Below are 113,915 nucleotides of genomic sequence, written 5' to 3' on the forward strand. Positions count from 1 at the left end.
GCTGGGGTGAGGGGGAAGGGGGTTACTCAACCTTCGATCTGTCGCAATCGCTTGTACAGCGTATTGCGGCTCACCCCCAACCGTCGCGCCAGATGGGAAATATTCCCGCCGGCCAGCTGCAACTCCCGGTTCAACGCCTCGGCATCGTTCAGGTCGATGCCCAGCGGCTCGGCCACTTCCACCGGCTCCATCTCCAGATCGACAAAAAAGTCGTCCGGCAAATCCTCGGGTCGAATCGGTTGTTCCTCGGCCATCGCCAGCGCCACCTGCATCACACTGCTGACCTGACGCAGATTACCCGGCCACGGGTGTCGTTCAAACAAGTCCAGCACCTCGCGACTCAATCCCGCCCACTGCGATGGCTCGCGATGCTGTTCCCACAACCGCTTGAACAGCGCCTGCTTGTCACTGCGCTCGCGTAACGGAGGCAATTCCAGAGTCAAACCGCCAATGCGGTAGTACAGATCCTCGCGAAAACGACCCAGTTGCACCTGTTCCCTGAGCGAACGGTTGGTGGCGGAGATGATCCGTAGATCCACCGGAAACAGCTCGCTGCTGCCCACTGGTTGCACGCAGCGCTCCTGCAACACGCGCAACAGGCGAGCCTGAGTCGGCAGCGGCATGTCGCCGATTTCGTCGAGGAACAGCGTGCCCTTGTCGGCCTTGCGGATCAGTCCGATGCTGCCTTTCTGGTTGGCGCCGGTGAACGCACCTTTTTCATAGCCGAACAGCTCGGACTCCACCAGTTCGGCGGGGATCGCCGCGCAGTTGACGGCAATGAACGCCTGTTTGCTGCGGGAGCTGGCCTGGTGCAGGGCCTTGACGAAGACTTCCTTGCCGACCCCGGTTTCCCCGTGAATCAGCAGCGGGATGTCCTTTTCCAGCAGGCGTTCGGCCTGGCGCACGACTTTTTCCACGCGGCTGTCGCCGAAGTGCAAAGTGCTCAGGCTGATGGCCGTCGGTACGGCGACTTTCGGTTCGGCAGTTCTGGCTTCAGCGGTTCTTGTTTCAGTGAAGACGCGCGCCTGAATCGGCGCCTGTTTAGGCCGTTTCAACAAACACTGAAAACGATTGCGCCCGGAAGTCTGCAAGGCAAACGGCAAACCGTCTGGCTGATTGATCAACTCCAGCAACGACACCTTGAACAGACTTTCAACGCTGACCCGCGACAACCGCACGCCCAACAGATTGTCGGCCCGACGGTTGGCCGACAACACCTGACCGCTCTCATCAAAGATCAGCAGCCCGGCCCACTGGCTGTCGAGGTTGTTCAACCCGGTGTTGAAGGTCAGTTGAAAGTGCTGGCCATGGAACAGGTTGAGGATCAGCCGGTTCTCCACGGTCTGGCTCATCATCTTGACCATGCCGAGGGTGTGCGACGGTGGCAGATAGCTGTCGCTGGACACATCGAGCACGGCGATGACCTTGCGCTCTGCATCGAAAATCGGTGCGGCGGAACCGGTCATGAAGCGATTGGCCTTGAGAAAGTGTTCATCGTGTTCAATGTGCACCGCCTGCTCGCAGGCCAGCGCCGTGCCGATGGCGTTGGTGCCGCTGGCGCGCTCGACCCAACTGGCGCCGGCCTGAAAACCGCGCGCCAGATTCGGCTCGATAAAGCGCTGGGTGCCCCAGGACGTCAGCACCTGGCCCTGATTGTCGGCCAGCATGATCAGACAGTTGGAGTTGCTCAGGATGTTCTCGTAATACGGCAGCACTTCCTGGTGAGTGGTCTGCACCAGCGAATGATGACGGTCGAGCAACTGCGCGATGCCGGCAGCGGGCAACTGATCGAAGGCCGGGGCGCTTTGATGATTGAGACCGAAGGCACGGCAACGGGACCAGGAGTCCTGGACGATGGCGTCATGGGAAAGCGGCGGGGCAGGTGCGGCCATGATTGGCAGTCTCTGAAGGGTGCTTTGTTGTTTTTGTTATGGCTCGTTCGACGAGCAAAAAAGCATCTATAGAGTGTTGTTCACTATTGTTCATTGTCAATCGCCCGACTGTTCAATTGTTCAGTCGCGACTGTTCACTTGTGTTCAGCTACGAACCCCGGTTTGCGTGGCCTCCAGCGAATTTTGCAGTAAATCAACAGCTTGCCGTTTCTGGCACGAATGTCGCTGTACAGGACAGGTCGCTTGACTCCAATAATAAAAAGGCCGAGCCATGTCACTCACCCTGGAGCACGTCAGCCGTACCGTCGAGGGCCAGACCTGGATCGACGATGCGAGCCTGAAATTCGAACCTGGATCCTTCAACGTTTTGCTCGGGCGCACGCTGTCCGGCAAGACCAGTCTGATGCGCCTGATGGCCGGTCTGGACAAGCCCGACAGCGGCCGCATCCTGATGAACGGCGTCGACGTCACCCAGCGCCCGGTACGTCTGCGCAACGTGTCGATGGTCTATCAGCAGTTCATCAATTACCCGACCATGACGGTGTTCGAGAACATCGCGTCGCCGCTGCGCCAGGCCGGGATCTCCAACGAGCAGATTCAGAGCAAGGTGCAGGAAACCGCGAAGATGCTGCGCATCGAGAAGTTTCTGAAGCGCTATCCGCTGGAGCTGTCCGGCGGTCAGCAGCAGCGCACGGCCATGGCCCGGGCGCTGGTCAAGGATGCCGAACTGATTCTGTTCGACGAGCCGCTGGTCAACCTCGACTACAAACTGCGCGAGGAGCTGCGCCAGGAAATGCGCGAGCTGTTCAAGGCGCGCCACACCATCGCCATCTACGCCACCACCGAGCCCAATGAAGCGCTGGCGCTGGGCGGCACCACCACCATTCTGCACGAGGGCCGGGTGATCCAGAGTGGCCCGTCGGCCGAGGTCTATCACCAGCCGCAAACGGTGCTGGCCGCTGAATTGTTCTCCGAGCCGCCGATCAACCTGATGCCGGGGCGTATCGCCGGTAACGAAGTGAGCTTTGCCAACTTCGTGCACTTCCCGTTGAACGTCGATCTGCGGCCGGTGGGCGAGGGCGAGTTCCGTTTTGGTGTGCGCCCGAGCCACATCTCATTGGTGCCGAGCAACGACGACGACCTGGAACTGGCGGTGACCGTCGAGGTGGCGGAGATCAGCGGTTCGGAAACCTTCCTCCACGTGCGCAACGAGCATTTCCTGCTGGTGCTGCATTTGCCGGGTGTTCACGAATACGACGTCGATGCGCCGATCCGCATCTATATCCCGACCCATAAACTGTTTGTGTTCGATGCGCAGGGCCGTCTGGTGCAGGCACCGGGCCGGCGCGTCGCGAGGGTTGCCTGATGGCCGAAATCCGTTTGCAGCACCTCGCCCACAGCTACAGCAAAACCCCGAGCGGGCCCGAGGATTACGCGATCCGCGAGATGGACCACATCTGGGAGCAGGGCGGCGCCTATGCCTTGCTCGGTCCGTCGGGTTGCGGCAAGTCGACCTTGCTCAACATCATTTCCGGTCTGCTCAGCCCGTCCCAGGGTCATGTGCTGTTCGACGGCAAAGCGGTCAACGATCTGACCCCGGAAAAGCGCAACATCGCGCAGGTTTTCCAGTTCCCGGTGGTGTACGACACCATGACCGTGTTCGACAACCTGGCCTTTCCTTTGAGAAATCAGGGCCTGGCCGAGGCGAAAGTACACAGCAAGGTGCAGGAAATCGCCGAAGTCCTCGACCTGCAGAACCTGTTGAGCAAAAAGGCGCGCAACCTTACTGCCGACGAAAAACAGAAAGTTTCCATGGGCCGTGGCCTGGTGCGCGATGACGTGTCGGCGATCCTCTTCGATGAGCCGCTGACGGTGATCGACCCGCACCTGAAATGGAAACTGCGGCGCAAGCTCAAGCAGATCCACGAGCAATTCAACATCACCATGGTCTACGTCACCCACGATCAGCTGGAGGCGTCGACCTTCGCCGACAAGATCGCGGTGATGTACGGCGGCCAGATCGTCCAGTTCGGTACCCCACGGGAATTGTTCGAGCGGCCGAGCCACACCTTTGTCGGCTACTTCATCGGCAGCCCGGGGATGAACCTGATCGAAGTGCAGCCGCAACCGGGCGGGGTCGGTTTCAACTCGACCCACCTGCCGCTCTCCGACGGCTTGCAACGGCATATCGAACACGGTCAGTGGAAAAATCTGAAGGTCGGCATCCGTCCCGAGTTCATCCATGTGTGGGACGAGCCGTTCGATGACGCGATGCAGGCGCGGGTCGTACACGTCGAGGACCTCGGCACCTACAAGATCATGACCCTGGATCTGGACGGCGCGCCGCTGAAAGTGCGTCTGGCCGAAGACAAACCGGTGCCGCAGGGCACCGCGAACATCAGTTTTCCGGCGCAGTGGCTGATGGTCTATGCCGACGAGTTTCTGCTGGATGCCACCGACAGCGAGGTACAGCCATGAACAAGGTGCAGAACAACAAAGCCTGGTGGCTGGTGTTGCCGGTGTTCCTGCTGGTGGCGTTCAGTGCGGTGATCCCAATGATGACCGTGGTCAACTATTCGGTGCAGGACATCTTCGACCAGTCCAGCCGCTACTTCGTCGGTGCCGACTGGTACAAGCAGGTGCTGCTAGATCCGCGTCTGCACGACTCGTTGCTGCGCCAGTTCATCTACTCGGCGTGTGTGTTGCTGATCGAAATCCCCCTCGGCATCGCCATTGCGCTGACCATGCCGACCAAGGGCCGTTGGTCGTCGGTGGTGCTGATCGTGCTGGCGATTCCGCTGCTGATTCCATGGAACGTGGTCGGCACCATCTGGCAGATTTTCGGCCGCGCCGACATCGGCCTGCTCGGTTCAAGCCTCAACGCCATGGGCATCAGCTACAACTACGCGGCCAACACCATGGACGCCTGGGTCACCGTGCTGGTGATGGACGTCTGGCACTGGACTTCGCTGGTGGCACTGTTGTGTTTCTCCGGGCTGCGGGCGATTCCCGACGTGTATTACCAGGCCGCGCGCATCGACCGGGCCTCGGCCTGGGCCGTGTTCCGCCATATTCAGTTGCCCAAGTTGAAGAGCGTGCTGCTGATCGCGGTGATGCTGCGCTTCATGGACAGCTTCATGATCTACACCGAGCCGTTCGTGCTCACCGGCGGCGGGCCGGGTAACTCGACGACCTTCCTGAGTCAGACCCTGACCCAGATGGCCGTAGGCCAATTCGACCTGGGGCCGGCGGCGGCATTCTCGCTGGTGTACTTCCTGATCATCCTTCTGGTGTCCTGGCTGTTCTACACCGCCATGACCCACAACGATGCCAACCGCTGAGGCCCGGCCATGAGCAAAAGAAAGCTGATCCCCCTGCTGCTCTACATCCTGTTCCTGCTGGTGCCGATCTACTGGCTGCTGAACATGTCGTTCAAGAGCAACACCGAAATCCTCGGCGGACTGACCCTTTTCCCACAGGATTTCACGCTGGCGAACTACAAGGTGATCTTCACCGACCCGAGTTGGTACACCGGCTATATCAATTCGCTGTACTACGTCAGTCTGAACACGATCATTTCTCTGACCGTGGCACTGCCGGCGGCCTACGCGTTTTCGCGCTATCGCTTTCTTGGCGACAAACACCTGTTCTTCTGGCTGCTGACCAACCGCATGGCGCCACCGGCGGTATTTCTACTGCCGTTCTTCCAGTTGTATTCGTCGATTGGTCTGTTCGACACCCATATCGCCGTGGCGCTGGCGCACTGCCTGTTCAACGTGCCGCTGGCGGTGTGGATCCTCGAAGGTTTCATGTCCGGGGTGCCGAAGGAAATCGACGAAACCGCCTACATCGACGGCTACAGCTTTCCCAAGTTCTTCGTGAAGATCTTCATCCCGCTGATCGGCTCCGGCATCGGTGTGACGGCGTTTTTCTGCTTCATGTTTTCCTGGGTCGAGCTGCTTCTGGCGCGCACGCTGACCTCGGTGAACGCCAAACCGATCGCGGCGGTGATGACGCGCACGGTGTCGGCGTCCGGCATTGACTGGGGTGTACTGGCGGCGGCGGGGGTGTTGACTATCCTCCCCGGCATGCTGGTGATCTGGTTCGTTCGCAACCACGTGGCCAAGGGCTTTGCCCTGGGCCGGGTCTGAGGAACTGATGATGGAATGGATGAGCTGGACCGTCCCGACGGCGGCATTTTTCATCGTGATTGGTTTGATCCTGGTGGGCATGACCACCTGGGAACTGCGCTCGCCGAGCATCTTGCGGCGAGGGTTTCTGCCGATTGCCACCACCCGTGGCGATCGCTTGTTCATCGGTCTTCTCGGCAGCGCCTACCTGCATCTGCTGGTAATCGGCGTGACCGACTGGAGCATCTGGGTAGCGTCCGCGTTGTCCCTGGTGTGGCTGTTGGCTGTGATGCGTTGGGGCTAGTCGAATCGCTCGGCAATCTTGCTCCGAAAACCTAACAGGAGGTCTCTATGTTCGATAAGAAAAATAAGCTGCGACATAGCATTTCATTGGCAGCCATGCTGGCACTCAGCGGTTTGAGCGCGTCCGCCTGGGCCGACGCCTACGAAGATGCCGCAAAAAAATGGATCGGCAGCGAATTCAAGCCGTCGACCCTGACACCGGAGCAGCAACTCGAAGAACTGAAGTGGTTCATCAAGGCGGCCGAGCCGTTTCGCGGGATGGACATCAAGGTCGTCTCGGAAACCCTGACCACCCACGAATATGAATCCAAGGTGCTGGCCAAGGCCTTCAGCGAAATCACCGGTATCAAGCTGACCCACGACCTGCTGCAGGAAGGCGACGTCGTGGAAAAAATGCAGACCGTGATGCAGTCGGACAAGAACATCTACGACGGCTGGGTCAACGACTCGGACCTGATCGGTACGCACTTTCGCTACGGCAAGACCGAATCGATCACCGACCTGATGGCCAACGAAGGCAAGAACTTCACCTCGCCGACCCTCGACATCAAAGACTTCATCGGCATCTCCTTCACCACCGCGCCGGACGGCAAGATCTATCAGTTGCCCGACCAGCAGTTCGCCAACCTTTACTGGTTCCGCGCCGACTGGTTCGAGCGTGCCGACCTGAAAGCCAAGTTCAAGGAAAAGTACGGCTATGAACTGGGCGTCCCGGTGAACTGGTCGGCCTATGAAGACATCGCCAAATTCTTCAGCGAAGACGTCAAGGAAATCGACGGCAAGCGCATCTACGGGCATATGGACTACGGCAAGAAAGACCCGTCCCTGGGCTGGCGCTTCACCGATGCCTGGTTCTCCATGGCCGGTGGCGGCGACAAGGGCATTCCCAACGGCTTGCCGGTGGACGAGTGGGGGATTCGTGTCGAGGATTGCCACCCGGTCGGCTCCAGCGTGACCCGCGGCGGTGACACCAACGGCCCGGCGGCGGTGTTCGCCACCACCAAATACGTCGACTGGCTGAAAAAGTACGCGCCACCGGAAGCGGCGGGCATGACCTTCTCCGAATCCGGCCCGGTGCCCTCCCAGGGCAACATCGCCCAGCAGATCTTCTGGTACACCGCGTTCACCGCCGACATGACCAAACCGGGCCTGCCGGTGGTCAGCGCCGACGGCACGCCGAAATGGCGTATGGCACCGTCGCCACGCGGGCCGTACTGGGAAGAAGGGATGAAGCTCGGTTATCAGGACGTGGGCTCCTGGACCTTCATGAAGTCCACGCCTGAGAAACAGAAACTCGCGGCCTGGCTGTACGCGCAGTTCGTGACTTCGAAAACCGTGTCGCTGAAGAAAACCATCGTCGGCCTGACGCCGATTCGTGAGTCGGACATCAACTCGCAAGCGATGACCGATCTGGCACCGAAACTCGGTGGTCTGGTCGAGTTCTACCGCAGCCCGGCCCGCGTGCAATGGACCCCGACCGGCACCAACGTGCCGGACTACCCACGCCTGGCGCAACTGTGGTGGAGCCACATCGCTGAGGCCGCCAGCGGCGAGAAGACCCCGCAACAGGCCCTCGACGGTCTGGCCAAGGATCAGGACGCGATCATGACCCGTCTGGAACGGTCCAAGGCCCAAGCGGTGTGCGCACCGAAAATGAACCCCGAGCGCGACGCGCAATACTGGTTCGACCAACCGGGCGCACCAAAACCGAAGCTGGCCAACGAGAAGCCGAAGGGCGAAACCGTGAGCTACAACGAACTGCTCAAGTCGTGGGAGGCGGCACGCAAGTAAGCGCTTTTGCGGGACGGAACGGCACCTTCGGGTGCCGTTTTTTTTAGCCCTCGATTTCACGTTTCACCGCCCGGCGCACCGCTTTGAGGAGGGCGTTTTCAAAGGCGTTGTGCCCGGCGTGCAGCAGCCGGCAGTGGATGTTCATGCGTTGCCTGAGCCAGCGCACGCTGGCCATGCCATGGGTATCGCGGATGCCCTGGATCAGCAGGGTGTTGTCATCGAGGGTCAGGTCTTCATCCTTTGGCGTGAAGCAGTAGTTCTGCAGGTGGTAATGCAGTTCCAGACGAATCGCGAGCACGGCTTCCTGATCGACGAAGCGCTCCAGTGTGTCGGGGCAAATCGTCTGCCCTGTGCGACGTAGAACAGCGTTCAACCATTCGATGGCGGCGCGGTTTTGCTGCGATGGACAGCCTTCGCCGAGGATCCGATAGATGTCCCTGGCACGGTGGCTGGGCGACATTTGAGGCGATTGCGCCAGCCCGTCATTGAGCGCCTGATCGTAGGCCCGGACATTGTCGGCAAACGGCACGAATACCGAGACCAGCGTGGTTTTCAGCAGGTGCTGCGGATAGCGCTGTTGGTACTGGATCGCCAGCCAGCTACCCCATGACACCCCCAGCACGCTGATTTTTTCGAAGCCGAAATGCTGGCGCAGGGCATCGATGTCTTCGACACACTGCCCGGTAGTGTTATCCCGAAGTTCGCCGTAGGGCGTCGAGCGTCCGCAACCTCGTTGATCAAACAGGATGATGTCGAACCGGCCCGTGTCGAAGAACTGCAAATGGTGGCGGCTGATACGCCCGCCGGGACCACCATGGATAAAAAACACCGGTTCGTGTCCCGGAACACCATGCCGTTCCCAATAGAGTTGATGGCCGTCGCCGGTCGGGTAATAACCTCGGCTGTGCAGGGAAAAGCTCATGGCGTCGGAACCGTCAGACGATAGAACTGGAACAGCTCGACCTGCCCCGGTCGCGCCGCGACGCTGGATTCAAGTTTCAGGTGGTGGATGGAGGCGAGCCAGGTGACCGGGATCAGCACCGGCGTGTGACCAAAGACGAGGATCGTGCCACCGGGTTTTACGCAGCGGATCAGCGATTCGAATGCGGCCTGGGCCTCACGGCGGGTCAAGACTTCGGCGTTGAGGAACCGCAGGATCAAAACATCGCAGCGAATCCCGGCATCGGAAGCCTCACTCGCCTCAAGCTCGTCGAATTCGACGGAGATCCCGCTGTGACATCGCCTGGCGTGTTCGATCATCGAGGCCGAACGGTCACTGCCCAGGCACAGACAGTCGGGGAGGGCGCGGGCGAGGTGGGCGATGAACGCGCCGGTTGAACAGGCCGGGTCGTAAATCAGTGCGCCTTTTTCAGTGATGGCCTGGAGCAGCCCGGCGCAGTATTCGCGCAAGTGGTGCTCGTCGGTGTTCAGCTGTTCGGCCAGTGATTCGTTGCATTGCCAGAAGTCTACCGGGCAGACCGCTTCCCGGCCCGCCTCATCCAGCAGCGGAAAGGGAAACAGGATCTCACTGTCAGCCTGATGCAAGGCGTGCTCGAAGAACTGCGCTTTGTCTGCGGGGGAGACCGTCCGATAGCCGATTGACAACCCGTCATCACCGCACAATGAGTGGAGATGCGGGCCAAACAACATGCCGGGTTTGAGCGCGCTGCCGGCCTGCCACCGGAAATGCCGGTCACGCTGCAGGAGCTTGCGGCCGACCCAGAGCTCATCGTTCACCCGCAGGAAAAAAACGTGATGCAGTCCGCTGCCTCGTGGTTCGAGGTAGTGGCCAACAGCGCCGTTCTCGTTGAGGTAAAGGCGCATGGATCGGGCCAAGGTCAGTTCCCGGGTGCGATCGAGTCGGTTCATGGGGCTGGCCTCTCCAGCGTACGGCCCCGGGCTTGCGGGATGACGACATTGCCGCTGGAAACCACGAAGAAGCGTTCCAGTCCGGGGATCACCACGTTGAGCAGGGTGGTGCCGAGCTCGGTTCGCTGCAGGATCGCGGCCCCCAGCGTACGGCCATGAATCCGCAGGTCTTGAGTCAGCAAGTGCAGTTGATTGTCCACCGACAGGTCTTTGGCGGAACCCGCCAGTCTCACCTCGTGTTGAACGCAGCGATGCAGCAGCATCTGCGGATCGAACAGCGCACAGCGCAGCAGGCGCGGGAAAGGCTGCAGGTTGCGCAGCGCATTGACTAGCGTCTGGTGGTATTCGGGTTCGGCGGCACTCAGTTGCAACTGCACCAGTTCAGTAAGCGCCCGCCACGCAGCATGGCGCGGGTCGAGAGAGCTGCCGCTGCCGAATACCTGTGGATGAGCGCCCGGCTTCGTCGTGAACGCCAGAAAGGTCCGGGTCATGAACTCGGTGCTGATATCCACCAGCACGATTTCGCCGTCGATTTCCTGCTCGGCATCGGCCCATAGACGACCGAGTTCGTCGCTTTCAGCGAGGCGCGCCACCCGTCGCAGTGGTGGATGGTTCTGGTAATAAAAATGATCGAGCAGAAACAACGATACGGCGTCGCGCTCGATGCATTCGTTGGCGGCGTGCAGCATCGCTTCGTTGTAAGTGGCGCCAATCGCGGTGCCGTTGTTGCTGGCGTAGCGCTGCACGGCGCGGTAGTCCGCCATGCCCGGTGACGAGGGCAAACGTGAGCCGTTCGGCGAGGTCAGCGCCAACGGATAGGAAAACCGGTCATGCCACGGCGGACAGACATAGGTCCGGCAGGTGATGCGCACGTTTTGCTGGCAGGTGAGCCTGTGCAGGAGCGAGTCATCGGCAAACACCGGCGTGTCTTTGAAATAGCGTTCCGTCTCGTGGTGAACATCGTAGGTACAGAGTTCATCCGTCCAGTAGTGCTCGAGCGCTTCATAAAGCGCGCCCAGGTGCGCCTGATCCACATAGCCCTTGCCGGAGCCACGGGCATGACGGTTGTCGCCGCCATGAAGACTCGCCTGAACGGCAACCACTTTGCTGCCGAGGGTGCGGGTGTGCGGTGTGAGGCCCAGGCGTGAAAGTTCGGTGTGAATACGCCGTTCTGCCTGATCGGCCGTGAGCTCACGCTCGGCCAACGTTGTCTTGTCCATGATTTCCTTCCTGGAAAGCCCGCGAGGGCGCAAGGCCCCCGCGGGTTCTGTCACTCGGCGTTGAGTTCCGCCTGTTCTTCCTCGGTCAGTTGCAGCGCTTCGATCTGCTCTGGCGAGGGTGCTTCCTGCTCTTCCAGTTCATCGATAGGGTTTGCGTTCAAGCTGCCCATGTAGCCCATGATGTTGCTCCTTGGTTGTTGTTTGGGAGTGCTTTTACAAGCACGAGCCGAATCTAAAAGGGCGGTGAGGGCGGGGTCAAAAATGTCCAGACGTTTCCAGTCGCGGGTTTGAGCGGTGTCGAAACACGTACTGATAAAACGTGAATTGACGCCGGGCGGACGTGTTTCTGGGGGGGCAGCACTGCGTGGCAACGGGCGAACCAAGCGAAAGGAATCAGCGGTTCGAGGCGTTCTGTCGTGTGCCGCTGTCGGACGTTTCAGCGCGGGGACGACGCAAATTCGTACTGAAGGATTTACGGAGATGGATGCAGCACTTGTGCGGTGATTTTTCCCATGAGGTTTGAGAAAACACCGCACAAATCGGCTTGACGGTTCAGTGCCGTTCCCGGTGCATCACAGGAAACACCAGACTGAACACGGTCATCGCCCCCGGACGGCTTTGAACCTGCGCGGAGCCCTGATGCAAGGTCATGATCGAATGCACGATGGCCAGCCCCAGCCCGGTACTGCCCTGTGAACGGGTGCGGCTGCTGTCGACCCGGTAAAAACGGTCGAACAGATACGGCAGGTGCTGCGCTTCGATGCCTGCGCCGGGATTGCTCACCCGCAGCGACACCTCGTTCGGCGCCTGTTCGATGAACAGTGAAACGGTCTTGCCGGACGGGCAGTGGCGCAGGGCATTGGACAGCAGATTGGAAATCGCTCGCTGAATCATCAGCCGGTCCCCCGACACCTGAGCGCTGCCGATGACCTTCAGCTCGATCTGTTTGTCCTGCGCCGTCAGAGAAAACAGGTCTGCCACCTTGGACGCCTCTTCTTCCAGTGCAATCGGCTCGAACGAGGCGTGCGCCGCAGACTGGCTGGCCTGGGCCAGGAACAGCATGTCCGAGACAATCCGCGCGACCCGCTCCAGTTCCTCGGTGCAGGACACCAGAACGTTGGTGTATTCCTCGACCGAGCGCTCCCGCGACAGCGTCACCTGGGCCTTGCCCATCAGGTTGTTGATCGGCGTGCGCAGCTCGTGGGCCAGGTCATCGGAGAACTGCGACAACTGCTGCACGCCGCTGTCCAGTCGATCAAGCATGACGTTGATGCCCTGCGCCAGTTCGCTGAGTTCCTGGGGCATGTTCAGCACCGACAACCGGTGATCGAGATCCTGCGTCGTCACTCGTGCCGCCACTTTGCGAAACTCCCGAAGCGGGGCCAGCCCTCGCTGCACGGCGCCCCATGCGGTCAGGCCGATGAACACCAGCAGCAACGGCAAAGCCATCAACGTCGAGCGCAAATAAGCACTGAGCAAGGCCCGATCGTTGGCGTTATCCATCGACAGCAGCACCGGTACGTTGCTGCCGTCCTCGAGGCGAATCAGCTTGGAGACGGTGAGAAAATTCGCGCCTTCAGCATCGGCGCTGTCGGTGTGGGTCAACTGATCGGTGGTCGCCCGAACTGCCTTCAGTTCAATCCGTGGATCGGTCAGGCCCGAGCCGGACTTGAGCAGCGGGGTGCGCAGGTTGTTCAGGTCGTAAATGGTCAGGGTCAGGTTGTCATGCCCCATGACCTGATCGAGCAGAATGTGCGGCTTGGCGCTGATCTCACCGGTGTCGGCGTACAGCGTCAAGCTGTGCTCGACCTGTTCCATCTTCTTTTCCAGGCTGTCGCGCGATAGCGCGTTCAGCTCATGGGTCAGGGCGAAATACGCGAGGATGGCCAGAAACACCACCAGCAATGCACCCAGAATGCTGACCGTCAGACCCAGCCGCAGCGACAGGCTCGCAGGCTTCATTCCCGCGCCTCCAGCACATAGCCGACACCGCGCAGGGTGTGGATCAGTTTGCTGTCGAACGGGTCGTCGATCTTCGCCCGCAGGCGGCGGATCGAGACTTCGACCACGTTGGTGTCGCAGTCGAAATTCATGTCCCACACCAGCGAGATGATCTGGGTGCGGGTCAGCACTTCGCCGGACTGGCGCATCAGCAGATGCAGCAGGGCGAACTCCTTGGTGGTCAGGTCGATGCGCTGCGTGCCACGAAAGGCCCGGTGACGACCCGGATCAAGTTCCAGATCGGCGACCTTGAGCACCTGCGGCACCGGAATGTTCTCGCTGCGACGCATCAACGTGCGTACCCGCGCCAGCAGTTCCGGAAACTCGAACGGCTTGACCAGATAATCATCGGCGCCCAGGTCCAGGCCACGGATCTTGTCCGCCAGCCGCCCGCGTGCGGTGAGCATCATCACCCGGGTGGAGTGGGTGCGACGCAGTTGTTCCAGCACGCTCCAGCCATCGAGTTCCGGCAGGTTCACATCGAGAATGATCAGGTCATAAACCTGTTGTTGCGCCAGGTGCAAACCGTCAGCGCCATTAACGGCGTGGTCAACGATATAACCACTTTCGGTCAGACCCTGATGCAAGTATTCGGCAGCTTTAAGCTCGTCCTCGACGACAAGGATTCGCATGATGTTTCACCACTTTTAATGAATGGGTATTTAAGTAAGTGAGTCTGGAAGTTGCAGTTTTTGCAGGGGCTTCCTGACAGACTTTGAAACTGAGTGGCGGGCACGGTAAAGGCTGTAGTGGCTACAGAGTCAACGCCTGAGCCCTTTAAATCGGCCGTCCGCGACAGCCTGTCGCAGTGGAGTGGTGCATTTTTCACGACTTTCATTTCGGCAAGTGCTGTCCGGCAGATAACTAACGTGCATTTGTTTCTATCTATTGCAACAAAGTCATTCGAACTTCGAATCCTAGAGCAAAACAACTTCGATAAACCGTGGATAACGGATTTGTAATGTTCACGTCACCTTGTCGATAAGTTCAAAACCCTACCGTGGCGCCATCAACGATTCTTGATTGAAGGAAGCCTTCCATTGCCCGGTTTAATTGAACTGACGGCGCGATCACGCCTGAAAAAAACCGCCAGCGGCCTCTTGTTGCTGGCCTGTACCAGCCTTGCCAGTGCATCGACCCTGACCCTGGATCAGGCGCTGCAAACCGCCTTCGCCGGCAACCCGGAGCTGGCCGCCGCGCAGTGGGAAATCAGCATTGCCGAGGGCGACCGCAAGCAGGCCGGGCTGATCCCCAACCCCGAGGTGTCGTGGGAGGCCGAAGACACCCGACGTGAATCGCGCACCACCACGGTGATGCTCAGCCAGCCGATCGAGCTGGGCGGCAAGCGTGGCGCGCGGATTGATGTGGCGAGTCGTGCGCAGGATGCCGCCGGCATCGAGCTGGAGCGCAAGCGCAATGCACTGCGCGCCGACGTGCTTCAAGCGTTCAACGGTGCGCAAACCGCGCAGCAACGTTTGCAACTGGCCCGGCAGTCGCTGCAGCTCGCCGAGCACGGTTTGCGTGTGGCACAGGGGCGGATCGAGGCGGGCAAGTCGTCGCCGGTGGAAGGCACGCGGGCGCAAGTGCAGCTTTCGGAAGTGCGCCTGGAATTGAGCCGCGCCGAGCGCGATCAGGCCAATGCGTACCAGCAGCTGGCGCAGGTCATGGGCGCACCGTTGCCGACGTCGACCACGGTGCAGACCGCGACTCAAAGCCTGCCCAGCGTACCGCCGCCCACCCGTTTGCTTGAGCGCTTGAACGAGACCGCGGAGCTGCGCCTGGCCAGGTTGCAGATCGAGCAGCGCGAGGCGTCGCTGGGGCTGGAAAAGTCCCAGCGGATTCCCGATCTCACCGTCAGCGTCGGCAGCCAGTACAGCGAAGCCGAGCGCGAGCGGGTCAACGTGGTGGGGCTGTCGATGCCGATTCCGCTGTTCAACCGCAATCAGGGCAACGTGCTGGCGGCGGCGCGGCGTACCGATCAGGCGCGTGACCTGCGCAACGCCACCGAACTGCGTTTGCGCACGGAAATCCAGACCACGCTGGCGCAATGGCAGACCGCCAACGGCGAAATCCAGGCATTCGACCGGACCATCCTGCCCGCCGCGCAAAGTGCGGTGGACAGCGCCACTCGCGGTTTCGAAATGGGCAAGTTCGGCTTCCTCGACGTGCTCGACGCCCAGCGCACATTGATCGCCGCTCGCAGCCAATACATCCAGGCGGTGAGCGAGGCGACCGACGCCCGGGTCCGCATCGAACGCATCTTCGGCGACCTCAGCGCCAACCCTTGAATTTCAACTTTCTGATCACTGCGCGATGGTTTGGCGCAGAGGAGTTTCCATGGATAAAAAACTGATTGTGGTCGCTGCGGCGACGTTGGCGCTGGGCATTGGCATCGGCTCGATGTGGAGCGGCAATGCGTCCATCGATGCGCATGCCGACGAAGCGGCGGAACACGCCGATCACGCCGAAGAAGGCGCCGCTGCTGACGGCGAGCATGCCGAAGAAGGGCACATAGAATTGACGGCCGAGCAGATCGCGGCGGCGGGGATTCAACTGGCCGCCGCCCAGGCGCATAGCTTCAGCCTCGGCCTGTCGTTCCCCGGTGAAGTGCGTTTTGACGAAGACCGCACCGCGCATGTGGTGCCGCGCGTGCCGGGCGTGGTCGAGTCGGTGTCGGTCAATCTCGGGCAGTCGGTGAAAAAGGGCCAGTTGCTGGCGGTGATCGCCAGTCAGCAGATTTCCGATCAGCGCAGCGAGCAGGCAGCCGCGCAACGCCGCTTGGCCCTGGCCCGCACGACGTTCGAGCGCGAGAAGAAACTGTGGCAGGACAAGATCTCCGCCGAACAGGATTTCCTCCAGGCACGTCAGGCCCTGGAGGAAGCCGAAATTGCCGTGAGCAATGCCCGGCAAAAGATCAGCGTGCTCAGTGGCAGTGTGGTCGCCACCGGTGGCAATCGCTATGAACTGCGGGCGCCGTTCGACGGTGTGGTAGTGGAAAAGCACCTGACGCCGGGCGAGGTGGTCGATGAAACCACGGCGGCGTTCACGCTCTCGGATTTGTCGCGGGTGTGGGTCACCTTCGGCGTGTCACCGAAGGATTTGAACAAGGTGCAAGTGGGCAAACCCGTCACCGTCAGCGCGGCGGAGTTGAACGCCGAAGTCAGCGGCACCGTGGCTTACGTCGGCAGCCTGCTCGGCGAACAGACCCGTACCGCGACCGTGCGCGTCACTTTGGAAAACCCGCAAGGCTCATGGCGCCCGGGCCTGTTTGTCACGGCGCTGGTCGCCACCGACAGCCGCCAGGCCAAAGTCGCCGTACCGGAAACCGCAATCCAGACCGTCGAGGACAAACCCACGGTCTTCGTGCGCACAGAAGACGGCTTCAAGGCCCAAGCGGTGGAGCTGGGCAGTCGCGCGGCGGGTCAGGTGGAAGTCACCGCCGGGCTGGAGCCTGGCGTTCAAGTCGCGAGCGCCGGCAGCTTCGTCCTCAAATCGGAGCTGGGCAAAGCCTCGGCCGAGCACAGTCATTAATCGCGGAAGACTCCCATGTTCGAACGCCTGATCCAGTTTGCCATCGAGCAGCGCATCATCGTGTTGCTCGCCGTTCTGCTCATGGCCGGCCTCGGTATCGCCAGTTATCAGAAACTGCCGATCGACGCCGTGCCCGACATCACCAACGTCCAGGTACAGATCAACACCGGCGCGGCCGGGTTCTCGCCGCTGGAAACCGAGCAGCGCATCACCTTTCCGATTGAAACCGCGATGGCCGGCCTGCCGGCGCTGGAGCAGACGCGCTCGCTGTCGCGTTCGGGGTTGTCCCAGGTCACGGTGATCTTCAAGGACGGTACTGACCTGTTCTTTGCCCGGCAATTGGTCAACGAACGATTGCAGTCGGCCAAGGAGCAATTGCCTGAGGGCGTGGAAGCGGTGATGGGGCCGATTTCCACCGGTCTCGGCGAGATCTTCTTATGGACGGTCGAGACCAAGGAAGGCGCGCTGAAAGATGACGGCACGCCCTACACGCCGACCGACTTGCGGGTGATCCAGGACTGGATCATCAAGCCGCAACTGCGCAACGTCCCCGGCGTGGCCGAGATCAACACCATCGGCGGTTTTGCCAAGGAGTACCAAATTGCGCCCGACCCGAAAAAACTCGCGGCCTACAAACTGACCCTCACCGATCTGGTGACGGCGCTGGAGCGCAACAACGCCAACGTCGGCGCCGGGTACATCGAGCGCAGCGGCGAGCAATTGCTGATTCGCGCGCCGGGCCAGGTGGCGAGCACCGAGGACATCGCCAACATCGTGATGGCCAACGTCGACGGCACGCCGATCCGGATCAAGAACGTCGCCACCGTGGACATCGGCCGCGAACTGCGCAGCGGCGCCGCCACGGAAAATGGCCGCGAAGTGGTGCTCGGCACGGTGTTCATGTTGATCGGTGAAAACAGTCGCACGGTTTCCCAGGCCGTCGCCGCGAAGCTCGAACAGATCAACAAATCGTTGCCCGCCGGCGTGATCGCGGTGCCGGTGTACGACCGCACGCATCTGGTCGACAAGGCCATCGCCACGGTGAAGAAGAACCTCGTCGAGGGCGCGATTCTGGTGATCGCTATCCTGTTTCTGTTCCTCGGCAACATCCGCGCCGCGCTGATCACGGCGATGGTGATTCCGCTGTCGATGCTGTTCACCTTCACCGGCATGTTCAGCAACAAGGTCAGCGCCAACCTGATGAGCCTCGGCGCGCTGGACTTCGGGATCATTGTCGACGGCGCGGTGGTAATCGTTGAAAACACCCTGCGCCGACTGGCCCATGCGCAGCAGCATCACGGACGCCTGCTGACGCGATCCGAGCGTTTCCATGAAGTGTTTGCGGCAGCGAAAGAGGCGCGGCGACCGCTGATTTTCGGCCAGTTGATCATCATGGTCGTGTACCTGCCGATCTTCGCCCTGAGCGGTGTTGAGGGAAAAATGTTCCACCCGATGGCGTTCACCGTGGTCATCGCGTTGCTCGGCGCCATGCTGTTGTCCGTGACTTTTGTGCCAGCGGCGATTGCGCTGCTCGTGACCGGCAAGGTCAAGGAAGAAGAGGGCGTGGTGATGCGCGGCGCCCGTCGCGTTTATGCGCCGGCGCTGAACTGGGTCATGTCCCATCGGGCGATGGCGGTCGGCGCGGCGTTGGGTGTGATTGTGCTCAGTGGCGTGGTCACCAGTCGCATGGGCAGCGAGTTTGTGCCGAGTCTCAGCGAGGGCGATTTTGCCTTGCAGGCGTTGCGGGTGCCGGGCACCAGCCTGACGCAATCGGTGGACATGCAGCAGCGGCTGGAAACGTTGATCCTCAATAAAGTGCCGGAAGTCGAGCGCGTGTTCGCCCGCACCGGTACTGCGGAAATCGCCTCCGACCCGATGCCGCCGAACATCTCCGACAGCTACGTGATGCTCAAGCCCAAAGAGCAATGGCCGGACCCGGGCAAGTCCCGCGAAACCCTGATGGCCGAACTGCAACAGGCCGCGGCAACGCTGCCGGGCAGTAACTATGAACTGTCGCAGCCGATCCAGTTGCGCTTCAACGAACTGATCTCCGGCGTGCGTAGCGACGTTGCGGTCAAGGTGTTCGGTGACGACATGGACGTGCTCAACGCCACGGCGGCGAAGATTGCCGCCGCGATGCAGAAGGTCGACGGTGCGTCCGAGGTCAAGGTCGAGCAAACCACCGGTCTGCCGGTGCTGACCATCAACATTGATCGCGACAAGGCGGCGCGTTACGGGCTCAACGTTGGCGATGTGCAGGACACCATTGCGGTGGCCGTCGGTGGGCAGAAGGCCGGGACGCTGTATGAAGGTGACCGTCGTTTCGACATGGTGGTGCGGTTGTCCGACGCCATGCGCAAGGACATCGACGGGTTGTCGGCGCTGCTGATTCCGGTGCCGGCGGCGGGTGGTGATGCTTCCAGTCAGATCGGTTTCATTGCGCTGAAGGACGTTGCCAGCCTCGATCTGGTGCTGGGGCCGAATCAGGTCAGCCGCGAGAACGGCAAGCGCCTGGTGATCGTCAGCGCCAACGTACGTGGGCGTGACATCGGTTCTTTCGTCGCCGAGGCGGGCGAAGTGATCGAGCGCGACGTGCAGGTGCCGGCGGGTTACTGGACCACCTGGGGCGGTCAGTTCGAGCAACTGCAATCGGCGGCCAAGCGCTTGCAGATCGTGGTGCCGGTGGCGTTGCTGCTGGTGTTCGGGTTGCTGTTCATGATGTTCAACAACCTCAAGGACGGCTTGCTGGTGTTCACCGGGATTCCGTTTGCGCTGACCGGCGGGGTCATGGCGTTGTGGCTTCGGGACATTCCGCTGTCGATCTCGGCGGGCGTCGGGTTTATCGCGCTGTCCGGCGTGGCGGTGCTCAACGGGCTGGTGATGATCGCGTTCATTCGCAACTTGCGGGAGGAAGGCCGGTCGTTGTCCGAAGCGATCCATGAAGGCGCGCTGACGCGATTGCGCCCGGTGTTGATGACGGCGCTGGTGGCGTCTTTAGGCTTCATTCCGATGGCTCTTGCGACCGGCACCGGGGCCGAGGTGCAGCGACCGCTGGCGACGGTGGTGATTGGCGGAATTCTGTCCTCGACCATTCTCACGCTGCTGATCCTGCCAGCGCTGTATCAGCTGGCGCATCGTCGGGACGAGGAAGCGCCTACTGCGGCCTAGTCACTTTTTGCCTCAACAACAGGCCCGCCATTGCGGGCCTTTCTACATGACGGATATGTAATTTCGGCGCCACCGTCACGAAAGGTTCGGATTGTTACCTTGATCCCGTCAGTGACTTGAATGAGGAATCAACGATGAAACTTGCACAGATTGGCGCGTTTGCCGTGGCTCTGATGATGTCTTCGCTGGTGTTGGCCGAAGGTGGCGGGGATCGCACCTTCGACCGGATGATGACCGCCAACGACCGTTCCATGGAGCTGTATGTAGCCAGGGAAAAGGCCCGCGACCCGGTTGTCGTCAATGAGAAGAAACACGACACCACCAAGGACCTTTAAAAACGCCGCGCTGGAACAAGCCTGTCGTCCGAATTCCGATGCCGGGCTTTTTTGGAGGAATTGAACATGAAGTGGATCAAGTGGATGACCTTCGCCGGCGCCATGGCGATGTCTGTGAATGTGCTGGCCGAAGGCGGTGGTGATCGAACCTTCGAGCGAGCGTTCAGCGCCAACGCCAAGGCCATGGAGCAATACGCGGCCGAACGGGGCAAGGCGGCGCCCGTGGTGAAGGATTACGAATACGGAATGAAGCTTGATGTGGTGAAAATCGTCAGCGTTGTGAAGCCCCAGCCCGCTTGCGCCGTCGTCCCCACTGCGATGACCTATGAGGATTCGAACGGGCAGCTCAATACGCTCAAGTACAGCGTGGCGGGTGCTTGCCGGAACAGCGGCAGCTGATGCTGCGCACTTTCACGGTGTGCACCCGGCCATTGTGGTCATGCGCGGAAGACCCTGGCGTCTGCCGCGCTTTTGCGTTTGCGGGTTATTTGACTGGCAATGGCTCAGCAGTCGCGCCGGCAGCTACCGCAGGCGCTTCATGGCTCAGTTTGCGGCGGGCAATCTCTGCTCCACGCTGGCGCAGGGGCGTTTCGATAAAGCGGTAATTGAGCTCGCTCAGCACTACCAGCAGAACCAGAGACGTCGCTAACAGCTCAAGGGTAAAACGCCCGTCCAGAGGCACGCCCTGACTGGCGGCCACACGGGTCCAGATCTCTGTACTCAGGTGATTGGTGAAGACGTGAATCACGTAGAGTCCATAGGATCGCGAGCCGGCCCACTGCATGAAACCGCGCATGAAGGCCGGGCAGTAGATGTAACCCTTCTCGTAACTCGCCAGCCAGACAATCAGCACCGCGACGAGCGCGACCATGCCGACGGCAATCGGCATGGCTATCAGTTGTATGGCGACAGCACCCAGCATGTAGAGCAGAAACAGCGTGCAGAACATGGATCTGGTCGAACTCTGCCCCAGCTCACGCGGTTCGATCTGCCGATAGAGGCGGGTTCGGGTAAACAGGCACAGGAGAATTCCCCAGAGCATTGCGTCCAGGCGGAAGTACGTGAGGATGCTCATGGGGTGGCCGAAAGGATTTCGATCCACACCAAACTGCAAGGCAATGAGCGCGAACAGGACGATGACGCGCCAGCGTGGCGACGTTATGAACAGCAGAAAAAACGGAAAGACGAAGTAGAACTGCTCCTCCAGCGCCAGGCTCCAGTATTGGGGGCTGGAACCCAGCAGTGATTGGTAATGAGCGATGTTGCCAGTGAATGTTGCTACGGCAGTGAAACTGCGCAGATTGTCGTACCACGAGCCGAAGGCGTTCGACTGGTTGAACACAATGGAAAACAACAGCGGGAGGAGAATCCAGAGCCACGCAGTGGGCAACAGCCGGTAGGCGCGCCGTAGCCAGAAACAAGCGGCGGCCAGCCCCGGCTGGCCTTGCGCGCGGTGTTTGTCGAAATAGTCCAGATAGGCCTTGCTCACCACGAAACCGGAAATGCAGAAGAACAGATCGACCCCGGTCCAGGGCATGAAGACAGAAAAGATCCTCAGCAGCGTATCGGCGTGAAACGGCAGCATCATGTTGACGTGGCTCAAGAGGGTCATGGCGACGGCCGCGCCTCTCAAGTATTCGATTTCCAGGTTTTTACGCGCGCTCATCGATCCCTCGTTGTTCTTGTTTTTCAGCGCTGGCGAAGATGGCAGGTGACCGCTTGTCCGGTCAAGAAATCGATCTGTTATTTGCGGAACAAAAAAAAGCGCCCCGAAGGACGCTAAAGGATTCACCTCTTACCAAAGGAGCAAGGAGCTTCTAAAGGTGAATGGGCATTGCTCGTGAAACTCAGAGAATCGCCAGCGGGTATTCGACGATCACCCGTACCTCATCCAGGTCCGACTCAAATGCCGTGGCTCTGGTCGTGGCCTGGCGCAGGCGCAGCGACAGGTCTTTCATCGAACCGCTCTGCACCACGTATTTGACTTCGATGTCACGCTCCCAGCGCTTCTGGTCGGTCAGTGGATTGCCGTCGGCATCGCGGCGCATGTACACGGCGTTGGCGTTGGAGTAATCGGCGTCGGTGCCGCGTGCATAACGGGTCATGAACGACAGGCCGGGCACGCCGTAGGGGGTCATGTCGAGGTCGTAGCGCACCATCCACGAACGCTCTTTCGGCGAGTTGAAGTCGCTGTACTGGATCGAGTTGTCGAGGAAGATCGAGTCGGACTGGCGCAGGTAGTCGAAGTCGTCGTTGCCGTTGTTGCGCTGGTGGGAAAGGGCGACGGAATGCGCGCCGAGTTTCACGCCGACGCGGCCGCTCCAGATGTTGTTGTCGAACTCGCCGAGCAATTGTTTGCCCTCGTCGACCGCCTTGTAGTAATTCAGGCCGCCGAACAGCGACAGGTCATCCGACAGCGGATATGTCCAGGCGGTGCCGGCGTAGTACTGGTTCCAGGCATCTTTGAGGCGGCTGGAGTACAGGCTGAAGCTCAGATTTTTGTTCAGCGCGTAATCCCCGCCGCCGTAAGCGATCCACGGCGAGTTGACCGGGCCGGCATAGAAGGTCGCGAAGTTCTCGCGCAGGTCGCTGGACACCGGTTGACTCATCGCATGCAACCGGCCGCCCTGGATCGACAGGCCTTCGACGCTGTTGTTGGTCGCGGTCACACCGCGAAAGCTTTCCGGCAGCAATCGCGAATCACCTGCCGCGACCACCGGGTTGGCCGGGAACACATCACCGACTTTCACCACCGTATCGAAGGCCCGCACTTTGGCGGCGCCGCCGACCTTGGTGTATTCGTCCCGTGCTTCACCGTCGCTGTTGACCGGCAACACATCGAACGAACTGCGGCCACCGTTGCGGCCGTCGCCGGTGTCGAGCTTCAGGCCGATCATCGCAAATGCATCCACCCCGACCCCGACGGTGCCCTGGGTGAAACCGGATTCGAACTTGCCGATGATGCCGTGGGCCCAGGCTTCGGAGTATCCATTGCCGGTAGGGCTGGACTGACCGTTGCGGTGATCACGGTTGAAGTAAAGGTTACGGTTGAGCACCGTCAGGCTGCTGCCTTCGATAAACCCTTCGGGTTTTTCTTCTGCAAACACCGTGGACGGCCCGGCGCCGACGACCACTGCCAGAGCGGCCATCGATATTTTTGTGTTGTTAACCATCAATCACTCCTTGGGTTCGGCAGAACGGGAACGAGCTTCGGCGTGGGTTTTATTGTTCGACGGACAAGGGGCCCGCCGGCATGGTCGCCGGGTGACATCGTTGCAGGCTGCAGATAACGCGGAGGTGATTGGGGAATTACAATTTTGTCAGGTGGGGCGGGCGAAACTCACACACAGGGTGGGTCTGATCGTTCCATGTATGCAAATGTTCGTTTCTACCGTTCGAAGCTATCCAGCACGTCTTCTGGCAGAGAGGTATCGATGTCATTGGGAAGTGTGAGTTGGCCCTTCATGGTTCCGATCCGTTGGGCGCGCGTTTTTTTCAAGGTGACTTTGTCTTTGCGTTCTTCGGCTAACGCCTTTAGGCCGTCCATCAACTCTGAAAAAATATCTCGCTTCATGGTTTCTGGATCTCCACTTGATGGGTGACTTTCGAATTTAACGGTATAGGCCAACTGCGTGATGTCAGCCGTTGCTCATCGTTTTGAAGGCAAATTCCTAAAAAGGGGAGGGCGTTGAAAATCAAAATCCCACAAAAACAAAAACGGCACCCGAAGGTGCCGTTTCTGTTTCTAGCCAACTATCGCTGAGCGATCAGCCCGCCAGGCCCGATTGCTGAACCAGGGTCAGCAGCGGTTGTGGGTAGACGCCGAGGAAGAACGCAACCACAGCGATCGCCAGCAGCATCACGCCGCCTGCTTTCTGTTCCCAGTGCAGTTGGGCGTCGTGGCGGCGCAGGTTTGGTTCGATCAGGTACAGGGTGACCATCACGCGCAGGTAGTAGAACACGCCGATGGCGCTGCCCAGTACCAAGGAACCTACCAGCCACCATTGGTGCGACTCGACACCGGTAGCGATGATGTAGAACTTGCCGATGAAGCCAGCGGTCAGCGGGATACCGGCCAGGGACAGCATCATCACGGTCAGTACGGCGGTCAGGTACGGACGGCGCCAGAACAGGCCGCGGTATTCGTACAGCGCGTCTGCGTCACGGCCGTTGTACGGCGAGGACATCAGGGTGATCACGCCGAATGCGCCGAGGCTGGTGATCACGTAGGTGACCAGGTACACGCCGATGGCTTCCACCGCCAGACCCTTGCTCGCCACCAGTGCGATCAGCAGGTAGCCGAAGTGCGCGATGGAGGAGTAACCGAGCAGACGCTTGAGGTTGCTCTGGGTCAGGGCCAGCAGGTTACCGAACAGGATCGAAGCGATGGCGATGATGGTCAGCACGTTGCTCAGTACGCCACTGCTTGCGCCAGGGGAGATTTGGAACAGACGAACCATGACCGCGAACACAGCCACTTTCGACGCGGTGGCGAGGAACGCGGCCACCGGTGCCGGAGCACCTTCGTACACGTCCGGCGTCCACAAGTGGAACGGTACCAGCGACAGCTTGAACGCCAGACCGATCAGCATCATGCCCAGGCCCAGTTGTGCCAGCGAGCTTGGCAAGCCGGTCGCGGCCAGGGCCTGACCGATACCGACGAAGCTCAGCGAACCCGAGTCTGCGTACAGCAGCGCCATACCGAACAGCAGGAACGCGGAACCGGCGGCCGACAGCACCATGTACTTGATGCCGGCTTCCAGCGAACGCTTGTTGAAGAAGGCGTAGGCCACCAGACCGTAGACCGGCACCGAGAGCAGTTCCAAACCGATGAACAAGCCGGCCAGGTGCTGCGCGCTGACCAGAACCAGGCCACCGGCGGCGGCCATCAGGATCAGCAGGTACAGTTCTTCACGGTTGCCCGGGTAACCCGAACCGCCATCGCCGAGGTAGGCGTGGGCGAGGGTGACGCAAGCGAGGGTGGCGACCAGGATCAGCGCCATGTACAGGCAGGCAAAGGTGTCGATCTGCAGCAATGGAGTCACGGCCAGAGGCGCGACTTTCAGGGCCGGCAGGATCGACAGCAAGGCCAGGTTCAGACCTGCCACCGAAATCAGGAAGGTCTGCGAGTGGTTGCGGCGCCAGGCGATTGCCAGCATCACCACGATAATGGTGAGGCTGGTGATCAACAGTGGCGCAAGCGCAATAAAGTGTTGAATCGTGAATTCCATAGCGCTCTTACCGGGCCGAAGCGAGTTGAGTGAAGGCGGTGCCGAGCCACTGCTGCACGCCATGCATCGTGGCGGCAGAAGTGTCGAGGAACGGTTGCGGGTAGACGCCGAGGTAAATCAGCAGTACCGCAAGGCCCAGCACCATGATCAGTTCGCGACCGTCCATGCCGTGCAGAATCGAATCCGATTTGGACGGACCAAAGTAAGCGCGGTGGATCATGATCAGCGAGTAGACCGAACCGAACACCAGACCGGAGGTGGCAATCGCGGTGATCCATGGAGCACTGGCGAACGTACCGATCAGGATCAGGAACTCGCCGACGAAGTTACCGGTACCCGGCAGACCCAGAGAGGCGGCTGCGAAGAACAGGCTGATCGCCGGCAGGTAAGCGATACGCGACCACAGACCGCCCATCTCACGCATGTCACGAGTATGCAGACGCTCGTACAGCTGACCGCTGAGGATAAACAGTGCCGCCGCCGACAGACCGTGCGCCAACATCTGGATCACGGCACCTTGCAGCGCCAGTTGGCTGCCGGAGTAGATGCCGATCAGTACGAAGCCCATGTGGGAAACGGACGAGAAGGCGATCAGACGCTTGATGTCAGTTTGCGCGAAAGCGAGGAACGCACCGTAGAAGATCCCGATCAGACCGAGGGTCATGGCGATCGGCGCGAATTCGGCCGAGGCGTTCGGGAACAGCGGCAGGGCGAAACGCAGCAGACCGTAGGCCGCGGTTTTCAGCAAGATACCGGCGAGGTCGACGGAACCTGCAGTCGGCGCCTGGGCGTGAGCGTCAGGCAGCCAGGAGTGAAACGGAACCACTGGCAGCTTGACCGCGAAGGCGATGAAGAAGCCGAGCATCAGAATGTACTCGGTGGTCATCGACATCTTGGTCTTCAACAGATCGGCGTAGTTGAAGGTGATCACGCCGGTGCTGTTGTAGTTGACCAGGACCAGACCGAGGATCGCCACCAGCATGATCAGGCCGGAAGCCTGAGTGAAGATGAAGAACTTGGTCGCGGCGTAGATACGGGTTTTCTTGCCGTCCGAAGAACTGTGACCCCAGAGCGCGATGAGGAAGTACATCGGCACCAGCATCATTTCCCAGAAGAAGAAGAACATGAACAGGTCGAGGGCCAGGAACACGCCGACAACGCCGCCCAGGATCCACATCAGGTTCAGGTGGAAGAAGCCAACGTGACGTTGAATCTCTTTCCACGAGCAGAGTACCGACAGGATACCCAGCAGACCGGTCAGCAGGATCATCAGCAGCGACAGGCCGTCGAGGGCCAGGTGCACGTTGATGCCGAAGCGCTGGATCCAGACGTGCTTGAACTCAAGCGCCCAGGTCGGATCGGCGCCAGGCGCCGGAGCAAATGAATAGTCACCGTGGGCCCACAGCCAGAGGCCGAGGGCGAGTTCCAGGGTCATGGTCAACAGCGCAATCCAGCGGGGGAGGGTGGCGCCGAAGCGCTCACCCAGCCAGCACAGCAGGCCGCCGATGAAGGGGATCAGGATTAGCCAAGGCAGAATCATGACGGGCTCGTTTCCTTTCGCAAATTCGCAAGGTTCATATCAGACCGCTACCAGCACGACAGCGCCGATGACCAACACGGCACCAGCAGCCATCGAAGCAGCGTACCAACGCAGTTGACCGGTTTCGGTACGGCTCAGGGCGGTGTGACCACCCTTGGCCATGCGCGGGATCAGACCGATGGTCTGGTCGAGCGGGTCTTTGCGCAGCATGTGGCTGATCGCAAGGTACGGCTTCACGAACAGTTTGTCGTAGATCCAGTCGAAGCCCCAGGCAGCGAACCACCAGGCCGAAAGGAGACGGCCGATGCCGCTGTTGGCAATCGCGGTCACGAAGCGACGCTTGCCGAGGAACAGCAGGGCCGCCAGCAGGATACCGGCCAGGGCGATGGCGCCCGAAGCGATTTCCAGACTGTGCTTGGCTCCGCCACCGGCATGGCCAACGCTCTCGGGCAGTACGCCGTGCAGCGGTGGAACGATCATGGCGCCGACGAAGGTCGACAGCACGATCAGCACCGACAGCGGCAGCCAGTGAGCGATGCCGTGACCGGCGTGGGCTTCGGTCTTGGCTTCACCATGGAACGCGATGAAGATCAGGCGGAAGGTGTACAGCGACGTCATGAATGCGCCGACCAGACCTGCGTAAAGCAGACCGTGGTTGCCGCTGGCGAACGCTTCCCAGAGGATTTCGTCCTTGGAGTAGAAACCTGCAGTCACCAGTGGCAGGGCGGCCAGAGCGGCACCACCGACGATGAAGCTGGCGTAGGCCAGCGGCAGTTTCTTCCACAGGCCGCCCATCTTGAAGATGTTCTGCTCGTGGTGGCAGGCAACGATCACCGCACCGGAAGCAAGGAACAGCAGAGCCTTGAAGAAGGCGTGGGTCATCAGGTGGAAGATCGCGCCTTCCCAGGCGCCAACGCCCAGCGCCAGGAACATGTAGCCGATCTGGCTCATGGTCGAGTAGGCGAGGATACGTTTGATGTCGGTTTGTACCAGCGCGGCAAAACCGGCCAGTACCAGGGTCACACCACCTACGATGCCGACCAGGTGCAGGATGTCCGGCGCCAGGGCGAACAGACCGTGGGTACGGGCGATCAGGTAGACACCGGCAGTCACCATGGTTGCGGCGTGGATCAGTGCCGAAACCGGGGTAGGGCCGGCCATCGCGTCCGCAAGCCAGGTCTGCAGCGGCAGTTGCGCCGATTTACCGACCGCACCACCCAGGAGCATCAGGGTCGCCAGCACGATCCAGAAATCGCCGACCTTGAAGTGCTCAGGCGCCTTCACCAGCAGTTCCTGGACGTTCAGCGTGCCCAGTTGCTGGAACAGGATGAACAGGCCGATCGCCATGAACACGTCGCCGATACGGGTGACGATGAAGGCTTTGAGTGCGGCGTTACCGTTGTTGCGGTTGCTGTAGTAGAAGCCGATCAACAGGTACGAGCACAGGCCCACGCCTTCCCAACCGAAGTAGATGAACAGCAGGTTATCGCCCAGGATCAGGAACAGCATGCTGGCGATAAACAGGTTGGTGTACGAGAAGAAGCGCGAGTAACCGTCTTCGCCACGCATGTACCACGATGCAAACAGGTGGATCAGGAAGCCGACACCAACGACCACACCGAGCATGGTCACGGACAGACCATCCAGGTAGAGCGCGAAGTCAGGCTGGAAACCTTCCACCGACATCCAGCGCCACAGCACCTGGGTGTAGACGCCACCTTCCGGTGGAGCGACGTTGAATTGCCAGATCACGTAGGCCGCGACGATGGCAGACAGGCCGATGGAGCCGACACCGATCAGCGCCGACAGGTTTTCCGAGAAGCGGCCGCGCGAGAACGACAGCAACAGGAACCCGATCAGAGGGAATACGAAAGTCAGAAAGAGTAGGTTCATCCGCGCATCTCACTGGCAGCGTCGATATCGAGCGTGTGGAAGCGGCGATACAGTTGCAGCAGGATCGCCAGGCCAATACTGGCTTCGGCGGCTGCAAGGCTGATCACCAGGATGAACATGATCTGTCCATCCGGTTGCGCCCAGCGGGCGCCCGCAACGATGAAGGCCAGTGCAGAGGCGTTCATCATCACTTCCAGACTCATCAACACGAACAAAATGTTGCGGCGGACCATCAGGCCGACCAGACCAAGGCAGAACAGGATGCCGGCGACGGCCAATCCATGTTCGAGAGGGATAGCAGGCATGTCTTACTCCTTCGCCTCGTTACGGCCCAAATGGAACGCCGTGACGGCTGCAGCGAGCAGCAGCATCGAGGCGAGTTCGACCACCAGCAGATACGGACCGAACAGGCTGATGCCCACGGCTTTTGCATCGACGGTGGTGTGGCCGATGGCCTGACCGCTCTGGTGAGCGAACAGCACATACAGCAGTTCGGCCAGCAGCAGGGCGGCGAGAATCACCGGCCCCGCCCAGATCCCGGGCTTGAGCCAGGTGCGTTCCTGCTGAACCGAGGCCGGGCCCAGGTTCAGCATCATCACCACGAACACGAACAGCACCATGATGGCGCCAGCGTAGGCGATCACTTCCAGCACGCCGGCGAACGGAGCGCCGAGTGCGAAGAAGGTCATGGCCACGGCGATCAACGAAATGATCAGGTAGAGCAGGGCGTGCACAGGATTGGTGTTGGTGACCACACGCAATGTGGACACAACAGCGATACCCGATGCGAAATAGAAAGCGAATTCCATCGTTCTTCCTTAAGGCAGCAAGCTCTTCACGTTGATCGGCTCGGCTTCGTTTTGTGCGGCGCCTTTCGGCTTGCCCGCAACGGCCATACCTGCAACACGATAGAAGTTGTAATCAGGGTTTTTGCCGGGGCCGGAGATCAGCAGATCTTCTTTCTCGTACACCAGGTCCTGACGTTTGAACTCGGCCATCTCGAAATCCGGGGTCAGCTGGATCGCGGTGGTCGGGCAGGCTTCCTCGCAGAGACCGCAGAAAATGCAGCGCGAGAAGTTGATACGGAAGAAGTCCGGGTACCAGCGACCGTCTTCGGTTTCAGCTTTCTGCAGCGAGATGCAACCCACCGGGCAAGCCACGGCGCACAGGTTGCAGGCTACGCAGCGTTCTTCGCCATCGGGGTCACGGGTCAGGACGATGCGACCACGGTAGCGTGGTGGCAGGTAGACCGGCTCTTCCGGGTATTGCAGGGTGTCGCGCTTGCGAAAGCCATGGCCGAAGACCATGACCAGGCTGCGCAACTGGGTACCGGTACCCTTAACGATGTCGCCAATATATTTGAACATGGGTCAAATCCTCACTGAACCGCAACCGCAGGCGTGTTCCACAACACGATTGCAGCGGTCACCAGCAAATTGATCAGGGTCAGTGGCAGGCAGAATTTCCAGCTGAAATCCATCACCTGGTCATAACGCGGACGCGGGATGGAAGCGCGCAGCAGGATGAACAGCATGATGAAGAACGCGGTCTTCAGTGCGAACCAGACGAAGGACAGTTGCGGCAGGATGCCGAACGGACCGTGCCAGCCACCGAAGAACAGGGTGACCAGCAGCGCCGAGATCAGGATGATGCCGATGTATTCACCGACGAAGAACATGCCCCATTTCATACCGGCGTATTCAATGTGGTAACCGTCGGCCAGTTCCTGTTCCGCTTCCGGCTGGTCGAACGGGTGACGGTGAGTCACGGCCACGCCAGCGATGAAGAAGGTACAGAAGCCGAAGAACTGCGGAATGATGAACCACAGGTTCTGCGCCTGGTACTCGACGATGTCGCGCATGTTGAACGAGCCGACCTGCACCACGATGCCCATCAGAGCCAGGCCCATGAACACTTCGTAGGACACGGTCTGCGCCGAGGCACGCAAGCTGCCGAGAAGGGCGAACTTGTTGTTACTCGACCAGCCGGCGAACAGCACCGCGTAGACCGACAGACCGGCCATGGCGAAGAAGAACAGCAGGCCGATGTTCAGATCCGCCACGCCCCAGGTCGGGGTGATCGGGATGATCGCGAAAGCGATCAGCAGGGCGGACATGGCCACGACCGGTGCCAGGGTGAAAATCACCTTGTCGGCAAACGGCGGGGTCCAGTCTTCCTTGAAGAACATCTTCAGCATGTCGGCCGCGATCTGGAACATGCCGAACGGACCCACGCGGTTCGGACCGTAACGGTCCTGCCACCAGCCCAGCAGGCGACGCTCGACAAAGCTGAGCAACGCGCCTGCGACCACCACGGCCAGCAGGATCACGATGGCCTTGATGACCGTCAGGATCACATCGATCACTTCAGGGGTGAACCAGGTCATTGCGCTGCCTCCTGCAGACCATCAACGGTTTGGCCGAAAATCGCCGGCGGAATGCCTGCCAGACCGGCCGGCAGTGCAACCAGGCCAGCGCCCAGCTCTTCATTGATGCGCAGCGGCAGACGCAGGGTCTGGCCGGCAACATTGAGGCTCAGCAATGCGCCGTCGTTGACGCCCAGACGGTCCGCTTCGGACTTGGCCAGTGCAACGTAGGCGGCCGGGATGCGTTCCTGGACCGGAGCGGCTTTCGACGAGTTCTCGTCGCTGCCGAACAGGTGGTAGAACGGCACGGCTTGCCAGGTGCCCTGGGCCGGGTTGAACGCGCGCGGAACACTGGCGAACCAGTTCAGCGAATCACCAGTGCTTTCGATCAGGCGGGTGCCCGGATCGCCAGCGCGCAGGTGACCACCGACTTCGTCCTGGAACTTGTTCCAGGCTTGCGGCGAGTTCCAGCCCGGCGACCAGGCGAACGGCACTTGCTGACGCGGTTCGGCGGAGCCCGAGTAACCTTCCATCGAGAAGGCGAACGCGGTGTCCTTGTCTTGCGGGGTGCGTGGTTCGTGAACGCTGATGTCGGCGCGCATCGCGGTGCGACCGGAGTAACGCAGCGGCTCACGCGCCAGTTTCAGACCCTTGATGCGGAACGAGGCGGACGGCGCGGCGTCGACGATGCGGGCCAGTTGCGTGGTGCTCGAAGCAACGGCAGCGGTCACGTGGTCGAGTTGCGTCCAGTCGATCGGCTGGTTCAGCAGGGTGGCGCGCAGGGCGTGCAGCCAGCGCCAGCCTTCGTGGACCAGAATGCTCGCGTCCATGTATTGCGGGTCGAAAACCTGGAAGAAGCGCTGGGCGCGACCTTCCTGGCTGACCAGCGTACCGTCGCCTTCAGCGAAGCTGGCGGCTGGCAGAACCAGATGCGCACGGTCGCTGGTGGCGGTTTTCTGATGGTCGGCAACGATCACCACTTTCGCAGCGTTCAGTGCCGTATCGACCTTGGCCTTGGCGGTACGGGTGTACAGATCGTTTTCCAGCACGACGATGGCGTCGGCCTTGCCGTCGATGACCGCTTGCAGGGCGGCATCAACCGATTCGCCACCGAGCATGGCCAGGCCGAGGCTGTTGGCTTCCGGCACGATCAGGCTGATCGAACCGTTCTTCTCGCGCAGCTTCAGGGCCTTGGCGATGTTCGCAGCGGCTTCGATCAAGGCTTTGGAGCCCAGCGAAGTACCGGCGATGATCAGTGGACGCTTGGCCGCGAGCAGTGCGTCGGCGATGCGCTTGGCCAGTTCCAGGGCTTCGGCATCCAGACCTTCAACGGCAGGGGCGCTGGCGTCCAGGGCGTGAGCCACGGCGAAACCGATGCGGGCCAGATCGTCCGGAGCGGCGTGTACACACTCTTCGGCGATATCGTCGAGCTTGGTTTCAGCCAGGCTGGCGATGAACAGCGGGTTCAGCTCGTGCTGGCCGATGTTCTTCACGGCGGCGTCGAGCCAAGGCTGGACGCGCATGGCTTCGGCCATGTCTTCGGCCTTGCCTTTTACCGACTGACGCAGGGCCAGGGCCATGCGGGCAGCGGTCTGGGTCAGGTCTTCACCGAGGACGAACACGGCGTCGTGGTCTTCGATGTCGCGCATGTTCGGCACTGGCAGCGGGCTGTCTTTCAGCACTTGCAGGACCAGACGGATGCGTTCCAGCTCGGAGGCTTCGATACCGGAGTAGAAGTGCTCGGCGCCTACCAGTTCACGCAACGCGTAGTTGCTTTCCAGGCTGGCACGCGGCGAACCGATACCGACGATGTTGCGACCGCGCAGCAGGTCGGCGGCTTTGTCCAGCGCAGCATCCAGGCCAAGCTTGGTGCCGTCGGCCAGCAGCGGCTGACGTGGACGGTCGGTGCGGTTGACGTAGCCATAACCGAAACGGCCACGGTCGCACAGGAAGTACTGGTTCACCGAACCGTTGTAACGGTTTTCGATGCGACGCAGTTCGCCGTAACGCTCGCCCGGGGAGATGTTGCAACCGCTCGAGCAGCCATGGCAGATGCTCGGCGAGAACTGCATGTCCCACTTGCGGTTGTAGCGCTCGGAGTGAGTCTTGTCGGTGAACACACCGGTCGGGCAGACCTCGGTGAGGTTGCCGGAGAACTCGCTTTCGAGGGTGCCGTCTTCAACGCGACCGAAGTACACGTTGTCGTGGGCGCCAAATACACCGAGGTCGGTGCCGCCGGCGTAATCCTTATAGAAACGCACGCAGCGGTAGCAGGCGATGCAGCGGTTCATTTCGTGGGAAATGAACGGGCCCAGTTGCTGGTTCTGGTGGGTACGTTTGGTGAAGCGATAACGGCGCTCGTTGTGGCCGGTCATCACGGTCATGTCTTGCAGGTGGCAGTGACCGCCTTCCTCGCACACAGGGCAGTCGTGCGGGTGGTTGGTCATCAGCCATTCAACAACACTGGCGCGAAACGCCTTGGATTCTTCATCGTCGATGGAGATCCAAGTGTTGTCGGTGGCAGGGGTCATGCAGGACATGACGATGCGACCACGGGTGTCGTTCTCGTCGGTGTACTGCTTGACCGCGCACTGGCGGCAGGCCCCGACGCTACCAAGCGCGGGGTGCCAGCAGAAATAAGGGATGTCGAGGCCCAGCGACAGACATGCCTGTAACAGGTTGTCTGCCCCGTCGACTTCGAGCGCTTTGCCGTCTACGTGGATAGTGGCCATGGTTCAAAGGTCTTCGTTGGCCCGGTGTCAGCGGGCGTGGCTAATGGAATCTTGTTATCCGTCCGAATCCAGTCAGCCCCGAAAGGCGTCATCGGACGAAAGGCGAAGGGCACGGACCCTTCGCCTTTTCTAAGCGTTTACGCGCCGACTACGATCGGCTTCGCCAGAGGCGGGACGGTGGCGCTTGCAGGCGCGATACCGGCTTCGAACTCTGGACGGAAGTATTTGATGGCACTGCCCAACGGCTCCACGGCACCCGGTGCGTGAGCACAGAAGGTCTTGCCCGGGCCGAGGAAGTTGACCAGACCCAGCAGGGTCTCGATGTCGCCTGGCTGGCCGCGACCTTGTTCGATCGCCATCAAGAGCTTGACGCTCCATGGCAAACCATCACGGCACGGGGTGCAGAAGCCGCAGGATTCGCGAGCGAAGAACTGCTCCATGTTGCGCAGCAGGGACACCATGTTGACGCTGTCGTCCACCGCCATGGCCAGGCCGGTACCCATACGGGTGCCCACTTTGGCGATGCCGCCGGCGTACATTTGTGCGTCGAGGTGTTCCGGCAACAGGAAACCGGTACCGGCGCCGCCTGGCTGCCAGGCTTTCAGCTTGAAGCCGTCGCGCATGCCGCCGGCGTAGTCTTCGAACAGCTCGCGACCGGTCACGCCGAATGGCAGTTCCCACAGACCAGGGTTCTTGACCTTGCCGGAGAAGCCCATGAGCTTGGTGCCCATGTCTTCGCTGCCGTCGCGGGCCAACGATTTGTACCAGTCCACGCCGTCGGCGATGATCGCCGGCACGTTGCACAGGGTTTCAACGTTGTTCACGCAGGTCGGCTTGCCCCACACGCCAACGGCGGCAGGGAAGGGCGGTTTGGAGCGCGGGTTGGCGCGGCGACCTTCGAGGGAGTTGATCAGTGCGGTTTCTTCACCACAGATGTAACGCCCGGCGCCGGTGTGGACGAACAGCTCGAAATCGAAGCCGCTGCCCAGGATGTTCTTGCCCAGCAGGCCGGCAGCCTTGGCTTCTTCCACGGCACGGTTCAGGTGCTTGGCAGCGGTGGTGTACTCGCCACGCAGGAAGATGTAGCCACGGTAGGTTTTCAGCGCGCGGGCGCTGATCAGCATGCCTTCGATCAGCAGATGGGGCAGTTGCTCCATCAGCATGCGGTCTTTCCAGGTGTTCGGCTCCATTTCATCCGCGTTGCACAGCAGGTAGCGGATGTTGATGGATTCGTCCTTTGGCATCAGGCCCCACTTCACGCCAGTGGGGAAGCCTGCACCGCCGCGACCTTTGAGGCCGGCGTCTTTCACGGTCTGGACGATGGCGTCCTGATCCATGTCGGCGAAGGCCTTGCGCGCAGCGGCGTAACCGTTCTTGGCCTGGTACTCGTCGAGCCACACGGCTTCGCCGTCGTCACGCAGGCGCCAGGTCAGCGGGTGAGTCTCGGCCGAACGCTGGATGCGGTTGGCCGGGCCGAAAGAAGTCAGGGTCATACGTAGCCCTCGAGCAGTTTGGCGACGCCGGCAGGCTGGACATCGCCAAAGGTGTCGTCATCGATCATCAGCGCCGGTGCCTTGTCGCAGTTGCCGAGGCAGCAGACCGGCAGCAGGGTGAAACGACCGTCGGCGGTGGTCTGACCCAGGCCGATACCCAGGTTGTTCTGGATTTCGCTGACCACCGACTCGTGGCCGCCGATGTAGCAGACCATGCTGTCGCAGACGCGAATGATGTGACGGCCGACCGGCTGACGGAAGATCTGGCTGTAGAACGTGGCCACGCCTTCAACGTCGCTGGCCGGAATGCCGAGGATCTCGCCGATGGCGTACAGAGCGCCGTCCGGCACCCAGCCGCGTTCCTTCTGAACGATCTTCAGGGCTTCGATCGACGCCGCGCGCGGGTCTTCGTAGTGATGCAGCTCGTGCTCGATGGCCGAGCGCTCGGTTTCACTCAAGGTGAAACGGTCTGTCTGGATAAGCGTGCTGTTCATGCTTAGCGGTCCACGTCGGCCATAACGAAATCGATACTACCCAGGTACGCAATCAGGTCCGCGACCATGCTGCCTTTGATCACCGAAGGGATCTGTTGCAGATGCGGGAAGCTCGGAGTACGGATCCGGGTACGGTAGCTCATGGTGCCGCCGTCGCTCGTCAGGTAATAACTGTTGATGCCCTTGGTCGCTTCGATCATCTGGAAGGATTCGTTGGCCGGCATGACCGGGCCCCACGAAACCTGCAGGAAGTGCGTGATCAGGGTTTCGATGTGCTGCAGCGTGCGCTCTTTCGGCGGCGGCGTGGTCAGCGGGTGATCCGCCTTGTACGGGCCTTCCGGCATGTTGCGCAGGCACTGGTCGATGATCTTGACGCTCTGGCGCATCTCTTCGACGCGAACCATGCAGCGGTCGTAGGCATCGCCGTTGGCAGCCAGCGGAACTTCGAACTCGAAGTTCTCGTAGCCGGAGTACGGACGCGCTTTACGCAGGTCGAAATCGCAACCCGTGGAACGCAGGCCGGCACCGGTGACGCCCCATTCCAGGGCCTCTTTGGTGTTGTACTGGGCAACGCCGATGGTACGACCCTTGAGGATGCTGTTCTGCAGGGCGGCCTTGGTGTATTCGTCGAGGCGCTTTGGCAGCCATTCAACGAAGTCTTTCACCAGTTTTTCCCAGCCGCGCGGCAGGTCGTGGGCGACGCCACCGATGCGGTACCAAGCCGGGTGCAGACGGAAACCGGTGATGGCTTCGATCACCGTGTACGCCTTCTGGCGGTCGGTGAAGGTGAAGAACACCGGAGTCATGGCGCCGACGTCCTGGATGTAGGTGCCCAGGAAGAGCAGGTGGCTGGTGATCCGGAAGAACTCGGCCATCATGATGCGGATGACGTCGACCTTCTCGGGTACCTTGATGCCGGCCAGCTTCTCGACCGAGAGCACGTACGGCAGGTTGTTCATCACGCCGCCGAGGTAATCGATACGGTCGGTGTACGGAATGAAGCTGTGCCAGGACTGACGCTCGGCCATCTTCTCGGCGCCACGGTGGTGGTAACCGATGTCCGGAACGCAGTCGACGATCTCTTCACCGTCCAGTTGCAGGATGATGCGGAACGCACCGTGAGCCGAAGGGTGGTTCGGACCCAGGTTGAGGAACATGTAGTCCTCGTTCGCCCCGGAGCGCTTCATGCCCCAGTCTTCAGGACGGAAACGCGCGGCTTCTTCCTCAAGCTGTTGCTTGGCCAGGTTCAGGCTGAACGGATCGAATTCGGTGGCGCGCGCCGGGAAGTCCTTGCGCAGCGGGTGACCTTCCCAGGTCGGCGGCATCATGATGCGCGACAGGTGCGGGTGACCTTTAAAGTCGATGCCATACATGTCCCAGACTTCACGCTCGTACCAGTTGGCGTTCGGCCAGATGCTGGTGACGGTCGGCAAGCTGAGGTCGCTCTCGGACAAGGCGACCTTGATCATCACGTCACTATTACGTTCCAGCGACATGAGGTGATAGAACACGGTGAAATCGGCACCGCTCGGCAGCCCTTGACGCTTGGTGCGCAGACGCTCATCCACGCCGTGCAGGTCATAGAGCATGACGTACGGCTTGGGCAGGTTGCGCAGGAAGGTCAGGACTTCGACGAGTTTGGCGCGAGCCACCCACAGCACCGGCATGCCGGTGCGGGTCGGCTGAGCGGTGAACGCTTCGGCGCCAAAACGGTTGTTCAGTTCGACGACCACATCCTGGTCGTCTGCCTTATAAGGCGGGATGTACAGAGCACTGCCTGTAGTCATGGTTATTTTTTCGCTTTCGGTCAACGTAAAGAATGAAGCCAGCTTCTCGTTTCTTTGAAACAGACTGGATCAGACTTCGTCAGGGCTGCGCAGGTTGGTGACTGCGATTCGCTGTTCGCGGCGCTGTTCCTTCTGCGAAGGCATGTCGGCGCGATAAACGCCTTGATCGCCAACGACCCAGGAAAGTGGGCGACGCTCCTGGCCAATGGATTCCTGCAACAGCATCAAGCCTTGCAGAAATGCTTCTGGACGGGGCGGGCAGCCAGGTACGTAGACGTCAACGGGCAGGAACTTGTCCACCCCCTGAACCACGGAGTAGATGTCGTACATGCCGCCGGAGTTGGCGCACGAACCCATCGAGATCACCCACTTGGGCTCGAGCATCTGCTCGTACAGGCGCTGAATGATCGGCGCCATCTTGATGAAGCAGGTCCCGGCGATAACCATGAAGTCGGCCTGACGCGGTGATGCCCGGATAACTTCGGCGCCGAAGCGCGCGATGTCGTGGGGCGCCGTGAAGGCGGTGGTCATTTCCACGTAGCAGCACGACAGACCGAAGTTGTACGGCCACAGGGAGTTCTTACGTCCCCAGTTGACCGCGCCACTCAGCACGTCTTCCAGCTTGCCCATGAAAATGTTTTTGTGGACTTGATCCTCTAACGGATCGGAAACGGTTTCCCGCTGGCCGATCGGATACTGCTCGTTAGGAGCATCGGGGTCGATTCTGGTGAGATTGTATTGCATTGCCAAAGCCTCATTGTTTCAGCTTCGCCTGCCGCTTGCGACGAGCTTCCGGAGCCCAGTCAAGGGCGCCCACTCGGAACAGGTAGACAAGACCTGCCAACAGAATTGCTATGAAAACGAGAGCTTCGACGAATCCGGTCCAGCCGCTTTCGCGGACGGACACAGACCATGCAAAGAGAAAGAGGGCTTCGATATCGAAGATCACGAAGAGCATCGCGACCAGATAGAATTTGGCTGAGAGCCGCAAGCGGGCGCCACCGGTAGGTAGCATGCCGGACTCGAACGGTTCGTTTTTGCTGCGGCCCCAGGCTTTTGACCCGAGGAGGCTGGAGACGCCGAGCATGAAGGCACACAGGCCGACTACACCCAGAAGGAAAATGGCAAAGCCCCAGTTGTGGGCCATGAGTCCTGTCGCTTCGGGCATGCTGGAAATCCTTAACAGAGAGCAAAGGTCTCTGAGCTTGATAAAGAAATAAGGCAGTGACGATATGTCGCAGCAATCAATCGCGCTGATTTTATGGCTAAACACCCTGCAAGTAAAATTCCTATAGCGAAATTATTTATTGGAATAAGGACATAGCGCGCCTCGAAGGGCCCGCAGCCCATGCGTTGCGGGCATTAGCCGGAATTTCACGAATTATGTTTTGTAGGAAATGTAACGAACATAGTTGCCGCTAAATGATAATTAATATCGTTTGGAGTGGTTTCGTAACTGTTTAACGGGTCAGTAGTTGGGAAGTTGTCTTATATGCGCGTTACTGCAAGTAGCGGCGGCGCCCGTTTTAGCCGATTTTTGCGATGCGGATACCGCTCTGGATCAATGTTTTGCCTGACAGGTTGTGCCAAATCCTGAGGCGCTCGGAAAACCGCAGGCAAAAAAAACGCCCCGAACCAGTCGGGGCGTCAGTTTTTCGGCAGTGCGGTTAGCTTTCTATACGGTCCGCAAAGGCCGTTCGCTCAGGCGAAGTCGATCAGTGGAACTGTTCTTCTTCAGTCGAACCGGTCAGCGCGGTCACCGAGGACGTGCCGCCCTGGATCACGGTGGTCATGTCGTCGAAGTAGCCGGTGCCCACTTCCTGCTGGTGAGCCACGAAGGTGTAACCCTTGGCGGCGTCAGCGAATTCCTGCTCTTGCAGCTTCACGTAGGCAGTCATGTCGTTGCGGGCGTAGTCGTGCGCCAGGTTGAACATGCTGTGCCACATGTTGTGAATGCCGGCCAGGGTGATGAACTGGTGCTTGTAACCCATGGCGGACAGTTCGCGCTGGAACTTGGCGATGGTCGCGTCGTCCAGGTTTTTCTTCCAGTTGAAGGAAGGCGAGCAGTTGTACGACAGGATCTGGTCCGGATATTCCTTTTTGATCGCTTCAGCGAAACGACGGGCTTCGTCCAGGTCCGGCTTGGCGGTTTCGCACCAGATCAGGTCGGCGTACGGCGCGTAGGCCAGGCCGCGGGCGATTGCCTGGTCCAGGCCTGCACGAACCTTGTAGAAACCTTCCTGAGTACGGGTGCCAGTCACGAACGGCTGGTCGTACGGGTCGCAGTCGGAAGTCAGCAGGTCGGCAGCGTTGGCGTCGGTACGGGCCAGGATGATGGTCGGTACACCGGCAACGTCGGCAGCCAGACGAGCAGCGGTCAGCTTCTGTACGGCTTCCTGGGTTGGAACCAGAACCTTGCCGCCCATGTGGCCGCATTTCTTCACGGAGGCCAGCTGGTCTTCGAAGTGAACGCCGGCGGCGCCTGCTTCGATCATGCTCTTCATCAGCTCGTAGGCGTTCAGTACGCCGCCGAAGCCGGCTTCGGCGTCAGCCACGATTGGCGCGAAGTAGTCGATGTAGCCATCGTCGCCCGGGTTCTTGCCGGCTTTCCACTGGATCTGGTCGGCACGACGGAACGAGTTGTTGATGCGCTTGACCACGGTTGGCACCGAGTCCACCGGGTACAGCGACTGGTCCGGGTACATCGATTCGGCGGAGTTGTTATCCGCAGCGACTTGCCAGCCCGACAGGTAGATCGCCTGGATACCGGCTTTGACCTGTTGCACAGCCTGGCCGCCGGTCAGGGCGCCCATGCAGTTGACGAAATCTTTCTCTGGGCGGAAGGACGGCTTGGCACCCTGGGTGACCAGGTTCCACAGTTTTTCGGCGCCCATTTTTGCAAAGGTGTGCTCTGGTTGAACCGAGCCACGCAGACGGACGACGTCAGCAGCGGAGTAATTGCGAGTCACGCCTTTCCAGCGCGGGTTTTCAGCCCAGTCTTTTTCAAGGGCTGCAATTTGCTGTTCGCGTGTCAGTGCCATGGAGATAAACCTCGTCGCGTCTTTATGAAAAGTTGTTCTGCGGTGGAAAATTCCTTGCGCTCGCTGACCAGAAGCTTAGGTGGTCAGGTCGGGTTCGGCGGGGCAGGCGACGGGATGAACGATGGGCTCGAGGGGAAGTGAGCAGGTAAAGGCGAACTGGCGGGCGCATTCGGGCGTCGTGGGCCTTTATACGAACTACAGTGTAAAGCCGGGTTACCTAATTACGCTTCCGTCCCTCGGGACAACTTCGTTCCAGTCGGCAACCTCGTCAAACACACCTTGTGGGCGGTACAGACACGAAACGGCTCGCGGGGATGGTTGCGAGCATCGCTTCGAAGGCCCTTGCCAGGGCCTCTGATTAGCGGGAGCGAGGCCATCATGCCTTCGCTTTTTTGGCTCGTCAAACGTTTTGTAGTGCTTTTTTTCAAGCACTACATCTTTCGTCTAATACGACTAATCAGTCAGTTTTCGGTGCTTTAGTCCAACGTGTCGACTTTCACCCGCAACGTCATGTCATCCCGGCCTTGAGTCGAGTAGCTGCGGGCCAGGCCCTGTTTGTCGGCCTGAGTCTGGCGATTTACGCCAGCGAGGGTGATCCACTCGCCCAGGCGTCCGGTGACAGTTGTGTCGGTGCTTTGCACGTTCACTACATCGGGACGTTCCTGGCTCATGCGGTCACGGTTGGTACTGATGGCCAGGTGAACGGTTTCGCCGGTGACGCTGGCGGTGACATAAAACCCCTGGGTGACGTTGCGATATTGAGTCTGGCTGCTGTAATCGCCGTAGGAGTTGGTCTGGCTGCTGGTGATCGGCACGCTTTGGCCAACCTGGATCAGCGCCGGTGCGCCTTCGCTGGCCTGGATCTGCTGAATGCCGCCGTCACGGCTGGCGGTGCTGCGACTGATGATGCGGGTTTGCGCGCCATTGACCGAATAGCCTTCATCGCCACGACCGTTGTTTTCGTTGGTGTCGACCGTGATCAGCAGGCGCTTGGGCGCGGTGTCGAGTTGCGAGAGCAGGTCCTTGAGTTCTTCGATCTTGCCGGGTTCAGCCTTGACGATCAGTTGGTTGCCATAGGCGCTGACCTGGCCGTCCTTGCCGATGAAGTCTTGAGCCACCGGCAGCATGTCGGCGCTGGTGTGGTATTTGAGGGGCACGATTTCTGTGGCTGCCATCACCGAAAAACTGCAGCCGAGCAGCAGGGTGGTGAGCAGGGTGCGTAGGGACATGTCCGTTATCTCCGCTTTCGAAAGGCTTGATATTGCCAGTTTGTCGGCCCGGGGTGGGGCAAGTTGAATCCTAGACAGCAAAACGCCCCGGCATCGTGAGATGGCGGGGCGTTTTACGTGATCGTTCCCACGCTCCGCGTGGGAATGCAGCCAGTGACGCTCTGCGTCACATGCCGCAAGGGACGCGGAGCGTCCCGAGAGGCATTCCCACGCAGAGCGTGGGAACGATCGGCGCCTCGGTCTTAAGCTGAGTGACGAACCATATCGACATGCGGAATCCCGGCTTCGAGGAATTCCTCGCTGACCAGGTTGAAACCCAGGCGCTCATAGAACGCCGTGGCCTGTACCTGGGCGCTGAGCATCTGCTGCTTCAGGCCGCGTGCTTCCGCTTCGGCAATCACCGCTTGCATCAGCGCATCGCCGACCTTCAGGCCGCGCCAGTCCTTCAGCACCGAAACCCGGCCGACATGCCCGTCGGGCAAGAGGCGGGCGGTGCCGATCGGAAAGTCGCCTTCGAAAGCCAGGAAATGCACCGCCGTGGCGTCATCAGCGTCCCACTCAAGCTCGGGTGGAACCGATTGTTCGGCAATGAACACCGTTTCGCGAATGCGGCGGATCTCGGCGTTGTCCTTTTGCCAGTCTGCAACACGTACGCGAATCTTATTCATCGTCGGCGAACCCCAGGCTTCCCTGTTTGACCAGTTCGCACAGCAGGCCGCGACCGTCTTCGTCGCTCAGCCAGTCACCGAGATTGTCTGTGTGCAGGGCGTCGGCAGAGCAGATCAGCTTCAGCAGTTCGCGCAGCTTGCCCGGCAGGTAACGGCTCTGACCGCTGGCGAACAGCAGCAGATCGTCATCGACGTCCGACCACGCCAGACGCGCGCTCGGGTTGCGGATCAGGATGGCACCGTCTTCGAGCGCGCCGAGGAGGTCTTCTTCCTCGACTTCTTCCGGGCCGACCACCAGCTCTGGATAACGCGGCTCGGTCATGTACTGGCCGAACCAGGTCAGCAGCAGGCGTTCGTCGCTCATGTGTTCGGCGAGCAGCGCTTTCAGGCGGCCGAGTGCATCGTGCTGGATCTGATGTGGATCATCGCTGACCGGCTTGGCGTCGGCGTCGGTGTAGCGCTCTTCGTCAGTCAGGAACTGGCTGAGGAAGTCGGTGAAGTGGGTCAGCACTTCAGCGGCGCTCGGTGCGCGAAAGCCGACCGAGTAGGTCATGCAGTCATCGACGGCAACGCCGCAGTGAGCCAGGCGCGGCGGCAGGTAGAGCATGTCGCCCGGTTCCAGGACCCACTCTTCGGTCTCGTGGAATTCGGCGAGGATGCGCAGATCCGCGTGTTGCAGCAGCGGGCTTTCGGAGTCGCACATCTGGCCGATTTTCCAGTTGCGCTTGCCGTGGCCTTGCAGCAGGAACACGTCGTAGTTGTCGAAGTGCGGACCGACGCTGCCACCCGGAGCGGCGAAGCTGATCATCACGTCGTCGACGCGCCAGCTCGGCAGGAAGCGGAAGTTTTCCAGCAGCTCGCTGACTTCCGGCACGAACTGATCGACCGCCTGCACCAGCAGGGTCCACTCGCGCTCCGGCAGTTTGCTGAATTCGTCTTCGGCGAACGGGCCGCGACGCAGTTCCCAAGGGCGCTCGCCGTGCTCGATCACCAGGCGCGATTCGACTTCTTCTTCCAGGGCCAGGCCGGCGAGTTCGTCGGCGTCGATCGGGCTTTCGAAATCAGGAATCGCCTGACGGATCAGCAGTGGTTTTTTCTGCCAGTAGTCGCGCATGAATTCGCGCGCCGTAAGACCACCCAGAAGTTGAAGAGGAATATCGGGATTCATATGTAACCTATTGAAAAAAAGCATTTTTCAGACGGGAATAAAAACGCCCGGCGCGGCCGGGCGTCTCAAACGGGTCAAGCAGTCGATCAGATGCGTTTGGCTTGCGCTACAGCGTTTCCGATGTAGTTGGCCGGCGTCAGTTGCTTGAGCTCGGCTTTCGCAGCGGCCGGCATGTCCAGGCCATCGATGAAAGTCTGCAGCGCTTCAGGGCTGATGCCCTTGCCGCGCGTCAGTTCTTTCAGCTTCTCGTACGGGTTTTCGATGTTGTAGCGGCGCATCACGGTCTGGATCGGCTCGGCCAGGACTTCCCAGCAAGCGTCCAGATCGGCAGCGATCTTGTCAGCGTTCAGCTCGAGCTTGCTGATGCCTTTGAGGCTCGCTTCGTACGCGATCACGCTGTGGGCGAAGCCGACACCGAGGTTACGCAGCACGGTGGAGTCGGTCAGGTCGCGCTGCCAGCGGGAGATTGGCAGTTTGCTCGCCAGGTGCTGGAACAGTGCGTTGGCGATGCCCAGGTTGCCTTCGGAGTTTTCGAAGTCGATCGGGTTGACCTTGTGCGGCATGGTCGACGAACCGATTTCGCCGGCGATGGTGCGCTGCTTGAAGTAGCCCAGGGAGATGTAGCCCCAGATGTCACGGTCGAAGTCGATCAGGATGGTGTTGAAGCGCGCAATGGCGTCGAACAGCTCGGCGATGTAGTCGTGCGGCTCGATCTGCGTGGTGTACGGGTTGAAGCCCAGACCCAGCTCGTCTTCGATGAAGGCGCGGGCGTTGGCTTCCCAGTCGATCTGCGGGTAGGCCGACAGGTGAGCGTTGTAGTTGCCGACAGCGCCGTTGATCTTGCCCAGCAGCGGAACGGCAGCGACCTGAGCGATCTGGCGCTCGAGACGGTAAACCACGTTCGCCAGCTCTTTACCCAAGGTGGTCGGCGAAGCCGGCTGACCGTGGGTGCGCGACAGCATCGGCACGTCGGCGAAGCGGATCGCCAGTTCGCGGATGGCATTGGCAGTCTGGCGCATCAGCGGCAGCATCACGTCGTCACGGCCTTCGCGCAGCATCAGGGCGTGGGACAGGTTGTTGATGTCCTCGCTGGTGCAGGCGAAGTGGATGAATTCGCTGACCTTGGCCAGTTCCGGCAGCTTGGCCGCCTGCTCTTTGAGCAGGTATTCGATCGCTTTTACGTCGTGGTTGGTGGTGCGCTCGATCTCTTTCACGCGCTCGGCGTGCTCCAGCGAGAAGTTCTCGGCCAGTTCATTCAGAACGGCGTTGGCTTCGGCGGAGAAGGCTGGCACTTCCGGGATGCCGGCGTGAGCGGCCAGGCGCTGGAGCCAGCGCACTTCAACCAGAACGCGGGCACGGATCAGACCGTACTCGCTGAAAATTGGGCGCAGGGCCTGGGTTTTGCCGGCGTAGCGGCCGTCAACAGGGGAAACCGCAGTGAGCGAAGAGAGCTGCATGGGGTGTTCTCGGACAGTCGGGCAACGAAATGGGGCGCGTATCATACATGAAAAAATCCGCCGGTCCGTCGCCAACTGACCGGCGTATTACGCGTTACAGACTACAAAGCTTTTATTGCGCGGCGATTTACTCGCTGCGCATCAACGGATACAGCTCTTTGAGCAATTTGCGCCGGCTGACTACCAGCTGCCAGCGATGACCGCCGAGCTGACGCCACAGGCGTGCCGAACGAATGCCGGCGAGCAGCAGGGCGCGGATCTTCGAGGCATTGCTCGGCTGCTGCAGGTTGCGCATGTCGCCATGCACCTGAATGCGTTGGCGCAGCGTGCTCAGGGTGTCCTGATACAGCGCACCGCAGGCTGCGATCACGTTTTCGTGGGCCGGGCCGAAGTGCTCGACCTGCGACTGGATCTGCGGCAAGCGCTTGCCGATCACGTCGAGCATGTCGTTGCGCTTGGCCAGTTGTCGCTCAAGGCCGAGCATCGACAGGGCGTAGCGCAGCGGTTCGCGTTGCAAGGTGCTTGGGTCGCGCTCGAGGGCGCCGATCAGCGCGCGGTAACCCTCGCGCAGGTTGATATCGTCGCCGCCGTAAACATCCAGCGTGTCTTTCGGGTCACGAACCAGCAGGCTGCCGAGCATGCAGCTCAGGCCGGCCTCGTTGGTCTGACCGGTCTTGGCGATCCGGTCGACCAGCACGGCGGCGAGAAACACGCCGCCCAGAGCGGTCAATTGCTCCTGAGTCGGGCTCATGCCTGGCCGCTCCACGGCTCGGCGACTTCGATCACGCCGCCACCGAGGCAGATTTCACCGTCATAGAACACCACCGACTGGCCCGGCGTGACCGCGCGTTGCGGCTCGTCGAATACGGCGCGATAGCCGGTTTCGGTTTTCTCAAGGGTGCAGGCCTGATCGCTCTGGCGATAACGAACCTTGGCAGTCAGGCGCAGCGGCTGGCTTAGATCGATCGGGTTGACCCAATAGATTTCCGAAGCGAGCAGGGCGCTGGAGAACAGCCACGGATGGTTGTTGCCTTGACCGACGATCAGCTCGTTGGTGTCCAGATCCTTGCGCAGCACGTACCACGGCTCATCGCCGGCGTCTTTCAGACCGCCGATGCCCAGGCCCTGACGCTGGCCGATGGTGTGGTACATCAAGCCGTGGTGACGGCCGATGACTTCGCCTTCGGTGGTCTTGATCTCGCCCGGTTGTGCCGGCAGGTATTGCTTGAGGAAATCGCTGAAGCGACGCTCGCCGATGAAGCAGATCCCGGTGGAATCCTTCTTCTTGGCGGTCGCCAGCTCGTATTTCTCGGCAATCGCGCGGACTTCCGGTTTTTCCAGCTCGCCGACCGGGAACAGGGTCTTGGCGATCTGTTCGCCGCCGACGGCGTGCAGGAAGTAGCTCTGATCCTTGTTCGGATCCAGGCCCTTGAGCAGTTCGGTGCGGCCGTCGATGTCGCGGCGGCGCACGTAGTGACCGGTGGCGATCAGGTCGGCGCCGAGCATCATGGCGTAGTCGAGGAACGCCTTGAACTTGATCTCGCGGTTGCACAGGATATCCGGGTTCGGCGTGCGGCCGGCCTTGTATTCGGCCAGGAAGTGCTCGAACACGTTGTCCCAGTACTCGGCGGCGAAGTTGGCGGTGTGCAGCTTGATACCGATCTTGTCGCACACGGCCTGGGCATCCGCCAGGTCGTCCATGGCGGTGCAGTATTCCGTTCCGTCGTCTTCTTCCCAGTTCTTCATGAACAGGCCTTCCACTTCATAGCCCTGCTCGATCAGCAGGAGAGCGGAAACGGAAGAGTCCACGCCGCCGGACATGCCGACAATGACGCGCTTCTTGGATGTGTCAGAAGGGGCTGGATCACGCATAGGGATTCAATGAGTGTCTTGAAAAAGGACGCGATTCTATCAGGCTCACGGCCTCAAGGCTAAAGGGAAGGGCGGATCAGTTCGAGGCCGAAGCGATTGCCGGCCAGATAATCATCGATGCAACGGATGATCAGCTCGCTGCGCCAGTTGTCGCGCTGGGCCAATAATTCGTCGCGGGTCAGCCACTTGGCGCCGACGATGCCGTCGTCGAGTTGATAATCCGGGTGATGTTTCACGGCTTTGGCGCTGAAGCACACGCGCTGGTAAGTCACGCCGTTGCTCGGGGCGGTGTAAAGATAAATGCCGACCACGGCGGTGGGTTCGACGTCCCAGCCGGTTTCTTCGAGGGTTTCGCGCACGGCGGCTTCGATCAGGGTTTCTTCCGGATCCAGATGACCGGCGGGCTGATTGAGCACGTTACGCCCGGCCTTGTGTTCCTCGACCATCAAAAAACGCCCGTTGTCCTCGACGATGGTGGCGACGGTGATGTGGGGGAGCCATTGCATTGATTGAATCTCCTGAGCGATAGGCAGAAACACAAACCCCGGCGCAAGGCCGGGGTCTGTGATGTTCCCTTTACAACCTTATACCAGCGCAGCGATGGCCGCGTTGAGGGTTGCGCTTGGGCGCATGGCCTTGCTGATCAGCTCGGCATTGGCGTGGTAGTAACCGCCGATGTCCACTGGCTTGCCTTGAACGGCGTTGAGCTCGGCAACGATGGTCGCTTCGTTCTCGGTCAGGGTCTTGGCCAGAGTCGCGAACTGCGCTTGCAGTGCAGTGTCTTCGGTCTGGGCGGCCAGGGCTTGTGCCCAGTACATTGCCAGGTAGAAGTGGCTGCCGCGGTTGTCGATGTTGCCGACTTTACGCGATGGCGACTTGTTGTTGTCGAGGAACTGGCCAGTGGCCTGGTCCAGGGTCTTGGACAGAACCAGCGCTTTCGGGTTGTTGTAGTTCACACCCAGGTGCTCGAGAGACGCGGCCAGGGCCAGGAATTCACCCAGCGAATCCCAGCGCAGGAAGTTCTCTTCGACCAGTTGCTGCACGTGCTTCGGAGCCGAACCGCCGGCGCCGGTTTCGAACAGGCCACCGCCGTTCATCAGCGGCACGATCGACAGCATCTTGGCGCTGGTGCCCAGTTCCATGATCGGGAACAGGTCGGTCAGGTAGTCACGCAGTACGTTGCCGGTCACCGAAATGGTGTCCTTGCCTTCGCGGGTGCGCTGCAGGGTGTATTTCATGGCATCGACCGGCGCCATGATCTGGATGTCCAGACCAGCGGTGTCGTGATCCTTCAGGTAAGCCTGAACCTTCTCGATCACCACGCCGTCGTGGGCGCGCATCGGGTCCAGCCAGAAAATGGCTGGCGTTGCGCTTGCACGAGCACGGTTGACGGCCAGTTTGACCCAGTCCTGGATCGGCGCGTCTTTGGTCTGGCACATGCGGAAGATGTCGCCGGCTTCAACAGCCTGTTCCATCAGCAGGGTGCCTTTGCTGTCGGTTACGCGAACCACGCCGTCGGCCTTGATCTGGAAGGTCTTGTCGTGGGAACCGTACTCTTCAGCCTTTTTAGCCATCAGGCCAACGTTTGGCACGCTGCCCATGGTGGTCGGATCGAAAGCGCCATTGGCTTTGCAATCTTCGATCACGGCCTGGTAGATGGTGGCGTAGCAGCGATCCGGGATCACAGCCTTGGTGTCGTGCAGCTGGCCGTCGGTGCCCCACATCTTGCCGGAGTCACGGATCATGGCCGGCATCGAGGCGTCGACGATAACGTCGCTCGGCACGTGCAGGTTGGTGATGCCTTTGTCGGAGTTGACCATCGCCAGCGAAGGACGAACGGCGTAGACCGCCTGCACGTCGGCTTCGATCTGGGCTTGTTGTTCGGCCGGCAGGGATTTGATGCGGGCGTACAGGTCGCCGATGCCGTTGTTCAGGTTGAAGCCGATCTCGGCCAGCACGTCGGCGTGCTTGGTCAGGGCGTCGTTGTAGAACTCGGCAACGATCTGGCCGAACATGATCGGGTCGGAGACCTTCATCATGGTGGCTTTCAGGTGAACCGACAGCAGCACGCCTTGTTGCTTGGCGCTGTCGATTTCAGCGGCGATGAACGCGCGCAGAGCCTTTTTGCTCATCACGGAGCAGTCGAGGATCTCGCCCGCCTGAACGGTGGTTTTTTCTTTCAGGGCGGTGGTGGTGCCGTCTTGGGCGACCAGCTCGATTTTCACGGTGTCAGCGGCGTCGATCAGGGCCGCTTTTTCGCTGCCGTAGAAATCGCCGGTGCTCATGTGAGCGACGTGGGACTTGGAGTCCTTGGCCCAGGCGCCCATTTTGTGTGGGTGCTTGCGAGCGTAGTTCTTGACCGACAACGGCGCGCGACGGTCGGAGTTGCCTTCACGCAGAACCGGGTTCACGGCGCTGCCCTTGACCTTGTCGTAGCGCGCCTTGGCGTCTTTGTCGGCGTCGCTGGTCACGGTTTCCGGGTAGTCCGGCAGGTTGTAGCCCTGGGCCTGCAGTTCTTTGATCGCGGCTTGCAGTTGCGGAACCGAGGCGCTGATGTTCGGCAGCTTGATGATGTTGGCTTCAGGCGTAACGGCCAGGTCGCCCAGTTCGGCGAGGTGGTCGGCTACGGCTTTGTCGCCCAGTTGCTCGGGGAAGCTGGCCAGAATACGTGCTGCAAGAGAGATATCGCGGGTTTCCACGGCGATATCGGCCGAGGCGGTGTAAGCCTCGATGATCGGCAGCAGGGAATAGGTGGCGAGGGCTGGAGCTTCGTCGGTGAAGGTATAGATGATCTTCGAGCGGGTGGGCATATTCGGATTAACTCTCTCTTCTTTGCTAAAGCGTGCGCAGAAACTCGAGGGGCGCCGGGTAAGCGCGTTCGTTCAAAGTCATCCATGAACCGAATGTCGAGAATCTTCGCGGTGATGTTGGGTGCATCAGTAGAGCGTCAAGCAGTCGGACTGCGGTAACAACCCGACCAATCAGGCGGAAAGTCTCGTGCTAGAGAGGCCAGCCGTCGTGACCCTTTGGTCAGCGGGCGGCATTATACATAGGTAGCTGGCAATCTGCCGATGGTTCATATGCAACGATTCTCGTCCATTGGTCTAAAGGTCGCAGGCCGGGGTGGGGCGTAGAGTCGCCGTGAATGCTTGAGATTGGCGCTTTTCCCTTTGCTTTCAGGCTTGTACGAACCGAGATGTGGTCGCGCCCGGAACAGAGGGTTTGCGTGTTGATTTAACTGGGTTACGCTCGAACCAAGCCAGATGTTCAATCCAAACAATGGAGTTCAGCATGGGTTACAAGAAGATTCAGGTTCCAGCCGTCGGCGACAAAATCACCGTCAACGCAGACCATTCTCTCAATGTCCCTGATAACCCGATCATTCCCTTCATCGAAGGTGACGGCATTGGCGTCGACGTCAGCCCTGTGATGATCAAAGTGGTTGATGCTGCCGTAGAGAAAGCCTACGGGGGCAAGCGCAAGATTTCCTGGATGGAGGTTTATGCTGGCGAAAAAGCAACTCAAGTCTATGACCAGGACACCTGGCTGCCCCAGGAAACCCTGGACGCGGTCAAGGATTACGTGGTTTCCATCAAGGGCCCGCTGACCACCCCGGTCGGTGGCGGCATCCGCTCCCTCAACGTTGCCCTGCGCCAACAGCTCGATCTCTATGTCTGCCTGCGCCCTGTGGTGTGGTTCGAAGGCGTGCCAAGCCCGGTGAAAAAGCCTGGCGACGTCGACATGGTGATCTTCCGCGAGAACTCCGAAGACATTTATGCCGGTATCGAATGGAAAGCCGGCTCCCCTGAGGCCACCAAGGTCATCAAGTTCCTGAAAGAAGAAATGGGCGTCACCAAGATCCGTTTCGACCAGGATTGCGGCATCGGCATCAAGCCGGTTTCGAAAGAAGGCACCAAGCGTCTGGTGCGCAAGGCCCTGCAATACGTGGTGGACAACGACCGCAAGTCGCTGACCATCGTGCACAAGGGCAACATCATGAAATTCACCGAAGGTGCCTTCAAGGACTGGGGCTACGAGGTGGCGAAGGAAGAATTCGGCGCCGAGCTGCTCGATGGCGGCCCATGGATGAAATTCAAGAACCCGAAAACCGGCCGCGAAGTCGTCGTCAAGGACGCCATCGCCGACGCCATGCTCCAGCAGATCCTGCTGCGTCCGGCCGAATACGATGTGATCGCCACCCTCAACCTCAACGGTGACTACCTGTCCGACGCGCTGGCGGCGGAAGTGGGTGGTATCGGTATCGCGCCGGGTGCCAACCTGTCCGACACCGTGGCCATGTTCGAGGCGACCCACGGTACCGCGCCGAAATATGCCGGCAAGGACCAGGTCAACCCGGGTTCGGTGATTCTGTCGGCGGAGATGATGCTGCGCCACCTGGGCTGGACCGAGGCGGCCGACCTGATCATCAAGGGCACCAATGGCGCCATCAAGGCCAAGACCGTGACCTACGACTTCGAACGTCTGATGGAAGGCGCCACGCTGGTGTCTTCTTCGGGCTTCGGTGAAGCGCTGATCAAGCACATGTAAGAACGGCAGCTGCAACGAAACCGCCCGGCTCGAGTGATCGAGCCGGGCGGTTTGTTTTCTGGCAGGTGTTCGGGTTGCTTCAGCTGGTCACTGATTGGTGATGAGCGGCTGCCGAGGCGGCATCTTTTGCGGCTTCGACATTCTTGATTTCTGTAGCGTGAAGGCCTTTGGGGCCTTGTACGATCACGAATTCGACGATTTGCCCGGCTTTGAGGGTTTTGTACCCGTCCATCTTGATGGCGGAAAAATGGGCAAAGAAATCGATATCCTTGCCGTCCTCGTCCTTCCCCTCGCGGGATTCGGTATTGATGAAGCCGAACCCCTTGGCATTGTTGAACCATTTCACCTTGCCGACAGCCATGCTCAAATCCCTCTGCAACAGTCTCCATCGCTGGAGTATCATCCAATTCATCCGCAGTCGAATCCGTTAAAAAGATTGACTCCGCGGATCTTTTTTCCCCACTGTGGGTTCTATTGGTTGTAACACCGTTTTCCCGATAGTCAAGGTGACCGGGCAGTCGGAGTTGAAAACGTGTCAAGCCGCCCCCACCACTGTATTTGCACAACTGACGAACCTTTCTTTCCATGCATGCAATCAGCCAGATTCGACTAACATTCAATCAGGATCGCCCGCTTCTCCAAAAGGATCTTCCACAGGAGCACGACGACGATTCGGCAGGCGTTGCTGTTCAGGAAGCAAAGCCTGCGTTACAGGCGCCGCCGATGTACAAGGTGGTTTTGTTTAATGATGACTACACACCGATGGATTTCGTCGTCGAAGTGCTCGAGGTGTTTTTTAACCTGAATCGCGAGCTGGCGACCAAGGTCATGCTGGCCGTCCACACAGAAGGGCGGGCAGTATGTGGAGTGTTTACCCGCGACATCGCCGAGACAAAGGCCATGCAGGTCAACCAGTACGCCAGGGAAAGCCAGCATCCGCTACTCTGTGAAATCGAGAAGGACGGTTAATCGCCGACCACTTGGGTATGAGGTGAAGCTATGTTAAACCGCGAGCTCGAAGTCACCCTCAATCTTGCCTTCAAGGAGGCACGTTCGAAACGTCATGAATTCATGACCGTCGAACACCTGCTGCTGGCCCTATTGGACAATGAGGCTGCCGCCACCGTATTGCGTGCCTGCGGCGCAAACCTCGACAAACTCAAGCACGACCTGCAGGAGTTCATCGACTCCACCACGCCACTGATCCCCGTCCATGACGAGGATCGCGAAACCCAGCCAACCCTGGGCTTCCAGCGTGTGCTGCAACGTGCTGTCTTTCATGTGCAGAGCTCGGGCAAACGCGAAGTGACCGGCGCCAACGTGCTGGTTGCAATCTTCAGTGAGCAAGAGAGTCAGGCGGTGTTCCTGCTGAAACAGCAGAGCGTTGCACGCATTGATGTCGTCAACTATATCGCCCACGGCATTTCCAAAGTGCCGGGGCATGGCGATCACTCTGAAGGTGAACAAGATATGCAGGACGACGAGGGCGGTGAGTCTTCTTCTTCAGGCAATCCGCTGGACGCTTACGCCAGCAACCTCAACGAACTCGCACGCCAGGGCCGGATCGATCCGCTGGTCGGGCGTGAAACGGAAGTCGAGCGTGTCGCGCAGATTCTCGCGCGCCGTCGCAAGAACAATCCGCTGCTGGTAGGCGAGGCTGGCGTGGGTAAAACCGCGATCGCCGAAGGCCTGGCCAAACGTATTGTCGACAACCAGGTGCCGGACCTGCTGGCCAACAGCGTCGTTTATTCCCTCGATCTGGGCGCTCTGCTCGCGGGCACCAAGTATCGCGGTGACTTCGAGAAGCGCTTCAAGGCGCTGCTCAACGAACTGAAAAAACGTCCGCAGGCGATCCTGTTCATCGACGAAATCCACACCATCATCGGTGCGGGTGCTGCGTCCGGTGGCGTCATGGATGCCTCGAACCTGCTCAAACCGCTGCTGTCGTCTGGCGACATTCGCTGCATCGGCTCGACCACGTTCCAGGAATTCCGTGGCATCTTCGAAAAAGACCGTGCCCTGGCGCGTCGCTTCCAGAAGGTCGATGTCGTCGAGCCGTCGGTGGAAGACACCATCGGTATCCTGCGCGGCCTGAAAGGGCGTTTCGAACAGCACCACAACATCGAATACAGCGATGAGTCGCTGCGCGCCGCTGCGGAACTGGCTTCGCGCTACATCAATGACCGGCACATGCCGGACAAGGCCATCGACGTGATCGACGAGGCGGGCGCCTACCAGCGTCTGCAACCGGTCGAGAAGCGTGTGAAACGCATCGAAGTGCCTGAGGTCGAGGACATCGTTGCGAAAATCGCGCGGATTCCGCCGAAGCACGTCACCAGCTCCGACAAGGAACTGCTGCGTAACCTCGAGCGTGACCTGAAGCTGACGGTGTTCGGTCAGGACGCGGCGATCGATTCGCTGTCGACTGCGATCAAGCTGTCCCGTGCCGGGCTCAAGTCGCCTGACAAGCCTGTCGGTTCGTTCCTGTTCGCAGGACCGACCGGTGTTGGTAAAACCGAAGCCGCGCGTCAATTGGCCAAGGCGTTGGGGATCGAACTGGTGCGCTTCGACATGTCCGAGTACATGGAGCGTCACACCGTATCTCGTCTGATCGGTGCGCCTCCGGGGTATGTCGGTTTCGACCAGGGCGGTCTGTTGACCGAAGCGATCACCAAGCAGCCGCATTGCGTATTGCTGCTCGATGAAATCGAGAAGGCGCATCCGGAAGTCTTCAACCTGCTGCTGCAGGTGATGGACCACGGTACGCTGACCGACAACAACGGGCGCAAGGCGGATTTCCGCAATGTGATCGTGATCATGACCACCAACGCCGGTGCTGAGACGGCGGCACGTGCTTCGATCGGTTTCACCCATCAGGACCACTCGTCTGATGCGATGGAAGTGATCAAGAAGAGCTTTACGCCGGAATTCCGCAACCGTCTGGATACCATCATTCAGTTTGGTCGCCTCAGTCATGAGGTCATCAAAAGTGTGGTGGACAAGTTCCTCACCGAACTTCAGGCGCAGCTGGAAGACAAGCGTGTGCTTCTGGAAGTTACCGATGCGGCGCGCAGCTGGCTGGCGGCCGGTGGTTACGATTCGGCCATGGGCGCTCGTCCGATGGCGCGTCTGATCCAGGACAAGATCAAGCGTCCGCTGGCGGAGGAGATTCTGTTTGGCGAGCTGGCCGAGCATGGTGGTGTGGTTCACATCGACATCAAGGATGGTGAGTTGACGTTTGACTTCGAGACAACTGCAGAAATGGCCTGACGGCTGGTAAGTGAAAAGGCGCCTTCGGGCGCCTTTTTATTGTCTGCGGTTTTTATTTTGTGGGCATATCCGTTGCTTCGGGAGCTGCCGCTGGCGGTTTCGCCCTTACGGCGAGTCACCTTTTCCAAACGCCGAAAAGGTAACCCAAAAGGCTTCAACCCTGACGTACGGCCCTCGCTGTGGCTCGGGTTCCTTCGCTCCGGTATTGATCCGGGGGCATCGCCTACGGTTTGCTTCGCTGCACCTCCTCTCGATGCATGCGGCTGCGCCGCACGGTCGCTGCGCTCCCACCCCCGGATAAATCCCTCCACTCAGCCTTCCGATGGGGCTGGCACGTCAAAAGCGGTACTCGAGCTAACGCTCATCGTTTTGAGTGGAGAGGAGCGGGGCGTGTTTGGCTTTGGTTTTGTGGTGGGTTTACCCCTCACCCCAGCCCTCTCCCTGAGGAGAGGGAGCCGATTTTTGTGCTTTTCAAAGCCTGAGTTCAACGCGGTATCGCATGTCGGCGAACCTCTCCCAAATCACTCGATCAGTCCCCTCTCCCTCCGGGAGAGGGCTAGGGTGAGGGGCTCTTGATCTGGCTTTCGCTCTGGCTCTGGCTTTTGATTTTTTGCCCCTTCGGCAGGCCGAGCGGAGGTGTCCATCAGGGGGTAGGCGCGCAGCGCCGTGCGGCGAAGCCGCATACATCGAGAGGAGGTGCAGCGAAGCAAACCGTAGGCGATGCCCCCTGATGGACACCGTAGCGAGGGAACACTGAGCCTAGGCGAAGTGCCGTACGCCGGGGCTCAGCCTTTTTGGTTACTTTTTCGGCGTTTGGAAAAAGTGACCCGCCGTAAGGGCGGAACCCTAAGAATCCGTTACCGCAGCAACGGATATACACCCAATCCAAAGATCGCAAAAAAACCGCAAAAACAAAAAACGGCCCCCATTCTCATGGAGGCCGTTCCCGGTACAACGCTAAGAGGCTATCGCAAGACAGCTCTTATTTGCGGTCTTCCAGCTTGGTGATATCCCGCGACTCGTAGCCAGTGTACAGCTGGCGCGGACGGCCAATCTTGTACGGGCTGGAGAGCATTTCCTTCCAGTGCGAAATCCAGCCGACAGTACGTGCCAGGGCGAAAATCACAGTGAACATGCTGGTAGGAATGCCGATCGCCTTGAGGATGATCCCCGAGTAGAAGTCGACGTTCGGGTACAGCGAGCGCTCGATGAAGTACGGATCGGTCAGGGCGATCTCTTCCAGACGCATGGCCAGTTCGAGTTGCGGATCGTTCTGGATACCCAGTTCCTTCAACACTTCGTCGCAGGTCTGCTTCATTACAGTCGCGCGAGGGTCGCGGTTCTTGTAGACGCGGTGACCGAAGCCCATCAACTTGAATGGATCGTTCTTGTCCTTGGCCTTGGCGATGAACTTGTCGATGTTCGAAACATCGCCGATTTCATCGAGCATGGTCAGCACGGCTTCGTTCGCACCGCCGTGGGCAGGGCCCCACAGTGCGGCGATGCCGGCGGCGATACAGGCGAACGGGTTGGCACCCGAGGAGCCCGCCAGACGCACGGTGGAGGTCGAAGCGTTCTGCTCGTGGTCGGCGTGGAGGATGAAGATCCGGTCCATGGCCTTGGCGAGTACCGGGCTGATCGGTTTGATCTCGCACGGTGTGTTGAACATCATGTGCAGGAAGTTTTCCGCGTACGACAGATCGTTGCGCGGGTACATCATGGGTTGGCCCATGGAGTACTTGTAAACCATCGCGGCCAGGGTCGGCATCTTGGCAACCAGGCGGATCGCGGAGATTTCGCGATGCTGCGGGTTATTGATGTCGAGGGAGTCGTGGTAGAAGGCCGAGAGGGCGCCGACTACACCACACATGACGGCCATCGGGTGGGCGTCACGGCGGAAGCCGTTGAAAAAGGTTTTCAGCTGCTCGTGAACCATGGTGTGGTTCTTCACGGTGCCGACGAACTGGGCCTTTTGCTCTGCAGTCGGCAGTTCGCCGTTCAGCAGCAGGTAGCAGGTTTCCAGGTAGTCCGACTTTTCAGCCAGCTGTTCGATCGGGTAGCCGCGGTGCAGCAGGATGCCGTTGTCGCCGTCGATATAGGTGATCTTCGATTCGCAGGAAGCGGTCGACATGAAACCGGGGTCGAAAGTGAAGCGGCCCGTGGCCGTCAGGCCCCGAACATCGATAACATCGGGACCAACGGTGCCGGTTAAAATGGGCAGCTCGACGGGGGCTGCGCCCTCGATGATCAACTGCGCTTTTTTGTCAGCCATGTGGCCTCCTATTTATGCTTGAAATCATCAGACAGACCCCCCACGCAGGGCCCGCACCACTATAGTGAGATAAATTCGAATGTCAATTTGCCTAAAGTCTTGCTCCAGAAGGCTTTAACCGTACTTTTTCCTCGAAATTGCCTGCCATTTACGCCTTTTATACGACTTGTGCAATCCGCTATTGGGGGTAGGCGATTGCGTTGTCATTAGTAGCCTAACTGTCTATACTCGGCGACCGACCGCCAAGGGCTTTTGGGCTTGCTTTCATTGGGGGTCGCATCCCTGGGTGGTGGTTACCTGACCAGTGCACTCCCCAACAACTTTGCCCTGATTGTTAGGGGCTCTTCAGTGTGAAAAAAAAGCCGTGAAAAGCCAACGACCTGTAAACCTAGACCTAAGGACCATCAAACTCCCCATCACCGGCGTTACGTCGTTTCTTCACCGTGTTTCCGGCATCATCCTCTTCCTGGGCCTTGGCATCATGCTCTATGCATTGGGCAAATCCCTGGGTTCCGAGGAAGGTTATGTCGAGGTGAAGGCATGCTTGACCAGCCCGCTGGCCAAGTTCGTAGCATGGGGCCTCCTGTCCGCTCTTCTGTATCACCTGGTTGCCGGTGTGCGCCACTTGATCATGGACATGGGCATCGGTGAGACGCTGGAAGGCGGCCGCCTGGGCTCGAAACTGATCATCGCCGTTTCCGTGGTGCTGATCGTTCTGGCAGGAGTTTGGATATGGTAACCAGCGTTACAAACCTTTCGCGTTCGGGCCTCTATGACTGGATGGCACAGCGTGTGTCTGCGGTCGTTCTCGCGGCTTATTTCATATTCCTGATCGGCTACCTCGCCGCGAACCCGGGCATTGGCTACGACCAATGGCACGGCCTGTTCGCCCACAACGGAATGCGTATCTTCAGTCTGCTGGCACTGGTTGCCCTGGGCGCTCACGCCTGGGTCGGCATGTGGACCATCGCGACCGACTACCTGACGCCAATGGCGCTGGGCAAGTCCGCGACTGCAGTACGTTTCCTTTTCCAGGCAGTATGCGGCGTCGCGATGTTCGCTTACTTCGTCTGGGGTGTGCAGATTCTCTGGGGTATCTGATTCATGGCTAACATTCCAACGATTTCTTTCGACGCCATCATTATTGGTGGCGGCGGTGCCGGCATGCGCGCAGCGCTGCAACTGGCACAGGGCGGTCACAAGACTGCGGTGATCACCAAGGTTTTCCCGACCCGTTCGCACACCGTATCCGCCCAGGGCGGCATCACCTGTGCAATCGCGTCCGCCGACCCGAACGATGACTGGCGCTGGCACATGTACGATACCGTCAAGGGTTCCGACTACATCGGTGACCAGGACGCTATCGAATACATGTGTCAGGAAGGCCCGGCTGCCGTTTTCGAGCTGGACCACATGGGTCTGCCGTTCTCGCGTACCGAGCAAGGCCGTATCTACCAGCGTCCGTTCGGCGGTCAGTCGAAGGATTACGGTAAAGGCGGGCAGGCTGCCCGTACCTGCGCCGCTTCCGACCGTACCGGTCACGCGCTGCTGCACACCCTTTATCAGGGCAACCTGAAAGCCGGTACCACGTTCCTGAACGAGTACTACGCTGTCGACCTGGTGAAAAACCAGGAAGGCGAATTCGTCGGTGTGATCGCGATCTGCATCGAAACCGGTGAAACCACCTACATCCGCGCCAAAGCCACCGTACTGGCTACCGGCGGTGCAGGTCGTATCTATGCATCCACCACCAACGCCCTGATCAACACCGGTGACGGCGTCGGCATGGCTCTGCGTGCTGGCGTACCGGTACAAGACATCGAAATGTGGCAGTTCCACCCGACCGGCATCGCCGGTGCCGGTGTACTGGTTACAGAAGGTTGCCGTGGTGAAGGTGGTTACCTGATCAACAAGCACGGCGAGCGTTTCATGGAGCGTTATGCTCCGAACGCCAAAGACCTTGCCGGTCGTGACGTGGTTGCTCGCTCGATGGTTAAGGAAATCATTGCCGGCAACGGTTGCGGTCCGAATGGCGACCACGTGATGCTCAAACTCGACCACCTGGGCGAGGAAGTGCTGCACAGCCGTCTGCCAGGCATCTGCGAACTGTCGAAGACTTTCGCCCACGTTGACCCGGTGGTTGCTCCGGTTCCGGTTGTTCCGACTTGCCACTACATGATGGGCGGCGTTGCCACCAACATTCACGGCCAGGCGATCACTCAGGACGCCGAAGGCGTGGATCAGATCATTCCTGGTCTGTTCGCGGTAGGTGAAGTGGCTTGCGTATCGGTTCACGGTGCCAACCGTCTGGGCGGCAACTCGCTGCTCGACCTGGTGGTATTCGGCCGCGCTGCCGGCCTGCACCTGGAGAAGGCGCTGACCGACGGCATCGAATACGACGACGCTACCGAAGCCGACATCGACGCTGCCTTGGCGCGTCTGAACGCACTGAACAACCGTACCGACGGTGAAGATGTCGCTACCCTGCGTCGCGAGCTGCAAAGCTGCATGCAGAACTACTTCGGTGTATTCCGTACCGGCGAATACATGCAGAAGGGTATTGCCCAGCTGGCTGATCTGCGCAAGCGCATCGCCAATGTGAAGATCAACGACAAGTCGCAGGCGTTCAACACCGCCCGTATCGAAGCGCTGGAACTGCAAAACCTGCTGGAAGTGGCTGAAGCTACCGCCATCGCTGCCGAAGTACGTAAAGAGTCCCGCGGCGCTCACGCCCGTGAAGACTTCGAAGACCGTGACGACGAAAACTGGCTGTGCCACACCCTGTACTTCCCGGGTGAGAAACGCGTCGCCAAGCGTGCCGTGAACTTCTCGCCGAAGACTGTTCCGACTTTCGAACCTAAAGTCCGGACTTATTAAGGGTGACCGCCATGTTGCAAGTCAGTGTTTATCGTTACAACCCTGATCAGGACGCTGCGCCGTTCATGCAGGAATTCCAGGTCGATACCGGTGGTAAAGACCTGATGGTGCTGGACGTGCTGGCCCTGATCAAAGAGCAGGACGAAGGTTTCTCCTATCGTCGCTCCTGCCGTGAAGGCGTCTGTGGCTCCGACGGCATGAACATCAACGGCAAGAACGGCCTGGCGTGCATCACGCCGCTGTCCGCTGTCGTCAAAGGTAACAAGCTGATCGTTCGTCCGCTGCCAGGTTTGCCGGTTATCCGTGACCTGGTTGTCGATATGAGCATCTTCTACAAGCAATACGAGAAGGTTAAGCCATTCCTGCAGAACGACACGCCGGCTCCGGCCATCGAGCGTCTGCAGTCCCCTGAAGAGCGTGAAAAGCTCGACGGTCTGTACGAGTGCATCCTGTGCGCCTGCTGCTCGACCTCTTGCCCGTCCTTCTGGTGGAACCCGGACAAGTTCCTGGGTCCAGCTGCACTGCTGCAAGCGTACCGCTTCCTGGCAGACAGCCGTGATACCAAGACGTCCGAGCGTCTGGCGTCCCTCGATGACCCGTTCAGCGTCTTCCGCTGCCGGGGCATCATGAACTGCGTCAACGTATGTCCGAAAGGCCTGAACCCGACTAAGGCCATCGGTCACATCCGTAACATGCTGCTTTCGAGCGGCGTGTGATTCAGCTGCTGTAACCGCTGTACCCGCAGAGGGCTTAGGCGCGGGCTTCAACCCGCGCCATGGCTATAACCAGAGCAGCAGCCATAAGCTGCGGCTCTTATTTTGAAGAAATGAGACAAGCAGGGGCATCCGGGCTGGTACCCGGACTATCAGTGTGATCCTAAGTGGCTTGTTTTGGTCGCTGCATTCGGACTTCTGCAAGCTTGCTCGGTGTCGGCACCGATGGTGTTCCCCTAACCGAGGGTGACCAAGCATGCAAGAAAGCGTGATGCAGCGCATGTGGAACAGCGCCTACCTTTCAGGTGGAAACGCTGCCTATGTGGAAGAGCTCTACGAGCTCTACCTGCACGACCCTAACGCTGTGCCAGAAGAGTGGCGCACCTACTTTCAGAAGCTGCCTGCCGACGGCAGCTCTGCCACCGATGTTTCGCACTCCACAATTCGCGATCATTTCGTGCTGCTGGCAAAGAACCAGCGCCGCGCCCAACCGGTTTCCGCCGGCAGCGTGAGCAGTGAGCACGAGAAGAAGCAAGTTGAAGTGCTGCGATTGATCCAGGCCTACCGTATGCGTGGCCACCAGGCAGCCCAGCTTGACCCGCTGGGGCTGTGGCAGCGTCCTGCACCTGCAGACCTGTCGATCAATCACTACGGCTTGACCAATGCCGATCTTGATACGACCTTCCGTGCCGGCGACCTGTTCATCGGCAAAGAGGAAGCGAGCCTACGCGAAATTCACGAAGCGTTGCAGCAGACATATTGCCGCACCATCGGCGCTGAATTTACGCACATCACCGATTCCGAGCAGCGCCAGTGGTTCCAGCAGCGTCTGGAAAGCGTGCGTGGCCGTCCGGAATATTCCGCGGACATCAAGAGCCACCTGCTCGAGCGCGTGACGGCCGGTGAAGGCCTGGAAAAATACCTGGGCACCAAATACCCGGGCACCAAGCGTTTCGGTCTGGAAGGCGGCGAAAGCCTGATTCCGATGCTCGACGAACTGATCCAGCGTTCCGGTTCCTACGGCACCAAGGAAGTCGTCATCGGCATGGCCCACCGTGGCCGTCTGAACGTACTGGTCAACACCTTCGGCAAGAACCCGCGCGAGCTGTTCGACGAGTTCGAAGGCAAGAAGAAGGTCGAGCTGGGTTCCGGTGACGTTAAATACCACCAGGGCTTCTCGTCCAACGTAATGACCACCGGCGGTGAAGTTCACCTGGCCATGGCGTTCAACCCGTCCCACCTGGAAATCGTTTCCCCGGTGGTCGAGGGTTCGGTTCGCGCCCGTCAGGATCGTCGCAACGACCCTACCGGTGAGAAGGTTCTGCCGATCTCCATCCACGGTGACGCGGCATTCGCCGGTCAAGGCGTGGTGATGGAAACCTTCCAGATGTCGCAGACCCGCGGTTTCAAGACCGGCGGTACCGTGCACATCGTGATCAACAACCAGGTTGGTTTCACCATCAGCAACCCGCTGGACTCGCGTTCCACCGAGTACGCGACCGACGTTGCGAAAATGATCCAGGCGCCGATCCTCCATGTGAATGGTGATGATCCGGAAGCCGTATTGTTCGTGACCCAGCTGGCCATCGACTACCGCATGCAGTTCAAGCGTGACGTGGTGATCGACCTGGTCTGCTACCGCCGTCGCGGCCACAACGAGGCCGACGAGCCGAGCGGCACCCAGCCTCTGATGTATCAGCAGATCACCAAGCAGCGCACCACCCGTGAGCTGTACGCTGATCGTCTGACCCAGGCCGGTGTGCTGGACGCAGAGCGTGTTCAGGCGAAAGTCGACGAATACCGCAACGCGCTGGACAACGGTCTGCACGTAGTGAAATCGCTGGTCAAAGAGCCGAACAAAGAGCTGTTCGTGGACTGGCGTCCGTATCTGGGCCACGCCTGGACTGCGCGTCACGACACTCGTTTCGACCTCAAGACCCTGCAGGAACTGTCCGCCAAGCTGCTGGAAATTCCGGAAGGCTTCGTGGTTCAGCGCCAGGTCGCGAAGATCTACGAAGACCGTCAGAAGATGCAAGCCGGCGGCCTGCCGATCAACTGGGGTTACGCCGAAACCATGGCGTACGCGACCCTGGCGTTCGAAGGTCACCCGATCCGCATGACCGGTCAGGACATCGGCCGCGGTACGTTCTCGCACCGTCACGCTGTGCTGCACAACCAGAAAGATGCCGGTACCTACATTCCGCTCAAGCATCTGTATGAAGGTCAGCCACGCTTCGACCTGTACGACTCGTTCCTGTCGGAAGAAGCCGTACTGGCGTTCGAATACGGTTACTCGACCACCACGCCGAACGCGCTGGTGATCTGGGAAGCCCAGTTCGGCGACTTCGCCAACGGTGCACAGGTCGTTATCGACCAGTTCATCACCAGCGGCGAGCACAAGTGGGGCCGTCTCTGCGGTCTGACCATGCTGCTGCCACACGGCTACGAAGGTCAGGGCCCTGAGCACAGCTCGGCACGTCTTGAGCGTTACCTGCAGCTGTGCGCCGAGCACAACATTCAGGTGTGCATGCCGACCACCCCGGCCCAGATCTACCACTTGCTGCGCCGTCAGGTGATTCGCCCGCTGCGCAAGCCATTGGTCGTTCTGACTCCAAAGTCGCTGCTGCGCCACAAGCTGGCCATCTCGACCCTGGAAGATCTGGCCGAAGGTTCGTTCCAGACCGTGATCCCGGAAATCGATGCACTGGACCCGAAAAAGGTCGAGCGCGTTGTTCTGTGCAGCGGCAAGGTCTACTACGACCTGCTGGAAAAACGTCGTGCCGAAGGCCGCGAAGATATCGCCATCGTGCGTATCGAGCAGCTGTATCCGTTCCCTGAGGACGACTTGAAAGAAGTCCTGGCTCCTTACACCAATGCCAAAGCGGCCGTGTGGTGTCAGGAAGAGCCGATGAACCAGGGCGCCTGGTACTGCAGCCAGCACCACCTGCGTCGCAGCATCAGCAACCTCAACAAATCTCTCGTACTCGAGTACGCGGGCCGTGAGGCTTCTGCTGCCCCAGCATGTGGTTACGCATCGATGCACGCCGAGCAGCAGGAACAACTGCTGCAAGCCGCGTTTACCGTTTAACGCCTTCGCGCACCTGAAACCGAATTTAAGGAACCACAGATAATGGCTATCGAGATCAAAGCCCCCACTTTCCCGGAATCGGTTGCCGATGGCACCGTTGCCACCTGGCACAAACAACCGGGCGACGCCGTCAAGCGTGACGAACTGATCGTCGACATCGAAACCGACAAAGTCGTACTGGAAGTGCTGGCTACCGCCGACGGCGTGCTGGGCGCAATCGTCAAGGGCGAGGGCGAAACCGTCCTGTCCGACGAAGTGCTGGGCTCCATCGTTGAAGGCGGCGCTGCTGCTGCCGCCCCGGCTGCCGCTGCTGCTCCGGCCGCAGCCGCCGCTGCACCTGCTGCCGCTGATGGCGAAGACGACCCGATCGCTGCTCCTGCCGCGCGCAAGCTGGCTGAAGAGAACGGCATCAACATCGCTTCCGTTGCCGGCACCGGCAAAGGCGGTCGCGTGACCAAGGAAGACGTGGTTGCAGCCGTTGCTGCCAAGAAAGCCGCTCCGGCTGCCGCGCCTGCCAAGGCTGCTGCTCCGGCCGCCGCCGCTCCTGTGTTCGCCGCTGGCGACCGCATCGAGAAGCGCGTTCCGATGACTCGCGTTCGTGCCACCGTTGCCAAGCGTCTGGTTGAAGCTCAATCGAACATGGCGATGCTGACCACTTTCAACGAAGTCGACATGACCGAAGTCATGGCCCTGCGTTCGAAGTACAAGGACCTGTTCGAGAAGTCCCACAACGGCGTACGCCTGGGCTTCATGTCGTTCTTCGTGAAGGCTGCCACCGAAGCGCTGAAACGCTTCCCGGCGGTCAACGCTTCGATCGACGGCAACGACATCGTTTACCACGGTTATGCCGACATCGGCGTCGCTGTTTCCAGCGACCGTGGCCTGGTGGTTCCGGTTCTGCGTAACGCCGAACACATGAGCCTGGCTGAAATCGAAGGCGGTATCGCCACCTTCGGCAAGAAAGCCCGTGACGGCAAACTGTCGATGGACGAAATGACCGGCGGCACCTTCACCATCACCAACGGTGGTACCTTCGGTTCGATGATGTCGACCCCGATCGTCAACCCGCCGCAGGCAGCGATTCTGGGCATGCACAACATCATCCAGCGTCCGATGGCCATCAACGGTCAGGTCGTGATCCGTCCGATGATGTACCTGGCACTGTCCTACGATCACCGTCTGATCGATGGCAAAGAAGCTGTAACCTTCCTGGTGACCATCAAGAACCTGCTGGAAGATCCGGCTCGTCTGTTGCTGGATATCTGATAGAAGCAGTCACGCGCTGCAAGCTTCAAGCTGCGGGAAAACGCAGCCTGGCTTGCAGCGCGCGGCTTGAAGCTTTTCGCTAAAGAGGATTTTTTGAATGTCGCAGAAATTTGACGTAGTAGTGATCGGTGCGGGCCCTGGCGGCTACGTGGCAGCTATCAAGGCCGCGCAACTCGGCCTGAGCACTGCCTGCATCGAGAAGTACACCGATGCTGAAGGCAAGCAAGCCCTGGGCGGCACCTGCCTGAACGTAGGCTGCATTCCTTCCAAGGCGCTGCTGGACAGCTCCTGGAAATACAAGGAAGCGAAAGAAAGCTTCAACGTCCACGGTATCTCGACCGGCGAAGTCAAAATGGACGTCGCTGCGATGGTTGGCCGCAAGGCTGGCATCGTCAAGAACCTGACCGGCGGTGTTGCCACCCTGTTCAAGGCCAACGGCGTAACTTCGATCCAGGGCCACGGCAAACTGCTGGCTGGCAAGAAAGTTGAAGTCACCAAGCCGGACGGCTCGGTTGAAGTCATCGAAGCCGAAAACGTCATCCTGGCTCCAGGCTCGCGTCCGATCGACATTCCACCGGCTCCGGTCGATCAGAAAGTCATCGTCGATTCGACTGGCGCACTGGAATTCCAGACCGTACCCAAGCGTCTGGGCGTGATCGGCGCTGGCGTGATCGGTCTGGAACTGGGTTCGGTCTGGTCGCGTCTGGGTGCAGAAGTAACTGTCCTGGAAGCACTGGACACCTTCCTGATGGCAGCGGACACCGCTGTTTCCAAGGAAGCGCTGAAAACCCTGACCAAACAGGGTCTGGACATCAAACTGGGCGCTCGCGTAACCGGCTCGAAAGTGAACGGCGACGAAGTCGTTGTGAACTACACCGACGCCAACGGCGAACAGACCATCACTTTCGACAAGCTGATCGTAGCCGTTGGTCGCCGTCCGGTGACCACTGATCTGCTGGCTGCCGACAGCGGCGTGACCCTGGACGAGCGTGGTTTCGTGCACGTTGACGATCACTGCGCCACCACCGTACCGGGCGTTTACGCTATCGGTGACGTGGTTCGCGGCATGATGCTGGCTCACAAGGCCTCGGAAGAGGGCATCATGGTTGTAGAGCGCATCAAAGGCCACAAGGCCCAGATGAACTATGACCTGATCCCTTCGGTTATTTATACTCACCCGGAAATCGCATGGGTCGGTAAAACCGAGCAGGCCTTGAAAGCTGAAGGCGTTGAAGTTAACGTCGGCACCTTCCCGTTCGCAGCATCCGGCCGTGCCATGGCCGCCAACGATACCGGTGGTTTCGTCAAGGTCATCGCCGATGCCAAGACTGACCGCGTATTGGGCGTGCACGTGATTGGCCCGAGCGCCGCAGAACTGGTTCAGCAGGGCGCGATCGGTATGGAATTCGGCACCAGCGCTGAAGACCTGGGCATGATGGTTTTCTCCCATCCGACCCTGTCTGAAGCCTTGCACGAAGCAGCTTTGGCAGTGAATGGCGGCGCCATCCACATTGCCAACCGCAAGAAGCGTTAAGACACAATAAGAAACCACGGCGGTACGGCCCGTCGTGAGCCTTGCGTGCAAGACTCACCGCGGAATGTCCGCTGGACGCAGCCTTGCGTAGCTGCACCGGGTATCCGGAAAGGCTACGCAAGCAGCAGTCACAGGTGGCGCGGCACTCATAAAGAGCGCAGCGCCGAATGCGCAGTACCTAACGAAGACGGTAAAAAGCATGAATCTTCACGAGTATCAGGGTAAGCAGCTGTTCGCTGAATACGGCCTGCCAGTTTCCACTGGTTTCGCAGTAGACACCCCGGAAGCAGCAGCAGAAGCTTGCGACAAAATCGGCGGCAACGAGTGGGTTGTCAAAGCCCAGGTTCACGCCGGTGGTCGCGGTAAAGCGGGCGGCGTCAAGCTGGTTCGCAGCAAAGAAGACGCCAAAGCCTTCGCACAGCAGTGGCTGGGCAAGCGTCTGGTGACTTACCAGACTGACGCCAACGGCCAGCCAGTCACCAAGATCCTGGTTGAATCGTGCACTGATATCGCTAAAGAGCTGTACCTGGGCGCTGTCGTTGACCGTTCGAGCCGTCGCATCGTGTTCATGGCTTCCACCGAAGGTGGCGTGGACATCGAGAAAATCGCTCACGACACTCCAGAAAAAATTCTGAAAGCCACTATCGATCCACTGGTTGGCGCTCAGCCATTCCAGGGTCGCGAGCTGGCATTCCAGCTGGGTCTGGAAGGCAAGCAGGTTGCTCAGTTCGCCAAGATCTTCGTAGGTCTGGCCAAGCTGTTCAAGGATCACGACCTGGCTCTGCTGGAAGTGAACCCGCTGGTGATCAAGGCTGATGGCGATCTGCACTGCCTGGACGCCAAGATCAACATCGACGCCAACGCAATGTACCGTCAGCCTAAGCTGAAGACTTTCCACGATCCGTCGCAGGACGATCCGCGCGAAGCGCACGCTGCCAAGTTCGAACTGAACTACGTAGCGCTGGAAGGCAACATCGGCTGCATGGTGAACGGTGCCGGCCTGGCCATGGGTACCATGGACATCGTCAACCTGCACGGCGGCAAGCCAGCCAACTTCCTCGACGTAGGCGGTGGTGCTACCAAAGAACGCGTAACCGAAGCTTTCAAAATCATTCTGTCCGACAGCAATGTCGCCGCAGTACTGGTTAACATCTTCGGCGGCATCGTTCGTTGCGACATGATTGCCGAAGGCATCATCGGTGCAGTGAAAGAAGTCGGCGTGAAAATCCCGGTTGTTGTTCGTCTTGAAGGCAACAACGCTGAACTGGGCGCTAAAGTACTGGCAGAAAGCGGTTTGAACATCATCGCTGCTACCAGCCTGACCGACGCTGCTCAACAAGTCGTTAAAGCTGCGGAGGGCAAGTAATGAGCGTCCTGATCAATAAAGACACCAAAGTAATCTGCCAGGGCTTCACCGGTGCGCAGGGTACTTTCCACTCCGAACAAGCCATTGCCTACGGCACCAAAATGGTTGGCGGCGTGACTCCAGGCAAAGGTGGCACCACTCACCTGAACCTGCCTGTGTTCAACACCGTGAAAGAAGCTGTAGAAGCCACTGGCGCCACCGCCAGCGTGATCTACGTTCCGGCTCCTTTCTGCAAGGACTCGATCCTGGAAGCTGCTTTCGGCGGCATCAAGCTGATCGTCTGCATCACCGAAGGCATTCCTACCCTGGACATGCTGGACGCCAAAGTTAAGTGCGACGAGCTGGGTGTTACCCTGATCGGCCCTAACTGCCCAGGCGTGATCACCCCAGGCGAATGCAAGATCGGCATCATGCCAGGTCACATTCACTTGCCAGGCAAGGTCGGTATCGTTTCCCGTTCCGGCACCCTGACCTACGAAGCTGTGAAGCAGACTACTGACGCCGGTTTCGGTCAGTCGACTTGCGTCGGCATCGGTGGTGACCCGATCCCGGGTTCGAACTTCATCGACATCCTGAAGCTGTTCCAGGAAGACCCGAAGACCGAAGCGATCGTCATGATCGGCGAGATCGGCGGTTCGGCTGAAGAAGAAGCGGCTGCCTACATCAAGGCCAACGTGACCAAGCCGGTTGTTTCCTACATCGCTGGTGTGACTGCTCCTCCGGGCAAGCGCATGGGCCATGCTGGCGCAATCATCTCCGGCGGCAAAGGCACTGCAGACGAGAAATTCGCTGCTCTGCAAGACGCAGGCGTGAAAACCGTGCGTTCGCTGGCAGACATCGGCAAGGCCCTGGCCGAGCTGACTGGCTGGGAAGTGAAGAAGTAAGCTTCGGCTGACTTCTCTGCTCCAGCAACAAAGGCCACCTTCGGGTGGCCTTTGTCGTTTCTGGCGATCGGGTTGACGATGGCAATTTATAAGCACTCACCCAATAACATGCAAAAACGCGACACAGAAACGTCGCGTATCGGATAGTTCGCCCTCTAACAGTGCGTTTGTCGGGCAAATTCGTTAGGCTAGCCGCCATTTTGCGTCTGCCGCCCACAAGGCATGCAACGCGCTAAACGGGTCAGTCTTATACGGATTGACAGCATTTCCCTAACCCCACAGGGAAATCCCCCTCTAAATTCCGATTCAGTAGTGTGGTATTTCCTTAATGAAAGTTTTGAAAGGTCAGGACATCCTGGCACTTGGCTTTATGACATTCGCCCTCTTCGTCGGGGCCGGCAACATCATCTTCCCGCCTATCGTCGGTTTGCAGTCCGGGCCAAACGTCTGGATGGCGGCGCTGGGCTTCCTGATCACGGCGGTCGGTCTGCCGGTGGTCACCGTGGTTGCACTGGCCAAGGTCGGTGGCGCAATGGACGCCCTGAGCAGCCCGATCGGCAAGATCGCCGGTGGTGTACTGGCTGCAGCGTGCTATCTCGCGGTCGGTCCGCTGTTCGCCACCCCGCGTACCGCGACCGTTTCCTTTGAAGTGGGCCTGGCGCCGTTGACCGGCGAGAGCCCGCTGGCACTGTTCCTCTACAGCTCGGTGTACTTCCTGCTGGTGTTCTTCATTTCGCTCTACCCTGGGCGTCTGCTGGACACCGTCGGTCGCTTCCTCGCGCCGCTGAAGATCATCGCCCTGGCTGTGCTCGGCATCGCTGCGTTCGCACTGCCGGCCGGTGATATCGGTGTGGCTACCCCGGAATATGTCGCAGCACCGTTCTCCCAAGGGTTCATCAATGGTTACCTGACCATGGATACCCTGGGCGCACTGGTATTCGGTATCGTCATCGTCAACGCGATCCGCTCCCGTGGTGTCGAGTCGCCGGCGCTGATCACCCGTTACGCGATCATCGCCGGGTTGATTGCCGGTGTCGGTCTGGCGCTGGTGTATGTCAGCCTGTTCCGTCTGGGTTCCGGCAGCCATGAAGTGGCGGCGGGCGCGACCAACGGCGCGGCGGTGCTGCACGCTTACGTGCAACACACCTTCGGTTCGCTGGGCAGTGGCTTCCTTGCCGTGCTGATCTCCCTGGCGTGCCTGGTGACCGCTGTCGGCCTGACCTGCGCCTGTGCCGAATACTTCAGCCGCGTACTGCCGCTGTCGTACAAGACCCTGGTGATCATCCTGGCGGCGTTCTCGCTGCTGGTGTCCAACCTGGGCCTGACCAAGCTGATCGCGTTCTCGATCCCGGTGCTGACCGCAATCTACCCGCCGTGCATCGTGCTGGTGGCGCTGAGCTTCTGTGCAGCGTTCTGGCATGAGCAGAGCCGCATCATGGGCCCGGTGATGCTGGTGTCGTTCGTGTTCGGCACCATCGATGCGTTGAAAGGCGCCGGTCTGGCGGACTGGATGCCATCGCAATTGGCCCACCTGCCGCTGAGCGAGCAAGGTCTGGCGTGGCTGGTGCCGTGCGTGATGACCCTGGTGGTTGCCGTGGTTTGCGACCGCCTGCTGGGCAAGCGCGCCGAAGCACTCGCCTAAGATTGCCGGGCCGCCACGAGCGGCTGCCGAGCGATTAAACAGAAATGCCCCGTATCAATCGATACGGGGCATTTTTTATGGGCTTCAGGCAGTGTCTTTTTCCCTCGACTAACGTCGAAGGGGAGCCGAAATCTTCATCACAGGGAATTGCATGTCGTTCATCCAAGCCAACCTGATCCACCTGCTGGCCGCGCTCTGGTTTGTCATCTGCTGGGGCGGTTACACCCGTTATGCCACCTGGAAGGCCCGTGACACCGCGTGCCTGGCCAGCGTGCTGCATCTGTACCGCGAAGACTGGATGCGCCGCATGCTGCTGCGTGACAACCGTATTGCCGACGCCAGCGTGATCGGCAACCTGGAGCGCAACGCCTCGTTCTTCGCCTCCAGCACGCTGATTATCCTGGCGGGCATCCTGACCGTGCTTGGCGCGTCCGAGCGCGCGGTGTCGCTGCTGGCGGACATTCCGATGGTGCAACAGGCTTCGCAGGGCATGTCGGAGATCAAGTTGCTGTGCCTGGCGCTGGTGTTTGTCTATGCCTTCTTCACTTTCAGCTGGTGCATGCGCCAGTACAACTTCGCCGCCATTCTGGTCGGCTCGGCCCCGATGATCGGTGAGCGGCAAGTGTCGGAGCAGGAGCGCAAGGCGTTCGCCTCGCGGGCGGCTCGAGTGATTTCGATGGCGGCCAACCAGTTCAACTTCGGTCTGCGTTCCTACTACTTCGGGATGAGCATGCTGGCGTGGTTCGTCAGCCCGTGGCTGTTCATGTTGATGAGCGCAGGCGTGGTGCTGGTGTTGTATCGCCGGGAGTTTCATTCCGACGTGCTCGATGTAATGGTCTATACCCCTACAGAGGCGCCATTGCCCGAAGCGAACAAAGAGGCTGCTTGATGAGTATTCCGTTCTGGTGTGTGTTTATCAGTGCATTGTTGATCTACGTGGCGCGCATGCCGGTCGGCAGGGCCATGAAAGAGCAGGGCGGTTACAACAACCACCTGCCGCGTCAGCAGCAGGCGCAACTCACCGGTTACGGAGCCCGGGCGCTGGCGGCACATCAGAACAGCATAGAAGCCTTCATTCTGTTTGCGGTTGGCGTGCTGATGGCGCACACCACCCAGACGGCGGGATGGCTGATCGATACCTTGGCGATCATCTTCGTGATCTCACGGATTTTCTATTTGTGGTTTTATCTGGCGGATATTCCAAAATTGCGCAGTCTGGTCTGGCTGGTCGGATTAGTGTGTTCATTGTTGCTGATGATTAGTCCGACTTTTAGAACAGTCTTGCTCTAAGCCGGCACTGGCAAAAAATGACCGGCAAAAGAAAACCCGCACTTGGCGGGTGTTCTTTTTTGCCATCGAGAAGCGGCTTATTGCTTCTTGGCAGCTTCTTCTTGCGCTGCAGCGTTCGATTCGGCCTGAGCTTTGGCAGCTTCGGCGTTTTCTTTCGCTGCGTCGTTCACTTTTTCCTGAGCTTTGTTCATGTCTTGCTGAGCTTGTTCAGCATGTTGGTTGGCATCTTGAGCTTTGTCCTCGGATTTTTTATCGCAGGCAGCGAGACCGAGGGAAGCGGTCAACATCAAGGCAATAGCTAAAGTCTTACGCATGGGGTGTTTCTCCTTATGGAAAATAACTACTGGCCTTAAGAGCTCAGGCCCAAGGCTTAAGTTCCTCATTTCTTTCAGATATATAAGTTTGTTTTGCAATGGAACTTTTGCTGTTCTTTCCACTACTGGGAATGACGACTAACAAGAGTAATTATCAAATGGCCGAAAACCCCGTTTTTGAGCGTGCGACACGGTTTCTCTCGGCCTTGCGCCACTGTCAGGTGCTGGGATTGAAGGTGCACAGCGCAAGTAGCGAAGGCCTGACGGTGGTGCTGCCGTACAGTGAGCAAATCGTCGGCAACCCGCTGACTGGCGTCATCCACGGCGGAGCGATCACGTCATTGATGGACACTGCGTGCGGCATGTCGACCCTGTGCGTGCTGCCGGAATTCGAAGTCTGCCCGACCCTCGATCTGCGCATCGACTACATGCACGCCGCCGAGCCGCATAAAGACGTCTATGGCTTCGCCCAATGTTATCGAGTCACCACCGATGTGATCTTCGCTCGCGGCTTCGCCTATCAGGATGATCCCGAGCAGCCGATTGCCCACGTCGTCGGCACCTTCATGCGCATGGGCAAAGGCCTTAAAGGCACCAAAGGCTTTGGTGGCGCGATCAAGGGAGAAAAACGATGAGCGATGATTTCAAGCAGCAGCTGCAAGAGGCCCACGAGAAGGGTGACTACGCGCCGCTGCTGAAACTGATCCCCTACGCCGGACTCATCGGCGTCGAGTGCTCGCGAGTCGGTGATGATTTACTGTTCAAGTTGCCGGCCAACAAGGACAACATTGGTAACCCTTTATTGCCGGCGATCCACGGCGGGGTGATTGCCGGGTTCATGGAGCTGTCTGCGGCCCTGCACCTGCTGATTTTCACCGGCGCGCCGGGTGTGCCGAAGATTATCGATTTCTCCCTCGATTACCTGCGGGCCGGGCAGTTTCGCGACACCTGGGCCCGGTGTCAGGTCTGCCGTCAGGGCCGGCGGGTGGCCAACGTCGCGGTCACGGCGTGGCAAAGCACCGAAAGCGAACCGATTGCCACTGCCCGCGCGCACTTCAAAATCGATGAGCCCTTGAAATCCTGAAGCACGCCCCCAACTCACAGAACAACCCGCCGCCGACCAGCAAGGTCGCGGCCAATGCCATCTGATTGGAGTTTGATGACCATGAGTGTGGAAACTCAAAAGGAAACCCTGGGCTTCCAGACCGAGGTGAAGCAACTGCTGCACCTCATGATCCATTCGCTGTATTCCAACAAGGAAATCTTCCTTCGCGAATTGATCTCGAACGCCTCTGACGCCGTCGACAAATTGCGCTTCGAAGCCCTGGCCAAGCCTGAGTTGCTCGAAGGTGGCGATGAACTGAAAATCCGTGTGAGCTTCGACAAGGACGCCAAGACCGTCACCCTCGAAGACAACGGCATCGGCATGAACCGTGACGATGTGATCACCCACCTGGGTACCATCGCCAAATCCGGCACCGCCGATTTCATGAAAAACCTGTCCGGCGATCAGAAGAAGGATTCGCACCTGATCGGTCAGTTCGGTGTGGGCTTCTACTCGGCCTTCATCGTCGCTGACAAAGTTGACGTGTACAGCCGTCGCGCCGGCACCGCCGCCAGCGAAGGCGTGCACTGGTCGTCGAAAGGCGAGGGCGAATTCGAAGTCGCCACCATCGACAAGCCGGAGCGCGGCACCCGCATCGTTCTGCACCTGAAATCCGGTGAAGACGAGTTCGCCGATGGCTGGCGTCTGCGCAACATCATCAAGAAGTACTCCGACCACATCGCGCTGCCGATCGAGCTGCCGAAAGAAGTGGCCGCTGCCGAAGGCGAAGAGAAGCCTGAAGTTGAATGGGAAACCGTCAACCGCGCCAGCGCTCTGTGGACCCGTCCTCGCACCGAAGTGAAGGACGAGGAATACCAGGAGTTCTACAAACACATCGCCCACGACTTCGAAAATCCGCTGTCGTGGAGCCACAACAAGGTCGAAGGCAAGCTCGAGTACAGCTCGCTGCTGTACGTGCCGGCCCGCGCACCGTTCGATCTGTACCAGCGTGAAGCGCCAAAAGGCCTGAAGCTGTACGTGCAGCGCGTGTTCGTGATGGATCAGGCCGAGTCGTTCCTGCCGCTGTACCTGCGCTTCATCAAAGGCGTGGTCGATTCCAACGACCTGTCGCTGAACGTGTCGCGGGAAATCCTGCAGAAAGACCCGATCATCGACTCGATGAAATCGGCGCTGACCAAGCGCGTGCTGGACATGCTGGAAAAACTGGCGAAGAACGAGCCTGAGCAATACAAGGGCTTCTGGAAAAACTTCGGTCAGGTCATGAAAGAAGGCCCGGCAGAAGATTTCGCCAACAAGGAAAAAATTGCCGGTCTGCTGCGTTTCGCATCGACCAACGGCACCGATGGCGAGCAGATCGTCGGTCTGGCCGAGTACCTGGCGCGCGCCAAGGAAGGTCAGGACAAGATCTACTACCTCACCGGCGAAACCTACGCGCAGGTCAAGAACAGCCCGCACCTGGAAGTCTTCCGCAAGAAAGGCATCGAAGTGCTGCTGCTGACCGACCGTATCGACGAGTGGCTGATGAGCTACCTCAGCGAATTCGACGGCAAGACGTTTGTCGACGTCGCGCGCGGTGACCTGGACCTGGGCAACCTGGACTCGGAAGAGGACAAGAAGGCCGCAGAAGAAGTCGCCAAGTCGAAAGAAGGTCTGGTCGAGCGTCTGAAAACCGCACTGGGCGATTCCGTTGCCGAAGTCCGGGTTTCCCATCGCCTGACCGATTCGCCGGCCATTCTGGCCATCGGCGAGCAGGACCTGGGTCTGCAAATGCGTCAGATCCTCGAAGCCAGCGGGCAAAAGGTGCCGGATTCGAAGCCGATCTTCGAATTCAACCCGAGTCACCCGCTGATCGAGAAGCTCGACAACGAGGCCAGCGAAGATCGCTTCAGCGACCTGTCGCACATCCTCTTCGACCAGGCCGCGCTGGCGGCTGGCGACAGCTTGAAAGACCCGGCCGCTTACGTGAGCCGCCTGAACAAGCTGCTGGTCGAGCTGTCCGCTTGATCAAACTGTAGAAAAACCCGCTTCGGCGGGTTTTTTCATTCTGGTGTTCAACCAATCAGGAGTCAGAAATGAGCCAAGTCACTGTACGTTCCGTGGTCTATCAGATTGACGGCCAGCCTTATGAAGGTCGCCTGGCGTTCGACGCCGAGCATAAAGGCGCGCGTCCGGGTCTGTTGATGGCGCCGAACTGGATGGGTGTCAGCGCTGGCGCTGAAGAGATCGCCAAATCGGTGGCGGCCAAGGGTTATGTGGTGCTGATCGCTGACGTGTACGGCCAGGCGGTGCGTCCGCAGAATGCCGATCAGGCCGGTGCGGCGATGATGCCGCTGAAGGACGACCGAGCGCTGCTGCGCAAGCGTATGCAGGCCGCGTTCGAACAATTGCAGAAGCAGGGCGAGGCGGCGGTCGATACCTCGAAACTGGCGGTATTCGGCTTCTGCTTCGGCGGTTGCTGTGCGCTGGATCTGGCCCGCACCGGTGCGCCGGTGAAAGCGGCGGTGTCGTTCCACGGCACGCTGGATTCGCCGAACCCGGCGGACGCGAAGAACATCAAGGGCTCGGTGCTGGTGCTGCACGGTGCTTCCGATCCGCTGGTGCCGAAAGAGCAGTTTCCGGCATTCGAAGACGAGATGAACGCTGCTGGTGTGGACTGGCAGTTGCTGAGCTACGGCGGCGCGGTGCACTCGTTCACCGATCCGCACGCCAATGTTCCGGGCAAGATGATGTACGACGCGAAGACCGCAGCGCGCGCGTTCAAGTCGATGCATGACTTGCTGGAAGAAGTGTTCAAGGGCTGAAGCCTAAGAGCAAAAGCCCCTCACCCTAACCCTCTCCCAGAGGGAGAGGGGACTGACCGTAAGTTTCTCGAGAGTTGCATCGACCTGAAAGTGAATCACCGAATCCATAATCGACTCGGTGTTTCAGGTCGATGTATGACATAAGACACCTCGGTCGGCTCCCTCTCCTCCTGGGAGAGGGCTGGGGTGAGGGCAGGCGGTTTAACGCGGTAATTCAATCCGCTCGACTTCCCCCGGCACGGTCGGCCAATCCCCGGCCGCCCACTTGCGCCGCGCTTCATCGATCGCCGCCGGATCGCTCGCGACAAAATTCCAGTTGATCCTCCGTGGCCCGTCCAGTGGCGCACCGCCGAACAACACCGCGTGGCTGTCGCTCTCGGCAAACAGGCTCATCTCTTCCCCGGTCGGCAACACCACCAGTGCATGGGGTTCGACCGCTTCGCCATTCAGCTGCACATCACCACTCAACACGTACAGCGCCCGCTCTTCATGCTCGGTCGGGATCAGCAGTGTGGTCGCGGTTTGCATCTTCAATTCGGCATACAGCGTAGGAGAAAGCACCGGCACCGGCGATTCCAGGCAAAAGCCTGACCCGGCGATCATGCGGATCTGCACGCCGAGGTTATCGCTGACCGGCAAGGTCGAGGCCGGGTGGTGGCTGTAATGCCCCGGGCCTTGTTCGTGATCCTTGGGCGAGGCGAGCCAGATTTGCAGGCCGTGCATCTTGAAGCTTTGCTCCCACAGCGGTTCGGGCGTGCGCTCGACGTGAGCGATCGCGGTGCCGGCCGTCATCCAGCTGACATCGCCGGCGCTGACCACTTGATCGGAGCCCAGGCTGTCCTTGTGCTGGATCTGCCCGTCGAACAAATACGTGAGGGTCGACAGACCGATGTGCGGATGCTGTCGGATGTTCATGCCTTTGCCCGCCGGATAAACCGTTTCGAGCATGTGGTCGAAAAACACGAAAGGCCCGACGCTGCGGCATTTGGCTGACGGCAGCGGGCGCAGAATCGGCTGCCCTTCGACGTCTTCGGCGCGCGGGCGGATGATCAGGGGTTGGGTGTCCATGGTCCATTCCAGGCTGAGCGGGTGATGCGTGGAGCATAACCCGCCGGTATCGTCGGGGTGATTACTGGCTGTCGAAGCCGACGGGGGCGTGGGTTTCGATGGTGACTTCGCTGGTGGTCATCAGCTTGTGGATCGGGCAGCGATCGGCGACGCGCAGCAGTTCTTCGCGCTGGGCATCGGTGAGCACGCCTTTGAGGGTGAGGGTCACGTGCAGGGCGTATTTGCCTTTCTGTTCCTGGCTGTTGTCGCGTTTGACCTCAACGCCGACGCCGGTCAGCGGGATGTCCTTTTTCTTCGCGTACAGCTTCAGGGTCAGAGCCTTGCAGGCGCCGAGGGCGGCGTCGAAGTAATCGTGCGGCTCCGGAGCCGAGCCTTCGCCGCCGGCGGTCGTCGGGACGTCTGTAAACAGCTCATGCTCATCGATCTGTACGGTGTGGCGAAAACCTTCGGCGGACACGGTATTGACGGTAACGGTCATGTGAACCTCGCAAGCTGTAGGAAAAGGGATTCGATCAAAAAAGACCTTGCAGGTATAGAGCATTTCCCACACAGGCGCGTTCCACTTTCTTGCCGGGTGAACCCTCATTGCCCGGCGAGGGTCTAGGCTATGCCTGTCTGCCGGAGAATGCTTGTGTCCTTGTTTCGTTTGAGCCTTGCCTGCCTGATGGCTTTCACCGGCGCCGCCAGTGCCCGGGAATACACCTACAGTGACGCGCACCTGCATTACGTGGATTTTTTCCAGGAAACTGCCGGCATGCCGAAATTGCTCACGGCCATGAAGGAAAACTCCATTGAGCACGTGATGATTTCCGGCATTCCCGTGGCGAAGAAATGGCACGAAGACGAGCCGAAGCGCCCGCGTTATTACGCTGGCGATGATGCCGATGCCTATTGGTACAGCGCGACTGACGTGATCGTCGCCGACGCGGTGCAGAAGCTGACACCTGAGCAACGCCAGTACTTTCACCCGTTTCTTTCAGGCTTCAACCCCAACGACAAGAACTCCGCCACGCACATCCAGCGCATGCTCGATCTGTATCCCGGCTTGTGGCAGGGCATCGGCGAGGTCTTCACCCGTCACGACGACCTCACCGCACTGACCTCCGGCGATACGCCGCGTGCCAATAACGAAGCCATGACCCGCATCTATCACCTGGCCGCCGAGCACGATCTGCCGGTGATGCTGCATTCCAACATCACCTCCAAGCGTGAGAAGAATCCGCTGTACCTGAAGGAAATCGAAGAGCCGCTGCGTAATCATCCGCACACCCGGTTTATCTGGGCGCATGCCGGCACCAGTGCTGAAATCCATCGTCATCAGACGCAGCTGGATTTTCTGCTGCCGACCCTTACCCGAATGCTGGAGGCGTATCCGAACCTGTTCATCGATCTGTCGTGGAGCCTGCTGACGCCTTATCTGCTGGACGAAAAGAGCCAGCCGCGAGCCGAGTGGGTGCAATTGGTGGAGCGCTATCCGGATCGCTTCATGATCGGTTCGGACGTGGTCGGGCGATTCAACAAACTCGGCAAGGAAATCCATGGTTTCAAGCCGTTTCTCGACGCCTTGCCTGAGGCGGTCGCGAAAAAAATCGCACGGGACAACTTCCTGGGGATATTGCCGCGAACAGCGCTCAAGTCCGGCAAAACCGCGCTGAATCGTTAATGCTCCAGGTTCGAAGTATTAAGGCCTTTTGATATCACGTTTTGGTCTTACGCAATTTTCCAAAGGGCCGATACCTTCTAGAGCAACCAGCTGCAGGGTTGATGCAGCGCTTTTGGAAGGAACCAGAGCAATGAGTATCCGTAGTCTCAATATTGCGCCCCGAGCCGGGCTGGGTTTTGGCGTACTGGCGCTGATGGTGTTTGCCCTTGGCGCGTTTGCCCTGCTGCAGATGTCGAACATGCGCGCGCAATCCGACGAGGTCGACAATAACTGGCTGCCCAGCGTGATGGCGGTGGGCGAGATGAGTCAGGACATGCTGCGCCTGCGTGCGCTGACCATGCGCCTGTTGCTCAATCGCGATCCGCAGGCGCTGGATCAGAATGTGGCCAAGCTCAATGATTTGCGCGGTGTGCTGAGCGAAGCCCAGCAGCGTTACGACGTCCTGATCGTATTGCCCGAAGAGCGCGCGCTGTTCGACCGCTTCAAGGTTGCCGAACACAAGTACCTGGAGTTTCAGGCGCAGGTGATGACGTTATCTGCTCAGGGACGAGTGGAGGAGGCGGCCGCCATTCTCAACGGGCAGATGAGTCCGCTGGCGGATGAGATTGCAGTGACCCTGCGTGAATTGGTCGAACTGAACAAGCACAACGCCAACCTCGCCACAGAGGCCGCACGGCTGGTGTTCACCAGCTCGCGGGTGTGGGTCGGGGTGATGATCGGCATCACTGCGCTGATTACCATCGCGCTGGCGTTATTGCTGACCCGCAGCATCGTGCTGCCGCTGTCGCAATCGCTCAATGTGGCGGAAGTGGTGGCCGGTGGCGATCTGACAGGTGATATCAGCATTTCCGGCAAGGACGAGCCAGCGCGGCTGCTGCACGCGCTCAAGAGCATGCAGTACAACCTGCGTGACACCATCCGCCGGATCTCGGAGTCCTCCAGTCAACTGGCTTCGGCCTCGGAGGAGTTGAGCTGCGTCACCGAAGACGCGACGCGAGGGCTGCACCAGCAGAGCCTGGAAATTGAACAGGCGGCCACGGCGGTCAATCAGATGACCGCCGCGGTGGAGGAGGTGGCGAGCAATGCCGTCGCGACTTCCGAGGCTTCCCGTGAGTCTGATCGCATTGCCCAGCATGGTCGCGAGCAGGTCCAGCAGACGGTATCGTCCATCGAGTTGCTGGCGGACGATGTCACGGCGAATGCCACGCAGGTGGAAGATCTGGCGCAGAAGGTCTACAGCATCAGCAAGGTGCTGGATGTGATCCGCTCGATTGCCGAACAGACTAATCTGCTGGCGTTGAACGCGGCGATCGAGGCTGCGCGAGCGGGGGATGCCGGGCGGGGTTTTGCGGTGGTGGCGGACGAGGTGCGGGCGCTGGCCCATCGCACTCAGCAATCGACGCAGGAGATCGAACAGATGATCGGCGGCATCCAGCAGGGCACCGATTCGGCGGTCAGCTCGATGCAACAGAGCAACGTTCGGGCGCGCTCGACCCTGGAGTTGGCGAAGGCGGCTGGCGTGGCGCTGGAGGAAATTGCTTCGGCGTTCACCTTGATCAACGAGCGCAACCTGGTGATCGCCAGTGCGTCGGAAGAGCAGGCGGCCGTGGCGCGGGAAGTCGATCGCAACCTGATGAACATTCGTGACCTGGCGATGCAGACCTCGGCCGGGGCCAATCAGACCAGTGCCGCGAGTCAGGAGTTGTCGCGGCTGGCGGTGGATCTGAACAGCATGGTCGCCAAGTTCTCGGTTTGATCAGCGTTCGGCAGGCGAAAAAAAGCCCCGCGTTTGCGGGGCTTTTCGTTGAATCAGCTGCCTTTGACCGTCTTGCCGTTGACCGTGCCGTCGAGGAGCATGATGTTGTACTCCTTGCCGTCGGTTTCGACCTGTTGCAGGCGAACCAGCAGGTAATCCCAGTCCTTGGCGAACCACAGGACGGTGATGCGCTTGCTTTGTGTCGGATCGCGGACGCGCTCGACCTTGATCGCATCGATCTGGCCAGCCTTGGTTTCGACTTTCTCAGAACCCAGCACGCGGAAGTCGTAGGTATCGACTTCACCATCATCGACCACCTGATAGCTCATGCTTTTCTTGCCGGCGGCCACGTCATGCTGCAGCGCCAGTTGATAGGTGGATTTGTCGACCATGCCGCGGTTGAGCGGGATTTTCACCGCGTCGCCGCGGTCGGTGCCGGTCACCAGCTTGTTGGCCCAGTCGAAGTCCAGGTCAGCCTTTTTCGCCTTGCCCAGACCACCGCGTTCGAAGTGGTAGGACTGTGGCAGCAGGGTGTCCTTGTCCAGGGTGAGGGTGCTTTCCTCGGACAGGCTGGCAATCATCATCGAGGCCTTGAAGCTGAGCTTCCAGACGCCGTTGGCTTCCTTGGTCAGACTGCGTTCTGCAGTGCCGCTCATGGGCAACTGCTTCCAGTCTGCGGTGTAGCTGGCGGAGAACGGTTGAAGGTCTGCCGCCTGGGCAAAAGGCAGGGCGAGCAGAGCGCAAGCGAAGAGCAGGGCGCGACGCATAAAATCTCCTAGTTTCGAATCAAGTGACCGCTGGCCCCGAGTAGCTGGCCATCCAGTAAAGCACCTTGCTCGCCGAGGCTCAGCCGTCCTTCGGCGAACCAGCGTACGGCCATCGGGTAGATCAGGTGTTCCTGAACGTGAACCCGTTGCGCCAGACTTTGCGGCGAATCGTGCAACTCTACCGGTATTACTGCCTGTACGACCAGTGGTCCGCCATCGAGTTCCTCGGTGACGAAGTGCACGGAGCAGCCGTGTTCGGCGTCGCCGGCTTCCAGCGCGCGCTGATGCGTGTGTAACCCTTTGTATTTGGGTAGCAGCGACGGGTGGATGTTGAGCAGGCGACCCTGGTAGTGACGGACGAAGTCAGCGCTGAGAATGCGCATGAAGCCGGCCAGTACCACGAGTTTGGGGTTGAATTCGTCGATCAGTTCGATCAGCGCGGTATCGAAGGCCTCGCGGCCCTCGAATCCCTTGTGATCCAGCGAGCGGGTGGCGATACCCGCGTCACTGGCGCGTTGCAGGCCGTAGGCGTCGGCGCGGTTGGAAATCACCGCAGCGATGCGGACCGGGCTGTCGCCGGTCCGCGTGCTGTCGATCAGGGCCTGCAAGTTACTGCCGGTGCCGGACAACAGCACCACGACATCACAGGTCTGGGACATCAGTGAGCCTTGAGGTTCTTCAGTTCGACCTGAGCCGCGCCTTCGGCAGCGACAGCGATCTGACCGATGACCCAAGGCTGCTCGCCGGCGTCACGCAGGGTGTTCAGGGCCACTTCAACGTGTTCCTGAGCCACGCAGATCACCATGCCCACGCCGCAGTTCAGCACGCGGTGCATTTCGGTTTCGTCGACGTTGCCTTTCTCTTGCAGCCAGTCGAAGACGGCCGGGCGGTTCCAGCTGGCCACGTCAACCACGGCTTGAGCGCCTTTTGGCAGAACGCGCGGGATGTTGTCCAGCAGGCCGCCACCGGTGATGTGGGCCATGGCCTTGACGGCGCCGGTGTCCTTGATCAGCTTGAGCAGCGGCTTCACGTAGATGCGGGTCGGGGCCATCAGCAGTTCGGTCAGTGGCTTGCCGTCGAGCTGAACGGTTTCGATGTCGGCACCGGACACTTCGATGATCTTGCGGATCAGCGAGTAGCCGTTGGAGTGCGGACCGGACGATGGCAGGGCGATCAGGGCGTCACCGGTGGCGACTTTCGAGCCGTCGATGATTTCGGCTTTTTCCACGACACCGACGCAGAAACCGGCCAGGTCGTAGTCTTCGCCTTCGTACATGCCAGGCATTTCAGCGGTTTCGCCGCCGACCAGCGAGCAGCCAGCCAGTTCGCAGCCTGCACCGATACCGGTGACCACAGTGGCGGCCACGTCGACGTTCAGCTTGCCGGTGGCGTAGTAGTCGAGGAAGAACAGCGGCTCGGCGCCGCACACCACCAGATCGTTGACGCACATGGCGACCAGGTCCTGGCCGATGCTGTCGTGCTTGTTCAGGTTAAGCGCCAGGCGCAGCTTGGTGCCCACGCCGTCAGTACCGGAAACCAGCACCGGCTGTTTGTAACCGGCCGGGATCTCGCAGAGGGCGCCGAAACCGCCCAGGCCGCCCATGACTTCCGGGCGCGCAGTGCGCTTGGCGACGCTCTTGATGCGTTCGACCAATGCTTCACCGGCGTCGATGTCTACACCGGCGTCCTTGTAGCTCAGGGAGGGTTGCTTGCTCATGATCCAGGCCTTTAGGGGAGGGGATTCAGGGGTAACGACCGAGTTCAGCGGGAACGCCGAATCCGACAGGGGCGATTGCCTCACGCGAAGTTCGGGGTGCCCGGCTGTTGCCGGTCTGCGAAGGCGCGCGATTTTATCAGGCTTGAGGGGCAGCGGCCATCCTCACGCCGACGGGCAGGGGCATATCGGTGGAAAAATTTTGCAATTGACGCTGTGGGCGACATCACGGGTGCCTGTATAAGGAACCGTCTATCGTTAGGACTGTGCAAAAACTTACCGACCGCGTGTGAATGTTTTGCGACGGCCTGTGGTCACAGGCTTGCCACAACGGTGCACGCGGCCTGTTCCAGCCGCTCTTGTCGACGGGAATTCTCCATGCGTTTTTGTAAATGGCTGTTAGTAGGTGGCTTGTCTCTGATCAGCCTGGCGAGCCAGGCCGAAAATCTCAAAGGTCTTTATCAGGTGCGCGAACCGGTCACGGGTCAGTCGCCGGAGGAGCGTGATCGCGCGACCCAGGCTGCGCTGGATACGCTGGTGCTGCGGCTGACCGGCGACCCGAAAGCCCCGCAGAACCCGGGGCTGGCGCCGGTTCGCAAGGATCCGCAGCAGATCATCAGTCAGTTCGGTTTCGATGCTGGGCCGCCGGAAGTGCTGAAAGTCGATTTCGATCCGGGAACCACCGAGCAGGCGTTGCGCCGCGCCGGGCTGGCGCTGTGGGGTGCCAACCGGCCCTCGATCCTGAGCTGGTGGCTGAACGATTCGACCGAGGGTTCGAGTCTGGTGGGTGACGGTCAGGCCAGTGCCGCACCGTTGCGCCGCGCGGCCCAGCACCGTGGTTTGCCGTTGCGCCTGCCGCTGGCGGACTTGAGCGAGCAATTGGTCGCCACGGCGCCAGCGCTCGAGGGAGCCGACCCGGCGCCGCTGCGCAACGCTTCCGAGCGCTACAACGCTGACGCCTTGCTCGCCGTGCATGCTCGCGAAGAAAGCGGGCAGTGGCAGGCCAAATGGCAATTGTGGCTGGGCGACAAAAAAGAGGGGGGCAACGTGCAGGGCGCGGATCAGGCCGCGGTGGCCGATGCGGTGATGCTGGCGGTCACTGAACGTCTGGCGCCACGCTTTGTGGCCAAGCCGGGCGCGTCCGGCCAGCAGACCCTGGAAGTGCAGGGCATGAATCTGGAGCACTACGCAGCGCTGCTGCGGTTACTCGAACCGTTCGGCGTGCGTCTGCAGAGTGTCGATGCCGATCGCATCCTCTATCGGGTCAACGGCAGTGCCGATCAATTGCGAGCGCAATTGTCGCTGGCGAAGTTGCAGGAACTTCCGGCCGAGGCGCCGGCTCCGGTCGCTGCGCCTCAGCCTGCGGTCGCCGGGGCGCCGCCAGTTGCTGCGCCGACGCCGACACCGGCGGCGCCGTCCTTGCGGTTCCGCTGGTAGGTTTTCTTTCTTATATATAAGCAATGGAGTGTTACATGGCCGATACGCGGCGTTGGTTCTGGCTCGGTGGGGTGCTCCTGCTTTGCGCGTTTGTCTGGTTGCTGCATCCGATCCTCACGCCGTTTCTGGTGGCGCTGTTGCTCGCGTATCTGTTCGATCCGCTCGTTGATCGTCTGGAGCGCCTGGGGTTGTCCCGCACCTGGGGTGTGATCACGGTGTTCGCCTTGTTCACCCTGATCGTCACCGCGCTGTTGCTGGTGCTGGTGCCGATGCTCGCCAAGCAATTGCTGCGGCTGTATGAGCTGGCGCCGCAAATGCTCGACTGGTTGCAACACACCGCCGTGCCGTGGGCGCAATCGAAGCTGGGGCTGTCGGACGGCTTCTGGAAGTTCGACAAGGTCAAGGCCGCGATCAGCGAACACATGGGCCAGACCACCGACATCGTCGGTGTAGTGCTGAGTCAGGCGACGGCTTCGAGCCTGGCGCTGATCGGCTGGCTGGCGAATCTGGTGCTGATCCCGGTGGTGAGCTTTTACCTGCTGCGCGACTGGGACGTGATGATGGCCAAGATCCGCGGCCTGTTGCCCCGTGATCGCGAAGAGCGCGTGGTGGCGCTGGCGGGTGAATGCCATGAGGTGCTGGGCGCGTTCGTGCGCGGGCAGTTGCTGGTGATGCTGGCCTTGGGTGTGATCTATGCGGCCGGCCTGATGATTGTCGGGTTGGAACTGGGTCTGTTGATCGGTCTGATAGCAGGGCTGGCGGCGATCGTTCCGTACATGGGGTTCGTGATCGGTATTGGCGCCGCGCTGATTGCCGGGTTGTTCCAGTTCGGTGGCGATCTGTATCCGATGATCGGAATCGTCGCGGTGTTCATGGTCGGTCAGGCGCTGGAAGGCATGGTGCTGACGCCGTTGCTGGTGGGGGACCGGATCGGTCTGCATCCGGTGGCGGTGATCTTCGCGATTCTGGCCGGTGGCGAGCTGTTCGGCTTCACCGGTGTGCTGCTGGCATTGCCGGTGGCGGCGGTGATCATGGTGCTGGTGCGACACGTTCACGATCTGTACAAGGATTCCGACATCTATAGCGGGGTGGATGAGCCGGAGTTGTAATCGTGGCGCGCGGGCTGCCTGGTGGATTGCCGGGTTGGCCCGTCTCATGCAGGCCATGGCGCCAAAGAAACTGTCATAAAACCAGCACGTTAACGCAAACCTTTGATTTTGCTTGGGGTCTGTCGCATTGTGCGCTCCGCTTCACGGGTATAAACTTCGCTCACTTTACACAGAGGCCACTAACGGTTCCTTGGGAACTGTTCAGTCAGCATGAAACCGATTCAGCTGCCCCTAGGTGTGCGTCTGCGTGACGACGCCACCTTCATCAACTACTACCCAGGCGCCAATGCCGCTGCACTCGGCTATGTCGAGCGTCTATGCGAAGCCGACGCCGGCTGGACCGAAAGCCTGATCTATCTGTGGGGCAAGCACGGGGTAGGGCGCACGCATCTGTTGCAGGCCGCGTGCCTGCGCTTCGAGCAGATGGGGGAGCCGGCGGTGTACCTGCCGCTGGCCGAGTTGATGGATCGCGGCATCGAAATTCTCGACAACCTCGAACAGTACGAACTGGTCTGTCTGGATGACTTGCAGGTGATTGCCGGCAAGGCGGACTGGGAAGAGGCGATGTTTCATTTGTTCAACCGTTTGCGCGACAGCGGTCGGCGTCTGCTGATCGCCGCATCCACTTCACCGCGTGAACTGCCGATCAAACTCGCCGACCTGAAATCACGCCTGACCCTGGCGCTGATCTTCCAGATGCGTCCTCTCTCCGATGAAGACAAATTACGTGCCCTGCAATTGCGCGCATCCCGTCGCGGTCTGCACCTGACCGACGAAGTCGGGCATTTTATTTTGACTCGCGGTACCCGCAGCATGAGCGCGCTTTTCGATCTGCTGGAGCAGCTCGATCAGGCCTCTTTGCAGGCTCAGCGCAAGCTGACCATTCCCTTCCTGAAAGAAACCCTGGGCTGGTAAAACCGGGGCTTTCAGCCGGTTTCGGCATATTTCAGGCGCCAGAAAACCCGCTTTCCTGTGGGTTGCACAGGCCGCGTCTCGATTCAAATAGGCTTAAGCGCTTAGATGTTAACGAGAAACCGGGAAGTCACAAAAAGATCGATTGAATTTGCAAATGAGGCTGATAGCGGGCATAGTCTCGGCTTCTTTACAACTATCAGCCACGGTCGTGCCCATGCTAAAGCGCTTCGCACCCCTCGTGCCTCTCGCACTCGTCACCCTGTTGTTCGGTTGCGCTGCTCATTCACCTGTTAATCAAGAGCAGCAACAACAGGCTAAAAATTCTGCCACCGCCCAGTCTTCCGTTATTTACCAGGAAGAGCTGGACACCGAAAAAGAACTCGCCGACTTCAACGGCAAGAAGCCTTACCAGCTTCCGGTTCTGGCCGACAGCATCCTCGAACGCGGCATGTCCCTGATCGGCACCCGTTACCGTTTCGGCGGTACCTCTGAAGCCGGTTTCGATTGCAGCGGTTTCATCGGCTACCTGTTCCGCGAAGAAGCCGGCATGAATCTGCCGCGCTCCACCCGCGAAATGATCAACGTTGATGCGCCGCTGGTTTCGCGCAGCAACCTCGAGCCGGGCGACCTGCTGTTCTTCGCCACCAATGGTCGTCGCGGTCGTGTAAGCCACGCCGGGATCTACCTGGGCGACAACCAGTTCATCCATTCCAGCTCTCGTCGCAGCGGCGGTGTTCGCATCGACAGCCTGGGCGACAGCTACTGGAGCAAGACCTTCATCGAAGCCAAACGCGCTTTGGCGAACGCTCCAACCGTGGTTACCGCTCGCAAGTAATCACTCGATTGTCGCCACGCTCGTGGCGGCAAAGCAGCCCTTCTGAGGCAATAGACTTAAACTTTACAAGGTGAAGTTAAAGTCTTACTTGAAGTTTGCCGCGTAGCCGCTAGAATCCTGATCTATATTGATGGCAAACCGCCTGCGTCCCAACGCAGGCGGTTTTGTTTTCTATCGAATCGGCAGTCAAAGCCGCAGCCAGATCAGGATGTTCTGCATATGACGATGTCGGCCCGCTTTGCCTTGATGTTCTTCGCCGCGCTGCTCAGCGCCTGCGCCAGCCGCACTCCGCCGCCTGCGCCGGTGGTTCGCGCTCCGATCGTGTTCGGATCCTCCCAGACCTTTTCTCCCGCTGCCGAAGACGTGCTGTTCCGCGCGCTCGGGCTGGTGGGCACACCTTATCGTTGGGGTGGCAATACACCGGACTCCGGGTTTGATTGCAGCGGCCTGATCGGCTTTGTCTACCGCGATGCCGCCGGCATCAGCCTGCCGCGTTCGACCCGCGAGATGATCGTGATGCAGGCGCCGAATGTCGGCAAGGAAGGGCTGCAAACCGGCGATCTGATCTTCTTCGCCACCAATGGCGGCTCTCAGGTTAGTCATGCGGGGATCTACGTCGGGGAAGGGCGTTTCGTTCATGCGCCGGCCACCGGTGGTACGGTGAAGCTGGACAGTCTGTCGAAGGCGTATTGGCAGAAGGCTTATCTGAGCGCCAAGCGCGTTTTGCAGCCAGAGCATCTGGCGCATAACCCGTAACCCAGATACATAAAAAACCGTGGGAGCTGAATGGCTCCCACGGGTTTTTTTATGCCGGCAACACACTAGCGGGTCGCTGACACCCGCCACACCTTGTTACCCACGTCATCGGCTACCAGCAATCCACCTTGTTGGTCGATCACTACGCCGACCGGGCGACCCAAAGCGTTCTCGTCCTTGTCGAGGAAACCTGTCAGCACGTCCACTGGCGTTCCGCTCGGCTTGCCGGCGGCAAACGGTACGAAGATCACCTTGTAGCCACTGTGCGGTTTGCGGTTCCACGAGCCGTGCTGGCCGATGAATGCGCCTTCCTTGAACTGTGCCGGCAAGCGATTGCCCTCGGCGAAGGTCAGGCCCAGTGATGCGGTGTGCGGGCCGACGGCGTAGTCCGGAGCGATGGCCTTGGCCACCATGTCCGGGCGCTGTGGTTCCACGCGCACATCAACGTGCTGGCCGTAGTAGCTGAACGGCCAGCCATAGAAACCACCGTCCTTGACCGATGTGATGTAGTCCGGCACCAGATCGCTGCCAATCTCATCGCGTTCGTTGACGGCAGTCCACAGCGCACCGCTTTGCGGCTCCCAGGCCAGGCCGTTGGGGTTGCGGATGCCCGAAGCGAAAATCCGGTGGTTGCCGGTGGCGCGATCCACTTCCCAGATCGCCGCGCGGCCTTCTTCCTGATCGAGGCCGTTTTCGCCGACGTTGCTGTTCGAGCCGACGGTGACGTACAGCTTGCTGCCGTCTTTGCTGGCGATGACGTTTTTGGTCCAGTGATGGTTGAGCGTCCCGCCCGGCAGGTCGACGACCTTGATTGGCTGGCTCTTGATTTCGGTCGCGCCGGGCTCGTAGTTGAAGCGCAGCAGGCGATCGGTATCTGCCACGTACAGATCGTTGCCGACCAGGGTCATGCCGAACGGCGAGTTGAGGTTCTGCAGGAACACCGTGCGGGTCTCGGCCACGCCGTCATGATCGGCATCGCGCAGCAGGGTGATGCGGTTCGGGCTGGGAACGCCAGCACCGGCACGCCCCATGACCTTTTTCATCACCCAGCCACGAATGCCCTTGCTGTCGTCCGGTTTTGGCGGAGCGTTGGTTTCCGCCACCAGCACGTCGCCGTTGGGCAGCACGTACAGCCAGCGCGGGTGATCGAGATTCTCGGCAAAGGCTGCCACCTGCGTACCTGTCGCTGCCGTCGGTTTGGCGCCGGCCGGCCAGCCGATGGCCGGGGCGATGTTCACCGTCGGGATCAGGGTCTTGTTCGGTTCGGGCAGTTTCGGTGACGGGCCGGTGCCGTCGGAGACTTGCAGGCTGGAGGATTCACCACAGGCGGCGAGCCCTCCGGCGATCATGATGACGAAAACGAACTGGGGCTTGCGCATTGCTGATCTTCCCTATGAATGCATTCCTAAACATAGAGAAGCGCACAAGCCCGATGGTTCAACCCTCAGCCGCGGGCTTCCTTGAACAGCACGGCAATGCCGGGGTGATAGTTGCCGGCTTCGCTGCGCAATTTGCGGTAGGCGTAAGGGAAGTACCAGGCGACGGCGCAGGTGTGTTCCTTTTGCAGGTCGTCGACCATGTCCTGCAACTCTTCCGGGCTGGCGCTGTGCTGGGCCTTTTGCGGGGCGACGAACAGACAACCGAGTTTCAGGTCGCTGGCGTAGCTGATGCGCTTGGCGTCGCTGGTGATATCCGCCAGGGCCTGCGTCAGATTCAGGCTGGTGACGCGTGGCCAGCGTTGGGTGGCCTGAATGAAGGCGCGATCCTCGGCACCGGCGATAAACAGGTCGGCGCGGGCATTGCGCTCGCCTTCTTCGTTTTGTTTGCGGGTGGCGGTGTCGCGCAGGGTGACCAGTTCGGCCATCCACGCAGCGGCCGACAGCAGGCCGAGGTTGGCTTTTTCGTCATGCCAGTAGGGCGTGTCATTGTCGCCGCGCACGGCGTTGTAGCGGTCGATACAGTCAAACCAGCGTTCCAGCACCGGGCGCAGGAATTCCAGCCGCGGATTGCTGATGATCATGCCTTGCATGGTGCTCTCCCTTGTTATTGTGATGTGCTCTCTGCAGTCAAAAAGCATGGCTCTTTGATATCACTGCTGGCAGTGTGGCACAAGATTGGCGTCAGTTAATTGATCGACGGCAGTTATTCGCCGCACAAGCCCCTCTTCAATTGACGCTCCACCCCCAACCCTCTAACCTTCGCGGCTTGTTTCAGGTGCTCTGTGGCGCATGTCGACAGAGTGAAACAGGGAAGCCGGTGAGGCGGGTCTTCAAGCGATGAACCCTCACGATCCCGGCGCTGCCCCCGCAACGGTAAATGAGTAAAAGCTGCGTCTGATGCCACTGCTTAACAGCGGGAAGGCGCGCAGCCAGGCACCAGCCGCTCATGAGCCCGGAGACCGGCCTGATCCATCCAGCGGCATCACGGTGGGCGATGCCAGGCTTGTTGCCGTCTATTCTTGTGCCTGCCCGCCGTTATCCAGCCTCAACGGAGAGCTCCCCCATGACTGATTCCCCCGAACGCGACGAGCGCCACCTGGCGCGCATGCAGCGCAAAAAAGCCGTGATCGATGAGCGCATCGCCAATTCGCCAGACGAATGCGGCCTGGTGCTGGTGCTGACCGGCAACGGCAAAGGCAAAAGCAGCTCGGCGTTCGGTATGCTCGCCCGCGCCATGGGCCACGGCATGCAGTGCGGTGTGGTGCAGTTCATCAAGGGGCGCAACAGCACCGGCGAAGAACTGTTCTTCCGCCGCTTCCCCGAGCAAGTGCGTTTTCATGTGATGGGCGAGGGCTTCACCTGGGAAACCCAGGACCGCCAGCGCGACATCGCCGCCGCCGAAGCGGCCTGGGAAGTCTCCCGCGAACTGCTGCGTGATCCGTCGATCGGTCTGGTGGTGCTCGATGAACTGAACATCGCCCTCAAGCACGGTTACCTCGATCTGGATCAGGTACTCAGCGATCTGCAAGCGCGTCCGCCGATGCAGCACGTGATCGTCACCGGCCGCGCTGCCAAGCCGGAAATGCTCGAGATGGGCGACACCGTCACCGAAATGGGCATGATCAAGCACGCCTTCCAGGCCGGCATCAAAGCGCAGAAAGGCGTCGAACTTTGAATCAACCACGTCACTGCCCGGCGGTACTGATCGCCGCACCGGCCTCCGGCCAGGGCAAGACCACTGTCACCGCCGCGCTGGCCCGTCTGCATCGCAATCAGGGGCGCAAGGTTCGCGTGTTCAAATGCGGCCCGGACTTTCTCGACCCGATGATCCTTGAGCGCGCCAGCGGTGCGCCGGTCTATCAACTGGACATGTGGATGGTCGGCGAGCAGGAAAGTCGTCGCCTGTTGTGGGAAGCCGCCGCGGAAGCCGATCTGATTCTGATCGAAGGCGTGATGGGCCTGTTCGACGGCACGCCGTCGAGCGCCGATCTGGCGCGGCATTTCGGCGTTCCGGTACTTGGCGTGATTGACGGCACGGCCATGGCCCAGACCTTCGGCGCACTGGCGCTAGGCCTGGCGCGCTATCAGCCGGATCTGCCGTTCGCCGGCGTGCTGGCCAATCGTGTCGGCACGGTGCGCCATGCGCAGTTGCTGGAAGGCAGCCTCACCGAAGGCCTGCGCTGGTACGGCGCATTGTCCCGGGAAACCGGGATCGAACTGCCGAGCCGTCATCTGGGGCTGGTGCAGGCCAGCGAACTCAATGACCTCGACCTGCGCCTCGACGCCGCCGCCGAAGCATTGGCCGGCACTTGCGAGGTAGCGCTGCCACCCGCCGTGGAGTTCGCCGCGCCAGCAATCGTTGAGACAGAAAAACTACTAGAAGGCGTACGAATTGCCGTCGCCCGCGACGAAGCCTTTGCCTTCACCTACGGCGCCAGTCTCGATCTGTTGCGGGCGATGGGCGCCGAGTTAAGTTTCTTCTCGCCGATCCGCGATACGCAATTGCCCGACGCCGACAGTCTGTACCTGCCAGGCGGTTATCCGGAATTGCACCACGTTGCCTTGTCGCAGAACGCCGACATGCTCAAAGCGATCCGCGCGCATCATGCGGCCGGCAAACCGCTGCTCGCCGAATGTGGAGGCATGCTGTACCTGCTCGACTCGCTGACCGATGTCGAAGGCACCCGCGCTGATTTGGTCGGCTTGTTGAGTGGCGACGCCGTGATGCAAAAGCGCCTCGCCGCACTGGCGCTGCAAGAGGTCGACCTGCCGGAAGGTCTGCTGCGCGGCCACACCTATCACCATTCCCTGACCACCACCGAACTGACGCCGATTGCCCGTGGCCACAGCCCCAACGGCGGGCGCGGTGCCGAAGCGGTGTATCGGCAAGGACGGATGACCGCCTCGTACGTGCATTTTTACTTCCCGTCGAATCCGTCGGCGATTGCCGCACTGTTGGTGCCATGACCGACAACGCCTTCACTGACGCCGAGCGCGAAGCGGTCTACCGCGCCATCGCCGAACGCCGCGACATGCGCCACTTCAGCGGCGGTACGGTCGAGCGTGACGTGTTGCGACGATTGCTTGAAGCCGCACACCAGGCACCGAGCGTCGGCCTGATGCAGCCGTGGCGCTTCATCCGTATCAGCGACCGCGCGCTACGTGGCCAGATCCAGAACCTTGTTGAAGAAGAACGTGTGCGTACCGCCGAAGCCCTCGGCAAGCGCAGTGACGAATTCATGAAACTCAAGGTCGAGGGCATCAACGACTGCGCCGAAGTGTTGGTCGCCGCGTTGATGGATGATCGCGAGCGGCATATTTTCGGTCGTCGCACGCTGCCGGAAATGGACATGGCGTCGTTGTCCTGCGCAATCCAGAATCTCTGGCTCGCCGCGCGTGCCGAAGGCCTGGGCATGGGCTGGGTGTCGCTGTTCGAGCCACAGGCGCTGGCCGATCTGCTGAAACTGCCGGCCGGGGCCAAGCCGCTGGCGGTGCTTTGCCTGGGGCCGGTCAAGGAATTCTATCCGGCGCCGATGCTGGTACTCGAAGGGTGGGCGCAGGCGCGTCCGCTCAATGAGCTGCTGTATGAAAATTATTGGGGAGTGAGTCAATGAGTGTGGCGTTGTTGAGTGTCGCCGCGGTTGCGCTGGACGCGCTGCTGGGTGAACCGAAACGCTGGCATCCGCTGGTGGCGTTCGGCAATTTCGCCGGGCGCATCGAGCAACGTTTCAATAGCGCTGGTCGTGGCTGGCGCAGCCATGGTGTCACCGCGTGGGTGATCGCGGTGCTGCCGCTGACCCTGCTGGTCACGGCGTTTTCCTGGGCGCCGTATGTGGGCTGGGTCGTCGAGATTCTTGCGCTGTATTGCGCCCTCGGCATGCGCAGCCTGGGTGAGCACGTCGAGCCGGTGGCCAAGGCTTTGCGCGCCGATGATCTGGAGGAGGCGCGCAAGCGTGTGGGTTATCTGGTCAGCCGTCAGACCGATGAGCTGGACAGCACCGCCGTCGCCCGCGCCGCCACTGAATCGGTGCTGGAGAACGGCAGCGATGCGGTGTTCGCCGCGCTGTTCTGGTTTGCCGTGGCCGGTGCGCCGGGCGTGGTGCTCTATCGTCTGAGCAATACGCTCGACGCGATGTGGGGCTATCGCAACGAGCGCTTCGAGCGTTTCGGCTGGGCAGCGGCAAAAATCGACGACGTCCTCAACTACATTCCTGCACGGCTGGTGGCGTTGACCTACGCGCTGCTCGGCAAAACCCGACTGGCGCTGAAATGCTGGCGGACTCAGGCGCCGAAATGGGACAGCCCGAACGCCGGCCCGGTGATGGCCGCCGGCGCGGGTGCCTTGGGCGTCGAGCTGGGTGGTCCGGCGATTTACCACGGCGAGCTGCACGAGCGTCCGCAACTGGGCGAGGGCGTGCCGGCGGATGCCGATTCCATTGATCGCGGCTGGCAATTGGTCCAGCGCGGGGTATGGTTATGGCTGCTGATTCTCTGCGTGGGGGCTGAATTCTATGCTTGAGCACGGTGGCCGGTTGCGCAGGGCGGCGCTCGAATACGGCATCGCGGAAGAAGACTGGCTCGACCTGTCCACGGGTCTGGCGCCATGGCCGTTTCCGGTCCCGGATATTCCGCTTCGGGCGTGGGCGCGCTTGCCGGAAAACGATGACGGTCTGGAGCAGGCCGCCTGCGATTATTACGGTGCCAGCCAGGTGCTGCCGGTGGCCGGTTCGCAGATGGCCATTCAACTGCTGCCGCGATTGCGTCGCGCCGGTAAGGTCGGCGTGCTCTCACCGTGTTATGCCGAGCATGCCGAAGCCTGGCGGCGCAGCGGCTATATCGTGCGCGAGGTGCTGGAGCAGGAAGTCGACTTCTTTCTCGACAGCCTCGACGTGTTGGTGGTGGTCAATCCGAACAATCCAACAGGTCTGAATCTGACCCCGGCACGTCTGCTCGACTGGCACGCACGGCTGGCCCAGCGCGGCGGCTGGCTGGTGGTCGACGAAGCGTTCATGGACAACACGCCGCAGCTGAGTCTCGCCCCGCATGCGCATCAGGTTGGGTTGATCGTGCTGCGCTCGTTCGGCAAGTTTTTCGGTCTGGCCGGTGTGCGGCTGGGCTTCGTGCTGGCCGAGCGCAAGTTGCTCAGGTTGCTGGCCGAACAGGTCGGCCCTTGGGCGGTCAGCGGACCGACGCGGGTGCTGGGTCAGGCCTGTTTGCGCGACACCGAAGGCCACACGCGTCAGCGGATTCGCAGCGACGAGGCCAGCGAACGGCTGGCTGCGTTGCTTGAGCGCCACGGCTTCAAACCGCAGGGCGGCTGCGCACTGTTTCAGTGGCTGATCACCGAACAGGCCGCCGCGTTGCACGAATTCATGGCCCGCCGCGGCATTCTTCTGCGCCTGTTCGCGCACAACAGCAGCCTGCGTTTCGGGCTGCCCGCCGATGCCGCCGACGAGGCGCGCCTTGAGCAAGCCCTGCAAGCATTCGCCAAGCATTGCTCCATGGAAAAACCAGCATGACCACATTAATGGTGCAGGGCACCACCTCCGACGCCGGCAAAAGCACGCTGGTGACGGCGCTCTGCCGCTGGGCCACCCGCCAGGGCGTTGCCGCGGTGCCGTTCAAGCCGCAGAACATGGCGCTCAACAGCGCGGTGACTGCCGACGGCGGCGAGATCGGTCGCGCGCAAGCGGTGCAGGCCCAGGCGGCGTTTCTCGAACCGCACACCGACATGAATCCGGTGCTGCTCAAACCCAACAGCGACACCGGCGCCCAGGTCATCATCCACGGCCGCGCGGTCACCAGCATGAACGCCGTCGCCTATCACGACTACAAAGCCATCGCCATGCAGGCCGTGCTCGCTTCCCACGAGCGCTTGAGCGCCGCGTATCCGCTGGTGATGGTCGAAGGTGCGGGCTCGCCAGCCGAGATCAATCTGCGTGCCGGCGACATCGCCAACATGGGCTTCGCCGAAGCGGTGGATTGTCCGGTGCTGCTGATCGCCGATATCAATCGTGGCGGGGTGTTTGCCCATCTGGTGGGCACGCTGGAACTGCTGTCGCCGAGCGAGCAGGCGCGGGTCAAAGGCTTCATCATCAACCGTTTTCGCGGCGACATCGCCTTGCTGCAACCGGGCCTCGACTGGCTGGAACAGCGCACCGGCAAACCGGTGGTGGGCGTGCTGCCGTACGTGATGGACCTGCATCTGGAAGCCGAGGACGGCATCGACCAGCGCCAGACCGATAAGGCCGAGCAAGTCCTGAAAGTGGTGGTGCCGGTGCTGCCGCGCATCAGCAACCACACCGATTTCGATCCGCTGCGTCTGCATCCACAGGTGGATCTGCAATTCGTAGGGCCCGGACAAACAATTCCACCCGCCGACCTGATCATCCTGCCGGGCTCGAAAAGCGTGCGCAGTGACCTGGCGTATCTGCGCGCCAATGGTTGGGAATCGGCCATCCGCCGTCACCTTCGTTACGGCGGCAAGCTGTTGGGGATCTGCGGCGGTCTGCAAATGCTCGGCGAGCAGGTGCACGATCCGCTGGGCCTTGAAGGCGCGCCAGGTTCCAGCGCCGGTCTGGGGCTGCTGGCGTTTGAAACGCAGCTCGAAGCCGAGAAGCAATTGCGCAATGTGCGCGGGCGTCTGGCGCTGGAAGATGCCGAGGTCAGCGGTTATGAAATTCATGCCGGCGTGACGACAGGAACTGCGTTGGAAAATGCTGCTGTGCATCTGGACGACGGTCGTTGCGACGGCGCGCAAAGTCTCGACGGGCAGATTTTCGGCACCTACCTGCATGGCCTGTTCGAATCGCCGGCGGCCAGTGCGGCGCTGTTGCGCTGGGCCGGCCTGAACGATGTACAGGAAGTGGATTACCACGGCCTGCGCGAACGCGATATCGAGCGGCTGGCGGATCTGGTGGAGAAGCACCTGGATACCGGGCTGTTACGTGAACTCTGTGGAATCTCCCCATGCTCCAGTTGATCCTCGGCGGCGCCCGCTCCGGCAAAAGTCGCCTCGCCGAAAAACTCGCCACTGACAGCGCGCTGGCCGTGACATACATCGCTACCAGCCAGCCGCTGGATGGCGAGATGAATGAGCGTGTCGCTCATCATCGCGCCCGCCGTCCCGCTGAATGGGGGCTGATCGAAGAACCGCTGGAACTGGCCCGTGTCCTGCGCGAAACCGCCAGTGCCGAGCGTTGCCTGCTGGTGGATTGCCTGACGCTGTGGCTGACCAATCTGCTGATGCTCGACGACGCCGAACGCCTCGCCGCCGAACGCGAAGCCCTGCTCGAATGCCTGGCGTCGCTGCCGGGTGAAATCATTTTTGTCAGCAACGAGACCGGAATGGGTGTCGTGCCGCTGGGCGAATTGACTCGCCGCTACGTCGATGAAGCCGGTTGGCTGCATCAAGCTCTGGCCGAGCGTTGTCAGCGAGTCGTCCTGACGGTCGCCGGCCTGCCTCTGACTCTGAAAGGACCTGCGTTATGACCCAAGCCTGGTGGCTGAACCCGTGCAAACCGGTGGATACGGACGCCGTTGAAAACGCGGCGGCGCGTCAGCAGCAATTGACCAAACCCGCCGGCTCGCTCGGTCAGCTTGAATCGGTGGCGGTGCAACTGGCCGGATTGCAGGGCCAGGTCAAACCGACACTCGATCAGGTCTGGATTTCGATTTTTGCCGGTGACCACGGTGTTGTCGCCGAAGGGGTTTCCGCATTTCCGCAGGAGGTCACCGGGCAGATGCTGCTGAATTTCGTCAGCGGCGGCGCGGCGATCAGCGTGCTGGCGCGGCAACTTGGCGCGCAGCTGGAAGTGGTGGATCTGGGCACAGTGACCCCGTCGCTGAATCTTCCGGGCGTGCGTCACCTGAACATCGGCCCGGGCACGGCGAATTTCGCCAAGGGCGCGGCGATGACTCGGGCCCAGGGTGAACTCGCCTTGCAGGGCGGCCGTGACAGCGTGCTGCGCGCGAAGGCTGCTGGTGCGCAATTGTTCATCGGCGGCGAAATGGGCATCGGCAACACCACTGCCGCCAGTGCGCTGGCCTGTGCGCTGCTCGATTGCCCGGTGGCGCATTTGACCGGTCCTGGCACCGGGCTGAATGCCGAAGGCGTCAGCCACAAGGCGCAGGTGATCGAGCGGGCGCTGGCCCTGCACGCAGCACAGCGCGGCGATGCGTTGCAGACCCTGTTCAATCTCGGCGGCTTCGAGATTGCGGCTTTGGTCGGCACGTATCTGGCTTGCGCTCAGGAAGGTGTGGCGGTGCTGGTGGACGGGTTCATCTGCACGGTCGCCGCGCTGGTGGCAGTACGCCTGAATCCGGCCTGCCGTGAGTGGCTGCTGTTCGGGCATCGCGGGGCCGAGCCGGGTCATCGACATGTGCTGGAAACCCTCGGCGCTGAACCGCTGCTCGAACTGGGCCTGCGTCTGGGCGAGGGCAGTGGCGCCGCGCTGGCGGTGCCGTTGCTGCGTCTGGCCTGCGACCTGCACGGGCAGATGGCGACCTTCGCCGAAGCCGCCGTGGCGGACCGCCCGGCATGACCTTGCGTCTGGATCTGCTGCGCCACGGTGAAACCGAACTCGGCGGCGGCCTGCGCGGCAGCCTCGACGATGCGTTGACCGAAAAAGGCTGGGCGCAGATGCGCGAGGCGGTGAGCGGGCAGGGGCCGTGGGATCGGCTGGTCAGTTCGCCGTTGCAGCGTTGCGCGCGGTTTGCTGAAGAGTTGAGCGCGCAACGTGATCTGCCGGTGTCACTGGACAAGAATCTGCAAGAACTGCATTTCGGTGCCTGGGAAGGGCAGAGCGCGGCGGCGTTGATGGAAACCGATGCCGAGGGCCTGGGCTTGTTCTGGGCAGATCCCTATGCGTTTACCCCGCCGCAGGGTGAGCCGGTCAGCGACTTTTCGGCGCGGGTGCTGGCAGCGGTGATGCGACTGCACGCGGCGCACGCGGGTGAGCGGGTGTTGCTGGTCAGTCATGGCGGCGTCATGCGTCTGTTGCTGGCGCAGGCCCGTGGCTTGCCCCGTGAACAACTGCTGAATGTCGAAGTCGCTCACGGCGCGCTGTTTTCGCTGATCGTCGAGGCCGACGGTTCGCTCAGGGAAGTGCTCTGACATGTTGCCCCTGTGGATCGCCCTGCAATTTCTCAGCAGCCTGCCGATTCGTCTGCCGGGCATGCCGGCGCCTGAACAGCTCGGGCGCTCGTTGCTGTTTTATCCGCTGGTGGGCTTGCTGTTCGGCGTGATTCTCTGGGCGCTGAATATCGCATTGGCCGGCGCGCCATTGTTGCTGCACGCGGCGCTGTTGCTGACGGTGTGGGTGCTGCTCAGTGGCGCGCTGCACCTCGATGGGCTGGCGGACAGCGCTGACGCGTGGCTCGGCGGTTTCGGTGATCGCGAGCGCACGCTGACGATCATGAAGGATCCGCGCAGCGGGCCGATCGCGGTGGTGACGCTGGTGCTGGTGTTGCTGCTCAAGTTCGCCGCGTTGCTGGCCTTGATCGAACAACAGCAGGGCATGGCGTTGATCATCGTGCCGCTGATCGGGCGTGCGGCGCTGCTCGGACTGTTCCTCACCACGACTTATGTGCGGGCCGGTGGATTGGGGCAGGCGCTGGCCGATCATCTGCCACGCAAGAAGGGTTGGCAGGTGCTGGCGGTGAGTGCGGCAGCGTGCGTGGTGATCGCCGGTTTCAATGCTGTCGTGGCGTTGCTGCTGGCGGTTGTCGTGTTCGTCTGGCTGCGGCATTTGATGGTGCGAAGACTGGGCGGAACCACCGGTGATACAGCCGGCGCGTTGCTGGAATTGCTGGAGATGTCAGTGCTGGTCGGGCTGGCTTTGTTTTGATAAGTAACTTTGATCTGTAACTTGATTTAACACAGTCGCGGGTATATACACGCATCATGCTTCCATCTCAGTGTTTGTGCACCAACCTGCGACGCGCCGCGCGTGGCGTCAGCAGGCATTACGACGGCGCTCTCGACGGCTTCGGGATCAACGTTGCCCAGTATTCTTTGCTGTGCAACCTGCAGCGGCTGGATCAGCCGAGCATTTCCGAACTGGCCGAAGCGATGGGCCTGGATCGCAGCACCCTCGGGCGCAATTTGCGGGTGCTGGAAGGCGAGGGCCTGGTGGCGCTGGCCGAGGGCGAGGACATGCGCAACCGCATCGTCCGGCTCACCGAAACCGGTGCGCAACGCCTGGTAGCAGCCCTGCCGGCCTGGGAAGCGGCGCAACAGCGGTTGATCGACCGACTGGGTGCCGAGAAGCGTGAAACCTTGCTGCGGCTATTGGATGAACTGGCCTGAGGGCCGGTTTTTTCCGAATCTAAGCGGGTATATACCCGCGACTGGAGAATAACAATGAGTTCGATGTGGCGTACGTGCGGTTGGGTGTTGCTGGGGAGTGCGCTGATTCTGGCGTTGTCGTTGGGCGTGCGGCACGGTTTCGGGCTGTTTCTGTCGCCGATGAGTGCCCAGTTCGGCTGGGGCCGTGAAGTGTTCGCCTTTGCCATCGCCTTGCAGAATCTGATCTGGGGCCTGACGCAACCGTTCACCGGCGCACTGGCCGACCGCTTCGGCGCGGCAAAAGTGGTGCTGATCGGCGGTGTGCTCTACGCCTTGGGCCTGGTGTTTATGGGGCTGTCGGAAACGGCGTTGGGTCTGTCCCTGAGCGCCGGTTTGCTGATCGGCATCGGTCTGTCCGGCACCTCGTTCTCGGTCATCCTCGGCGTGGTCGGCCGCGCTGTGCCGCCGGAAAAACGCAGCATGGGCATGGGTATTGCCAGTGCTGCCGGTTCTTTCGGCCAGTTCGCCATGCTGCCGGGCACCCTCGGGCTGATTGGCTGGCTCGGCTGGTCGGCGGCGTTGCTGGTGCTGGGCTTGCTGGTGGCGCTGATCGTGCCGCTGGTGAGCATGCTCAAGGACAAGCCGCTGCCGGTGCTCGGCCATGAACAAACCCTGTCCGAAGCCTTGCGCGAGGCGTGTTCGCACTCCGGGTTCTGGCTGCTTGCGTTCGGCTTCTTCGTCTGCGGATTTCAAGTTGTGTTCATTGGCGTGCACTTGCCAGCGTATCTGGTCGATCAGCACCTGCCGGCCAGCGTCGGCACCACGGTGCTGGCATTGATCGGTCTGTTCAACATCTTCGGCACTTACACCGCCGGTTGGCTCGGTGGGCGGATGTCCAAACCGCGTCTGCTGACCGGGTTGTACCTGTTGCGCGCCGTGGTAATCGTGCTGTTCCTGTGGTTGCCGGTGACGACGACCTCGGCCTATCTGTTCGGCATGGCCATGGGCTTCCTGTGGCTGTCGACGGTGCCGTTGACCAACGGTACGGTGGCAACCTTGTTTGGCGTGCGAAACCTGTCCATGCTCGGCGGTATCGTGTTCCTGTTCCATCAGTTGGGGTCGTTCCTCGGTGGCTGGCTGGGCGGGGTGGTGTATGACCGGACCGGGAGTTATGACTTGATCTGGCAAGTAGCGATTCTTTTGAGCCTGTTGGCGGCAGCGCTGAACTGGCCGGTGCGCGAGCGTCCGGTCGAGCGCCTGCAACCGCGTGCGAGCGCTGCATGAACCGTTTCTGGCCGCAGATCGTCGTCACCGCACTCGGCGCCGCGTTGCTGGCGCTGGTGTGGTGGGGCTGGCATCAGGGCGGGCTGGCGCTGATGCAGTTGGGCATGGGTGCTTGCTAGACCGGCGGGAGGGCGAGTAACGTCGAGGTCTGACGATTGCTCAAGGATGCCCGACATGCTCAAGCGCTGGTGTGCTGTTCCCGCGTTGCTGATGGCGTTGACCGGACTGGCCCAGGCCGCGGACTGTCCGGATCTGTTGCGAGGTTCGTTGCCTAAGTTGCGGGCCAAGGAATCCATCGACCTGTGTCAGCGCTACGCCGACAAACCGCTGGTGGTGATCAATACGGCCAGCTTCTGTGGTTTCGCGCCGCAGTTCGAGGGCCTGGAAGCGCTCAATCAGCGCTACAAGGCCCAAGGCCTGGAAATGCTCGGCGTGCCCTCCAATGACTTCAAGCAGGAGTCCAAGGACAGCGCCGAGACCGCCAAGGTCTGCTACGCCAACTACGGCGTGACGTTTACCATGACCGAGCCACAGAAGGTCCGGGGTGACGATGCGACTCACCTGTTCCAGGTGCTGGCTAAACAGAGCAGCGCACCGAAGTGGAATTTCTACAAATACGTCATCGACCGCCAGGGCAAGGTGATCGCCAATTTCTCCAGCCTGACCAAACCGGATGATCCGGAATTTCTCGCAGCCATCGAGAAAGCCATTGCCTCCCAGCCGCTGAAACCCTGATCGACGCCCATCAAAAAGCCCCGCCTCTGTGAAGAGAGCGGGGCTTTTTAATGGGCGAGGCCTCAAATGGTAAGGAGCTCAGCCTCGCCGTACAGCATCAGAAGCGGTAGGTTGCGCCGACACCGAAGCCATTTGCCGAGTTTTCATACTGGGAGTTGTAGGTCTGGCCGCGATCGTTTTCGTTGCGGATGTTGACCTTCTCTTCCTTCAGGTACGAGTAGGCAACGTCGATGGTCAGGTCTTCGGTCGGGCTCCAGCCGGCACCGATGCTGAAGATGGTCCGGTCGCCGGTCGGGATGCGTGGCGAACGGTCGACGTTGTTGGTCGGCGACTGGTCGAAGGTCAGACCGGTACGCAGTACCCATTCCTTGTTCAGCTGGTAGGACGTACCGATGGCGTAAGCCCAGGTGTCATGCCAGTTTTGTTCTTCGGTGATCTCGCCGAACTGGCCAGCCAGCAGCGGCTGAACGCCGGAGTTCTTGACGGTGATCTTTTCCAGCTGGCTCCAGCGAGTCCAGGTGGTACCGGCGTAGACGTTCCAGCGATCGTTGATCGCCTGAGTGACCGAGAGGTCCACGGATTCAGGTGTGGTGATCTTCAGCGAAGCGTCGTACTTCTGGTTGGCACCCAGACCGACTGCCGCCAGTGCGCCGTAGTTGACCTTGGTGTTGCCTTCGAGCTTGTAGTCGACTTTCGAGTGGTAAGTCAGACCCAGGCGAGTGGTATCGGTAGCTTGTACCAGCACGCCGATGTTGTAGCCCAGCGCGGTGTCGTCACCCTTGATCTTGACCTTGCCGTCCGGCAGTGCCTGGGTAATCGACAGGTTGGATTCCAGCGACCCGTCGATGCGGTTGATGGTCGGGCCGAAACCGATCGACACGACATCGTTGAACTTGTAGCTGATCGTTGGCTGGAAGGTGATGATCTTGACTTCTGACTTGCTGCCGAAGTAACGGCCGGCGAAGCCGTTTTCATAGTCGGTGATCAGGCCGAAGGGTACGTACACACCCAGACCGAATGCCCAATGCTCGTCGATCGGCTTGACGTAGTAGCCCATAGGTACGGAGGTGAAGGGCACCATGTCGCCTTTGTTGCTGCCGCCGTTCGGGCTGGAGCTGGCGTCGCTGATATCGGTTTTTGCGTCGAGGAATGCAACACCGCCAGTGACTTGTTCGCGCGTGATGCGCGACATGCCGGCAGGGTTGCCGTAAACAGTGCTTGCGTCGTCGGCAGAAGAAGATCGCCCGGCGTACCCAGTCCCCATCCCGCTGATGCTGTGTTCGTTGATGGCAAAGCCAGCTGCGAAGATCTGGGTGGATGCCACGGTTACGGCAAGGCTAAGGGTGGTTTTGAGCATGACTTTTTTCATTATTAGAACTCCTGGTGATCACCGGGGCGAAAATTACCAACATTTTCGTCCCAGCGCTATAGTCCGTATGCCTTGAGTTAGAGCGGTTTTGTAGGACAATCCGACCAGATTCGCGACCCGTTGGGCGATGTTGTGAAACCGGCGGGTCAGCACGCGACCTGATTCAGCGGTGAAACACAGGTTTGCCAGGCGCAGGTGAAATCGCGCAGACGACCTTGAGGCTGGAAGGTCTGACGCCAGATGCGCGCCATGCCCAGCAGATCGTCCGGTTCGGGGAGGATGGGGTTTTGTTCTTCCACCAGAAGCCATGCAATGGCCGTGGCGTAACGCAGGTTGACCGTCAGTTCGAGGTGCGGCCCGCTGAGAAATGCATGTTGGCTGGCGAGGCCGCGAACCAGGCTGGCGCGTTCCGGGTCCAGCGCCAGGTAATGATCCCAGAGGGCCTGGTGACGGTGTTCGGCAATCCGGTACAGGCCGTGGCCACGGCGGTCATGCAGGGCGGAACCGAGGGCGGACTGGCTGGCGGCAATGCCCAGCAGAAGGGATTCGGCAGTTGCGCAGTGGCGTCCCAGGTAGATCAGCGTAGGACGGATCACATAACGGCACAGTTCGCTGGCAGCGATACCCATAAAACCCTCGGATCTTGTTATCGGGCGGCGAGACCTGAAGGGGAGCTTGGCAGCTGTGGATCGACTCAGGCTCGCCGGAAGCGGATCACGCCGCTTGAGTTGAAGTGTAGTGTCATATTCGCGACGTAAAGGCCTGTTTTTAAAATATTTCCGGCGAGGCGTTATAACCGTTATATCGGTTAGTGATTAGGCAGAAATTGGAAAAAGTGAAACATCGGGCAATAAAAAGCCCCGCATTTTCAGCGGGGCTTTTGCTTTTGCAGCCATTTCGGCCTCTCAGGCGATCAATGCCTGACGGGTGCGATCAATCACGGCCTGCAGCGGTTCGGCGCTGGAGTATTGATCGGGGTACAGACGCTCGCTGTGGCGGGCGATCCCGTGTTCATTGACCACGGTGAAGCTGAAGCAGCCTTTGCGAGCGGCCATGATCAGGCAGTTCATTGGGGCAAAAGCGTTGGTTAGGGTGCGAATGGCATCCTGAGTCTGGATTTGAGTCGACATAGTTATTAGGTGTTCCTACAAATGACACGGATAAGAACCGTGCAACGTTAAAACGTTCCAGTAACGTCAACCACCATTGGTCGAACGAAGAACCCGACTGGAACAAGGCAGCCAGTTCGAGCGCTATAAAAGTTGGCGCGCTTGGGCTGGCAGGTAGGTACTTAGGAGGACAGGCAACACATCGAGGGCAGAGGTTCTGGGCCCGGGGTGAAGATCCTGATCAATTTGCAGGTTGGTTCGGTCAGAGTAAGTGGTCTTTGCAACACCCTTTGCATTCGATTCAAAGGCTGTGTCGTCGCAAGATTTACCTGGAAACCATCGAGGGGTCGATCCCGCTTTTTCCGGTGAAGACTTCTGTGAGAGAAACTTGACCGTGGGGGTGTGTTCGACCGGAATTGACTTTCAGCTTGGTACTAACGCTGCGGATACTAACGGAACGGTTTGAAGAAGGCAAACCCGGTCATCAAAAAAATTCCCGGGCGCGGTGCCCGGACTCCGCGCCTGCCCCGATCTGGCTTGCTAAACGACCGTCGGTCGCCACTACCCGACAGATGCGAACGCTCGGCGCAGGGGCTTATCCCCAGCCCGAATGCCAAAACGACCCGAAAAGGCGCATCGATATAACCGCGTAACAGGTACTTGTGCACATTAGTTGCGCAGACTGTAACGGCGCTGTCACAACGATCCTGACCCCGATGGCTGCCTGCATCGAAAGTTTAAGTCAATGAAAAACATCGCTTTTTTTAACTGGTGAAAAAATCGTCAGTTTGACTGCGAGCCCCGTTCCACAAGGCTTTGCGGCGACTGGAGGGCGGTTGTCCACTGAGTTATCCACAGCTTCTGTGGATTGTCCCGAGCGCTTGCTCTAGCACGGGCGTGCCGGGTTTTTTTCGACTTTACCTGTGCGAAAAAAAGAGTAGAGTGGCGCGCCTTCCGATCTGTCCCACAGTGCTTTATGAAGTTTCGTTCAGCTCCAGAATCTGTTACCTCCCAACCCCTTCGTGTTACCGCTCCCAAGCGATTTTCCGTGCGCGTGGCCGAATGGCTGCTGGACAGCCCGCGCCTGGGCGATAGCCAGAATGCCAAGCACCTCGCCGGCCGCCTGCTCAAGCAACCGGCCCGGGAAGGGGTGGTCGCCGCGCAAAGTCGCCTCGGCCAGTTGATGTGCCGCGAGTGCGGCAATGCCCGGGATCGCCGGATCGGAAGGGACCTGTTGCGTGAGGCCGCCCGCGCCGGTGACCGCCGCGCGCAACAGGAACTCGGCCTGATCGAAGACTGAGCTGTCCAAGACCAGACGCCTTGGTTAACCTTCAGGCTTTATCGGATCGGCGGGAATCACTATGGCGATGGACTTGACCAGCATCCTGCTGGGGCTGGCAGGCGCGGCCGTGCCGCTGCTGGCGCTGGCCTGGCAACTGCAACGCCGGGCCAGTCAGAACCAGTCTGAAGTCGCGTTGCTCGAAGAGCGGCTGGCCATGGCACAAATGGCCCAGGACGGCCTCACTGCTCAACTTGAAGCCTGCCGCGATGAAATCGCCGATCTCGGCCAGGCCAACGCCTCCAAACAAGCTGATCTCGCGGCCGTGCGCCGGGAAGTCGAGCTGTTGCAGATCGAGCGCGATGATGCCCGTGACGCTGCCCATGCCTGGAACCTCGAACGCGCCAACAAAGAAGCCGAGTTACGGCGCCTGGACGCCCAGGCGGCTTCGCTGAATGCCGAATTGCGCGAGCAACAGGAAAGCCATCAACAACGCCTGGATGACCTGCAAGGTTCCCGTGACGAGCTGCGCGCACAGTTCGCCGAACTGGCCGGCAAGATCTTCGATGAGCGCGAACAACGCTTCGCCGAAACCAGCCAGCAGCGCCTCGGCCAATTGCTTGATCCTTTGAAGGAACGCATCCAGTCGTTCGAAAAACGCGTCGAGGAAAGCTATCAGGCCGAAGCCCGCGAGCGTTTTTCGCTGGCCAAGGAGCTGGAGCGTTTGCAGCAACTGAACCTGCGCCTCAGCGACGAAGCGACCAACCTGACCCGCGCCCTGAAGGGCCAGAAGACCCAGGGCAACTGGGGCGAGCTGATTCTCGAGCGCGTGCTTGAGCACGCCGGGCTGGAAAAGGGCCGCGAATACCAGACCCAGGTCAATCTCAAGGGCCCGGACGGCGAGCGTTTCCAGCCGGACGTGATCATTTATCTGCCGGGCGACAAGCAGGTGGTGGTCGACTCCAAGGTCAGCCTCACCGCCTATCAGCAATACGTGGCGGCGGACGACGATGCCATCGGCCAGATCGCCATGAAGCAGCACGTGCTGTCCTTGCGCAGCCACGTCAAAGGCCTGGCCGGCAAGGATTACAAACGTCTGGAAGGCTTGCACAGCCTCGATTTCGTCTTGCTGTTCGTGCCCATCGAAGCGGCGTTTTCCGCTGCATTGCAGGCTGAGCCGGCGCTGTTTCAGGAAGCCTTCGACCGCAACATCGTGATTGTCAGCCCGACCACGCTGCTGGCGACGCTGCGGGTCATCGACAGCTTGTGGAAGCAGGAGCGCCAGAGCCAGAACGCCCGGGAAATCGCCGAGCGCGCCGGTTGGCTGTACGACAAGTTCGTGTTGTTCATTCAGGATCTGGACGAAGTCGGCAATCGCTTGCAGCAACTGGACAAGGCCTACAGCGCGGCGCGCAACAAGCTGACGGAAGGGCGCGGCAACCTGGTCAGCCGCAGCGAACAGCTCAAGTTGCTCGGCGCGCGGGCCAGCAAAAGCTTGCCGGCGGATCTGCTGGAACGCGCGATGACCGACGCCGACGGGTTGGTCGAACTGCCTGAATAAGCCGCTCTGCTAGAGCGGCAAGTAGCGACTCAACAACGCCCGCAACGCCGCCGGTTTCACCGGTTTGGCCAGGTAATCCAGCCCCGCCGCGTGCACCTGGGCCACGGTTTCCGGATGCCCGTCGGCGCTGATCACCACGCCCGGCACCGGCTCGCCCAGCCTTGTGCGCAACCACGCCATCAACTCGGTGCCGGTTTCGCCGTGATCCAGGTGATAGTCCACCAGTGCCAATTGTGGGCGCACGCCGTCGTCGAGCAGTGCCGCACATTCTTCGCGGTTGCGTGCGGTCCAGACCTGGCAGCCCCAGCGCGTGAGCAGGCTGTTCATGCCGATCAGAATGCTGTCTTCGTTGTCGATGCACAGCACCTGCGCGCCGCTGTGCAATTTGCCATTGATTTCCACCGCCGCCGCCGGCTGTACCGTCTGCGCTTTGGCCAACGGTACGCGGACACTGAACACGCTGCCGCGCCCCGGCCATGAGCGCACGCGCAAGGTATGGCCGAGCACGCGGCAGAGACCATCGGCGATCGCCAGACCCAGGCCCAGACCTTTTTCGGCGCGGGTCTGGTGGCTGTCGAGGCGTTTGAACTCCTCGAAGATCACTTGCTGTTTGTCCTCCGGAATTCCCGGCCCGCGATCCCACACTTCCAGACAGATTTCACCTTTGCGCCGACGCACGCCCAGCAGTACCGGGCCTTTTGCGTAGCGGAATGCGTTGGTGAGGAAGTTCTGCAGAATGCGCCGCAGCAGTTTGATGTCGCTGTCGATGCGTAACTGACTTCCGCGTACCCGGAAGCTCAAGCCCTGTTCCTGGGCGAGCGCCTTGAACTCCGCGCCGAGAATATCGAACAGCTCATTGACCGCGAACGGCTTGCGATCCGGGTTGATCTTGCCGTTTTCCAGACGGGAAATGTCCAGCAGGTCGCTGATCAGGTCTTCGGCCGAACGCAGCGAGCTGTCCAGATGCTGCACCAGTTTCTGCGCTTCGCCGCTCAGGCCGTCTTCCTGATGGGAGAGGGCGGCAGAGAACAGCCGTGCGGCGTTCAGAGGCTGCATCAGATCGTGGCTGACGGCGGCGAGGAAACGGGTCTTGGACTGGTTGGCCGCCTCGGCATTGCCCTTGGCTTCGGTCAGCGCGACGTTGAGTTGCGACAGTTCCTGCGTCCGTTCGCTGACCCGTTGCTCCAGCCCTTCGTTGGCCTCGGTCAAAGCCTGCTCGGCCTCGCGGAACGCGGTGATGTCGGTGAAACTCATGACGAAACCGCCGCCGGGCATCGGGTTGCCGATCAGCTCGATCACCCGGCCGTTGGGGAACAGCCGCTCAGACGTGTGGGCGCGGCCCTGACGCATCCAGTGCAGGCGCCGGGCGACATGGACTTCTGCTTCACCGGGGCCGCACAAACCACGCTCGGCGTTGTGGCGAATGATGTCGGCAATCGGTCGGCCAACGCTGATCAAACCGTCCGGATAGTTGAACAGTTCCAGATAGCGTCGGTTCCAGGCCACCAGCTTCAGCGACTGGTCGACCACGCTGATGCCTTGGGTAATATTTTCGATGGCGCCTTGCAGCAGCGCACGGTTGAACTGCAGCACTTCCGAGGCTTCGTCGGCGATCCGGACCACGTCCTCCAACTGCATTTCCCGACCTTCGATGGCGGCTTTTACTACAGCTCGCGTCGAAGAGGCGCCAAGGACACCGGCCAGTAATCGCTCGGTGTGGGCGATCCATTCGCCGTCAGCGTTCTGATTCGGGTTGAAGCCTTTGCCCTGGCGATAGGCAAAGCGGATGAAGCTCTGCCGCGCGCGTTCTTCACCGACAAACCGCGCGGCCAGTTGCAGCAAGTCATCAATCTGCACCGCCAGCATCGAGCGGGCGCTCGGCCGTGCGCTGATCTCCTGACCGATAAAACGTCCGGCCTGCCAGTGCTCCGACACCCGGGTGCGCGACAGCACAGATACCCAGGCAAACAACGTGAAGTTGCCCGCCAGCGACAGCACCACGCCTTGGGTCAGCGGGGTGATCGGCAGGTTCAGCGGGTTGCTGTGCAGCCAGGCGAGCCCGGGGAAACTGTCCAGCGACCAGCCGAGGCTGCGAGCAGCGATCGGCAGGATCAGGGTGTAGAACCACAGGAATGTGCCGGCGGCGAGGCCAGCGAACACGCCGCGGCGGTTGGCCTGTTTCCAGTACAGCGCGCCGAGCATCGCCGGGGCCAGTTGAGTGACTGCCGCGAAAGCGATCTGGCCGATGGTCGCCAGGCTCGCGGTGGAGCCGAGCAAGCGGTAGCTGACGTAAGCCAGCAACAGAATCACGACGATGCTGACCCGACGCACCGAGAGCATCCACTGACGGAACACTTCAAACGGGCGCTCGGCATTGTTGCGGCGCAGCAGCCATGGCAACAGCATGTCGTTGGAGACCATGGTCGACAGCGCCACACTCGCCACGATCACCATGCCGGTGGCGGCCGATGCACCGCCGATAAACGCCAGCATCGCCAGCGCCGGGTGAGCCTGGGCCAATGGCAGGCTGATAACGAAAGAGTCGGGGATGACCGAGCTGGGCAGCATCATCTGACCGGCCAGGGCGATCGGGACGACAAACAACGCGGCCAGTGCGAGGTAGGCCGGGAACACCCATTTGGCCAGGCGCAGATCCTGCGGGTCGATGTTCTCGACCACCGTCACGTGGAACTGCCGGGGCAGGCAGATGATCGCCATCATCGCCACGCCGGTCTGCACCACCATCGACGGCCAGTTGATGGTTTCTTTCCAGTATTCCTCAAGGCGCGGGGCGAGCATCGCCTGATTGAACAGGTCGTCGAAGCCGTCATACAGCCCGTAGGTGACGAAGGCGCCGACGGCGAGGAAGGCGAACAGTTTGACCAGCGACTCGAAAGCAATCGCCAGCACCATGCCCCGGTGGTGCTCGGTGGCATCGAGGTTGCGCGTACCGAAAACGATGGTGAACAGCGCCAGCACCAGTGACACGATCAGCGCCGTGTCCTGGGCGCGGGTGCCCATGGCGTCGGCGCCGGCACCGATCAGCAGGTTTACGCCGAGGACAATGCCTTTGAGTTGCAAGGCTATATAAGGGAGAACGCCGACCAGACAGATCAGCGCGACGACCACCGCCAACGACTGGGATTTACCGTACCGGGCGGCGATGAAGTCGGCGATGGAGGTGATGTTCTCCTGTTTGCTGATCATCACCATCTTCTGCAGCACCCACGGCGCACCGAGCAGCAGCAGGATCGGCCCCAGGTAGATCGGCAGGAACGACCACAGCTGTTCGGCCGCCTGACCGACCGCGCCGAAAAACGTCCAGCTGGTGCAGTAGACCGCCAGCGACAGGCTGTACACCCAGGCGCGCACCCGTGGCGGCAGCGGTGCGCTGCGACGGTCGCCGTAGAAGGCGATGGCGAACATGATGGCCATATAGGCCAGGGCGACGGCGGCGATCAGCCCGGTGGACAACGACATGGAACACTCCCGACAGAAAACGACCGGACTCGCGCCCGGTCAGACAGTCTCGCACGGGCGCGACGGTTAGTCAGTGTCGACCAAGGTCGTGGCGCGGCGGGGTGTCGCAGGAACAGAACCGGGCAGTTCTGGGGTCAGTCCGGTTTGAGCGCGATGTCGATCAAGCGGTGCAGTTCTTCGACTTCCAGCGGCGCTGCCGAAAACAGAATGCGGAATACCACCGGGGACACCAACAGATTGATCAGACGATCCACGCTCGGCGCCGTTTCCTTGGGGTGGCGCTCGATGATGGTCTGCAGTTGCGCGCCGATGATCGTTACGCAATAGCCCGGCGTCGCGCTCGCCTGCACGTCGCGCATCATGTTGCGTCCGGGCTCCGAACTCATTTCGTCGAGATACTGTTCGGCCCATGCACGGATGTCGCTACGCAGGCTGCCGGTTTCAGCCGGCTCGCTGTCGGGACGCATGCGGGCGAGGGCGACGTCGGCCAGCAAGGCGGCCAGATCTCCCCAACGCCGATAAATCGTCGACGGCGTCACGCCGGCCCGCGCCGCGATTTGCGGGACGGTCACCGTTGAGCGCTCCTGTTCTTGCAGAAGCGCGCGGACTGCCGAGTGAATCGACTCCTGCACCCGGGCACTGCGGCCACCCGGGCGTAAACCTTCTTTAATAGCCATGCGGCAGACCTTAACACAAAGAATTTGCTTTAAGCGCAAGCCAAGAGCACACTCCGCAAAAGCAAAAAATTAGCTTTTGCGGAGTGTGCCCATGACCAGCCTTGCTTCCCATCGTTCCAGCCTGTGGTTTCTGGCGATCACCTTACTGAGTTTTCTCGCCGCTTCCACTGCGCCGACGCCGTTGTATCACCTGTATCAGGATCAGCTGCATTTTTCGGCAGCGGTATTGACCCTGATTTTCGGCGTCTACGCCCTCAGTCTGCTGGCCGCGTTGCTGACGGTCGGTTCGCTGTCGGATCACCTGGGACGCAAACCGGTGATCTTCACCGCCGTGACGCTCAATGCGCTGGCAATGCTGCTGTTTATCTACGCCAACAGCGTGGGCTGGCTGATCGGCGCGCGAGTGCTGCAAGGTTTCGCCACCGGCATGGCCACCGCCGTGTTGAGCGCGACGCTGCTGGACACTGATCGCCAGCAGGGGCCGCTGATCAACAGCGTTGCGCCGTTACTGGGCATGGCATTGGGTGGCATGGGCTGCGGCTTGCTGGCCGAGTTCGCCCCGGCGCCGTTGCAGTTGACCTATTGGTTGCTGCTCGCGCTGTTTGTGTTGCAGGGCATCTATGTTTGGCGCCTGCCTGAAAGCGTCTCGCCGCAGGCCGGGGCATGGGCCTCGTTGCGGCCGACCCTGCATGTGCCGGTTCAGGCGCGTTCGACGCTGTGGCGAGTCTTGCCGTTGAACACCGCGACCTGGGCGCTCGGCGGTTTTTATGCCTCGTTGGCGCCGTCGCTGGTGCGCACGGCCACTGGCTCCACCTCCAACCTGATCGGCGGCGCGACCGTGGCGGCGCTGACCGTGACCGGTGCATTGATGATCTTCACGTTGCGCAATCGTCCCGCCTCCCGGGCGCTGCAACTCGGGGCGAGCCTGCTGCCGGCCGGCATCGTGCTGATTCTGTTGGGCGTACACAGCGCCAGTCTGTCGCTGTTCTTCTTTGGCACGCTGGTGGCCGGTTGTGGCTTTGGCTCCGGTTTTCTCGGAGCGGTGCGCAGCCTGGTGCCGCTGGCATTGCCCCATGAGCGTGCCGGATTGATGTCGGCGTTTTATGTGCTGAGTTACCTGGCGTTCTGCCTGCCGGCGTTGCTGGCCGGACATTTCACCCACAGCGTGGGCCTGCTGACCACCACCGATGTGTATGGCGCGGTGCTGATTGTGCTGGCGGTCGGTGCGCTGCTGATGAGTTTCCGCGCGCAAGCGGCCAAGACTTGCAGCGCTCCATAACACCTCTGGATTCGGTTAGCCTTGGCCAGCCCCTTCTTCTCACGGACCGACGCATGAAGATCATCCGCAGCAAGACCTTCACCGCCGAGCGCGCCTGGGGCGCGCTCGACATCGCCAACATGAACGGCATCACCACGCGCCTGCACTGGACCGACCAGCCCTACAAATGGCACGTCAATGACGGTGAAGAAGTGTTCGTGGTGCTCGATGGTCAGGTGCTCATGCACTATCGCGAAGAAGGTGAGGAGAAGCAGGCCTTGCTCGACGTTGGCGATATCTTCTTCGCGTCCATCGGCACAGAACACGTCGCTCATCCTCAGGGCGCAGCGCGGATTCTGGTGATCGAAACCGAAGGAAGTGTCTGACTTCATATCTGCAAAACAGATAACAGTTAGAGATATTACCCGTTATATAGATATTCGATTCGGTTCTACCATGAGCTCAACCTCACCAGAGGACAGGAGTTCATGATGATTTGCCCCAACAGCGCCAAACCCGGCATCAAGCCATTCAGCCAGCTTCAGCACCCGCGTGAAGTGATTCGCCAATTCACCCCGAACTGGTTCGCCGCCACTATGGGCACCGGCGTGCTGGCGTTGGCGCTGGCGCAATTGCCGGTGTCCATTCCCGGCCTGCACGCCGTGGCCGAAGGGCTGTGGTTGTTCAACATTCTGTTGTTCGTGCTGTTTACCGTTGCCTACGCCGCCCGCTGGATTCTTTTCTTCGACGAGGCGCGGCGGATCTTCGGCCATTCCACGGTTTCGATGTTCTTCGGCACCATTCCGATGGGGCTGGCGACCATCATCAACGGTTTTCTGCTGTTCGGTCTGCCGCGCTGGGGTGAGGGCGTCATTCATCTCGTCGAAGTACTGTGGTGGCTGGACGTGGCGATGTCGCTGGCCTGCGGCGTGCTGATTCCCTACATGATGTTTACCCGTCAGGAACACAGCATCGATCAGATGACCGCCGTCTGGCTGCTGCCGGTGGTGGCCGCGGAAGTAGCGGCGGCCAGCGGTGGACTGCTCGCGCCGCATCTCGCCGATGCGCACTCGCAACTGGTGGTGCTGGTGACCAGTTACGTGCTCTGGGCCTTTTCTCTGCCGGTGGCGTTCAGCATTCTGACCATCCTCTTGCTGCGCATGGCCTTGCACAAACTGCCCCACGAAAACATGGCGGCGTCGAGCTGGCTGGCTCTCGGCCCGATCGGCACCGGAGCCTTGGGTATGTTGCTGCTGGGCGGCGATGCCCCGGCGA

Annotated in this window: 102 protein-coding genes, 1 pseudogene and 1 riboswitch (1 of these 104 running past the window's edge); of the genes and pseudogenes, 56 read left to right on the forward strand and 47 right to left on the reverse strand. The window is 60.4% G+C overall.

All coding sequences use genetic code 11. The features are described 5' to 3' along the window. Positions 1-26: 26 nt before the first annotated feature. Positions 27-1,892, reverse strand: coding sequence for a sigma-54-dependent Fis family transcriptional regulator (locus AC07XZ_RS14800; protein ID WP_102687948.1), 1,866 nt, complete (start codon positions 1,890-1,892; stop codon positions 27-29). A gap of 271 nt (positions 1,893-2,163) precedes the next feature. Between AC07XZ_RS14800 and AC07XZ_RS14805 the strand changes: the two genes are divergently transcribed. From AC07XZ_RS14805 to AC07XZ_RS14830, 6 genes are read left to right on the forward strand one after another with little or no spacing between them, the layout of a single operon-like run. Next, positions 2,164-3,258, forward strand: coding sequence for an ABC transporter ATP-binding protein (locus AC07XZ_RS14805; RefSeq protein ID WP_102687949.1), 1,095 nt, complete (start codon positions 2,164-2,166; stop codon positions 3,256-3,258). Beyond that, complete coding sequence (locus AC07XZ_RS14810) at positions 3,258-4,370, forward strand: ABC transporter ATP-binding protein (protein WP_102687950.1); 1,113 nt, start codon at positions 3,258-3,260, stop codon at positions 4,368-4,370. The genes AC07XZ_RS14805 and AC07XZ_RS14810 overlap by 1 nt, the downstream gene beginning before the upstream one ends. Continuing rightward, positions 4,367-5,233 carry a carbohydrate ABC transporter permease gene (locus tag AC07XZ_RS14815; protein WP_007951487.1) on the forward strand — a complete coding sequence of 289 codons (867 nt, stop codon included), beginning with the start codon at positions 4,367-4,369 and terminating at the stop codon, positions 5,231-5,233. Before AC07XZ_RS14810 ends, AC07XZ_RS14815 begins: the two co-directional genes overlap by 4 nt. Positions 5,234-5,242: 9 nt before the next feature. Continuing rightward, complete coding sequence (locus AC07XZ_RS14820; RefSeq protein WP_007951486.1) at positions 5,243-6,043, forward strand: carbohydrate ABC transporter permease; 801 nt, start codon at positions 5,243-5,245, stop codon at positions 6,041-6,043. Between the two features lie 10 nt (positions 6,044-6,053). Continuing rightward, positions 6,054-6,326 (forward strand): DUF2160 domain-containing protein, encoded by a 273-nt coding sequence (locus AC07XZ_RS14825; RefSeq protein ID WP_039767461.1) that lies wholly within the window; start codon positions 6,054-6,056, stop codon positions 6,324-6,326. Between the two features lie 47 nt (positions 6,327-6,373). After that, entirely contained in the window at positions 6,374-8,116 is a 1,743-nt protein-coding gene (locus tag AC07XZ_RS14830; protein WP_102687951.1) for an ABC transporter substrate-binding protein, read from the forward strand. Between the two features lie 43 nt (positions 8,117-8,159). Here the strand turns inward: AC07XZ_RS14830 and AC07XZ_RS14835 are convergent, their stop codons facing one another. The 6 genes from AC07XZ_RS14835 to AC07XZ_RS14860 form a co-directional block, all read right to left on the reverse strand. Next, positions 8,160-9,038: an alpha/beta fold hydrolase gene (locus tag AC07XZ_RS14835; protein ID WP_102687952.1), complete on the reverse strand. Its 879-nt coding sequence runs from the start codon at positions 9,036-9,038 to the stop codon at positions 8,160-8,162. Beyond that, the gene (locus tag AC07XZ_RS14840; RefSeq protein ID WP_258538705.1) at positions 9,035-9,940 is read right to left on the reverse strand and encodes a class I SAM-dependent methyltransferase; all 906 of its coding nucleotides are present in this window, start codon (positions 9,938-9,940) and stop codon (positions 9,035-9,037) included. Before AC07XZ_RS14840 ends, AC07XZ_RS14835 begins: the two co-directional genes overlap by 4 nt. A 41-nt stretch (positions 9,941-9,981) precedes the next feature. Beyond that, a complete protein-coding gene (locus AC07XZ_RS14845; RefSeq protein WP_102687954.1) occupies positions 9,982-11,205 on the reverse strand; it encodes a YcaO-like family protein in 1,224 nt (407 codons plus the stop codon). Positions 11,206-11,255: 50 nt separating this feature from the next. Further along, on the reverse strand, positions 11,256-11,384 hold the full coding sequence (locus tag AC07XZ_RS14850) for a hypothetical protein (RefSeq protein WP_007951477.1): 129 nt from the start codon (positions 11,382-11,384) through the stop codon (positions 11,256-11,258). 373 nt (positions 11,385-11,757) lie between these two features. After that, positions 11,758-13,167, reverse strand: coding sequence for a heavy metal sensor histidine kinase (locus AC07XZ_RS14855; protein ID WP_102687955.1), 1,410 nt, complete (start codon positions 13,165-13,167; stop codon positions 11,758-11,760). Continuing rightward, a complete protein-coding gene (locus tag AC07XZ_RS14860; RefSeq protein ID WP_007951475.1) occupies positions 13,164-13,838 on the reverse strand; it encodes a heavy metal response regulator transcription factor in 675 nt (224 codons plus the stop codon). Before AC07XZ_RS14860 ends, AC07XZ_RS14855 begins: the two co-directional genes overlap by 4 nt. Positions 13,839-14,246: 408 nt before the next feature. On the opposite strand from AC07XZ_RS14860, the gene AC07XZ_RS14865 reads away from it, so the two are divergent. The 5 genes from AC07XZ_RS14865 (at position 14,247) to AC07XZ_RS14885 (ending at position 20,639) form a co-directional block, all read left to right on the forward strand. After that, complete coding sequence (locus AC07XZ_RS14865) at positions 14,247-15,494, forward strand: TolC family protein (protein ID WP_102687956.1); 1,248 nt, start codon at positions 14,247-14,249, stop codon at positions 15,492-15,494. Positions 15,495-15,543: 49 nt separating this feature from the next. Then, positions 15,544-16,737, forward strand: a complete 1,194-nt coding sequence (locus tag AC07XZ_RS14870) for an efflux RND transporter periplasmic adaptor subunit (RefSeq protein ID WP_102687957.1) — start codon at positions 15,544-15,546, stop codon at positions 16,735-16,737. Between the two features lie 15 nt (positions 16,738-16,752). Continuing rightward, positions 16,753-19,905 carry an efflux RND transporter permease subunit gene (locus tag AC07XZ_RS14875; RefSeq protein WP_102687958.1) on the forward strand — a complete coding sequence of 1,051 codons (3,153 nt, stop codon included), beginning with the start codon at positions 16,753-16,755 and terminating at the stop codon, positions 19,903-19,905. Positions 19,906-20,039: 134 nt separating this feature from the next. After that, positions 20,040-20,240, forward strand: coding sequence for a co-regulatory protein PtrA N-terminal domain-containing protein (locus AC07XZ_RS14880; RefSeq protein ID WP_102687959.1), 201 nt, complete (start codon positions 20,040-20,042; stop codon positions 20,238-20,240). A gap of 66 nt (positions 20,241-20,306) precedes the next feature. Continuing rightward, positions 20,307-20,639: a DUF2790 domain-containing protein gene (locus tag AC07XZ_RS14885; RefSeq protein WP_102687960.1), complete on the forward strand. Its 333-nt coding sequence runs from the start codon at positions 20,307-20,309 to the stop codon at positions 20,637-20,639. A gap of 85 nt (positions 20,640-20,724) precedes the next feature. Here AC07XZ_RS14885 and AC07XZ_RS14890 read toward each other — a convergent pair whose 3' ends face one another. From AC07XZ_RS14890 to AC07XZ_RS15010, 25 genes are all read right to left on the reverse strand, one after another. After that, positions 20,725-21,906: an acyltransferase family protein gene (locus tag AC07XZ_RS14890; protein WP_102687961.1), complete on the reverse strand. Its 1,182-nt coding sequence runs from the start codon at positions 21,904-21,906 to the stop codon at positions 20,725-20,727. Between the two features lie 181 nt (positions 21,907-22,087). After that, positions 22,088-23,413 (reverse strand): OprD family porin, encoded by a 1,326-nt coding sequence (locus AC07XZ_RS14895; protein ID WP_102687962.1) that lies wholly within the window; start codon positions 23,411-23,413, stop codon positions 22,088-22,090. A 215-nt stretch (positions 23,414-23,628) separates the two neighbouring features. Continuing rightward, positions 23,629-23,814 (reverse strand): hypothetical protein, encoded by a 186-nt coding sequence (locus tag AC07XZ_RS14900; RefSeq protein ID WP_102687963.1) that lies wholly within the window; start codon positions 23,812-23,814, stop codon positions 23,629-23,631. A gap of 193 nt (positions 23,815-24,007) precedes the next feature. After that, positions 24,008-25,471 carry an NADH-quinone oxidoreductase subunit NuoN gene (nuoN, locus tag AC07XZ_RS14905; protein WP_102687964.1) on the reverse strand — a complete coding sequence of 488 codons (1,464 nt, stop codon included), beginning with the start codon at positions 25,469-25,471 and terminating at the stop codon, positions 24,008-24,010. A gap of 7 nt (positions 25,472-25,478) precedes the next feature. Then, positions 25,479-27,011, reverse strand: a complete 1,533-nt coding sequence (gene nuoM, locus AC07XZ_RS14910; protein ID WP_011334963.1) for an NADH-quinone oxidoreductase subunit M — start codon at positions 27,009-27,011, stop codon at positions 25,479-25,481. A 39-nt stretch (positions 27,012-27,050) separates the two neighbouring features. Further along, a complete protein-coding gene (nuoL, locus tag AC07XZ_RS14915; protein WP_102687965.1) occupies positions 27,051-28,904 on the reverse strand; it encodes an NADH-quinone oxidoreductase subunit L in 1,854 nt (617 codons plus the stop codon). Next, entirely contained in the window at positions 28,901-29,209 is a 309-nt protein-coding gene (nuoK, locus tag AC07XZ_RS14920; RefSeq protein WP_003180046.1) for an NADH-quinone oxidoreductase subunit NuoK, read from the reverse strand. The genes nuoL and nuoK overlap by 4 nt, the downstream gene beginning before the upstream one ends. Before the next feature lie 3 nt (positions 29,210-29,212). After that, the gene (gene nuoJ / locus AC07XZ_RS14925; RefSeq protein WP_007951462.1) at positions 29,213-29,713 is read right to left on the reverse strand and encodes an NADH-quinone oxidoreductase subunit J; all 501 of its coding nucleotides are present in this window, start codon (positions 29,711-29,713) and stop codon (positions 29,213-29,215) included. Between the two features lie 9 nt (positions 29,714-29,722). After that, on the reverse strand, positions 29,723-30,271 hold the full coding sequence (gene nuoI, locus AC07XZ_RS14930) for an NADH-quinone oxidoreductase subunit NuoI (RefSeq protein ID WP_007951461.1): 549 nt from the start codon (positions 30,269-30,271) through the stop codon (positions 29,723-29,725). Positions 30,272-30,282: 11 nt separating this feature from the next. Then, entirely contained in the window at positions 30,283-31,290 is a 1,008-nt protein-coding gene (nuoH, locus tag AC07XZ_RS14935) for an NADH-quinone oxidoreductase subunit NuoH (RefSeq protein ID WP_007951460.1), read from the reverse strand. Beyond that, the gene (nuoG, locus tag AC07XZ_RS14940) at positions 31,287-34,001 is read right to left on the reverse strand and encodes an NADH-quinone oxidoreductase subunit NuoG (RefSeq protein WP_102687966.1); all 2,715 of its coding nucleotides are present in this window, start codon (positions 33,999-34,001) and stop codon (positions 31,287-31,289) included. The genes nuoH and nuoG overlap by 4 nt, the downstream gene beginning before the upstream one ends. A gap of 137 nt (positions 34,002-34,138) precedes the next feature. Next, entirely contained in the window at positions 34,139-35,494 is a 1,356-nt protein-coding gene (gene nuoF, locus AC07XZ_RS14945) for an NADH-quinone oxidoreductase subunit NuoF (protein ID WP_085745980.1), read from the reverse strand. After that, positions 35,491-35,988 carry an NADH-quinone oxidoreductase subunit NuoE gene (gene nuoE, locus AC07XZ_RS14950; protein WP_003223804.1) on the reverse strand — a complete coding sequence of 166 codons (498 nt, stop codon included), beginning with the start codon at positions 35,986-35,988 and terminating at the stop codon, positions 35,491-35,493. The genes nuoF and nuoE overlap by 4 nt, the downstream gene beginning before the upstream one ends. A gap of 2 nt (positions 35,989-35,990) precedes the next feature. Next, a complete protein-coding gene (gene nuoC / locus AC07XZ_RS14955; protein WP_007951457.1) occupies positions 35,991-37,775 on the reverse strand; it encodes an NADH-quinone oxidoreductase subunit C/D in 1,785 nt (594 codons plus the stop codon). A gap of 69 nt (positions 37,776-37,844) precedes the next feature. Continuing rightward, positions 37,845-38,519 carry a NuoB/complex I 20 kDa subunit family protein gene (locus AC07XZ_RS14960; RefSeq protein ID WP_007951456.1) on the reverse strand — a complete coding sequence of 225 codons (675 nt, stop codon included), beginning with the start codon at positions 38,517-38,519 and terminating at the stop codon, positions 37,845-37,847. Positions 38,520-38,529: 10 nt separating this feature from the next. Next, positions 38,530-38,943, reverse strand: coding sequence for an NADH-quinone oxidoreductase subunit A (locus AC07XZ_RS14965; RefSeq protein WP_003223812.1), 414 nt, complete (start codon positions 38,941-38,943; stop codon positions 38,530-38,532). Between the two features lie 547 nt (positions 38,944-39,490). After that, positions 39,491-40,816: an isocitrate lyase gene (aceA, locus tag AC07XZ_RS14970; protein WP_007951455.1), complete on the reverse strand. Its 1,326-nt coding sequence runs from the start codon at positions 40,814-40,816 to the stop codon at positions 39,491-39,493. A 476-nt stretch (positions 40,817-41,292) separates the two neighbouring features. After that, a complete protein-coding gene (locus AC07XZ_RS14975) occupies positions 41,293-42,045 on the reverse strand; it encodes a secretin N-terminal domain-containing protein (RefSeq protein ID WP_007951453.1) in 753 nt (250 codons plus the stop codon). A 242-nt stretch (positions 42,046-42,287) separates the two neighbouring features. Then, a complete protein-coding gene (locus AC07XZ_RS14980; RefSeq protein WP_007951452.1) occupies positions 42,288-42,713 on the reverse strand; it encodes a GNAT family N-acetyltransferase in 426 nt (141 codons plus the stop codon). Beyond that, positions 42,706-43,881, reverse strand: coding sequence for a ribosomal protein uL16 3-hydroxylase (locus AC07XZ_RS14985; RefSeq protein WP_007951451.1), 1,176 nt, complete (start codon positions 43,879-43,881; stop codon positions 42,706-42,708). Before AC07XZ_RS14985 ends, AC07XZ_RS14980 begins: the two co-directional genes overlap by 8 nt. An 86-nt stretch (positions 43,882-43,967) precedes the next feature. Next, positions 43,968-45,338 carry an adenylosuccinate lyase gene (gene purB / locus AC07XZ_RS14990; protein WP_039767413.1) on the reverse strand — a complete coding sequence of 457 codons (1,371 nt, stop codon included), beginning with the start codon at positions 45,336-45,338 and terminating at the stop codon, positions 43,968-43,970. A gap of 127 nt (positions 45,339-45,465) precedes the next feature. Next, positions 45,466-46,089, reverse strand: coding sequence for a high frequency lysogenization protein HflD (gene hflD, locus AC07XZ_RS14995; RefSeq protein ID WP_039767411.1), 624 nt, complete (start codon positions 46,087-46,089; stop codon positions 45,466-45,468). Next, positions 46,086-47,210, reverse strand: coding sequence for a tRNA 2-thiouridine(34) synthase MnmA (gene mnmA, locus AC07XZ_RS15000; protein WP_074688946.1), 1,125 nt, complete (start codon positions 47,208-47,210; stop codon positions 46,086-46,088). Before mnmA ends, hflD begins: the two co-directional genes overlap by 4 nt. A 59-nt stretch (positions 47,211-47,269) precedes the next feature. Next, a complete protein-coding gene (locus AC07XZ_RS15005) occupies positions 47,270-47,716 on the reverse strand; it encodes an NUDIX hydrolase (protein WP_102687967.1) in 447 nt (148 codons plus the stop codon). Positions 47,717-47,794: 78 nt separating this feature from the next. Continuing rightward, a complete protein-coding gene (locus AC07XZ_RS15010) occupies positions 47,795-50,020 on the reverse strand; it encodes an NADP-dependent isocitrate dehydrogenase (RefSeq protein WP_102687968.1) in 2,226 nt (741 codons plus the stop codon). A 481-nt stretch (positions 50,021-50,501) separates the two neighbouring features. Here AC07XZ_RS15010 and icd point away from each other — a divergent pair, with 481 nt between their 5' ends. Beyond that, positions 50,502-51,758 (forward strand): NADP-dependent isocitrate dehydrogenase, encoded by a 1,257-nt coding sequence (gene icd / locus AC07XZ_RS15015; protein WP_007951441.1) that lies wholly within the window; start codon positions 50,502-50,504, stop codon positions 51,756-51,758. A 79-nt stretch (positions 51,759-51,837) separates the two neighbouring features. Here icd and AC07XZ_RS15020 read toward each other — a convergent pair whose 3' ends face one another. Beyond that, a complete protein-coding gene (locus AC07XZ_RS15020) occupies positions 51,838-52,119 on the reverse strand; it encodes a cold shock domain-containing protein (protein ID WP_085745987.1) in 282 nt (93 codons plus the stop codon). 224 nt (positions 52,120-52,343) lie between these two features. Here AC07XZ_RS15020 and clpS point away from each other — a divergent pair, with 224 nt between their 5' ends. After that, entirely contained in the window at positions 52,344-52,727 is a 384-nt protein-coding gene (gene clpS, locus AC07XZ_RS15025) for an ATP-dependent Clp protease adapter ClpS (RefSeq protein WP_011334948.1), read from the forward strand. A gap of 30 nt (positions 52,728-52,757) precedes the next feature. Next, positions 52,758-55,028, forward strand: a complete 2,271-nt coding sequence (clpA, locus tag AC07XZ_RS15030) for an ATP-dependent Clp protease ATP-binding subunit ClpA (RefSeq protein ID WP_007951436.1) — start codon at positions 52,758-52,760, stop codon at positions 55,026-55,028. A gap of 982 nt (positions 55,029-56,010) precedes the next feature. Here clpA and gltA read toward each other — a convergent pair. Next, positions 56,011-57,300 carry a citrate synthase gene (gene gltA, locus AC07XZ_RS15035; protein ID WP_007959044.1) on the reverse strand — a complete coding sequence of 430 codons (1,290 nt, stop codon included), beginning with the start codon at positions 57,298-57,300 and terminating at the stop codon, positions 56,011-56,013. Between the two features lie 364 nt (positions 57,301-57,664). Between gltA and sdhC the strand changes: the two genes are divergently transcribed. The 12 genes from sdhC (at position 57,665) to AC07XZ_RS15095 (ending at position 71,960) form a co-directional block, all read left to right on the forward strand. Continuing rightward, complete coding sequence (gene sdhC, locus AC07XZ_RS15040; protein ID WP_011333113.1) at positions 57,665-58,039, forward strand: succinate dehydrogenase, cytochrome b556 subunit; 375 nt, start codon at positions 57,665-57,667, stop codon at positions 58,037-58,039. Next, on the forward strand, positions 58,033-58,401 hold the full coding sequence (gene sdhD / locus AC07XZ_RS15045; RefSeq protein WP_007977503.1) for a succinate dehydrogenase, hydrophobic membrane anchor protein: 369 nt from the start codon (positions 58,033-58,035) through the stop codon (positions 58,399-58,401). Before sdhC ends, sdhD begins: the two co-directional genes overlap by 7 nt. Before the next feature lie 3 nt (positions 58,402-58,404). Beyond that, on the forward strand, positions 58,405-60,177 hold the full coding sequence (gene sdhA / locus AC07XZ_RS15050) for a succinate dehydrogenase flavoprotein subunit (protein ID WP_085747080.1): 1,773 nt from the start codon (positions 58,405-58,407) through the stop codon (positions 60,175-60,177). Positions 60,178-60,188: 11 nt separating this feature from the next. Next, positions 60,189-60,893: a succinate dehydrogenase iron-sulfur subunit gene (locus AC07XZ_RS15055; RefSeq protein ID WP_007959035.1), complete on the forward strand. Its 705-nt coding sequence runs from the start codon at positions 60,189-60,191 to the stop codon at positions 60,891-60,893. Between the two features lie 253 nt (positions 60,894-61,146). Beyond that, complete coding sequence (locus AC07XZ_RS15060) at positions 61,147-63,978, forward strand: 2-oxoglutarate dehydrogenase E1 component (protein WP_085608856.1); 2,832 nt, start codon at positions 61,147-61,149, stop codon at positions 63,976-63,978. A gap of 42 nt (positions 63,979-64,020) precedes the next feature. After that, positions 64,021-65,244, forward strand: coding sequence for a 2-oxoglutarate dehydrogenase complex dihydrolipoyllysine-residue succinyltransferase (gene odhB / locus AC07XZ_RS15065; RefSeq protein ID WP_085648494.1), 1,224 nt, complete (start codon positions 64,021-64,023; stop codon positions 65,242-65,244). A 97-nt stretch (positions 65,245-65,341) separates the two neighbouring features. Continuing rightward, positions 65,342-66,778 carry a dihydrolipoyl dehydrogenase gene (gene lpdA / locus AC07XZ_RS15070; protein WP_085682946.1) on the forward strand — a complete coding sequence of 479 codons (1,437 nt, stop codon included), beginning with the start codon at positions 65,342-65,344 and terminating at the stop codon, positions 66,776-66,778. A 199-nt stretch (positions 66,779-66,977) separates the two neighbouring features. Continuing rightward, entirely contained in the window at positions 66,978-68,144 is a 1,167-nt protein-coding gene (sucC, locus tag AC07XZ_RS15075; protein ID WP_007959029.1) for an ADP-forming succinate--CoA ligase subunit beta, read from the forward strand. Then, on the forward strand, positions 68,144-69,028 hold the full coding sequence (gene sucD, locus AC07XZ_RS15080) for a succinate--CoA ligase subunit alpha (RefSeq protein ID WP_011333119.1): 885 nt from the start codon (positions 68,144-68,146) through the stop codon (positions 69,026-69,028). The genes sucC and sucD overlap by 1 nt, the downstream gene beginning before the upstream one ends. Before the next feature lie 328 nt (positions 69,029-69,356). Continuing rightward, on the forward strand, positions 69,357-70,670 hold the full coding sequence (gene brnQ, locus AC07XZ_RS15085) for a branched-chain amino acid transport system II carrier protein (protein WP_007959023.1): 1,314 nt from the start codon (positions 69,357-69,359) through the stop codon (positions 70,668-70,670). Between the two features lie 151 nt (positions 70,671-70,821). Next, complete coding sequence (locus AC07XZ_RS15090; RefSeq protein WP_085608854.1) at positions 70,822-71,559, forward strand: DUF599 domain-containing protein; 738 nt, start codon at positions 70,822-70,824, stop codon at positions 71,557-71,559. Continuing rightward, positions 71,559-71,960 carry an MAPEG family protein gene (locus tag AC07XZ_RS15095; RefSeq protein WP_011333122.1) on the forward strand — a complete coding sequence of 134 codons (402 nt, stop codon included), beginning with the start codon at positions 71,559-71,561 and terminating at the stop codon, positions 71,958-71,960. The genes AC07XZ_RS15090 and AC07XZ_RS15095 overlap by 1 nt, the downstream gene beginning before the upstream one ends. 77 nt (positions 71,961-72,037) lie before the next feature. Here the strand turns inward: AC07XZ_RS15095 and AC07XZ_RS15100 are convergent, their stop codons facing one another. Continuing rightward, complete coding sequence (locus AC07XZ_RS15100; protein WP_102687970.1) at positions 72,038-72,274, reverse strand: hypothetical protein; 237 nt, start codon at positions 72,272-72,274, stop codon at positions 72,038-72,040. A 158-nt stretch (positions 72,275-72,432) separates the two neighbouring features. On the opposite strand from AC07XZ_RS15100, the gene AC07XZ_RS15105 reads away from it, so the two are divergent. The 4 genes from AC07XZ_RS15105 to AC07XZ_RS15120 all read left to right on the forward strand — a co-directional run bounded on the left by AC07XZ_RS15105 (position 72,433) and on the right by AC07XZ_RS15120 (position 76,141). Then, on the forward strand, positions 72,433-72,909 hold the full coding sequence (locus tag AC07XZ_RS15105) for a PaaI family thioesterase (protein ID WP_102687971.1): 477 nt from the start codon (positions 72,433-72,435) through the stop codon (positions 72,907-72,909). Next, positions 72,906-73,358, forward strand: a complete 453-nt coding sequence (locus tag AC07XZ_RS15110; RefSeq protein ID WP_007959014.1) for a PaaI family thioesterase — start codon at positions 72,906-72,908, stop codon at positions 73,356-73,358. Before AC07XZ_RS15105 ends, AC07XZ_RS15110 begins: the two co-directional genes overlap by 4 nt. 81 nt (positions 73,359-73,439) lie before the next feature. After that, positions 73,440-75,344: a molecular chaperone HtpG gene (gene htpG / locus AC07XZ_RS15115; protein ID WP_173892790.1), complete on the forward strand. Its 1,905-nt coding sequence runs from the start codon at positions 73,440-73,442 to the stop codon at positions 75,342-75,344. A gap of 68 nt (positions 75,345-75,412) precedes the next feature. Further along, complete coding sequence (locus AC07XZ_RS15120; protein ID WP_102687973.1) at positions 75,413-76,141, forward strand: dienelactone hydrolase family protein; 729 nt, start codon at positions 75,413-75,415, stop codon at positions 76,139-76,141. A 201-nt stretch (positions 76,142-76,342) separates the two neighbouring features. On the opposite strand, the gene AC07XZ_RS15125 is transcribed toward AC07XZ_RS15120, so the two are convergent. Both AC07XZ_RS15125 and AC07XZ_RS15130 read right to left on the reverse strand, forming a co-directional pair. Continuing rightward, positions 76,343-77,209 (reverse strand): pirin family protein, encoded by an 867-nt coding sequence (locus AC07XZ_RS15125; RefSeq protein ID WP_085747075.1) that lies wholly within the window; start codon positions 77,207-77,209, stop codon positions 76,343-76,345. A gap of 61 nt (positions 77,210-77,270) precedes the next feature. Next, the gene (locus tag AC07XZ_RS15130) at positions 77,271-77,687 is read right to left on the reverse strand and encodes an OsmC family protein (protein ID WP_039769799.1); all 417 of its coding nucleotides are present in this window, start codon (positions 77,685-77,687) and stop codon (positions 77,271-77,273) included. A 129-nt stretch (positions 77,688-77,816) separates the two neighbouring features. Here AC07XZ_RS15130 and AC07XZ_RS15135 point away from each other — a divergent pair, with 129 nt between their 5' ends. Continuing rightward, positions 77,817-78,872, forward strand: coding sequence for an amidohydrolase family protein (locus tag AC07XZ_RS15135; RefSeq protein WP_102687974.1), 1,056 nt, complete (start codon positions 77,817-77,819; stop codon positions 78,870-78,872). A 130-nt stretch (positions 78,873-79,002) separates the two neighbouring features. After that, positions 79,003-80,628, forward strand: coding sequence for a methyl-accepting chemotaxis protein (locus AC07XZ_RS15140; protein ID WP_102687975.1), 1,626 nt, complete (start codon positions 79,003-79,005; stop codon positions 80,626-80,628). A 53-nt stretch (positions 80,629-80,681) separates the two neighbouring features. Here the strand turns inward: AC07XZ_RS15140 and AC07XZ_RS15145 are convergent, their stop codons facing one another. Genes AC07XZ_RS15145 through purM form a run of 3 tightly spaced genes read right to left on the reverse strand, consistent with a single transcriptional unit; the run spans position 80,682 to position 83,112 of the window. Next, entirely contained in the window at positions 80,682-81,395 is a 714-nt protein-coding gene (locus tag AC07XZ_RS15145) for a DUF3108 domain-containing protein (protein WP_085747072.1), read from the reverse strand. Positions 81,396-81,403: 8 nt separating this feature from the next. Continuing rightward, positions 81,404-82,054, reverse strand: a complete 651-nt coding sequence (purN, locus tag AC07XZ_RS15150; RefSeq protein ID WP_085608847.1) for a phosphoribosylglycinamide formyltransferase — start codon at positions 82,052-82,054, stop codon at positions 81,404-81,406. Continuing rightward, on the reverse strand, positions 82,054-83,112 hold the full coding sequence (gene purM / locus AC07XZ_RS15155) for a phosphoribosylformylglycinamidine cyclo-ligase (protein WP_007950393.1): 1,059 nt from the start codon (positions 83,110-83,112) through the stop codon (positions 82,054-82,056). Before purM ends, purN begins: the two co-directional genes overlap by 1 nt. A gap of 375 nt (positions 83,113-83,487) precedes the next feature. On the opposite strand from purM, the gene AC07XZ_RS15160 reads away from it, so the two are divergent. From AC07XZ_RS15160 to AC07XZ_RS15180, 5 genes are all read left to right on the forward strand, one after another. Beyond that, complete coding sequence (locus AC07XZ_RS15160; RefSeq protein WP_102687976.1) at positions 83,488-84,546, forward strand: DUF2066 domain-containing protein; 1,059 nt, start codon at positions 83,488-83,490, stop codon at positions 84,544-84,546. Positions 84,547-84,581: 35 nt separating this feature from the next. Further along, complete coding sequence (locus AC07XZ_RS15165) at positions 84,582-85,655, forward strand: AI-2E family transporter (protein WP_007950395.1); 1,074 nt, start codon at positions 84,582-84,584, stop codon at positions 85,653-85,655. 210 nt (positions 85,656-85,865) lie between these two features. Next, positions 85,866-86,570 (forward strand): DnaA regulatory inactivator Hda, encoded by a 705-nt coding sequence (gene hda / locus AC07XZ_RS15170; RefSeq protein WP_007950396.1) that lies wholly within the window; start codon positions 85,866-85,868, stop codon positions 86,568-86,570. Positions 86,571-86,784: 214 nt separating this feature from the next. Then, positions 86,785-87,405, forward strand: a complete 621-nt coding sequence (locus tag AC07XZ_RS15175) for a C40 family peptidase (RefSeq protein ID WP_007950397.1) — start codon at positions 86,785-86,787, stop codon at positions 87,403-87,405. A gap of 219 nt (positions 87,406-87,624) precedes the next feature. Continuing rightward, a complete protein-coding gene (locus tag AC07XZ_RS15180; protein WP_039769812.1) occupies positions 87,625-88,161 on the forward strand; it encodes a C40 family peptidase in 537 nt (178 codons plus the stop codon). Positions 88,162-88,226: 65 nt separating this feature from the next. Here AC07XZ_RS15180 and AC07XZ_RS15185 read toward each other — a convergent pair whose 3' ends face one another. Both AC07XZ_RS15185 and AC07XZ_RS15190 read right to left on the reverse strand, forming a co-directional pair. Continuing rightward, on the reverse strand, positions 88,227-89,540 hold the full coding sequence (locus tag AC07XZ_RS15185) for a PQQ-dependent sugar dehydrogenase (RefSeq protein ID WP_102687977.1): 1,314 nt from the start codon (positions 89,538-89,540) through the stop codon (positions 88,227-88,229). A gap of 65 nt (positions 89,541-89,605) precedes the next feature. Next, complete coding sequence (locus tag AC07XZ_RS15190; protein ID WP_039769816.1) at positions 89,606-90,190, reverse strand: hypothetical protein; 585 nt, start codon at positions 90,188-90,190, stop codon at positions 89,606-89,608. A 166-nt stretch (positions 90,191-90,356) separates the two neighbouring features. Further along, positions 90,357-90,582, forward strand: a riboswitch (cobalamin riboswitch). Positions 90,583-90,663: 81 nt separating this feature from the next. Between AC07XZ_RS15190 and cobO the strand changes: the two genes are divergently transcribed. The 14 genes and pseudogenes from cobO (at position 90,664) to AC07XZ_RS15260 (ending at position 101,907) form a co-directional block, all read left to right on the forward strand. Beyond that, positions 90,664-91,275: a cob(I)yrinic acid a,c-diamide adenosyltransferase gene (cobO, locus tag AC07XZ_RS15195; RefSeq protein ID WP_064378669.1), complete on the forward strand. Its 612-nt coding sequence runs from the start codon at positions 90,664-90,666 to the stop codon at positions 91,273-91,275. Next, positions 91,272-92,567, forward strand: coding sequence for a cobyrinic acid a,c-diamide synthase CobB (locus AC07XZ_RS15200; RefSeq protein ID WP_102687978.1), 1,296 nt, complete (start codon positions 91,272-91,274; stop codon positions 92,565-92,567). Before cobO ends, AC07XZ_RS15200 begins: the two co-directional genes overlap by 4 nt. Then, on the forward strand, positions 92,564-93,214 hold the full coding sequence (gene bluB, locus AC07XZ_RS15205) for a 5,6-dimethylbenzimidazole synthase (protein ID WP_102687979.1): 651 nt from the start codon (positions 92,564-92,566) through the stop codon (positions 93,212-93,214). The genes AC07XZ_RS15200 and bluB overlap by 4 nt, the downstream gene beginning before the upstream one ends. Beyond that, the gene (gene cbiB / locus AC07XZ_RS15210; protein WP_102687980.1) at positions 93,211-94,119 is read left to right on the forward strand and encodes an adenosylcobinamide-phosphate synthase CbiB; all 909 of its coding nucleotides are present in this window, start codon (positions 93,211-93,213) and stop codon (positions 94,117-94,119) included. Before bluB ends, cbiB begins: the two co-directional genes overlap by 4 nt. After that, the gene (gene cobD / locus AC07XZ_RS15215) at positions 94,112-95,119 is read left to right on the forward strand and encodes a threonine-phosphate decarboxylase CobD (RefSeq protein ID WP_011333142.1); all 1,008 of its coding nucleotides are present in this window, start codon (positions 94,112-94,114) and stop codon (positions 95,117-95,119) included. Before cbiB ends, cobD begins: the two co-directional genes overlap by 8 nt. After that, positions 95,116-96,574 (forward strand): annotated as a pseudogene (locus AC07XZ_RS15220) (cobyric acid synthase); the annotation flags it as partial. The gene cobD and the pseudogene AC07XZ_RS15220, both read left to right, overlap by 4 nt. After that, entirely contained in the window at positions 96,570-97,091 is a 522-nt protein-coding gene (gene cobU / locus AC07XZ_RS15225) for a bifunctional adenosylcobinamide kinase/adenosylcobinamide-phosphate guanylyltransferase (protein WP_102687982.1), read from the forward strand. The pseudogene AC07XZ_RS15220 and the gene cobU, both read left to right, overlap by 5 nt. Continuing rightward, the gene (gene cobT / locus AC07XZ_RS15230; RefSeq protein ID WP_102687983.1) at positions 97,088-98,143 is read left to right on the forward strand and encodes a nicotinate-nucleotide--dimethylbenzimidazole phosphoribosyltransferase; all 1,056 of its coding nucleotides are present in this window, start codon (positions 97,088-97,090) and stop codon (positions 98,141-98,143) included. Before cobU ends, cobT begins: the two co-directional genes overlap by 4 nt. Then, positions 98,140-98,715, forward strand: a complete 576-nt coding sequence (gene cobC / locus AC07XZ_RS15235) for an alpha-ribazole phosphatase family protein (protein WP_102687984.1) — start codon at positions 98,140-98,142, stop codon at positions 98,713-98,715. The genes cobT and cobC overlap by 4 nt, the downstream gene beginning before the upstream one ends. A gap of 1 nt (position 98,716) precedes the next feature. Beyond that, positions 98,717-99,448: an adenosylcobinamide-GDP ribazoletransferase gene (locus AC07XZ_RS15240; protein ID WP_102687985.1), complete on the forward strand. Its 732-nt coding sequence runs from the start codon at positions 98,717-98,719 to the stop codon at positions 99,446-99,448. Positions 99,449-99,504: 56 nt separating this feature from the next. Then, the gene (locus AC07XZ_RS15245) at positions 99,505-99,909 is read left to right on the forward strand and encodes a MarR family winged helix-turn-helix transcriptional regulator (protein ID WP_102687986.1); all 405 of its coding nucleotides are present in this window, start codon (positions 99,505-99,507) and stop codon (positions 99,907-99,909) included. Between the two features lie 54 nt (positions 99,910-99,963). Beyond that, a complete protein-coding gene (locus tag AC07XZ_RS15250) occupies positions 99,964-101,172 on the forward strand; it encodes an MFS transporter (protein WP_102687987.1) in 1,209 nt (402 codons plus the stop codon). Continuing rightward, the gene (locus AC07XZ_RS15255) at positions 101,169-101,291 is read left to right on the forward strand and encodes a hypothetical protein (protein WP_007950415.1); all 123 of its coding nucleotides are present in this window, start codon (positions 101,169-101,171) and stop codon (positions 101,289-101,291) included. The genes AC07XZ_RS15250 and AC07XZ_RS15255 overlap by 4 nt, the downstream gene beginning before the upstream one ends. A gap of 55 nt (positions 101,292-101,346) precedes the next feature. Further along, a complete protein-coding gene (locus AC07XZ_RS15260; RefSeq protein ID WP_102687988.1) occupies positions 101,347-101,907 on the forward strand; it encodes a glutathione peroxidase in 561 nt (186 codons plus the stop codon). Positions 101,908-102,004: 97 nt separating this feature from the next. Here the strand turns inward: AC07XZ_RS15260 and AC07XZ_RS15265 are convergent, their stop codons facing one another. The 3 genes from AC07XZ_RS15265 to AC07XZ_RS15275 form a co-directional block, all read right to left on the reverse strand. Continuing rightward, the gene (locus tag AC07XZ_RS15265; RefSeq protein WP_102687989.1) at positions 102,005-103,276 is read right to left on the reverse strand and encodes an OmpP1/FadL family transporter; all 1,272 of its coding nucleotides are present in this window, start codon (positions 103,274-103,276) and stop codon (positions 102,005-102,007) included. 146 nt (positions 103,277-103,422) lie between these two features. Further along, positions 103,423-103,905: a hypothetical protein gene (locus AC07XZ_RS15270; RefSeq protein WP_011333151.1), complete on the reverse strand. Its 483-nt coding sequence runs from the start codon at positions 103,903-103,905 to the stop codon at positions 103,423-103,425. 276 nt (positions 103,906-104,181) lie between these two features. Next, the gene (locus AC07XZ_RS15275) at positions 104,182-104,406 is read right to left on the reverse strand and encodes a hypothetical protein (protein ID WP_007950419.1); all 225 of its coding nucleotides are present in this window, start codon (positions 104,404-104,406) and stop codon (positions 104,182-104,184) included. Positions 104,407-105,361: 955 nt separating this feature from the next. On the opposite strand from AC07XZ_RS15275, the gene AC07XZ_RS15280 reads away from it, so the two are divergent. Both AC07XZ_RS15280 and AC07XZ_RS15285 read left to right on the forward strand, forming a co-directional pair. Beyond that, positions 105,362-105,685, forward strand: a complete 324-nt coding sequence (locus AC07XZ_RS15280; protein ID WP_102687990.1) for an SEL1-like repeat protein — start codon at positions 105,362-105,364, stop codon at positions 105,683-105,685. Between the two features lie 175 nt (positions 105,686-105,860). Then, positions 105,861-107,225, forward strand: a complete 1,365-nt coding sequence (locus AC07XZ_RS15285) for a DNA recombination protein RmuC (RefSeq protein ID WP_173892794.1) — start codon at positions 105,861-105,863, stop codon at positions 107,223-107,225. 9 nt (positions 107,226-107,234) lie between these two features. On the opposite strand, the gene AC07XZ_RS15290 is transcribed toward AC07XZ_RS15285, so the two are convergent. Further along, positions 107,235-110,705 (reverse strand): hybrid sensor histidine kinase/response regulator, encoded by a 3,471-nt coding sequence (locus AC07XZ_RS15290; RefSeq protein WP_102687992.1) that lies wholly within the window; start codon positions 110,703-110,705, stop codon positions 107,235-107,237. A gap of 134 nt (positions 110,706-110,839) precedes the next feature. Beyond that, complete coding sequence (locus AC07XZ_RS15295) at positions 110,840-111,382, reverse strand: TetR/AcrR family transcriptional regulator (protein ID WP_102687993.1); 543 nt, start codon at positions 111,380-111,382, stop codon at positions 110,840-110,842. Between the two features lie 91 nt (positions 111,383-111,473). On the opposite strand from AC07XZ_RS15295, the gene AC07XZ_RS15300 reads away from it, so the two are divergent. From AC07XZ_RS15300 to AC07XZ_RS15310, 3 genes are all read left to right on the forward strand, one after another. Further along, positions 111,474-112,661 carry an MFS transporter gene (locus AC07XZ_RS15300; RefSeq protein ID WP_102687994.1) on the forward strand — a complete coding sequence of 396 codons (1,188 nt, stop codon included), beginning with the start codon at positions 111,474-111,476 and terminating at the stop codon, positions 112,659-112,661. Positions 112,662-112,714: 53 nt separating this feature from the next. Beyond that, positions 112,715-113,026, forward strand: a complete 312-nt coding sequence (locus AC07XZ_RS15305; protein WP_102687995.1) for a cupin domain-containing protein — start codon at positions 112,715-112,717, stop codon at positions 113,024-113,026. A 105-nt stretch (positions 113,027-113,131) separates the two neighbouring features. Then, positions 113,132-113,915, forward strand: partial view of a TDT family transporter gene (locus AC07XZ_RS15310; RefSeq protein WP_102687996.1) — the 5' portion only. It continues 368 nt past the right edge of the window; only the first 784 of its 1,152 coding nucleotides appear in the window; the start codon lies at positions 113,132-113,134; its stop codon lies beyond the right edge, outside the window.

The organism is Pseudomonas sp. GW458-11-26-14-LB4 (assembly GCF_059423925.1).

Coding starts and splice junctions, on each gene's coding strand:
- AC07XZ_RS15095 (WP_011333122.1), top strand. CDS start 71,559: ATGAGTATTCCGTTCTGGTGTGTGTTTATCAGTGCATTGTTGATCTAC.
- nuoC (WP_007951457.1), bottom strand. CDS start 37,775: ATGACTACAGGCAGTGCTCTGTACATCCCGCCTTATAAGGCAGACGAC.
- aceA (WP_007951455.1), bottom strand. CDS start 40,816: ATGGCACTGACACGCGAACAGCAAATTGCAGCCCTTGAAAAAGACTGG.
- clpA (WP_007951436.1), top strand. CDS start 52,758: ATGTTAAACCGCGAGCTCGAAGTCACCCTCAATCTTGCCTTCAAGGAG.
- AC07XZ_RS14960 (WP_007951456.1), bottom strand. CDS start 38,519: ATGCAATACAATCTCACCAGAATCGACCCCGATGCTCCTAACGAGCAG.
- lpdA (WP_085682946.1), top strand. CDS start 65,342: ATGTCGCAGAAATTTGACGTAGTAGTGATCGGTGCGGGCCCTGGCGGC.
- AC07XZ_RS14850 (WP_007951477.1), bottom strand. CDS start 11,384: ATGGGCTACATGGGCAGCTTGAACGCAAACCCTATCGATGAACTGGAA.
- AC07XZ_RS14845 (WP_102687954.1), bottom strand. CDS start 11,205: ATGGACAAGACAACGTTGGCCGAGCGTGAGCTCACGGCCGATCAGGCA.
- AC07XZ_RS14870 (WP_102687957.1), top strand. CDS start 15,544: ATGGATAAAAAACTGATTGTGGTCGCTGCGGCGACGTTGGCGCTGGGC.
- nuoG (WP_102687966.1), bottom strand. CDS start 34,001: ATGGCCACTATCCACGTAGACGGCAAAGCGCTCGAAGTCGACGGGGCA.
- AC07XZ_RS15125 (WP_085747075.1), bottom strand. CDS start 77,209: ATGGACACCCAACCCCTGATCATCCGCCCGCGCGCCGAAGACGTCGAA.
- AC07XZ_RS15250 (WP_102687987.1), top strand. CDS start 99,964: ATGAGTTCGATGTGGCGTACGTGCGGTTGGGTGTTGCTGGGGAGTGCG.
- AC07XZ_RS14985 (WP_007951451.1), bottom strand. CDS start 43,881: ATGAATCCCGATATTCCTCTTCAACTTCTGGGTGGTCTTACGGCGCGC.
- brnQ (WP_007959023.1), top strand. CDS start 69,357: ATGAAAGTTTTGAAAGGTCAGGACATCCTGGCACTTGGCTTTATGACA.
- AC07XZ_RS14810 (WP_102687950.1), top strand. CDS start 3,258: ATGGCCGAAATCCGTTTGCAGCACCTCGCCCACAGCTACAGCAAAACC.
- AC07XZ_RS15090 (WP_085608854.1), top strand. CDS start 70,822: ATGTCGTTCATCCAAGCCAACCTGATCCACCTGCTGGCCGCGCTCTGG.
- AC07XZ_RS15280 (WP_102687990.1), top strand. CDS start 105,362: ATGAAGTTTCGTTCAGCTCCAGAATCTGTTACCTCCCAACCCCTTCGT.
- AC07XZ_RS14980 (WP_007951452.1), bottom strand. CDS start 42,713: ATGAATAAGATTCGCGTACGTGTTGCAGACTGGCAAAAGGACAACGCC.
- AC07XZ_RS14800 (WP_102687948.1), bottom strand. CDS start 1,892: ATGGCCGCACCTGCCCCGCCGCTTTCCCATGACGCCATCGTCCAGGAC.
- AC07XZ_RS14820 (WP_007951486.1), top strand. CDS start 5,243: ATGAGCAAAAGAAAGCTGATCCCCCTGCTGCTCTACATCCTGTTCCTG.
- gltA (WP_007959044.1), bottom strand. CDS start 57,300: ATGGCTGACAAAAAAGCGCAGTTGATCATCGAGGGCGCAGCCCCCGTC.
- AC07XZ_RS15140 (WP_102687975.1), top strand. CDS start 79,003: ATGAGTATCCGTAGTCTCAATATTGCGCCCCGAGCCGGGCTGGGTTTT.
- AC07XZ_RS14835 (WP_102687952.1), bottom strand. CDS start 9,038: ATGAGCTTTTCCCTGCACAGCCGAGGTTATTACCCGACCGGCGACGGC.
- AC07XZ_RS15240 (WP_102687985.1), top strand. CDS start 98,717: ATGTTGCCCCTGTGGATCGCCCTGCAATTTCTCAGCAGCCTGCCGATT.
- AC07XZ_RS15135 (WP_102687974.1), top strand. CDS start 77,817: ATGCCTGTCTGCCGGAGAATGCTTGTGTCCTTGTTTCGTTTGAGCCTT.
- AC07XZ_RS14895 (WP_102687962.1), bottom strand. CDS start 23,413: ATGGTTAACAACACAAAAATATCGATGGCCGCTCTGGCAGTGGTCGTC.
- AC07XZ_RS15270 (WP_011333151.1), bottom strand. CDS start 103,905: ATGGGTATCGCTGCCAGCGAACTGTGCCGTTATGTGATCCGTCCTACG.
- AC07XZ_RS15275 (WP_007950419.1), bottom strand. CDS start 104,406: ATGTCGACTCAAATCCAGACTCAGGATGCCATTCGCACCCTAACCAAC.
- AC07XZ_RS15005 (WP_102687967.1), bottom strand. CDS start 47,716: ATGCAATGGCTCCCCCACATCACCGTCGCCACCATCGTCGAGGACAAC.
- mnmA (WP_074688946.1), bottom strand. CDS start 47,210: ATGCGTGATCCAGCCCCTTCTGACACATCCAAGAAGCGCGTCATTGTC.
- AC07XZ_RS15060 (WP_085608856.1), top strand. CDS start 61,147: ATGCAAGAAAGCGTGATGCAGCGCATGTGGAACAGCGCCTACCTTTCA.
- icd (WP_007951441.1), top strand. CDS start 50,502: ATGGGTTACAAGAAGATTCAGGTTCCAGCCGTCGGCGACAAAATCACC.
- AC07XZ_RS15010 (WP_102687968.1), bottom strand. CDS start 50,020: ATGCCCACCCGCTCGAAGATCATCTATACCTTCACCGACGAAGCTCCA.
- AC07XZ_RS14815 (WP_007951487.1), top strand. CDS start 4,367: ATGAACAAGGTGCAGAACAACAAAGCCTGGTGGCTGGTGTTGCCGGTG.
- AC07XZ_RS14965 (WP_003223812.1), bottom strand. CDS start 38,943: ATGCCCGAAGCGACAGGACTCATGGCCCACAACTGGGGCTTTGCCATT.
- AC07XZ_RS15020 (WP_085745987.1), bottom strand. CDS start 52,119: ATGGCTGTCGGCAAGGTGAAATGGTTCAACAATGCCAAGGGGTTCGGC.
- htpG (WP_173892790.1), top strand. CDS start 73,440: ATGAGTGTGGAAACTCAAAAGGAAACCCTGGGCTTCCAGACCGAGGTG.
- AC07XZ_RS15245 (WP_102687986.1), top strand. CDS start 99,505: ATGCTTCCATCTCAGTGTTTGTGCACCAACCTGCGACGCGCCGCGCGT.
- AC07XZ_RS14840 (WP_258538705.1), bottom strand. CDS start 9,940: ATGCGCCTTTACCTCAACGAGAACGGCGCTGTTGGCCACTACCTCGAA.
- AC07XZ_RS15145 (WP_085747072.1), bottom strand. CDS start 81,395: ATGCGTCGCGCCCTGCTCTTCGCTTGCGCTCTGCTCGCCCTGCCTTTT.
- hda (WP_007950396.1), top strand. CDS start 85,866: ATGAAACCGATTCAGCTGCCCCTAGGTGTGCGTCTGCGTGACGACGCC.
- cbiB (WP_102687980.1), top strand. CDS start 93,211: ATGAGTGTGGCGTTGTTGAGTGTCGCCGCGGTTGCGCTGGACGCGCTG.
- purM (WP_007950393.1), bottom strand. CDS start 83,112: ATGAGCAAGCAACCCTCCCTGAGCTACAAGGACGCCGGTGTAGACATC.
- AC07XZ_RS14830 (WP_102687951.1), top strand. CDS start 6,374: ATGTTCGATAAGAAAAATAAGCTGCGACATAGCATTTCATTGGCAGCC.
- nuoM (WP_011334963.1), bottom strand. CDS start 27,011: ATGATTCTGCCTTGGCTAATCCTGATCCCCTTCATCGGCGGCCTGCTG.
- AC07XZ_RS15295 (WP_102687993.1), bottom strand. CDS start 111,382: ATGGCTATTAAAGAAGGTTTACGCCCGGGTGGCCGCAGTGCCCGGGTG.
- cobU (WP_102687982.1), top strand. CDS start 96,570: ATGCTCCAGTTGATCCTCGGCGGCGCCCGCTCCGGCAAAAGTCGCCTC.
- clpS (WP_011334948.1), top strand. CDS start 52,344: ATGCATGCAATCAGCCAGATTCGACTAACATTCAATCAGGATCGCCCG.
- AC07XZ_RS15130 (WP_039769799.1), bottom strand. CDS start 77,687: ATGACCGTTACCGTCAATACCGTGTCCGCCGAAGGTTTTCGCCACACC.
- sdhA (WP_085747080.1), top strand. CDS start 58,405: ATGGCTAACATTCCAACGATTTCTTTCGACGCCATCATTATTGGTGGC.
- AC07XZ_RS15305 (WP_102687995.1), top strand. CDS start 112,715: ATGAAGATCATCCGCAGCAAGACCTTCACCGCCGAGCGCGCCTGGGGC.
- nuoK (WP_003180046.1), bottom strand. CDS start 29,209: ATGCCTGCTATCCCTCTCGAACATGGATTGGCCGTCGCCGGCATCCTG.
- AC07XZ_RS15105 (WP_102687971.1), top strand. CDS start 72,433: ATGGCCGAAAACCCCGTTTTTGAGCGTGCGACACGGTTTCTCTCGGCC.
- odhB (WP_085648494.1), top strand. CDS start 64,021: ATGGCTATCGAGATCAAAGCCCCCACTTTCCCGGAATCGGTTGCCGAT.
- cobT (WP_102687983.1), top strand. CDS start 97,088: ATGACCCAAGCCTGGTGGCTGAACCCGTGCAAACCGGTGGATACGGAC.
- hflD (WP_039767411.1), bottom strand. CDS start 46,089: ATGAGCCCGACTCAGGAGCAATTGACCGCTCTGGGCGGCGTGTTTCTC.
- AC07XZ_RS14885 (WP_102687960.1), top strand. CDS start 20,307: ATGAAGTGGATCAAGTGGATGACCTTCGCCGGCGCCATGGCGATGTCT.
- bluB (WP_102687979.1), top strand. CDS start 92,564: ATGACCGACAACGCCTTCACTGACGCCGAGCGCGAAGCGGTCTACCGC.
- AC07XZ_RS15175 (WP_007950397.1), top strand. CDS start 86,785: ATGCTAAAGCGCTTCGCACCCCTCGTGCCTCTCGCACTCGTCACCCTG.
- AC07XZ_RS15120 (WP_102687973.1), top strand. CDS start 75,413: ATGAGCCAAGTCACTGTACGTTCCGTGGTCTATCAGATTGACGGCCAG.
- nuoI (WP_007951461.1), bottom strand. CDS start 30,271: ATGTTCAAATATATTGGCGACATCGTTAAGGGTACCGGTACCCAGTTG.
- cobC (WP_102687984.1), top strand. CDS start 98,140: ATGACCTTGCGTCTGGATCTGCTGCGCCACGGTGAAACCGAACTCGGC.
- AC07XZ_RS15185 (WP_102687977.1), bottom strand. CDS start 89,540: ATGCGCAAGCCCCAGTTCGTTTTCGTCATCATGATCGCCGGAGGGCTC.
- cobO (WP_064378669.1), top strand. CDS start 90,664: ATGACTGATTCCCCCGAACGCGACGAGCGCCACCTGGCGCGCATGCAG.
- AC07XZ_RS15160 (WP_102687976.1), top strand. CDS start 83,488: ATGCGTTTTTGTAAATGGCTGTTAGTAGGTGGCTTGTCTCTGATCAGC.
- AC07XZ_RS15165 (WP_007950395.1), top strand. CDS start 84,582: ATGGCCGATACGCGGCGTTGGTTCTGGCTCGGTGGGGTGCTCCTGCTT.
- sucC (WP_007959029.1), top strand. CDS start 66,978: ATGAATCTTCACGAGTATCAGGGTAAGCAGCTGTTCGCTGAATACGGC.
- AC07XZ_RS15265 (WP_102687989.1), bottom strand. CDS start 103,276: ATGAAAAAAGTCATGCTCAAAACCACCCTTAGCCTTGCCGTAACCGTG.
- AC07XZ_RS14860 (WP_007951475.1), bottom strand. CDS start 13,838: ATGCGAATCCTTGTCGTCGAGGACGAGCTTAAAGCTGCCGAATACTTG.
- AC07XZ_RS14890 (WP_102687961.1), bottom strand. CDS start 21,906: ATGAGCGCGCGTAAAAACCTGGAAATCGAATACTTGAGAGGCGCGGCC.
- AC07XZ_RS14900 (WP_102687963.1), bottom strand. CDS start 23,814: ATGAAGCGAGATATTTTTTCAGAGTTGATGGACGGCCTAAAGGCGTTA.
- cobD (WP_011333142.1), top strand. CDS start 94,112: ATGCTTGAGCACGGTGGCCGGTTGCGCAGGGCGGCGCTCGAATACGGC.
- AC07XZ_RS15300 (WP_102687994.1), top strand. CDS start 111,474: ATGACCAGCCTTGCTTCCCATCGTTCCAGCCTGTGGTTTCTGGCGATC.
- AC07XZ_RS14825 (WP_039767461.1), top strand. CDS start 6,054: ATGGAATGGATGAGCTGGACCGTCCCGACGGCGGCATTTTTCATCGTG.
- AC07XZ_RS15055 (WP_007959035.1), top strand. CDS start 60,189: ATGTTGCAAGTCAGTGTTTATCGTTACAACCCTGATCAGGACGCTGCG.
- AC07XZ_RS15190 (WP_039769816.1), bottom strand. CDS start 90,190: ATGCAAGGCATGATCATCAGCAATCCGCGGCTGGAATTCCTGCGCCCG.
- AC07XZ_RS14875 (WP_102687958.1), top strand. CDS start 16,753: ATGTTCGAACGCCTGATCCAGTTTGCCATCGAGCAGCGCATCATCGTG.
- AC07XZ_RS14855 (WP_102687955.1), bottom strand. CDS start 13,167: ATGAAGCCTGCGAGCCTGTCGCTGCGGCTGGGTCTGACGGTCAGCATT.
- AC07XZ_RS15100 (WP_102687970.1), bottom strand. CDS start 72,274: ATGCGTAAGACTTTAGCTATTGCCTTGATGTTGACCGCTTCCCTCGGT.
- AC07XZ_RS14975 (WP_007951453.1), bottom strand. CDS start 42,045: ATGTCCCTACGCACCCTGCTCACCACCCTGCTGCTCGGCTGCAGTTTT.
- purB (WP_039767413.1), bottom strand. CDS start 45,338: ATGCAGCTCTCTTCGCTCACTGCGGTTTCCCCTGTTGACGGCCGCTAC.
- AC07XZ_RS14880 (WP_102687959.1), top strand. CDS start 20,040: ATGAAACTTGCACAGATTGGCGCGTTTGCCGTGGCTCTGATGATGTCT.
- nuoH (WP_007951460.1), bottom strand. CDS start 31,290: ATGACCTGGTTCACCCCTGAAGTGATCGATGTGATCCTGACGGTCATC.
- nuoF (WP_085745980.1), bottom strand. CDS start 35,494: ATGACCCTGACTTCTTTCGGCCCGGCCAACCGCATCCAGCGTTCGGCC.
- AC07XZ_RS14805 (WP_102687949.1), top strand. CDS start 2,164: ATGTCACTCACCCTGGAGCACGTCAGCCGTACCGTCGAGGGCCAGACC.
- AC07XZ_RS15110 (WP_007959014.1), top strand. CDS start 72,906: ATGAGCGATGATTTCAAGCAGCAGCTGCAAGAGGCCCACGAGAAGGGT.
- AC07XZ_RS15255 (WP_007950415.1), top strand. CDS start 101,169: ATGAACCGTTTCTGGCCGCAGATCGTCGTCACCGCACTCGGCGCCGCG.
- sdhD (WP_007977503.1), top strand. CDS start 58,033: ATGGTAACCAGCGTTACAAACCTTTCGCGTTCGGGCCTCTATGACTGG.
- nuoN (WP_102687964.1), bottom strand. CDS start 25,471: ATGGAATTCACGATTCAACACTTTATTGCGCTTGCGCCACTGTTGATC.
- AC07XZ_RS15290 (WP_102687992.1), bottom strand. CDS start 110,705: ATGTCGTTGTCCACCGGGCTGATCGCCGCCGTCGCCCTGGCCTATATG.
- nuoL (WP_102687965.1), bottom strand. CDS start 28,904: ATGAACCTACTCTTTCTGACTTTCGTATTCCCTCTGATCGGGTTCCTG.
- nuoE (WP_003223804.1), bottom strand. CDS start 35,988: ATGAACAGCACGCTTATCCAGACAGACCGTTTCACCTTGAGTGAAACC.
- nuoJ (WP_007951462.1), bottom strand. CDS start 29,713: ATGGAATTCGCTTTCTATTTCGCATCGGGTATCGCTGTTGTGTCCACA.
- AC07XZ_RS15180 (WP_039769812.1), top strand. CDS start 87,625: ATGACGATGTCGGCCCGCTTTGCCTTGATGTTCTTCGCCGCGCTGCTC.
- sucD (WP_011333119.1), top strand. CDS start 68,144: ATGAGCGTCCTGATCAATAAAGACACCAAAGTAATCTGCCAGGGCTTC.
- AC07XZ_RS15260 (WP_102687988.1), top strand. CDS start 101,347: ATGCTCAAGCGCTGGTGTGCTGTTCCCGCGTTGCTGATGGCGTTGACC.
- purN (WP_085608847.1), bottom strand. CDS start 82,054: ATGTCCCAGACCTGTGATGTCGTGGTGCTGTTGTCCGGCACCGGCAGT.